The sequence below is a fragment of the Paenactinomyces guangxiensis genome (assembly GCF_016055185.1).
Lineage (GTDB): Bacteria > Bacillota > Bacilli > Thermoactinomycetales > Thermoactinomycetaceae > Paenactinomyces > Paenactinomyces guangxiensis.
This window is the reverse complement of sequence record NZ_JAECVR010000007.1, coordinates 1-115,343: the sequence shown is the minus strand read 5'-3', so window position 1 is coordinate 115,343 and position 115,343 is coordinate 1. Positions and strand designations below refer to the sequence as shown.

At 45.1% G+C, this 115,343-nt stretch carries 107 protein-coding genes, 4 pseudogenes and 1 riboswitch (1 of these 112 running past the window's edge); of the genes and pseudogenes, 83 read left to right on the top strand and 28 right to left on the bottom strand.

The features are described 5' to 3' along the window. From I8U27_RS08890 to I8U27_RS08865, 6 genes are all read left to right on the top strand, one after another. A protein-coding gene (locus tag I8U27_RS08890) for a helix-turn-helix domain-containing protein (RefSeq protein WP_181751651.1) crosses the window boundary here: on the top strand, window positions 1-330 show its end. It extends 1,107 nt beyond the left edge of the window; only the last 330 of its 1,437 coding nucleotides appear in the window; the start codon falls outside the window, past its left edge; the stop codon is at window positions 328-330. A 117-nt stretch (window positions 331-447) separates the two neighbouring features. Then, on the top strand, window positions 448-1,302 hold the full coding sequence (locus tag I8U27_RS08885) for a RodZ domain-containing protein (RefSeq protein WP_181751652.1): 855 nt from the start codon (window positions 448-450) through the stop codon (window positions 1,300-1,302). A gap of 131 nt (window positions 1,303-1,433) precedes the next feature. Further along, on the top strand, window positions 1,434-1,607 hold the full coding sequence (locus I8U27_RS08880; protein WP_181751653.1) for a hypothetical protein: 174 nt from the start codon (window positions 1,434-1,436) through the stop codon (window positions 1,605-1,607). Between the two features lies 1 nt (window position 1,608). After that, a complete protein-coding gene (pgsA, locus tag I8U27_RS08875; protein ID WP_181751654.1) occupies window positions 1,609-2,190 on the top strand; it encodes a CDP-diacylglycerol--glycerol-3-phosphate 3-phosphatidyltransferase in 582 nt (193 codons plus the stop codon). Window positions 2,191-2,220: 30 nt separating this feature from the next. Further along, window positions 2,221-3,474: a competence/damage-inducible protein A gene (locus tag I8U27_RS08870; RefSeq protein ID WP_181751655.1), complete on the top strand. Its 1,254-nt coding sequence runs from the start codon at window positions 2,221-2,223 to the stop codon at window positions 3,472-3,474. Beyond that, window positions 3,471-5,054 (top strand): DEAD/DEAH box helicase, encoded by a 1,584-nt coding sequence (locus I8U27_RS08865; protein WP_181751656.1) that lies wholly within the window; start codon window positions 3,471-3,473, stop codon window positions 5,052-5,054. Before I8U27_RS08870 ends, I8U27_RS08865 begins: the two co-directional genes overlap by 4 nt. 97 nt (window positions 5,055-5,151) lie before the next feature. Here I8U27_RS08865 and I8U27_RS08860 read toward each other — a convergent pair whose 3' ends face one another. Beyond that, window positions 5,152-5,451 carry a metal-sulfur cluster assembly factor gene (locus I8U27_RS08860; RefSeq protein ID WP_181751755.1) on the bottom strand — a complete coding sequence of 100 codons (300 nt, stop codon included), beginning with the start codon at window positions 5,449-5,451 and terminating at the stop codon, window positions 5,152-5,154. Window positions 5,452-5,633: 182 nt separating this feature from the next. Between I8U27_RS08860 and recA the strand changes: the two genes are divergently transcribed. The 16 genes from recA to I8U27_RS08780 all read left to right on the top strand — a co-directional run bounded on the left by recA (window position 5,634) and on the right by I8U27_RS08780 (window position 21,773). Then, a complete protein-coding gene (gene recA / locus I8U27_RS08855; RefSeq protein ID WP_181751657.1) occupies window positions 5,634-6,734 on the top strand; it encodes a recombinase RecA in 1,101 nt (366 codons plus the stop codon). 37 nt (window positions 6,735-6,771) lie between these two features. After that, window positions 6,772-7,428: a RecX family transcriptional regulator gene (locus I8U27_RS08850; protein WP_181751658.1), complete on the top strand. Its 657-nt coding sequence runs from the start codon at window positions 6,772-6,774 to the stop codon at window positions 7,426-7,428. Further along, complete coding sequence (locus I8U27_RS08845; RefSeq protein WP_181751659.1) at window positions 7,428-8,411, top strand: metallophosphoesterase family protein; 984 nt, start codon at window positions 7,428-7,430, stop codon at window positions 8,409-8,411. Before I8U27_RS08850 ends, I8U27_RS08845 begins: the two co-directional genes overlap by 1 nt. Continuing rightward, entirely contained in the window at window positions 8,408-9,886 is a 1,479-nt protein-coding gene (locus I8U27_RS08840; RefSeq protein WP_181751660.1) for an AAA family ATPase, read from the top strand. The genes I8U27_RS08845 and I8U27_RS08840 overlap by 4 nt, the downstream gene beginning before the upstream one ends. Further along, complete coding sequence (locus tag I8U27_RS08835) at window positions 9,861-10,106, top strand: hypothetical protein (RefSeq protein ID WP_181751661.1); 246 nt, start codon at window positions 9,861-9,863, stop codon at window positions 10,104-10,106. The genes I8U27_RS08840 and I8U27_RS08835 overlap by 26 nt, the downstream gene beginning before the upstream one ends. Next, window positions 10,107-10,784 (top strand): ATP-binding protein, encoded by a 678-nt coding sequence (locus I8U27_RS08830; RefSeq protein WP_181751662.1) that lies wholly within the window; start codon window positions 10,107-10,109, stop codon window positions 10,782-10,784. It begins immediately after the preceding gene. Window positions 10,785-10,996: 212 nt separating this feature from the next. Further along, entirely contained in the window at window positions 10,997-12,538 is a 1,542-nt protein-coding gene (gene rny / locus I8U27_RS08825; RefSeq protein ID WP_181751663.1) for a ribonuclease Y, read from the top strand. A 56-nt stretch (window positions 12,539-12,594) separates the two neighbouring features. After that, on the top strand, window positions 12,595-13,389 hold the full coding sequence (locus I8U27_RS08820; protein WP_181751664.1) for a TIGR00282 family metallophosphoesterase: 795 nt from the start codon (window positions 12,595-12,597) through the stop codon (window positions 13,387-13,389). Between the two features lie 117 nt (window positions 13,390-13,506). After that, window positions 13,507-13,767, top strand: a complete 261-nt coding sequence (locus tag I8U27_RS08815; RefSeq protein WP_022737614.1) for a stage V sporulation protein S — start codon at window positions 13,507-13,509, stop codon at window positions 13,765-13,767. 75 nt (window positions 13,768-13,842) lie between these two features. Continuing rightward, on the top strand, window positions 13,843-14,814 hold the full coding sequence (locus I8U27_RS08810; RefSeq protein WP_181751665.1) for a dipeptidase: 972 nt from the start codon (window positions 13,843-13,845) through the stop codon (window positions 14,812-14,814). Window positions 14,815-15,049: 235 nt separating this feature from the next. After that, the gene (locus I8U27_RS08805; RefSeq protein WP_181751756.1) at window positions 15,050-16,810 is read left to right on the top strand and encodes a 2-oxoacid:acceptor oxidoreductase subunit alpha; all 1,761 of its coding nucleotides are present in this window, start codon (window positions 15,050-15,052) and stop codon (window positions 16,808-16,810) included. Then, a complete protein-coding gene (locus I8U27_RS08800) occupies window positions 16,797-17,663 on the top strand; it encodes a 2-oxoacid:ferredoxin oxidoreductase subunit beta (RefSeq protein ID WP_181751666.1) in 867 nt (288 codons plus the stop codon). Before I8U27_RS08805 ends, I8U27_RS08800 begins: the two co-directional genes overlap by 14 nt. A 64-nt stretch (window positions 17,664-17,727) precedes the next feature. Further along, window positions 17,728-18,468 (top strand): MBL fold metallo-hydrolase, encoded by a 741-nt coding sequence (locus I8U27_RS08795; protein WP_181751667.1) that lies wholly within the window; start codon window positions 17,728-17,730, stop codon window positions 18,466-18,468. A gap of 91 nt (window positions 18,469-18,559) precedes the next feature. Next, window positions 18,560-18,661: riboswitch (purine riboswitch) on the top strand. A 136-nt stretch (window positions 18,662-18,797) separates the two neighbouring features. Further along, window positions 18,798-19,385, top strand: coding sequence for a xanthine phosphoribosyltransferase (locus tag I8U27_RS08790; protein ID WP_181751668.1), 588 nt, complete (start codon window positions 18,798-18,800; stop codon window positions 19,383-19,385). Window positions 19,386-19,515: 130 nt separating this feature from the next. Next, window positions 19,516-20,556: an L-threonine 3-dehydrogenase gene (gene tdh / locus I8U27_RS08785; RefSeq protein WP_181751669.1), complete on the top strand. Its 1,041-nt coding sequence runs from the start codon at window positions 19,516-19,518 to the stop codon at window positions 20,554-20,556. Window positions 20,557-20,597: 41 nt separating this feature from the next. After that, a complete protein-coding gene (locus I8U27_RS08780; protein ID WP_181751670.1) occupies window positions 20,598-21,773 on the top strand; it encodes a glycine C-acetyltransferase in 1,176 nt (391 codons plus the stop codon). Window positions 21,774-21,863: 90 nt separating this feature from the next. Here I8U27_RS08780 and I8U27_RS08775 read toward each other — a convergent pair whose 3' ends face one another. Continuing rightward, the gene (locus tag I8U27_RS08775) at window positions 21,864-23,330 is read right to left on the bottom strand and encodes an NAD(P)/FAD-dependent oxidoreductase (RefSeq protein WP_181751671.1); all 1,467 of its coding nucleotides are present in this window, start codon (window positions 23,328-23,330) and stop codon (window positions 21,864-21,866) included. Between the two features lie 453 nt (window positions 23,331-23,783). On the opposite strand from I8U27_RS08775, the pseudogene msrB reads away from it, so the two are divergent. After that, a pseudogene (gene msrB, locus I8U27_RS08770) lies at window positions 23,784-24,212 on the top strand (peptide-methionine (R)-S-oxide reductase MsrB); the annotation flags it as partial. Window positions 24,213-24,302: 90 nt separating this feature from the next. Here msrB and pepF read toward each other — a convergent pair. Then, a complete protein-coding gene (gene pepF, locus I8U27_RS08765) occupies window positions 24,303-26,123 on the bottom strand; it encodes an oligoendopeptidase F (protein WP_181751673.1) in 1,821 nt (606 codons plus the stop codon). Window positions 26,124-26,721: 598 nt separating this feature from the next. On the opposite strand from pepF, the gene I8U27_RS08760 reads away from it, so the two are divergent. The 17 genes from I8U27_RS08760 (at window position 26,722) to glnA (ending at window position 46,201) form a co-directional block, all read left to right on the top strand. After that, window positions 26,722-27,732, top strand: a complete 1,011-nt coding sequence (locus tag I8U27_RS08760; RefSeq protein ID WP_181751674.1) for a LacI family DNA-binding transcriptional regulator — start codon at window positions 26,722-26,724, stop codon at window positions 27,730-27,732. A 66-nt stretch (window positions 27,733-27,798) separates the two neighbouring features. Next, window positions 27,799-28,857, top strand: coding sequence for a Gfo/Idh/MocA family protein (locus I8U27_RS08755; RefSeq protein ID WP_181751675.1), 1,059 nt, complete (start codon window positions 27,799-27,801; stop codon window positions 28,855-28,857). Between the two features lie 257 nt (window positions 28,858-29,114). Then, a complete protein-coding gene (miaB, locus tag I8U27_RS08750) occupies window positions 29,115-30,596 on the top strand; it encodes a tRNA (N6-isopentenyl adenosine(37)-C2)-methylthiotransferase MiaB (RefSeq protein ID WP_181751676.1) in 1,482 nt (493 codons plus the stop codon). 1 nt (window position 30,597) lies between these two features. Continuing rightward, complete coding sequence (locus tag I8U27_RS08745) at window positions 30,598-31,023, top strand: RicAFT regulatory complex protein RicA family protein (protein ID WP_181751677.1); 426 nt, start codon at window positions 30,598-30,600, stop codon at window positions 31,021-31,023. A 97-nt stretch (window positions 31,024-31,120) separates the two neighbouring features. Continuing rightward, window positions 31,121-31,702, top strand: a complete 582-nt coding sequence (cotE, locus tag I8U27_RS08740; RefSeq protein ID WP_181751678.1) for an outer spore coat protein CotE — start codon at window positions 31,121-31,123, stop codon at window positions 31,700-31,702. 141 nt (window positions 31,703-31,843) lie between these two features. Then, entirely contained in the window at window positions 31,844-33,229 is a 1,386-nt protein-coding gene (locus I8U27_RS08735) for a putative amidoligase domain-containing protein (RefSeq protein WP_181751679.1), read from the top strand. 74 nt (window positions 33,230-33,303) lie between these two features. After that, window positions 33,304-35,910: a DNA mismatch repair protein MutS gene (mutS, locus tag I8U27_RS08730; protein ID WP_181751680.1), complete on the top strand. Its 2,607-nt coding sequence runs from the start codon at window positions 33,304-33,306 to the stop codon at window positions 35,908-35,910. 27 nt (window positions 35,911-35,937) lie between these two features. Continuing rightward, the gene (gene mutL, locus I8U27_RS08725) at window positions 35,938-37,878 is read left to right on the top strand and encodes a DNA mismatch repair endonuclease MutL (RefSeq protein ID WP_181751681.1); all 1,941 of its coding nucleotides are present in this window, start codon (window positions 35,938-35,940) and stop codon (window positions 37,876-37,878) included. A 4-nt stretch (window positions 37,879-37,882) separates the two neighbouring features. Then, entirely contained in the window at window positions 37,883-38,674 is a 792-nt protein-coding gene (locus tag I8U27_RS08720; protein WP_181751682.1) for a class I SAM-dependent methyltransferase, read from the top strand. Further along, window positions 38,664-39,593: a tRNA (adenosine(37)-N6)-dimethylallyltransferase MiaA gene (miaA, locus tag I8U27_RS08715; RefSeq protein ID WP_181751683.1), complete on the top strand. Its 930-nt coding sequence runs from the start codon at window positions 38,664-38,666 to the stop codon at window positions 39,591-39,593. The genes I8U27_RS08720 and miaA overlap by 11 nt, the downstream gene beginning before the upstream one ends. Window positions 39,594-39,637: 44 nt before the next feature. Further along, window positions 39,638-39,880: an RNA chaperone Hfq gene (hfq, locus tag I8U27_RS08710; RefSeq protein WP_181751684.1), complete on the top strand. Its 243-nt coding sequence runs from the start codon at window positions 39,638-39,640 to the stop codon at window positions 39,878-39,880. Window positions 39,881-39,976: 96 nt separating this feature from the next. After that, a complete protein-coding gene (gene spoVK, locus I8U27_RS08705) occupies window positions 39,977-40,960 on the top strand; it encodes a stage V sporulation protein K (RefSeq protein ID WP_181751685.1) in 984 nt (327 codons plus the stop codon). 41 nt (window positions 40,961-41,001) lie between these two features. Next, window positions 41,002-42,273 carry a GTPase HflX gene (gene hflX / locus I8U27_RS08700; protein ID WP_309506119.1) on the top strand — a complete coding sequence of 424 codons (1,272 nt, stop codon included), beginning with the start codon at window positions 41,002-41,004 and terminating at the stop codon, window positions 42,271-42,273. Window positions 42,274-42,293: 20 nt separating this feature from the next. Next, window positions 42,294-43,580 (top strand): methionine gamma-lyase family protein, encoded by a 1,287-nt coding sequence (locus I8U27_RS08695; protein WP_181751758.1) that lies wholly within the window; start codon window positions 42,294-42,296, stop codon window positions 43,578-43,580. Window positions 43,581-43,777: 197 nt separating this feature from the next. Continuing rightward, window positions 43,778-44,260 carry a DUF456 domain-containing protein gene (locus I8U27_RS08690; protein ID WP_181751686.1) on the top strand — a complete coding sequence of 161 codons (483 nt, stop codon included), beginning with the start codon at window positions 43,778-43,780 and terminating at the stop codon, window positions 44,258-44,260. Between the two features lie 144 nt (window positions 44,261-44,404). Further along, window positions 44,405-44,803 carry a MerR family transcriptional regulator gene (locus tag I8U27_RS08685; protein ID WP_181751687.1) on the top strand — a complete coding sequence of 133 codons (399 nt, stop codon included), beginning with the start codon at window positions 44,405-44,407 and terminating at the stop codon, window positions 44,801-44,803. A gap of 54 nt (window positions 44,804-44,857) precedes the next feature. Beyond that, window positions 44,858-46,201 carry a type I glutamate--ammonia ligase gene (glnA, locus tag I8U27_RS08680; RefSeq protein WP_181751688.1) on the top strand — a complete coding sequence of 448 codons (1,344 nt, stop codon included), beginning with the start codon at window positions 44,858-44,860 and terminating at the stop codon, window positions 46,199-46,201. A 146-nt stretch (window positions 46,202-46,347) separates the two neighbouring features. Here glnA and I8U27_RS08675 read toward each other — a convergent pair whose 3' ends face one another. Further along, window positions 46,348-47,535 carry a CapA family protein gene (locus I8U27_RS08675; protein WP_181751689.1) on the bottom strand — a complete coding sequence of 396 codons (1,188 nt, stop codon included), beginning with the start codon at window positions 47,533-47,535 and terminating at the stop codon, window positions 46,348-46,350. 153 nt (window positions 47,536-47,688) lie between these two features. On the opposite strand from I8U27_RS08675, the gene asnS reads away from it, so the two are divergent. The 6 genes from asnS (at window position 47,689) to I8U27_RS08645 (ending at window position 55,542) form a co-directional block, all read left to right on the top strand. Further along, window positions 47,689-48,981, top strand: coding sequence for an asparagine--tRNA ligase (gene asnS / locus I8U27_RS08670; protein WP_309506120.1), 1,293 nt, complete (start codon window positions 47,689-47,691; stop codon window positions 48,979-48,981). A 111-nt stretch (window positions 48,982-49,092) separates the two neighbouring features. Next, a complete protein-coding gene (locus I8U27_RS08665) occupies window positions 49,093-49,818 on the top strand; it encodes a DnaD domain protein (RefSeq protein ID WP_181751691.1) in 726 nt (241 codons plus the stop codon). A 102-nt stretch (window positions 49,819-49,920) separates the two neighbouring features. After that, window positions 49,921-52,125, top strand: a complete 2,205-nt coding sequence (locus I8U27_RS08660) for a YheC/YheD family protein (protein WP_181751692.1) — start codon at window positions 49,921-49,923, stop codon at window positions 52,123-52,125. Window positions 52,126-52,371: 246 nt separating this feature from the next. Then, on the top strand, window positions 52,372-53,661 hold the full coding sequence (locus tag I8U27_RS08655; RefSeq protein WP_258567763.1) for an ammonium transporter: 1,290 nt from the start codon (window positions 52,372-52,374) through the stop codon (window positions 53,659-53,661). 25 nt (window positions 53,662-53,686) lie between these two features. Then, on the top strand, window positions 53,687-54,775 hold the full coding sequence (locus tag I8U27_RS08650; RefSeq protein ID WP_181751693.1) for a DUF294 nucleotidyltransferase-like domain-containing protein: 1,089 nt from the start codon (window positions 53,687-53,689) through the stop codon (window positions 54,773-54,775). Between the two features lie 32 nt (window positions 54,776-54,807). Then, the gene (locus I8U27_RS08645) at window positions 54,808-55,542 is read left to right on the top strand and encodes an exonuclease domain-containing protein (RefSeq protein WP_181751694.1); all 735 of its coding nucleotides are present in this window, start codon (window positions 54,808-54,810) and stop codon (window positions 55,540-55,542) included. Between the two features lie 420 nt (window positions 55,543-55,962). On the opposite strand, the gene I8U27_RS08640 is transcribed toward I8U27_RS08645, so the two are convergent. After that, a complete protein-coding gene (locus tag I8U27_RS08640) occupies window positions 55,963-56,892 on the bottom strand; it encodes an MBL fold metallo-hydrolase (protein WP_181751695.1) in 930 nt (309 codons plus the stop codon). 321 nt (window positions 56,893-57,213) lie between these two features. Between I8U27_RS08640 and I8U27_RS08635 the strand changes: the two genes are divergently transcribed. Then, entirely contained in the window at window positions 57,214-58,377 is a 1,164-nt protein-coding gene (locus I8U27_RS08635; RefSeq protein ID WP_181751696.1) for an iron-containing alcohol dehydrogenase, read from the top strand. Between the two features lie 300 nt (window positions 58,378-58,677). Here the strand turns inward: I8U27_RS08635 and I8U27_RS08630 are convergent, their stop codons facing one another. Then, on the bottom strand, window positions 58,678-59,052 hold the full coding sequence (locus I8U27_RS08630; RefSeq protein ID WP_181751697.1) for an NUDIX hydrolase: 375 nt from the start codon (window positions 59,050-59,052) through the stop codon (window positions 58,678-58,680). A gap of 98 nt (window positions 59,053-59,150) precedes the next feature. On the opposite strand from I8U27_RS08630, the gene I8U27_RS08625 reads away from it, so the two are divergent. Both I8U27_RS08625 and I8U27_RS08620 read left to right on the top strand, forming a co-directional pair. Beyond that, window positions 59,151-59,675, top strand: coding sequence for a YfiT family bacillithiol transferase (locus I8U27_RS08625; protein WP_181751698.1), 525 nt, complete (start codon window positions 59,151-59,153; stop codon window positions 59,673-59,675). Between the two features lie 99 nt (window positions 59,676-59,774). After that, entirely contained in the window at window positions 59,775-60,677 is a 903-nt protein-coding gene (locus I8U27_RS08620) for a Nif3-like dinuclear metal center hexameric protein (RefSeq protein ID WP_181751699.1), read from the top strand. A 188-nt stretch (window positions 60,678-60,865) separates the two neighbouring features. On the opposite strand, the gene I8U27_RS08615 is transcribed toward I8U27_RS08620, so the two are convergent. Continuing rightward, window positions 60,866-61,648: an alpha/beta fold hydrolase gene (locus I8U27_RS08615; RefSeq protein WP_181751700.1), complete on the bottom strand. Its 783-nt coding sequence runs from the start codon at window positions 61,646-61,648 to the stop codon at window positions 60,866-60,868. A gap of 94 nt (window positions 61,649-61,742) precedes the next feature. Between I8U27_RS08615 and I8U27_RS08610 the strand changes: the two genes are divergently transcribed. Further along, the gene (locus tag I8U27_RS08610) at window positions 61,743-62,435 is read left to right on the top strand and encodes an IS3 family transposase (protein WP_181751701.1); all 693 of its coding nucleotides are present in this window, start codon (window positions 61,743-61,745) and stop codon (window positions 62,433-62,435) included. A 455-nt stretch (window positions 62,436-62,890) separates the two neighbouring features. Here I8U27_RS08610 and I8U27_RS08605 read toward each other — a convergent pair whose 3' ends face one another. Next, a complete protein-coding gene (locus I8U27_RS08605; protein ID WP_181751702.1) occupies window positions 62,891-64,270 on the bottom strand; it encodes a UDP-N-acetylmuramoyl-tripeptide--D-alanyl-D-alanine ligase in 1,380 nt (459 codons plus the stop codon). Between the two features lie 207 nt (window positions 64,271-64,477). Here I8U27_RS08605 and I8U27_RS08600 point away from each other — a divergent pair, with 207 nt between their 5' ends. The 8 genes from I8U27_RS08600 (at window position 64,478) to I8U27_RS08565 (ending at window position 70,518) form a co-directional block, all read left to right on the top strand. Then, window positions 64,478-65,335: a cytochrome c oxidase assembly protein gene (locus tag I8U27_RS08600; RefSeq protein ID WP_181751703.1), complete on the top strand. Its 858-nt coding sequence runs from the start codon at window positions 64,478-64,480 to the stop codon at window positions 65,333-65,335. 18 nt (window positions 65,336-65,353) lie between these two features. Then, window positions 65,354-65,689, top strand: a complete 336-nt coding sequence (locus I8U27_RS08595) for a c-type cytochrome (RefSeq protein WP_181751704.1) — start codon at window positions 65,354-65,356, stop codon at window positions 65,687-65,689. Between the two features lie 126 nt (window positions 65,690-65,815). Further along, window positions 65,816-66,577: a sugar phosphate nucleotidyltransferase gene (locus I8U27_RS08590; RefSeq protein WP_181751705.1), complete on the top strand. Its 762-nt coding sequence runs from the start codon at window positions 65,816-65,818 to the stop codon at window positions 66,575-66,577. Next, on the top strand, window positions 66,556-67,542 hold the full coding sequence (gene rfbB, locus I8U27_RS08585; RefSeq protein ID WP_181751706.1) for a dTDP-glucose 4,6-dehydratase: 987 nt from the start codon (window positions 66,556-66,558) through the stop codon (window positions 67,540-67,542). Before I8U27_RS08590 ends, rfbB begins: the two co-directional genes overlap by 22 nt. Next, the gene (gene rfbD / locus I8U27_RS08580; RefSeq protein WP_181751707.1) at window positions 67,514-68,407 is read left to right on the top strand and encodes a dTDP-4-dehydrorhamnose reductase; all 894 of its coding nucleotides are present in this window, start codon (window positions 67,514-67,516) and stop codon (window positions 68,405-68,407) included. Before rfbB ends, rfbD begins: the two co-directional genes overlap by 29 nt. Continuing rightward, on the top strand, window positions 68,404-68,859 hold the full coding sequence (locus I8U27_RS08575; RefSeq protein ID WP_181751708.1) for a dTDP-4-dehydrorhamnose 3,5-epimerase family protein: 456 nt from the start codon (window positions 68,404-68,406) through the stop codon (window positions 68,857-68,859). The genes rfbD and I8U27_RS08575 overlap by 4 nt, the downstream gene beginning before the upstream one ends. 16 nt (window positions 68,860-68,875) lie before the next feature. After that, window positions 68,876-69,763: a hypothetical protein gene (locus tag I8U27_RS08570; RefSeq protein ID WP_181751709.1), complete on the top strand. Its 888-nt coding sequence runs from the start codon at window positions 68,876-68,878 to the stop codon at window positions 69,761-69,763. Next, window positions 69,763-70,518, top strand: coding sequence for a glycosyltransferase family 2 protein (locus tag I8U27_RS08565; protein ID WP_181751710.1), 756 nt, complete (start codon window positions 69,763-69,765; stop codon window positions 70,516-70,518). The genes I8U27_RS08570 and I8U27_RS08565 overlap by 1 nt, the downstream gene beginning before the upstream one ends. 6 nt (window positions 70,519-70,524) lie before the next feature. On the opposite strand, the gene I8U27_RS08560 is transcribed toward I8U27_RS08565, so the two are convergent. Next, complete coding sequence (locus tag I8U27_RS08560; RefSeq protein ID WP_181751711.1) at window positions 70,525-71,901, bottom strand: UDP-N-acetylmuramoyl-tripeptide--D-alanyl-D-alanine ligase; 1,377 nt, start codon at window positions 71,899-71,901, stop codon at window positions 70,525-70,527. Window positions 71,902-72,003: 102 nt separating this feature from the next. Between I8U27_RS08560 and I8U27_RS08555 the strand changes: the two genes are divergently transcribed. The 3 genes from I8U27_RS08555 to I8U27_RS08545 all read left to right on the top strand — a co-directional run bounded on the left by I8U27_RS08555 (window position 72,004) and on the right by I8U27_RS08545 (window position 75,005). Continuing rightward, window positions 72,004-72,978 carry a CgeB family protein gene (locus tag I8U27_RS08555; protein ID WP_181751712.1) on the top strand — a complete coding sequence of 325 codons (975 nt, stop codon included), beginning with the start codon at window positions 72,004-72,006 and terminating at the stop codon, window positions 72,976-72,978. A gap of 84 nt (window positions 72,979-73,062) precedes the next feature. After that, window positions 73,063-73,620: an adenylyl-sulfate kinase gene (gene cysC / locus I8U27_RS08550; protein WP_181751713.1), complete on the top strand. Its 558-nt coding sequence runs from the start codon at window positions 73,063-73,065 to the stop codon at window positions 73,618-73,620. After that, window positions 73,617-75,005, top strand: a complete 1,389-nt coding sequence (locus tag I8U27_RS08545; protein WP_181751714.1) for an alkaline phosphatase family protein — start codon at window positions 73,617-73,619, stop codon at window positions 75,003-75,005. Before cysC ends, I8U27_RS08545 begins: the two co-directional genes overlap by 4 nt. 21 nt (window positions 75,006-75,026) lie before the next feature. Here I8U27_RS08545 and I8U27_RS08540 read toward each other — a convergent pair whose 3' ends face one another. Together I8U27_RS08540 and I8U27_RS08535 are read right to left on the bottom strand one after the other, a co-directional pair. Continuing rightward, window positions 75,027-75,707: a thermonuclease family protein gene (locus tag I8U27_RS08540; protein WP_181751715.1), complete on the bottom strand. Its 681-nt coding sequence runs from the start codon at window positions 75,705-75,707 to the stop codon at window positions 75,027-75,029. 156 nt (window positions 75,708-75,863) lie between these two features. Beyond that, window positions 75,864-77,219 carry a sulfatase family protein gene (locus I8U27_RS08535; protein WP_181751716.1) on the bottom strand — a complete coding sequence of 452 codons (1,356 nt, stop codon included), beginning with the start codon at window positions 77,217-77,219 and terminating at the stop codon, window positions 75,864-75,866. 329 nt (window positions 77,220-77,548) lie between these two features. Between I8U27_RS08535 and I8U27_RS08530 the strand changes: the two genes are divergently transcribed. Both I8U27_RS08530 and I8U27_RS08525 read left to right on the top strand, forming a co-directional pair. Next, the gene (locus I8U27_RS08530; RefSeq protein WP_181751717.1) at window positions 77,549-78,454 is read left to right on the top strand and encodes a CgeB family protein; all 906 of its coding nucleotides are present in this window, start codon (window positions 77,549-77,551) and stop codon (window positions 78,452-78,454) included. Between the two features lie 92 nt (window positions 78,455-78,546). After that, window positions 78,547-79,086 carry a histidine phosphatase family protein gene (locus I8U27_RS08525; protein WP_181751718.1) on the top strand — a complete coding sequence of 180 codons (540 nt, stop codon included), beginning with the start codon at window positions 78,547-78,549 and terminating at the stop codon, window positions 79,084-79,086. A gap of 140 nt (window positions 79,087-79,226) precedes the next feature. On the opposite strand, the gene I8U27_RS08520 is transcribed toward I8U27_RS08525, so the two are convergent. Further along, window positions 79,227-80,105, bottom strand: coding sequence for a YitT family protein (locus tag I8U27_RS08520; RefSeq protein WP_181751719.1), 879 nt, complete (start codon window positions 80,103-80,105; stop codon window positions 79,227-79,229). 136 nt (window positions 80,106-80,241) lie between these two features. Here I8U27_RS08520 and I8U27_RS08515 point away from each other — a divergent pair, with 136 nt between their 5' ends. The 12 genes from I8U27_RS08515 (at window position 80,242) to I8U27_RS08460 (ending at window position 90,956) form a co-directional block, all read left to right on the top strand. Beyond that, window positions 80,242-80,574 (top strand): nucleotide pyrophosphohydrolase, encoded by a 333-nt coding sequence (locus tag I8U27_RS08515; RefSeq protein ID WP_181751720.1) that lies wholly within the window; start codon window positions 80,242-80,244, stop codon window positions 80,572-80,574. 38 nt (window positions 80,575-80,612) lie between these two features. Next, the gene (dapB, locus tag I8U27_RS08510; RefSeq protein WP_220185926.1) at window positions 80,613-81,413 is read left to right on the top strand and encodes a 4-hydroxy-tetrahydrodipicolinate reductase; all 801 of its coding nucleotides are present in this window, start codon (window positions 80,613-80,615) and stop codon (window positions 81,411-81,413) included. Between the two features lie 128 nt (window positions 81,414-81,541). Then, on the top strand, window positions 81,542-82,540 hold the full coding sequence (locus I8U27_RS08505; protein WP_181751721.1) for a 1-aminocyclopropane-1-carboxylate deaminase/D-cysteine desulfhydrase: 999 nt from the start codon (window positions 81,542-81,544) through the stop codon (window positions 82,538-82,540). Next, a complete protein-coding gene (locus I8U27_RS08500) occupies window positions 82,537-82,938 on the top strand; it encodes a methylglyoxal synthase (protein WP_181751722.1) in 402 nt (133 codons plus the stop codon). Before I8U27_RS08505 ends, I8U27_RS08500 begins: the two co-directional genes overlap by 4 nt. A 100-nt stretch (window positions 82,939-83,038) precedes the next feature. Then, window positions 83,039-83,758 carry a bacillithiol biosynthesis deacetylase BshB1 gene (bshB1, locus tag I8U27_RS08495; RefSeq protein ID WP_309506121.1) on the top strand — a complete coding sequence of 240 codons (720 nt, stop codon included), beginning with the start codon at window positions 83,039-83,041 and terminating at the stop codon, window positions 83,756-83,758. A 21-nt stretch (window positions 83,759-83,779) separates the two neighbouring features. Further along, window positions 83,780-84,919: an N-acetyl-alpha-D-glucosaminyl L-malate synthase BshA gene (gene bshA / locus I8U27_RS08490; RefSeq protein WP_181751724.1), complete on the top strand. Its 1,140-nt coding sequence runs from the start codon at window positions 83,780-83,782 to the stop codon at window positions 84,917-84,919. Beyond that, window positions 84,912-86,141, top strand: a complete 1,230-nt coding sequence (locus I8U27_RS08485) for a CCA tRNA nucleotidyltransferase (protein ID WP_181751725.1) — start codon at window positions 84,912-84,914, stop codon at window positions 86,139-86,141. The genes bshA and I8U27_RS08485 overlap by 8 nt, the downstream gene beginning before the upstream one ends. Further along, the gene (locus I8U27_RS08480) at window positions 86,119-87,096 is read left to right on the top strand and encodes a biotin--[acetyl-CoA-carboxylase] ligase (RefSeq protein ID WP_181751726.1); all 978 of its coding nucleotides are present in this window, start codon (window positions 86,119-86,121) and stop codon (window positions 87,094-87,096) included. The genes I8U27_RS08485 and I8U27_RS08480 overlap by 23 nt, the downstream gene beginning before the upstream one ends. A gap of 254 nt (window positions 87,097-87,350) precedes the next feature. Beyond that, window positions 87,351-88,220 (top strand): 3-methyl-2-oxobutanoate hydroxymethyltransferase, encoded by an 870-nt coding sequence (gene panB / locus I8U27_RS08475; protein WP_181751727.1) that lies wholly within the window; start codon window positions 87,351-87,353, stop codon window positions 88,218-88,220. After that, a complete protein-coding gene (gene panC, locus I8U27_RS08470; RefSeq protein ID WP_181751728.1) occupies window positions 88,217-89,074 on the top strand; it encodes a pantoate--beta-alanine ligase in 858 nt (285 codons plus the stop codon). Before panB ends, panC begins: the two co-directional genes overlap by 4 nt. Beyond that, the gene (panD, locus tag I8U27_RS08465; protein ID WP_181751729.1) at window positions 89,074-89,457 is read left to right on the top strand and encodes an aspartate 1-decarboxylase; all 384 of its coding nucleotides are present in this window, start codon (window positions 89,074-89,076) and stop codon (window positions 89,455-89,457) included. Before panC ends, panD begins: the two co-directional genes overlap by 1 nt. Before the next feature lie 113 nt (window positions 89,458-89,570). Beyond that, window positions 89,571-90,956 (top strand): tetratricopeptide repeat protein, encoded by a 1,386-nt coding sequence (locus tag I8U27_RS08460; protein WP_181751730.1) that lies wholly within the window; start codon window positions 89,571-89,573, stop codon window positions 90,954-90,956. A 54-nt stretch (window positions 90,957-91,010) separates the two neighbouring features. On the opposite strand, the gene I8U27_RS08455 is transcribed toward I8U27_RS08460, so the two are convergent. Continuing rightward, window positions 91,011-91,364: a hypothetical protein gene (locus tag I8U27_RS08455; RefSeq protein WP_181751731.1), complete on the bottom strand. Its 354-nt coding sequence runs from the start codon at window positions 91,362-91,364 to the stop codon at window positions 91,011-91,013. 137 nt (window positions 91,365-91,501) lie between these two features. Between I8U27_RS08455 and I8U27_RS08450 the strand changes: the two genes are divergently transcribed. Next, entirely contained in the window at window positions 91,502-91,777 is a 276-nt protein-coding gene (locus I8U27_RS08450; protein WP_181751732.1) for an Mpo1-like protein, read from the top strand. A gap of 69 nt (window positions 91,778-91,846) precedes the next feature. Here I8U27_RS08450 and I8U27_RS08445 read toward each other — a convergent pair whose 3' ends face one another. The 9 genes from I8U27_RS08445 to I8U27_RS08405 form a co-directional block, all read right to left on the bottom strand. Next, window positions 91,847-92,029 carry a CDGSH iron-sulfur domain-containing protein gene (locus tag I8U27_RS08445; protein ID WP_408637641.1) on the bottom strand — a complete coding sequence of 61 codons (183 nt, stop codon included), beginning with the start codon at window positions 92,027-92,029 and terminating at the stop codon, window positions 91,847-91,849. A gap of 154 nt (window positions 92,030-92,183) precedes the next feature. Then, window positions 92,184-92,351 carry a hypothetical protein gene (locus I8U27_RS08440; protein ID WP_181751734.1) on the bottom strand — a complete coding sequence of 56 codons (168 nt, stop codon included), beginning with the start codon at window positions 92,349-92,351 and terminating at the stop codon, window positions 92,184-92,186. A gap of 15 nt (window positions 92,352-92,366) precedes the next feature. Further along, window positions 92,367-92,885 (bottom strand): hypothetical protein, encoded by a 519-nt coding sequence (locus I8U27_RS08435; protein ID WP_181751735.1) that lies wholly within the window; start codon window positions 92,883-92,885, stop codon window positions 92,367-92,369. Between the two features lie 11 nt (window positions 92,886-92,896). Continuing rightward, the gene (locus I8U27_RS08430) at window positions 92,897-93,673 is read right to left on the bottom strand and encodes a hypothetical protein (RefSeq protein ID WP_181751736.1); all 777 of its coding nucleotides are present in this window, start codon (window positions 93,671-93,673) and stop codon (window positions 92,897-92,899) included. Between the two features lie 2 nt (window positions 93,674-93,675). After that, window positions 93,676-94,200 carry a coiled-coil domain-containing protein gene (locus tag I8U27_RS08425; RefSeq protein ID WP_181751737.1) on the bottom strand — a complete coding sequence of 175 codons (525 nt, stop codon included), beginning with the start codon at window positions 94,198-94,200 and terminating at the stop codon, window positions 93,676-93,678. Continuing rightward, window positions 94,197-94,709, bottom strand: a complete 513-nt coding sequence (locus I8U27_RS08420) for a hypothetical protein (protein WP_181751738.1) — start codon at window positions 94,707-94,709, stop codon at window positions 94,197-94,199. Before I8U27_RS08420 ends, I8U27_RS08425 begins: the two co-directional genes overlap by 4 nt. 12 nt (window positions 94,710-94,721) lie before the next feature. After that, window positions 94,722-95,306 carry a hypothetical protein gene (locus tag I8U27_RS08415; RefSeq protein ID WP_181751739.1) on the bottom strand — a complete coding sequence of 195 codons (585 nt, stop codon included), beginning with the start codon at window positions 95,304-95,306 and terminating at the stop codon, window positions 94,722-94,724. A gap of 27 nt (window positions 95,307-95,333) precedes the next feature. Next, entirely contained in the window at window positions 95,334-97,316 is a 1,983-nt protein-coding gene (locus I8U27_RS08410) for an AMP-dependent synthetase/ligase (protein ID WP_181751740.1), read from the bottom strand. Between the two features lie 22 nt (window positions 97,317-97,338). Then, a complete protein-coding gene (locus I8U27_RS08405; RefSeq protein ID WP_181751741.1) occupies window positions 97,339-97,920 on the bottom strand; it encodes a TetR/AcrR family transcriptional regulator in 582 nt (193 codons plus the stop codon). Between the two features lie 251 nt (window positions 97,921-98,171). On the opposite strand from I8U27_RS08405, the pseudogene I8U27_RS20575 reads away from it, so the two are divergent. From I8U27_RS20575 to I8U27_RS08390, 4 genes and pseudogenes are all read left to right on the top strand, one after another. Continuing rightward, a pseudogene (locus I8U27_RS20575) lies at window positions 98,172-98,348 on the top strand (sulfite exporter TauE/SafE family protein); the annotation flags it as partial. Between the two features lie 385 nt (window positions 98,349-98,733). Then, the gene (locus I8U27_RS08400; RefSeq protein WP_181751742.1) at window positions 98,734-99,366 is read left to right on the top strand and encodes a glycoside hydrolase family 11 protein; all 633 of its coding nucleotides are present in this window, start codon (window positions 98,734-98,736) and stop codon (window positions 99,364-99,366) included. A gap of 684 nt (window positions 99,367-100,050) precedes the next feature. Continuing rightward, window positions 100,051-100,369: pseudogene (locus tag I8U27_RS08395) on the top strand (group II intron reverse transcriptase/maturase); the annotation flags it as partial. A gap of 55 nt (window positions 100,370-100,424) precedes the next feature. Further along, window positions 100,425-101,264 (top strand): formylglycine-generating enzyme family protein, encoded by an 840-nt coding sequence (locus I8U27_RS08390; RefSeq protein WP_181751743.1) that lies wholly within the window; start codon window positions 100,425-100,427, stop codon window positions 101,262-101,264. Window positions 101,265-101,659: 395 nt separating this feature from the next. Here I8U27_RS08390 and I8U27_RS08385 read toward each other — a convergent pair whose 3' ends face one another. Together I8U27_RS08385 and I8U27_RS08380 are read right to left on the bottom strand one after the other, a co-directional pair. After that, window positions 101,660-102,091: a tyrosine-type recombinase/integrase gene (locus I8U27_RS08385; RefSeq protein ID WP_332310903.1), complete on the bottom strand. Its 432-nt coding sequence runs from the start codon at window positions 102,089-102,091 to the stop codon at window positions 101,660-101,662. A gap of 264 nt (window positions 102,092-102,355) precedes the next feature. Then, window positions 102,356-103,153 (bottom strand): alpha/beta fold hydrolase, encoded by a 798-nt coding sequence (locus tag I8U27_RS08380; RefSeq protein ID WP_181751744.1) that lies wholly within the window; start codon window positions 103,151-103,153, stop codon window positions 102,356-102,358. A gap of 229 nt (window positions 103,154-103,382) precedes the next feature. On the opposite strand from I8U27_RS08380, the gene I8U27_RS08375 reads away from it, so the two are divergent. Further along, window positions 103,383-106,343, top strand: coding sequence for a Tn3 family transposase (locus tag I8U27_RS08375; protein WP_181751745.1), 2,961 nt, complete (start codon window positions 103,383-103,385; stop codon window positions 106,341-106,343). A gap of 485 nt (window positions 106,344-106,828) precedes the next feature. Here I8U27_RS08375 and I8U27_RS08370 read toward each other — a convergent pair whose 3' ends face one another. Together I8U27_RS08370 and I8U27_RS08365 are read right to left on the bottom strand one after the other, a co-directional pair. Then, entirely contained in the window at window positions 106,829-107,995 is a 1,167-nt protein-coding gene (locus I8U27_RS08370; protein ID WP_309506124.1) for an MFS transporter, read from the bottom strand. Window positions 107,996-108,267: 272 nt separating this feature from the next. Next, complete coding sequence (locus I8U27_RS08365) at window positions 108,268-109,113, bottom strand: tyrosine-type recombinase/integrase (RefSeq protein ID WP_181751747.1); 846 nt, start codon at window positions 109,111-109,113, stop codon at window positions 108,268-108,270. A gap of 167 nt (window positions 109,114-109,280) precedes the next feature. Here I8U27_RS08365 and I8U27_RS08360 point away from each other — a divergent pair, with 167 nt between their 5' ends. Next, window positions 109,281-109,445, top strand: a complete 165-nt coding sequence (locus tag I8U27_RS08360; protein WP_232345323.1) for a hypothetical protein — start codon at window positions 109,281-109,283, stop codon at window positions 109,443-109,445. 23 nt (window positions 109,446-109,468) lie between these two features. Here the strand turns inward: I8U27_RS08360 and I8U27_RS08355 are convergent, their stop codons facing one another. After that, window positions 109,469-110,056, bottom strand: coding sequence for a phage integrase N-terminal SAM-like domain-containing protein (locus I8U27_RS08355; protein WP_181751748.1), 588 nt, complete (start codon window positions 110,054-110,056; stop codon window positions 109,469-109,471). Between the two features lie 187 nt (window positions 110,057-110,243). On the opposite strand from I8U27_RS08355, the gene I8U27_RS08350 reads away from it, so the two are divergent. Next, window positions 110,244-111,662, top strand: coding sequence for a pyridoxal phosphate-dependent decarboxylase family protein (locus I8U27_RS08350; protein WP_181751749.1), 1,419 nt, complete (start codon window positions 110,244-110,246; stop codon window positions 111,660-111,662). 168 nt (window positions 111,663-111,830) lie between these two features. Here I8U27_RS08350 and I8U27_RS08345 read toward each other — a convergent pair. Beyond that, window positions 111,831-114,784, bottom strand: a pseudogene (locus tag I8U27_RS08345) (Tn3 family transposase). Window positions 114,785-115,343: the final 559 nt, after the last annotated feature.

Here is a 115,343-nt window from a genome sequence, read left to right as displayed (position 1 = left end):
CCGCCAAGTCCCAAAGGAACCTTAAAATTAGCTTCTAAGGAGTCAAATGTCAATCACTATCATTTGACAGGAACGGATCAGGCTGAAATTGAAATTCAAGGGCGAAGCGGAAAATCTTGGGTTCAGATACGGGACAATTTCGGAACCGATAAGAATTATCTGAAAGATGTGATGGTCGAAGACGGGCAGACGTTTAAATATGGTCCACATACATTTGATGGCAATCCTGATTTGTGGATTGTTTTAGGTCAACCACATCAGGTTACAGTAAAGGTAAACGGCGAATTTATCAGTCCGGCCAAAAATGTTCACATTAAAAAGGTTCAATAGAAAAGCAAGCCCTTCTCACTCCATGGGCTTGTTTTTTTGACTTCACTTTTGCCTGTGAGCTATACTGAAGAAGTTGGACGTTTGGCATTAACATTCAACAGGAGGTACTTTGTTGGCATGTCCAATCCTGATATTGATCGTTTAAGAGAAGTCCGCCAGAACAAGAGTTTGAGCATTGAAGAAGTTTCCGAACAGGCAAACATCCCGCCCCATTATGTAGAAGCAATTGAAAACGGCGACTTTTCTGCTCTGCCGGACCCTTTGTATGCTCGTGGGTTTATTCGCACTTATGCCAGATTTTTAGGAGTAGATCCGCTTCCTATTTTGCGCGCTTACAAAAATGTACAACCGTCCGGAGATAACCAGATGGAATCTGTGCCGGCACCAGTTTCTTTAAGCAGAACAGAGAGAATGCGGCAACAGCAATCCCGGTCCTCCCAGGTTCACGATGTGGCACCCCGGGGCAACTGGAAGTCGTTCCTGAAAAGTAAGTGGATCATTGGTGGAGCAGTTTTTGCAGTGATGCTGCTTATTTCCGTTTTGATCTGGGTATTTATGGGGAAAGAGGATCAACCGGTTGCGCAGCCGGTCACTCCCCAAAAAAATACGGAAGAGACAGTGGTGACGACTGTTGCTCCGGTTGATCAGACCAAGCCTGTTGTTAACCTTACCAAATCTTCAGAAACAAATAAGTATGGGGATGTGTATGAGGTTAAAAACGCCGACCAGGTAGAATTAAAAATAACGGCTAAGAAGTCGACAGAAATTCGTGTTCGCGGCGATGGCCCGAGCGGAAAAATATTGGCGGAAAAAAAGCTGGTTCCCAATAAAACTGAAACTTTTACCCATGAAAAGTGGATTTCTCTCCGTGTCGACAACCCTAATTATGTCACAATCTCTGTAAATGGAGTGATTATTGACACAACAGGGCAAAAAGAAGTTCATTTATATCAATTAAAGTTAATTAATTGAACAGGCGTGTCAAAAAGAGCAGAGAGGCTTGAATCGAAAATGCCTCTCTGCTCTTTTTGACACGCCTGTTCCGCTTGGTTTATACTTACGAAAGGATTGTAACTAGGGGTTGTGTACCTGGAGGAAGAAAAGTGGCAAAAGAACAATTAATGACATCTAACATCAATTGCAAGAACCGGTCCAGTGAGTGGCAGCAACAAACATGGTTATTCAGGGAAAGTAAAAACCAAACAGGATCTTTACACGATGATGAAAACGGGGGAATCAATCTTTATAGACAGATTATCGCCAGGGAGGTTGGTTAAGGTGAACTTGGCCAACAAAATTACGCTGGCCCGCATTTTCCTTGTACCAGTAGTGATGATTTTTTTACTGGTCCGTTTTGATATCGGACATATTCAAATTGGGTCAGTCAATTTGACCGTCAGCGAGTTAATCGCAACGCTATTCTTCATACTGGCAGCGGTAACTGATGGATTGGATGGTTACATCGCACGCAAGAATAAAATGGTTACCAACCTGGGGAAGTTTCTCGATCCTCTGGCAGATAAATTGCTGATTACGGCAGCTTTGATCTCTCTGGTGGAAATGCAACGGTTGGAAGCCTGGGTCGCCATTGTCATCATCAGCCGCGAATTTGCCGTGACAGGTCTTCGGTTGATCGCAGCCGCTGAAGGATATGTGATAGCGGCCAGTGCGTTGGGGAAATTGAAAACGATTGTACAAATCGTGGCGATTGTTGCCTTGATGTTGAAAAATGCCCCTTTCTCAACGTTCGCTTTTCCCTTTTCGTACATTGTGACATGGCTGGCCGTCCTGATTACGATTATTTCCGGGCTGGATTACTTCTATAAAAATAGAAAGATCGTTATGCTCACAAAGCCGTAAGTTTAGACAGTGTGAGGAGAGAAGGAGTTTATGCGTGCGGAGATTATTACAGTAGGAACCGAATTGTTGCTCGGACAGACATTGGATCGTCATTCCGCTTATTTGTCACAGGAGTGCTCCTCTCTGGGAATTGATGTTTACTTCCATACTTCGGTCGGAGATGATGCCCGGAGGCTGCTGGAAGTGATTCGGATTGCCAGTTCCCGTTCCGATCTGGTCTTGCTGTGTGGCGGATTAGGGCCGACGATGGACGATTTGACGAAAGAGACATTAGCCCGGTTTTTGAAAGTGAATCTCATTCAAGATTCAGCTTCTCTTGCTCACTTGCAAAAAATATTTGCAGGGCGTTCTTTGCCAATTCCAGAAAATAATTATAAGCAAACATATGTTTTTCCTGGTGGCACAGTATTCCCAAATGAAAACGGGACCGCACCCGGTTTGGCTATAACCAGCGCTGGTATTACATATGTATTAATGCCCGGGCCGCCGAAAGAGCTCGTTCCGATGTTTGAACATCATGTGCGTCCTTTTTTAATCGGCCTTCTGCCGGAAAAACAAGTCATTGTTTCCCATCCGCTTTCCTTTTTTGGAATAGGTGAATCTCTGTTGGAGAAGCGGTTGAGTGACATTATTGAGCAGCAGACCAATCCGGTCATTGCCACTTATGCGAAGGAAGCGGGAGTTACTTTGCGCTTAACTGCAAAAGCGCGTGATGACCAAGCCGCGCATGATCTGATTGCCCCTGTAAGGGCACAAATTTTAGACCGTGTCGGGGAATACTGCTTCAGTGAAGAAGACTCTTCTTTGGAGGAAGTTGTCGTTTCCTTGCTCCGCCAGCAAAAACGTTCGATTGCTCTCGCTGAAAGTTGTACAGGGGGACTGGCAGCCCATTTGTTATCCACAGTTCCGGGAAGCAGTCACACGCTAAAAGGTGGGTTTGTTTCTTATACTGATGAGGTCAAAAATGAGATCGTTCATGTTCCCAAACAAGTTCTGATCGAAGAGGGCGCGATCAGTTCTGCCGCTGCTGAAGCGATGGCTCAGCAAACCAGGCAACAGTTTCAATCCGATTTTGCACTCAGCATCACCGGAGTAGCTGGTCCGGATCCGGCAGAAGGAAAGCCGGTTGGTCAAGTATTTGTGGGTCTTGCAGAAGTGCATCAGCCTACCCGGGTTTACCAATACCTGCTGAAGGGGTCACGACAACGGATCCAGCTGTTAGCAGCAAAGCATGCGTTATTTATCCTACAGCAACGATTAAAGAAAGGTGAAACCACAACATGAGTCGTTTTGATCAGTTTCAATTAAGCCCTGAAATCTTAAAAGGGGTTCAAGATTTAGGGTTTGAAGAACCTTCTCCGATTCAGTCGGAATGCATTCCCGCTGTATTACGCGGGGAAGATGTAATCGGTCAGGCACAGACCGGTACCGGGAAGACGGCAGCTTTCGGAATACCTGTGTTAGAGAGAATTGATCAGGGGAATAATGGGGTACAAAGTATTATTCTTGCTCCTACACGAGAGCTGGCCATTCAAGTTTCGGAGGAACTGCGGCGCATTGGCCGTCCAAAAAGAGTAAAAACGTTACCGATATACGGCGGACAGGCGATCGGACGGCAAATTAAAGCCTTACAACAAGGAATCCATGTGGTAATCGGGACGCCGGGTCGCCTGTTGGATCACTTGCGCAGGGGCACTTTAAAAGTTAATGATGTAGAAATGATCGTTCTCGATGAAGCAGATGAAATGCTGGATATGGGCTTTATCGATGATATTGAAGCGGTGTTGAAGTTTTTGCCAAGCCAGCGGCAATTACTCTTATTCTCAGCTACCATGCCCCCTGCTATTCGCCAGCTGGCACAAAAATATATGCGCAAGCCCCGGTATATTACCGTCAGCCGCGGTGAAGTGACTGTTCCGGTTATCAAGCAATACTACTATCGTGTACTGGAGAATTTTAAAGTGGAGGCGCTTAGCCGGATCCTCGATAGCGAAGAAGTGGACTTATCTATTGTTTTTTGCCGCACCAAAAAGGGTGTTGACGACCTGACAGAGGCATTGCAAGCCAGAGGCTATCTAGCGGGCGGGTTACACGGAGATCTCGCACAGCAACAGAGGGATCGTGTCATGAACGCTTTTCGCAACGGGGATATTGACCTGCTAGTCGCTACAGATGTTGCGGCACGAGGGATTGATGTTGGCAGTGTTTCCCATGTCATTAACTACGACATTCCTCAGGATGTAGAGAGCTACGTGCATCGGATCGGAAGAACCGGCCGTGCCGGACGTAAAGGGATTGCACTTACACTTGTTACCCCGCGGGAAATGAAGCAACTGCGTACGATTGAACAAGAGACAGGAGCCCGCCTCAAGGCCCGCGAACTTCCTTCTCTGGAAGAGGTTGCGGCGAAACAGCAACAAACCTGGATGGTACAGATTGAGGAAACGATTCAATCTAATGCTGACTTTTCCTTGTTTGAGGAAATGATTGAACAGTTGAATCAAAAATTCTCTCCGGAAAAAGTGGCTGCCGCCGCCTTGCATCTCGCTTTCTCCGAGCGTTTTTCCAAAAATACTGATGCAACTTATAACTTTGGCGAAACGGGAGCTTCCCCCGGGATGGTGCGTTTCTTCATCAATGTGGGTCGAAATGCCAACCTCCGTCCCCAGGAACTGGCTAAAGCCATTTCGGAAAACGCCGGTATCGCCTTGCGCCAGGTTGGGAGAATCAATATCTACGACCGCTTTTCCTTCGTCGAAGTGCCGGAGGATGTGGCACCTTTCGTCTATGAGGCATTGCGCCAATCCAAAATCAATGGTGCCCGTGTCAACATGGAACCGGCTCGCCCGCGAAACCGTACGTAAGACAAAAAAGCCAGCTTTCCAAACATTTATTTGGAGACTGGCTTTTTAAGAGTTTTAAAAGACGGAGCGGATTCAGCTTTATCAATGTTTACTACGTTTAATCACTGATCCCGAGAGCAATTTTCGCGTAGCGGGACATCCGGCTTTTATCCCAGGGTGGATCCCAGACGATATTCACTTCTACCTCTTTGACACCGTCTACTTTTCTTACTGCATCGGTAACCAGGCCATTGATCATGCCGGCAAGGGGACAACCCATCGCTGTCAAGGTCATCGTGATTGTTACATTGCCTTCGTCATCAATATCGACATCATAGACGAGCCCCAGGTTGACAATATCGATCCCTAACTCAGGGTCATTGACTTCTTCTAATTGTTCCATGATCTCTTCTTTCATTTTTTCTTTCTCCACTGCTTACCACCTTCCTCTCTTCTTGTAATGTACCACAATTGGATGATGACTAACACAGCTGATGAAAAAACCGAATAAATGTTCGTAAATGACCTTGGCAGACAGGAGAAAAACATGTATGATGTTGATAGTTGACTAATTGGGAGACAAAAAAAGGAGGAACGTGCATGTCAGATCGTCGTCAGGCGTTGGAAATGGCACTTAGGCAAATAGAAAAGCAATTTGGTAAAGGTTCCATCATGAAGATGGGGGAAGAAACTGCACCGCAAGTGGAAACTGTCTCCAGTGGTGCGCTCGCTTTAGATATCGCCCTGGGAATCGGCGGCTTCCCGCGCGGACGGATCATCGAAGTATATGGTCCCGAATCCTCAGGGAAAACGACAGTGGCTCTGCACGCCATTGCCGAAGCACAAAAGCTGGGAGGGCAAGCTGCTTTCATTGATGCCGAGCACGCGCTGGACCCGATTTACGCTCGCAATTTAGGGGTGAATATCTCAGAACTGCTGTTGTCCCAACCGGATACAGGGGAGCAAGCACTTGAGATTGCTGAGGCACTGGTTCGCAGCGGTGCTGTGGATATCATCGTTATCGACTCTGTTGCGGCGCTGGTTCCTAAAGCGGAAATAGAGGGAGAGATGGGCGATTCTCACGTCGGTCTGCAAGCACGTTTGATGTCCCAGGCGCTGAGAAAGCTCTCCGGTGCCATTAACAAATCGAAAACAATCGCGATTTTCATTAACCAGATTCGTGAGAAAGTGGGAATTATGTTTGGAAATCCCGAAACCACGCCTGGCGGACGTGCACTCAAGTTTTACTCCAGTGTTCGCCTGGAGGTTCGCCGGGCTGAAACAATCAAGCAGGGCAGTGACATGATTGGGAACCGCACCCGGATCAAAGTAGTGAAAAACAAGGTCGCACCACCATTCAAACAGGCCGATGTGGACATCATGTTCGGTGAAGGAATTTCCAAAGAGGGAAGTGCGCTTGACATTGCTGCAGAATTGGATATCGTGAATAAGAGCGGTGCCTGGTACTCCTTCGATGGCGAACGTCTGGGACAAGGAAGGGAGAACGCCAAGCAATTTTTGAAAGAGAACCCGGAAGTCTACCTCAAAATCGAAAATCGCATTCGCAGCCACTATAATCTTCCGTTCATCCAGGCAGACGGCGGAGAACAAAAGGAAGAAGCCCCTGCTGCCGGAAAGAGCGAGAAGAAAACGAGAAAGAGCAAAGAAAAAGTAGTTGAGGAGCCCTCATTGGATCTATAATTCTTGAACCGTCTGAACGGAAGAGGTGAGAGGCACCATGGAGACAAACCTCATCACCCGTATCGAAAAATCTTCAAGCTATTCAAAAAGATATCGTATCTATGTGAACGGAGAATTTCTTTGCTCCGTTCATGAAGATGTTTTGGTAAAACATCACCTCTACAAAGGAATGGCCGTTAACCAGGAGCAGATCCAGGAGTTGCTGGCCGCAGAAGAATACAACAGAGTAAGGCTGGCCGTTCTGCGCTACCTCAGCTACAGACCGCGTACGGTTTGGGAAGTGAAGCAGTATATCGCGGGAAAAGAATTTAGCGAGGAGCACGGTGAAAAAGTGATCATCGAAATGCAGCATCTGGGCTATTTGGATGATCGCAAGTACGCCAAAGCATGGGTTGAAGAGAGGCGAAACACAAGAGGCTATGGTCCGATACGCTTAAGACAGGAACTCATGAAGAAAAGGATTGTCGCCAAATGGATTGACGAGGCATTGGGCCATACGGAGGAAGAAGAGGAGCGCCATCTGGCAATGAAAGTTGCCGAAAGGCGCTATCTTCGTATTTGCCGTGACCCCTGGCCAAAGGTAGAGCGGAAACTGGGACAATACCTGCTTCGCCAAGGATTTTCGGCCGATATCGTTTACTCGGTCTTGGATGTTTTTCGATCGCGACATGTGGAGGAAGAGAGGAATTTTTAATGCGCTTGCTATATCTGACTGATACTCATATCCGCGGAACATCACCACGAAGCCGGACAGATAACTTTCAGGAAACGATTCGACGGAAATTGGAAGAAGTGATTGAAATTGCTGAACGGGAGCAGGCAGATTTTATCCTGCACGGGGGAGATGTCTTTGATCGCCCGAATCTCTCCCCGGCTGTTGTCCGGGAGTTTGCCAGCCTGTTTCGCCGGTTTCGAGTTCCGATCTATGCGATTGCAGGTAACCATGATATTTTTGGGCATAACCCCTCGACGATTGATCGAACCATGTTAGGGTTGTTAGACGCTTTTGGCACTTTGCAACTGATCGGGGAAGGGGAAAAGGTACCTCTTGAAAAAGACGGCCTCCTTGTGCAACTGAGCGGACAACCCTTTCATTACGATTTGGATAAACGGGATGCATCTCTGGATTATCAGGTGCAAAATGAAATCGGAGCCCGGTACTGCATTCATATGGTTCATGGTATGCTGGTAGAGAAAGCACTGCCCGACGGGGTTGTTCACACGATGGTGAATCAGGTGTGGAGCGACACTGTCGATATTTTGCTGACAGGGCATTATCATACGGGTTTCCCCGTCCAGCAGCAAAACGGCAGATATATCATCAATCCGGGAGCACTTGCACGAATCAATAACCACCCTTCAGAAATGAAACGAATGCCCCAAGTTGCACTTATCGATTTAAAGGAAGAGATTCAAGTTCGGCTGATTCCTTTGAGATGCGCCGCCAAAGGTGATACTGTGCTGGACCGTTCTTACATCGAAAAAGCAGCTTACAGGCAGGAAAAGTTGGCCTCTTTTGTGCAACAGGTGATGGAAGCCGGAGATTTTCACGGGATTGATGTAATAGATATCATTAATGAGATCTCTCACTTAAACGGAATGGAAGAAGAAGTGAGATTTGAAGCTTTAAGACGGATTGCGGTGGAGCAGGAAGCAGAGGGGGAGGGCATCGATTGAATCACTTCAAAAAACTCATTATTGAAAATTTTCAATCTCATCAATATACAGAGATTGACTTCTCCCAGGGTTTAAATGTATTTGTCGGCGCTTCTGACAGTGGGAAAAGTGCGGTTTTGCGCGCTTTACGCTGGGTTTTGTTCAATCAGCCCAGAGGAACGGATTTTATTCGCACCGGAGCCAATCAATGCCGCGTCAGCCTTACCTTTGCCGACGGGACGGAAGTGGTACGGGTGAGAAGTTCATCGATAAACCGTTATCTCTTACGAACCACTGATGGGGAGGAAAAGGTGTTTGAAGGATGGGGGACCGGAGTTCCCCGGGAAATTACAGATGTACATGGTATTCAAGTGGTCAAGCTGGATCAAAAAGAAATTTATGTTCACTTCGGGACCCAGTTGGAAAGTCCGTTTTTACTGTTTGAATCTGATCGAAATAAAGCAAAAACGATCGGGCGGATCAGCGGTGCGCACATCATTGACAATGCCCTCAAAAAAACGAGCAGTGACCGGCAGGCGACCAACACCCAGATCAGACAACTGGAACAACAAGCGGAACAAATGAAAGAAAAACTGAAGCCGTATGAGAATCTCCCCTTGCTTGAACAGGCTCTTGAGCAGACAGAAGCTGTTTATATCCGGGCGAAAGAGAAAAAACATAGATTTGAACAGCTGCAAAAACAATTACATAAGCTTCAAGCTGTTCGTACCGAGAAACAAATCTGCCAGCAGGTGGTACAACAGTTGGAAAATCTTCCTCTTGCAGAGCAAATGATGTGGGGGATAGAAGGTAAAGGTGCTCTTTATCATCAACTTGCCAGATTACTGGAAAAAAAGCAGAAGATTGAACAGGAACAGGAGATTTGTTTCAAAAAAATAGAACAGTCTCAGGCTCTGCCACAAGTAGAAGGATTGCTGTCCTCCCTGGAACAAAAACAGAGGCAGCTCATTCAAATGTACAAGGTACAAAAGAGATGGCAGCAAATGTTGAGACAGAGACAGCGGGAACAGCGGGTGGCACAGCAATTGGTTCACGTTCCCGATGTGATCAAGATGACGGAAAAAATGCAGGATAAACTATCTCAGTTAAAATCATTCATCCAATTGTCCGTAAAATGGAAAAAGGTAAATGCGGAAATCCAACACATCCATCATATTGTTAAGACGTGTGAGGGAGTTCCCCAACTACTGGACAAGAAACTCCCGGACTTAGAGCAAAAGTTAGACCGCTTGCACCGATTACGAATTGTCGGTGAAAAATGGGCGGATACCCGCCGGAGAGTCGGTAAAGGGAAACAATTTTGCCGGGAAAAAGCGGAAGAAATGGCCCGTCTGACAGACCAGTGGGCCGGGCTGTTAAAACAGTTGGAAAGATGCCCAACCTGTGGGTCTCATATTGACTCATCGGTGCTTGAACATATTATGGAAGAATATCGAGGAGGTTCCTCTCATGCAGCAGCTGGAAGAGAAGATTAAACAAATTAAAATCCAATTGGATAAAGCGAAAAGTGATCTTTTAAGAGCAGAAGCCAGATTGGAAAACCTGGAACGGCAAGAAGAAGAAATCATCAAAGAATCAAGAGAACTTGGAGTTGAACCCGACCAATTGCAAGCGGAAATTGCCCGTCTGGAGAAAGAGATCCATGAGGAATTGGAGAAAGCATGGAGACTGCTTCCCCCGGAGTTGAGGAAGTAGATGGAGATAAACTCTGCGTTTGCTGAATTGGAAAGAGCACTTCAACAGTCAAAAAATGAGTTAGTGAGCAAAAAAGCGAAACGGGATCTTCATTTGCAACATTTGCAGGAGATTGAAGAAAGATGGAGTGAATGCAATAACCGGCGGGATTTACTGGATAAAGTGCGTGTTTTGTTGCAGATCTCTTCTGAACATGCCCGCCTGCAGGCCAAACAGCAGTTGGAAACTCTTGTCACCAATGCTTTACAGTATGTGTTCGGTTCAGCATTCCGCTTTGAAATCGAACTCTCTGATCATGGTGGTAATCCGACAGCTGATTTTTATGTTGTAACCGAGTGGGAAGGACAGACGATTAAAAACAAGCCCCAGGATTCTCGGGGCGGAGGGATTGTGGACGTTGTCTCCCTCGCTTTGCGGATCGCTTTAATCGAGACGGTGAAACCCCGTCTTCCGGGACCGATCATCCTTGATGAACCCGGCAAACATGTGAGCGAAGATTATATTGTTCCAATGATTGAATTTTTGAAGTCGGTTGGAGAAACATTTGGACGTCAGATCATTTTGGTCACCCATAATACAGACTTGACGGAATCTGCGGATACTGCTTATCATGTGCGTCTTTCCGGGGGCAAGTCTGAGGTGCAGATGAGCCGTTACCTTGACAATGGGATTGCATAAATAATACAATTGAACTGTATCTTTGCATTTTAGACGTGAAAGATACCTCTGGTTCCATGTTTGCCTGTATGTTTAACTGAGAAAGAAAATGTATTTTCGCTGGGATTTCCAGCCTTCACCTGGTATAGCAATAACATGAGAGACGAACGAGAGAAGACCGAGTTCATCGGTCTTGTTTTTTAAATAAAAACAGAGGAGGTGAGCAATAATCGATGTTTCAACTGCCTCACATCATTTTGCTGTTTGCCTCTCTGGGAATAGGCGTAGGAGCAGGATATTGGATTCGTAAGACAACAGCGGAAGCCCGCATCGGCAGCGCGGAAAAAGAGGCTGCAGCGATCCTGGAAAAGGCTGAAAAAGATGCGGAAGCTCTGAAGAAAGAAAAGATCTTTGAAGCGCGGGATGAAGCGCATCGACTCCGTGGTGAAGCGGAGAAAGAGATACGTGAACAGCGCAATGAATTGCAACGGATTGAACGACGGCTTAACCAAAAGGAAGAGACACTGGAACGCAAGCAACATGTTTTGGAAAAACGTGATGAAGCTTTAAATCAAAGAGAGAAGCAAATCGAAATTCAAGAGCAGAAAATTGAGCAGCTATACCAGGAACAAACGAAAGAGATGGAACGGATTTCCGGACTGACTTGTGATGAGGCCAAACAGTTAATTTTAGCCAAAGTAGAGAATGAGATGCGACACGAAACGGCGCAAATCATTAAAGAGATGGAGCAGCAGGCCATTGAAGAAGGGGATAAGCGAGCCCGCAACATCTTGTCTTTAGCTATACAGCGTTGTGCTGCCGATCATGTAGCAGAAACGACTGTTTCAGTTGTGACTTTGCCGAACGATGAGATGAAGGGGCGGATTATCGGGCGGGAAGGACGAAACATCCGCACATTGGAAACTCTTACAGGGATCGATCTCATTATTGACGATACTCCGGAGGCGGTGATCCTGTCCGGCTTTGACCCCATTCGCCGTGAAGTGGCACGGGTAGCGTTGGAGAAACTGGTCGCTGATGGACGGATTCACCCGGCGCGTATTGAAGAGATGGTGGAAAAATCAAGACGGGATGTGGACGAGCGCATTCGTGAATATGGAGAGCAGGCCACTTTTGAAACGGGTGTGCATGGTTTGCATCCTGACTTGATCAAGATAGTGGGTCGTTTGAAGTTCCGTACCAGCTATGGCCAGAATGTGTTGAAGCATTCCATGGAAGTGGCCCATTTAGCAGGTTTGCTCGCAGCCGAGCTGGGTGAAGATATCCATCTGGCGAAACGGGCCGGTCTGCTGCATGATATCGGAAAAGCGATTGACCATGAAATCGAAGGCTCCCACGTAGATATTGGCGTGGAGCTGGCTAAAAAATACAATGAACATCCGGTCGTCATTAATAGCATTGCTTCCCATCACGGGGATGTGGAGGCGACAAGTGTCATTGCTGTCCTGGTACGGGCGGCAGATGCATTGTCAGCGGCTCGCCCGGGTGCGCGGCGTGAAACGCTTGAGGCATATATCAAACGTTTGGAAAAACTGGAGGAGATCTGCGAGTCCTTTGACGGCGTTGAGAAGTCATATGCCATCCAAGCCGGGCGTGAATGTCGCATTATCGTAAAACCTGATGAAGTGGATGATGCCGAGTCAAGCCGTTTGGCAAGGGAGATTACCAGGCAAATTGAAAACCAATTGGATTATCCCGGCCATATCAAAGTGACGGTCATTCGGGAAACGCGATCGGTCGAATATGCAAAATAAAGTGGCCTTTGGCCGCTTTATTTTTTTAGCAAGTAGGTTGGAGGCTATAAAACCTTATGAGAATTTTGATGATCGGAGATGTTGTCGGCTCTCCGGGACGCGAGACTCTGTCCAGCTATTTTCCCCAGTTGAACAATCTGTTTACACCCGATGTCATCGTAGTAAATGGTGAAAATGCGGCGGGCAACGGGCGGGGAATCGGACGGACGATCGTACGTGAACTGTTTGAACTGGGAGTTCACTGCATTACGCTGGGCAATCATGCCTGGGCACAAGCAGAAGTATTTGATTTTATTGATGAGGAACCGGGGATCATTCGTCCGGCTAATTTCCCCATGGATACACCGGGAAAGGGATATACAGTGATCCAGTCTCAAGCCGGGAAGCTAACAGTTATCAATATCATGGGCAGAACTTTTATGGCTACTCTGGATTGCCCGTTTCGCACGATGGATGAAATCTTGGACCAAATACCTCCTTCGTCGTATATTTTGGTAGATATTCATGCTGAGACCACATCGGAAAAACAGGCAATCGCCTGGTATCTCGACGGGAGGGTTTCTGCCGTAGTCGGAACGCATACCCATGTGCAAACGGCAGATGAACGAATTCTTCCCAAAGGTACGGGCTACATCACCGATGTGGGAATGGTAGGGCCTTATGACGGCATTATAGGCATGGAGAGAAGTACGGTCATTAAGCGCTTTTTAACACAAATGCCTGTCCGCTTTGCTGTGGCCAAAGGAAGATGTCAGTTAAATGCAGTGCTGATCGATCTGGACAAGCAGACAAAAAAAACAAAGCAACTCAAACGAATTCGCATTGATGTGGATACCCCTCTGATTGGTTGAATTGTATAATTTTCTTTCTAATTTTTCATTCGTATCTATGTGAAGGAGAAGGAATTTTTACGAGATGGTCGAATAGGATAAAAGTGGACTCACTCTAACCATCGAGGAGGTACCTTCATGGAAGTATTAAAAGTTTCAGCAAAATCCAACCCGAATTCTGTCGCAGGTGCACTTGCCGGCGTCTTGCGTGAACGCGGCCAAGCAGAGATGCAAGCCATCGGTGCAGGAGCGCTAAACCAAGCTGTCAAAGCCGTTGCGATCGCACGAGGATTTGTTGCGCCGAGCGGGATCGACTTGATTTGCATCCCGGCCTTTACCGACATCGTCATCGATGGTGAAGAGCGAACCGCTATCAAGTTGATCGTCGAACCCCGTTAATAGAGGGATCAATAGATTTAAAAAACCTGTTTAAACATAACAGGTTTTTCTTTTATTTACTTGGAGGGAATACATATGCGCTCTATGGATGGACATTGTGATGTATTGTTAAAGATGTGGTTAGATCAGGAGCACTCTTTCTATGATACTCATTCCAATCTGGATGTAACTTATCTCCGCTTGCGAGAGGGGCAGGTTGGCTTGCAAACTTTTGCAATCTATATTCCGCCAACGGTTGCAATCGGACAGAAATTTGAGGTCGCAGTCAAACAAATTGATGAGTTTTATGAAAAAGTGATTCAAGACGGGGAAAAGATGTTTCTTGTTACTTCCGGAGAACAGCTTGATGAATGTTCTCCTGCTCGTATAGGAGCACTCCTTTCACTGGAGGGGGCAGACGCACTTCAAGGGGAGTTGAAGTATCTTCGCACCTTTTACAGGCTGGGTGTCCGTAAGATGGGGCTTACTTGGAATCATGCCAATGAAGTGGCCGACGGAATCCAGGAGGAACGCGGGGGAGGGCTTACATCTTTCGGACGTGAAGTGGTGGAGGAGATGAAAAGGCTGGGCATGATTCTTGATGTTTCCCATCTTTCCATCAAAGGTTTTTGGGAAGTGATTGAATACCCGGATTTACCGGTTTATGCATCCCACTCCAATTGCCGGGCTGTATGTCCCCATGTCCGTAACCTGGAAGATGATCAAATTAAAGCTTTAATCAATAGAGACGGACTGATCGGTATTACCTATGTTACTCACTTTGTGAAATTTCCACATGGCGAAGTTACGATTGATGATCTCATCAAGCATATTGAACATGTATGTGAACTCGGCGGAGAAAATCAAATTTTCTTTGGTTCCGATTTTGACGGAATTGATAAGAAAATTCGTGATCTGGAACACGCCGGTCAGGTGAACAATCTGAAAAAAGCGCTGTTGAAGCGGTATCCGGAAACGTTGGTAAAAAAGTGGGCCTGGGAGAACGGATACCGATTTTATTTAAAGAACTTACCGTCACAAAATGTTAAAAAAACCGGAGCAATATAAGGGTTTATTTTTATGAGACGGTTATATTGGATAAAAAGAAACGATAATTGAAGGATTGGGGAGAGATGACGGTTGCTTTTTACCCAGGAGAGGACTAGAATTAATACCAGATAGAGCTCTATCGACTCACCACAATTACGATTTGTTCCTTCGCTTTGTGAAGAGCCGATATAACCTATTTATTTAACTTAATCATTGTGTTAGTTGTGTGGGAGTATTAAAGGAGATGAGTTCATTGATCAAGCAGCTTTCGTGGAAAGTGGGCGGACAACAGGGGGAAGGTATTGATAGTGCTGGTGAAATCCTGTCTACCGCACTAAATCGCAAAGGTTATTACCTATATGGATACCGGCATTTCTCCTCTCGGATTAAGGGGGGGCACTCCAACACCAAAATTCGAATCAGCACAAACCCGATCCGCTCCATTTCTGACGAGCTGGACATTCTTGTTGCATTCGACCAGGAAACCATTGACCTTAACGCCTACGAATTGATCCCAAATGGTGTGATTTTAGCTGATGCTAAATTTAATCCAACCGTGCCGGAAGGAGTTTCTGCCCGTCTTCTCGCAGTGCCATTCACCAAAATTGCCGAAGAAGCGGGAATGGCTCAAATGAAGAACATGGTGGCAGTCGGTGCTTCCATCGCGCTGTTGGGTGTTCCGTTAGATTCGTTCAAAGATGTGATTGAAGAAAGATTTGCGAGAAAAGGTCAAAAAGTTGTAGACAAGAACATGGAAGCGATCTCACGAGGTCTGGAGTTTGTCAAGGAGGAAGCAGAATCCGCGATCCCGGATTTCCAACTGCAACCGTCTGATGGCAAAAAGCGTCTTTATATGATCGGAAATGATGCAATCGCTCTGGGAGCGCTGGCAGCGGGTGCCAGACTTATGGCGGCTTATCCGATTACTCCGTCTTCAGAGATCATGGAATATCTGATTAAGAAGCTGCCGGAATTTGGGGGTACTGTGGTTCAAACGGAAGATGAAATTGCTGCCATGACCATGGTGATCGGTGCCAACTACGGGGGGGTACGTGCTCTCACTGCATCTGCCGGCCCCGGTCTCTCTCTGATGACCGAAGCGATCGGCTTAGCGGGTATGACGGAAACCCCTGCAGTGATCGTAAATACTCAGCGTGGGGGTCCAAGTACAGGTCTGCCGACGAAACAAGAACAAAGCGACGTGCTGGCAATGTTGTACAGCACACACGGAGAGATTCCAAAAATCGTCATCGCTCCGAGTACGGCGGAAGAATGCTTCTATGATACGATCCAGGCATTTAATCTGGCCGAGATATATCAATGCCCGGTCATCATCTTGTCTGATCTGGCACTCTCCCTGGGTAAACAAACAGTTGAGCCGCTTGAATATGACCGAATCAAGATTGACCGCGGTAAACTTGTTTTAGACGATGAAGAGTTGCCACAACTGGAAAACTCGGAATTATTCCCACGGTATGAGTTTACAGAAGACGGTATTTCGCGCCGTATCTTGCCGGGTAAGAAAAACGGCCTGCACCATGTAACCGGGGTTGAGCACGATCAAACAGGTCGTCCGTCCGAAAACCCAGTTAACCGTAAAGAGATGATGGAAAAGCGGTTGCGGAAGCTGGAAAACGGAATCCAATTTGAAAATCCTGTCTTCATCGATGCTGAGCATGAAGAGGCAGACCTGCTGATTGTCGGCTTCTGCTCCACCCGCGGAACGATTCATGAAGCCAAAGAGCGTTTGGAAGCAGAGGGGATGAAGGTCAATCATGCCCATATCCGCCAAATTTTGCCGTTCCCAACTGATCTTATGGCGGAACAAATGAAAAAAGCGAAAAAAGTAATTGTCGTTGAAAATAACGCAACAGGACAACTCACCAATCTGATTAAAATGCATGTGGGAATGGCGGAAAAATTGGTTCATTACGGAAAATATGATGGAAACCCGTTCCTGCCATCCGAAATCTACAATCAATGTAAGGAGCTGTTGGTTCATGGCCACATTTAAAGACTTCCGCAACAAAGTGAAACCCAATTGGTGCCCGGGTTGTGGTGACTTCTCTGTGTTGGCCGCCATGCAGCGCGCTTTTGCTAATGTTGGGCTGGAGCCCCATGATGTCGCCATCGTTTCAGGCATCGGTTGTTCCGGCCGGATTTCCGGATATGTGAACGCGTATGGTTTCCACGGAGTTCACGGGCGGGCTTTGCCGATCGCACAGGGTTTAAAACTCGCCAACCGCGATTTAACCGTAATCGCAGCAGGCGGAGATGGTGATGGTTTTGCAATCGGAATGGGACATACCGTTCACGCCATTCGCCGTAATGTTGATATCACCTATATTGTTATGGATAACCAGGTATACGGCTTAACTAAAGGACAAACCTCACCCCGCAGTGAAATGGGCTTTAAAACCAAGAGTACGCCAAACGGATCAATCGAAGCTGCTATCAATCCGATGGAGATGGCACTCACAGTCGGGGCAGGCTTTGTGGCTCAGTCCATGTCCAGTGACTTGAAACAGCTGACCCGGGTAATTGAGGAAGGGATCAAGCATAAAGGCTTCTCTTTGATCAACGTATACAGCCCTTGCGTGACCTACAACAAGATCAACACCTACGACTGGTTTAAAGAGCATATCTTCAATTTGGACGATGATAAAGATTACGATCCTGCAAACCGTTCCATGGCAATTCAAAAATTAATGGAGCATAACGGTTTGGTAACGGGAATTATCTATCAAAACAAAGAGAGCAAGTCTTATGAAGAGATGATCAAAGGCTTTAAAGAAACACCATTATCCAAACAGGATCTCTTGATTAACAAAGACCAGTTTGATAAATTGGTGGCAGAATTCGCATGATAACTAAAGCCAGCCGCTTCCTTATTTGAAGGAAGTGGCATTTTTTATAGGAAGGATGTTGCCTGTGCGTTTCACTGTCTTGGGTTGTCATTCCCCGTTTCCGGGTCCGGGAGGTGCAACTCCAGGCTATTTGCTGGAGGCAGGCGGAAAGAGAATTTTAATTGACTGTGGCAGTGGTGTTCTGGCCCAATTGGGAAAAATGATTTCTCCTTGGGATTTGGACGGGGTTATTCTATCTCACTTACATCACGATCATATTTCTGATTTTTTTGTTCTTCAGTATGCCATTATGACGGCAATGAAGTTGAAAAAAAGAACCTCTCCTTTGCCGGTTTGGGCACCTGAAAAGCCTGGTCACTGGTATTCAAAATTGAGCTTTGGAAACTACATTGAAAAGCATATCATCAAAGAGGGACTGACCGTAGATGTTGGAGACCTGCTAAACATTCGCTTTTATCGGACTGACCATGGCATCCCGTGCTATGCGATGAATATTACAGACGGGACTCATAGCATTTTATACGGGGCTGATTCGGGTGTAAATACGAATTGGGAGTTGATGACAGACTCCCCTGATTTATTTATTTGTGAGGCCACCTATTTAGATCAGGATTTGCCACCTGGTCCCACAGGTCATTTATCTGCTAAACAAGCGGCCCGGGCAGCCAATCGCATTCAGACGAAACAATTGCTTCTTACCCATTTTTTCCCGGGTTATGAGCCGGAACAGATTCAGCAGGAAGCTGAAACAGTTTTTGCGGGAAAATGTCGGATTGCTGCCTCCGGCTTGCAAATAGATCTCTGATCTTGCTGGCCAAACTCACGTTTAGAAGCGGGACACTGATGGTATTCCGGCCCTCTACTTTTTCCGTTCATTGATTTAGGGTATAATGCAGCTTGAACAGAATCATACATCTCATATAATCGTGAGGATAAGGCTCGCGAGTTTCTACCGGATCACCGTAAATGATCCGACTATGAGTGAGCGAGAGCAAGGGACTTATGTTTGGACCCTGGTCTATTTCTTTCGTAAACGGAAAGGAAATGATGGTGTCAGATAATGCTCAAAAGAGCCTGCTCACTCCATGTGTGTGAAAGGGCCTTTTGAGCTTTTTATTTTAGGGAGGAATCATTTTGCAATTGTTAAAAGAGAAAATACTGCTTGAAGGTAAAGTGCTTTCCGATGAGATATTAAAAGTGGATTCATTTTTAAATCATCAACTGGACCCGGTGTTGATGAAAGAGATGGGTGCGGAGTTTGCCGGGCGTTTTGCAGATCAACAGATTACAAAGGTGTTAACAATTGAATCTTCCGGTATTGCACCAGCGATGATGACAGCTTTAGAACTGGGAGTTCCCGTTGTATTTGCGAGAAAGAAAAAATCGTTAACGTTAACGGAGAAGGTTTACCAAGCCGAAGTTTTTTCATTCACCAAACAGGAGATGAACATGATTACTGTCTCCAAGGATTATTTAAGCTCTAATGACCGTGTACTGATTATCGACGATTTTTTGGCAAATGGACAGGCGGCCAAAGGTTTAATTCAAATAGTTAAACAAGCGGATGCCGATTTGGCCGGACTGGGCATCGTCATTGAAAAATCATTTCAAGAAGGAGGCAAAAAGCTTCGTGAGTCAGGAGTTCGTGTAGAATCACTGGCAGAGGTTGCGTCACTGAAAAACGGGCAGGTCACTTTTTTAAGCCGTCTGTGTAAAAATTAACTGGATCATCCGGACTTATGTTGTCCGCGTAATGCGGACATTTTTTTATTTTACGCATTTGTCATAATCAGTTATAATCAAATGAGTATTTATTAGTATGACAGTTGGATGGGAGAAAGGAGTGTCCGTCGTGGAAGGAATCATGCGTGCTCTCGTTAAACATCATAAAGGTGAGGGTGCTATCTTAAAAGAGGTGCCCATTCCATCAATTGGGCCCGATGAAGTGCTGATTCGTGTGAAAGCGACCAGTATCTGTGGCACTGATGTTCACATTTATACATGGGATGATTGGGCGGCAAGCCGGATTCGTCCCCCCTACGTGTTTGGCCATGAATTGGGCGGAGAAGTTGTACAGATCGGGGAAAATGTAACTTCTGTGCAACTTGGAGACCACGTTTCCGCAGAGACGCACATTGTATGCGGCCATTGTTCCGCCTGTCGCCGCGGAGACGCACATGTCTGCCTGAATACCAAAATTATTGGTGTGGATCGCGACGGATGTTTTACTGAATATGTGGCCTTGCCGGCATCAAATCTGTGGAAGAACAGCAAGGAGCTCCCTTTCGAAATCGCTTCCTTAATGGAACCCATGGGAAATGCGGTTCATACGACGTTATCTGAATCGATCGTTGGTAAGGCGGTAGCAGTTGTCGGTTGCGGACCTATCGGACTGATGGCGGTGGCTGTAGCCAGAGCGTCAGGAGCTGCCAAGGTAATTGCTTCCGATCTGAACGAATATCGCTTAAACCTGGCTGAACAAATGGGGGCAACCCATCTCATCCGGCCCCGGACAGAAGATCCGGTTCAAACAGTAAAAGCTATCACAAAAGGAGAAGGGGCCGATGTTGTATTGGAAATGTCCGGTCATCCGACAGGGATTCGCCAGGGTTTTGAAATGATAACTCACGGTGGCCGCATTTCCTTACTTGGTTTGCCCGGCCGCCCGGTAGAATTAGATATCACAAACGATATCGTTTTCAAGGGGATTACCGTTCATGGGATTACAGGGCGCCGAATGTATGAGACGTGGGAACAAACTGCGGGGCTGCTGGAATCCGGTTTAGTGGATCTTAAGCCCTTGATCACCCATCGTTTGCCGCTCGAAGATTTTGAAGAGGGATTTGAACTAATGAAAAGCGGAAACTGTGGCAAAGTGGTTTTCACTGTATAATGGATGCGTAACACTGAAGCGATGTAAAGAGGTGATAAAATATGTCAGGATTTGCCCACCTGGAAAAAGAGATTCAAGAATGGAAAACAGCCGGTACTTTTCGTCCGCTCACCGAATTGGAATCGGAGCAAGGCTCTAAAGTCAGGATTCGCGGCCAAGAAGTGATTCAGCTGTCTTCCAACAACTATCTCGGGTTAACGACTCATCCGCGTCTGAAACAAGCGGCTCTGGAAGCAGTTGAAGCGTTTGGAGCGGGAACCGGTTCTGTTCGTACGATCGCGGGAACCTTCAGTATGCACGAAAAGTATGAAAAACGACTCGCTAACTTTAAACATACTGAAGCAGCCCTTGTGTTCCAATCCGGTTTTACTGCCAATGTGGGTGTGGTTTCATCCATCTTAAGCGATCAGGATGTGGTAATCAGCGATGAGCTGAACCACGCGAGCATCATTGACGGGATTCGTCTGACCAAAGCAGGACGGCGTATTTATAAACACTCCGATCTGGATGATTTGGAGAAGGCGCTGCAGGAAACCCAGTCTGCCCGTGTACGTCTTGTGGTTACTGACGGAGTTTTCAGTATGGATGGAGATATCGCACCATTACCTGAGATCGTGGAGCTCTGCGAAAAGTACGATGCGCTGGTGATGGTAGACGATGCCCACGCAAGCGGTGTCCTCGGTAAAAACGGACGTGGAACGGTAGACCACTTTGGTCTGCATGGTCGTGTCCATATCCAGGTAGGCACCCTTTCCAAGGCAATCGGGGTTTTGGGAGGATATGTAGCCGGCCCAAAAGTGTTGCGTGATTATTTGATCCATCGCGCCCGTCCTTTCTTGTTCAGCACCTCTCATCCGCCGGCAGTAACCGCTGCCTGTAATGCTGCACTGGATGTGCTGTTAGAAGAACCACAACTGATTGATCGCTTATGGGAAAACACCCGTTTCTTTAAAGAAGGCCTTAATAACCTTGGGTTTGACACCGGGAGCAGTGAAACACCGATTACCCCGGTGATCGTCGGTGACGATGCTCTGACGATGCGCCTCTCAGACGAGTTGTTTGCAGAAGGTGTTTATGCCCAGGGAATTGTTTATCCAACAGTTGCAAAAGGCAAGGCCCGGGTTCGTACTATTGTCACGGCCGTTCACAGTAAAGAAGAACTGGAGTATTGCCTCACCAAGTTTGAGAAAGCGGGTAAAAAGTTAGGTATTATTTAATAAAATAAACCCCAGCCGGAGATATAGCTGGGGTTTATATATACATCAAGCGGCAGGACACAGACTATTCAATATGTCCGCAAGTTGTTTCTAAACTTGTTGAACAGCAGGGTGGGAGTGTTCCTTTAACTTTTTTACAATATCTCTTGCGATCCATACACCGCAAGCACTTGCCTGGGCAAGACCGCGAGTGATACCCGCACCATCTCCGCCGATGTAAAGTCCGGTGATTTCAGATTCAAAGTGGTTGTTTAACTTGGGACGAGCGGAGTAAAACTTTGCCTCTACACCATAAAATAAGGTGTGTTCTGAGGAGATTCCCGGCGTTACATGATTAAGCGCTTCAACCATTTCAATCAGGCTTTTCATGGTGTTATATGGTAACACAAGACCCAGGTCCCCGGGTACAGCCTCTTTTAAGGTTGGATTGATAAATCCTTCTTTGATTCGTTTATAGGTGGAACGGCGCCCTTTCATGATATCTCCGTATTTTTGCACGATAACCCCGCCATTGGAGAGCTGGTTGGCCAGGCGCGATACTTCGTGGGCATATTCGGTGGGTTGATCAAACGGCTCATCAAACTTATGGGAAACAAGCAGGGCAAAATTGGTGTTTTCACTTCCCAGACTTGGATCTTTGTAAGCATGCCCGTTTGCCAGCATAATTCCCGAATGGTTCTCAACAACGACATGCCCGGAGGGATTGCTGCAGAAAGTCCGGACCCTGGTTCCCACAGAAGTATTAAAAATAAACTTTCCTTCATACAGATGCTGGTTAATTTCTTCCATGACCATATTGGATGTTTCGACCCGAACACCGATATCAACCTGATTGGCGGACATTTTCAGACGCCGTTTCTTAAGGATTTTTGCCAGCCATGCTGAACCGTCACGGCCGGGAACAATCACAACTTTTTCGGCGCGTATTTTAGTCCCATCCTTTAATTCCACACCTGAGACTTGATGTGCCTGGTCTTTCTTCTCAGTTACTAGATCGACCACTTCAGTTTTATACATCATGTCAAGTTTATTTTTTAGATATTCATAGATGCTGGTTAAAATCTTCAAGTTTTGTTCCGTACCTAAATGACGCACCTGTGCACGCAGCAACTTTAGTCCGGCAGAATAAGCTTTTTTCTCAATTTTCCGCACCTGATCTGTAAGTGGATCAGTAATGGTGTCTGTTGCGCCGTGTTTTAAATTGATTTCATCCACATATTTAATCAAATCTATAACCGTTTCCGTCGGTAAATAATCAGTCATCCAACCGCCAAATTCACTGGTGATGTTAAATTTACCGTCAGAGTATGCCCCTGCACCTCCAAATCCGTTGGTAATCGAGCAGGCGGGTACACAGCCGGCAAAATCTTTTTTTCCGGCTGCGGGGGGACATTTTTGTATTTTTTTCTGTAAAATGGGGCAATTGCGCCTATAGATGTCATGGCCTTTATCAATGAGCAGAATATTGGCTTCCGGCATTTTTAGTGATATTTCATAACATGTAAAAATACCGGCCGGTCCTGCGCCGACAACAATCACATCATATTTTGATTTCATATGGAACCCCCATATAAATTACAGTTTGATTTCTTATTTAGAATGCTTCAGGAAAAGAATCGTTTTCAAAAACCTTTTGGTACTATATCAGACAAACGGGTTTTAATCAATGGGGAAATATATAGTAAATGCGAACAATATTAATTTATTATCTTTTATTGTTCGTATATAAGCAGTTTGCTTGTGATTTAACAAGCATCCACTGGCTGGGATCATTGGAAAGAGATGGAGAAAGAACCCTGCAACCTTTTTTCATTGACAGGCTTCTGTGTTATATCCATGATGTCTGGACAGGATAATGATAAAGATTTGATGATTCTACACTTGACTTCCCCTGGGAGTACAGGTACTGTCAAACTTGAAGGAAAGCCATCTGAGCGGAGAGTGATTCTTATGCAGAGGGAAACGAACGAAATAAAAAGAAGCAGACACAATCGTGCAGAACAGGAACAGGTAAAAAAGAGATTAAATAAACTGCAGTACGAAGTGACTCAAAACAACGGCACGGAACCGCCTTTCAGAAATGAATATTGGGATAATAAAAAAGAGGGAATTTATGTAGACATTGTCTCGGGTGAGCCCTTGTTCAGCTCGTTGGACAAGTTTGATTCCGGCTGTGGCTGGCCCAGTTTTACAAAGCCGATCCATCAAGAGCAAGTCATAGAAAAACCGGATTACAGCCATCAGATGATCCGTACGGAGGTGAGAAGCAGAGAAGCGGACTCCCATCTCGGGCACGTGTTTAATGATGGCCCCGGGCCGACCGGTTTGCGATATTGTATCAATTCAGCGGCCTTGCGTTTTATTCCCAGAGAAAATATGGAAAAAGAAGGATATGGTGACTATTTATATCTGTTTGAGGGTGAGGGAAAAAAATCTTAAGATTTGCGGGCCCCATTTCAACGAGATGCAGTTCACAACAAAAACCCCGGCCTGATTCAAAAAATAATATGGGCCGGGGTTTTTGTTGTTTTATAGTGTGAACAGAAGTTGCTCCATTTCATCCAATTTTTCCGCAAAAACTTGTAAAGCTTGCCGGATTGGCTCAGGTGAGGTCATGTCGACGCCCGCTTGTTTCAAAATTTCAATAGGATAATCTGAACTTCCGGCATTCAAGAACTTCAGATAGCGGTCTACAGCCGGTTGTCCCTCTTCGAGAATTTGCCTGGACAGAGCGGTAGCAGCACTGAAACCGGTCGAATATTGATAAACGTAGTAATTGTAGTAGAAATGGGGGATTCTTGCCCATTCTAATCCGATTTCCTGATCAATGTTAATCTCGTTTCCATAATACTTTTTATTTAAATCGTAATAGAGAGAAGTTAAAAGATCCGGGGTTAATGCTTCACCATCCTGTGCTTTTTGATGAATAAGATGTTCAAACTCAGCAAACATCGTCTGCCGGAACACGGTGCTCCGGAATGATTCAAGATAGTGATTTAACAGATAGAGTCGTTTTTTGTGATCATCGGTCGTTTTCAATAAATAGTCATTGAGTAATGATTCATTGCAGGTAGAAGCAACTTCAGCGACAAAAATAGTGTAATCTCCATAAACATAAGGCTGTGTTTTTCGTGTGTAATAGCTATGGAGGGAGTGACCGAATTCATGGGCCAGGGTAAAGAGATTATCAATATTGTCTTGCCAGTTCATTAAAATGTAGGGATTGGTGCCGTACGCACCGGAAGAATAAGCACCGCTTCGTTTCCCTTTATTTTCATAAACATCCACCCAACGGTTTTGAAAGGCTTCCCTGAGGATCGCTAAATACTCCTCCCCTAAGGGTTTCAATCCTTTTAGCAATATTTCCTGTGCTTCTTTGTAGGTAACCTTAAACTTGACGTCCTTAATCAGCGGTGTATATAAATCATACATATGTAAGTCGGAAAGTCCGAGAGCACGCTTCTTGATGGATACATACTTGTGCAGGAGATGTAAGTGATCATTTACAGTGTGTACAAGTTGATCGTAAACTGTTTCCGGAATATGATTACTGTTTAATGCCGCCTGCCTGGCAGATTGATATTTCCGTACACGTGCAAAAAAGTTATTTTTCTTCACCGCACCGCTCAATGTGCTCGCAAACGTATTTTTGTATTCTCCATACGTATGATACACTGCATGGAATGCCTCTTTTCTAACCCGCCGGTCACTGCTTTCCAGAAAATGAACAAAGCGGCCGTGTGTTACTTCAACCCGGTTTCCGTCTTCATCAACAATGGAAGGAAATTTCAGGTCGGCGTTGTTTAACATGCCAAAAGTATTGCCGGATGACCTCATCACATCTGCTGCCTGTGAAAGTATTGCTTCCTCGGTTGCGGATAACACATGAGGGCGCTTTCGGTTTAACTCATCCAGTGCTTGTTTGTACACCCTTAACTGGCTGTTTTCATTTAGGAATGTTTGAATGGTTTCTTCACTGATCGCGAGGATCTCCGGTACGATATAGGCCTTCATACTGGAGGCTTCGGTATACAATATGGTTGCCCGGTCATTTAAGGCCTGATAGAAAGAGTTTGTCGTATCTTGATCATACCGCATGCGTGCATATGTAAATAATTTTCCTAAACGCATGTCAACCTCATCTTTATATTGTAGCGCGGCTAATAAGTTGTTCGCTGAGTTGCCTAACTTTCCTTTAAATTCCCCAATTTTGGGGAGCATCTTTTTAATTCGCTTAAATTCCTGTTCCCATGCTTCATCGGTTTCAAAAATATCTTCTAAGCGCCAAGTATATTCTTCGGGAATCTCAGAACGAAGCGGTAACTTTTTAGTGTGATTTTGTTCTGTCATTTTTGCTCCTCCTGTTTTTAATATATAAATCATGATGTTGTTGCATAAACGCAGGAATGCCATGGGGACAGATGATATTTATGCAACATGTTCCATTGTTTCAATTATACTATTGTCAGTTCTATTGTACTAATTATTTTTACATGTTTTTCCGATCAATCAAATGAGAGGACTCGTTAGAGAACGGTAGTGAGCATCTGTTTTGATTTGTTTAAACCTTTTAAAAAGGTAAAAAGGGATTAAAACTATCCTTTTCATTAGTGGCCATATTAGATATATTAATGTTGAAAGTGTTTTTTGGGACAAAAACTCAATCGGGCCGGGACAGGTTGCATTTTTTACGAGATGGAGGATAAAGGAGTCTGCTCATTTGTAATCGATTACATTTCCTATAGGTGTGGGTTGCGGGATGAGGTGTAAAGTCCCGGACAAAAAAATGTTTATCAGTAACATTATCAAACTTTGAAGGTGTCAACCCCAGCCCAGGAGAATTTTTAAAGGATAGAAAAAATTGTACTCCTGACAACTCTTAGTGAGAAAATTTAAGGGTGCTCATCGATTACCATTTTATTAAGCACGATAAGTTGGTGAAAATAAGATGCCTACCATCCGAGATGTAGCCAAAATGGCCGGGGTTTCAGTCGCCACAGTCTCCCGGGTTATCAATCAAAGCGGGTATGTCAATACAAAAACAAGAGCGAAAGTGTTACATGCCATGAAGCATCTCAACTACAAACCCAGTACAGTGGCGCGGGGATTAGCCGGCAAAAAAATGCACTTTATTGCCTTGATCCTCCCGGATATATCAAACCCTTTTTTTTCAGAGTTGGCCCGTGCGGTGGAAGATGTTGCCCAGCAGCATGATTTTACTGTTTTCCTGTGTAACTCTGATAATGATGACAACAAGGAAGCCAATTACATTGAAGTATTAAAGAAAAAAAATGTTGACGGGCTGATTATTTCATCAAATACCTTTAATGAAAAAGATATTGAATCATTCCGTGATGATAAAATTCCCGTGGTTATTCTGGACCGCTCTATTATTAATGAAGGTTACAGTATTGTTCGGTCTAAAAACCGGGAGGGTGCCCGCCTGGCTGTCCATCATTTGTTGGAACACGGTTGCCGCAAAATTGCCCATATATCCGGTCCGCAAAAAACAGATACGGGCAGAGAGCGTTTATACGGATATGAAGATGTTGTTAAGCTTTTTAGTTGGTATGATCCTACCCTCATTGAAGAAGGCCAATTTCAAATTGAAGGAAGCGATATTGCCCTGCAAAATCTGTTGAGGAGACATCCGGATATTGATGGGATTTTTGCCGGAAACGACTTGATGGCTCTGGGGGTTTTAAAAGAACTGCGAAAACAGGGGCTCAGGGTTCCAACAGATATAGCGGTTTGTGGATTTGACGGAATTATGTTGACGAAATTAACACAACCCACCATTACAACGGTAGCTCAACCTATTTATCAAATGGGGGCAAAGGCAGCTAAAATGCTGGTGCAAAAAATCAGGGGTGAGCAGACCGGATCTCAACTGTTTGAATTTGAGGTAAAACTGATTGAGGGAGAGTCAACTCAAAGAAATCACTGCAAAAATTCATGAATTTCCTGTTATTTCTCGTCAAAAAATGGTTTTATTTCCCTTTCATTATAAAAGGAGCGTTGTTATATGACTCAACGTTTACGGGTTGGAATTATTGGTGCCGGCGGAATCGCGAGTGATGCACATATCCCCAACTATTTAAAATGTGGAGATAAAGTTGAACTTATTGCCATTGCTGATGTTGTGAAAGAAAAGGCCCTGCAAGTGGCGCAAAAATTTCATATCCCTCATGCTTTTTCCAACTACGAAAAAATGCTGCAAGAGATGGAATTGGATGCCGTCAGTATCTGTACCCCGAATAAGTTTCATGCTCCGGCTGCAGTTGCTGCACTGGAAGCAGGGTGTCACGTTCTTTGTGAAAAACCTCCTGCCATGACTGCTTCAGAAGCGGAGCGAATGGCTCGAATCGCTAAGCAAACAGGGAAAATTCTTACCTATGGATTTCACTACCGCCATTCCCCGCAAGTGGAGGCACTTAAACGTTTTATTGATGCAAATGAATTAGGGGAAATTTATTCGGCCAGAGCCCAGGCTCTCCGCCGGCGCGGAATCCCCGGCTGGGGCGTTTTTACCAATAAAGAACTGCAGGGCGGGGGAGCCTTGATCGATGTTGGTGTACACATGTTGGATACTGCTTTGTACCTGATGGGTTATCCGGAACCGGCGATCGTTTTAGGAAGCACTTATCAGAAGATTGGTACCCGAAAAGGGGTGGGCCTGTTTGGTGAATGGGATTGGAAGAACTTCTCCGTTGAAGATTTGGCGCAAGGGATGATCCGTTTTAAGAATGGGGCCACTTTGCTGTTGGAAGCTGCTTTTGCTGCCAACATTGAGCAACATGAAATGATGCAGGTATCCCTCATGGGAGACCAGGGAGGGGCGGATGTTTTCCCTTTGAAAATTTATCAGGAAAAGTATGAGACCTTGATTGATATCACTCCGTCTTATTTGCCCAAACAGGGATACCACGAGGTGGAGATTGCCAGATTTGTCGACTCCTGCTTAACGGGAACCCCACCTTTAAGCACCCCGAAACAAGGAACCATTCTACAGCATATCATCGAGGCTTTTTATCAATCAGCGGAAACAGGCGAAGCAGTTAAAATAAGTTTGAATGAATATTAAACACGCCAAGCAGAATCAGGTGCCGTAAACTGGGCGCCTAATTTTTTTGCAGGGATTATTTATTACTCCTGCAGTAAAATAACTTAAACAAGTTTGCAATACAAACCTATTGCGGATGGATGCCAGCGTCAGGAGCTGTTATTGAAAGAGATAACGGATTGATGTATAATATGTTAGTTGCAAAGGGCTACTTATTAATCTGACTGTTCGTTCATTGATATATATTTTGTAGCTGAAACAGAAAGGTGTGAAAACAAATGAGCCAAAAAGTGAAAGATTATAGCCAGTACTTCATCGCACCTGACTTAAAAGCAGCAAAGAAGCGTGGAAAAGAAGAAATTCAAGTGCTGCAATTTGAGCAGATCCCTGAAAATATGCGCCAGGTGGGTCAGGGAAAAAAATATCTGATCCAGACGTACGGTTGTCAAATGAATGTACACGATAGCGAGACGATTGCCGGTATCCTGGAACAAATGGGATATACAGCAACAGAAGAAGAGCAGGAAGCAGACATCATTTTACTGAACACCTGTGCGATCCGCGAAAACGCGGAAGATAAAGTGTTTGGAGGCTTGGGCCGCCTGAAGCGCCTCAAATTGGAAAAACCGGATCTGATCCTGGGAGTATGTGGCTGCATGTCTCAGGAAGAGTCTGTCGTGAACCGTATTTTACAGAGTTACCAGCATGTAGATCTCATCTTTGGTACGCATAATATCCATCGTCTTCCTTATTTGCTGCAAAATGCTCTTTTCAGTAAGGAAATGGTGGTGGAGGTCTGGTCCAAAGAGGGCGACGTGGTTGAAAACATGCCTAAAGTGCGGACAGACGGGTTGCGCGCATGGGTGAACATTATGTATGGCTGCGATAAATTCTGCACCTACTGTATCGTACCATATACCCGGGGAAAAGAGCGGAGCCGCCGTCCTGAAGATGTGTTAAACGAGATTCGGGATCTAGCCCGCAAAGGTTATCAAGAAGTCACCCTGTTGGGGCAAAATGTAAATGCCTATGGGAAAGACTTTACCGATATCAATTATCGATTTGGTGACTTGATGGATGATGTACGAAAGATTGGAATCCCCCGTGTACGTTTTACGACCAGCCACCCGCGCGACTTTGATGATCATTTGATCGAGGTGCTCGCTAAACGCGGAAATCTGGTTGAACACATTCATCTTCCGGTACAGTCCGGAAGCAGTGCTGTGTTGAAAATGATGGCCCGTAAATATACCCGTGAACAGTACCTGGAACTGGCACGTAAAATCAAACAAGCGATTCCTGACGCAGTCTTCACTACGGATATTATCGTCGGATTCCCCGGGGAGACAGAGGAACAGTTCCAAGAAACACTGTCTCTGGTGGAGGAAATGCAATATGATTCCGCCTTTACCTTTATCTACTCCCCGCGTGAAGGTACACCAGCTGCTAAAATGAAAGACGATGTGCCAATGGAAGTGAAGAAAGAACGGTTGCAGCGGCTCAATGATTTACAAAATGAAATCAGCCGTAAAAAGAATGAGGCTCTTCGCGGTCAAATTGTTGAGGTTCTCGTGGAAGGGGAAAGCAAGAAAAATGCTAATGTATTATCCGGCCGGACTCGCACTAACAAGTTAGTCAACTTTACCGGCCCCAAACATCTGATTGGCAAGCTTGTCCATGTCCGTATCGACGAACCTCAAACCTGGACATTAAAAGGAGTATGGGTTGATCAAGAGCAATTAGCTCAGGTGGGTGTCTGAGATGGCATCAATTTCCACAGAGCATCCTATTCTTTTATTGGCGGGCAAGTTGGCAAATCGCTTGCAGGAGTGTGAGGAAATAAGGCGCTTCAGGCTGGCGGAAGAGCAAGTGAAGAACAGTAAAACGGTACAAAACTATATTGAAACAATCAAACGAAAACAAAAAGAGCTGGTTCATGCAAAGCATTTCCAAAAGACCGGGTATATTCGCCAATTGGAGCAAGAATTGGAACGATTAAATGATGAGTTGGAACATCTCCCGATCGTTCGTGAATACCAGCAATCACAAGTAGACGCAAATGATTTGTTGCAAACCATCCAGAGAATTGTCGCCGATACGGTATCAACTAAAATCTGTGTGGAAACCGGAGGCGAAGACCCGGGTGGTTGCGGCAGCGGCGGGCCCTGTGGCTGCAAGAGCAAATAAAGACAACCCTGCGGAAAAACTCCGCAGGGTTTTTTGCACTCTAGACACATGCCCTGCATACACTTGTTATTGAACGATGTTTGGAGGAGGGAGCATATTGTCGAATACAGATAGAGCAGTGGAATACCGCCAAATTATCACCAAAGCAGTTTGCGGAAAAGGGCGGAAATTTTCTCAGGTCACGCATTCGATTTTACCACCGGAAAACATCCATACCATATTGGGAGCCTGGGTCATCAACCATACGTACGAATGCAGTCAAGTTGGAGAAGCTGTTGAAGTTCGTGGCAGTTATGATATCAATATCTGGTACTCTACCAAAGGCAACACCAAAACAGATGTTGTCAAAGAAACGGTTCGCTATACGGAGCAAGTTCCTCTGGGTTACTATGATCGCAACACTCGTGAAGTAACTGCTGAAGTGAGTGCCGTTGTTACGCAAGCGCCCAACTGTGTGGAAGCGTCCATCTCAGCTCAGTCCGATGCCGTGATCGTGCGTGTAGAAAAAGAGTTTATGGTAGAGATGGTGGGAGAAACTAAAATGTGCGTGGCTGTTTATCCGCTGGAAATGGCCGAAATGGATGACAAAGAGTCGATAAGCGGTTATTCCGATGAGATGGAGAACTACCAGTTTGAAGATCTCGATCCCGATTTGGTGATTGACGATTTAGACGATTAAATTATCTATATTTTATTCAGTATCGAAGGCAAATGCCTTCTTTTTTTCTTTTTTACTAACCATTTTCCTCTTTGACACATAACATATGACATAATGCTGTTGTTTTACACCCCAGGTGCGGTAGAAGAAAGGGGAAAGGTTATGGGAGCCGTTACCCTTCCTTATATTGCAATAGAGAACAAGGTTCGGGATGCTGTCGTTGCCAAGGATCGAAAGCTTGCACCTTCGATTCGTCTGGAAAGCCCAAACGATCATCGGCTTGCAAAAGCCATGCTGATCTTGAATGATGAAAAGAAGGTAGAGGGGGCGATTGCCTCCCAAACGAGAAACCAGACCCTGCAATTGCACGGAATCTCTGTTTCAATGGACGGATCTGTCTTAAGGGAATATGTTGTCTGCGTCTTCCAAACCCGCGTTCTTGCCATGTATCGTTCTATCAGCCAATCTGCCTGGCTGGCTGCCGCCAGGAAACAAAAGAAGCTTACCTTTCAAAGAGTGCCCGTTCAAGATCAGAGAAAAGAGGTGCGGAAAGTACGTATGCTCTCAATCCGTGCCTTATATGCCCTGGGATTGGATTATGGGGTAGTGAAAATCGGGATTGGAGCCGCAAGAAAAATGGTGGTGCTGCAGGTTGTCCCAGGTCCGAAGCTGAATCAGGAGATGGAAAATGCGCTGGTTAGGTCTATCACGCAATATATAAAACAATTGAAAGAACCCAGAATTCCACTTGACCGGATCGTTCTGGGGGCTGACCCCGAGTTTGTTATGCAATCACCGAAAGGGCAGCTGTTAATAGCTTCCAAATATTTCCCGGTTCGCGGGAAAGTTGGTTGTGATGCAATTTGGCTGGGGCAAAGCCATTCCAATAAACCGCTTGTAGAAATCCGGCCCGAACCTTCATCAGATCCCCGTACCTTAGTGATCCGAATCTATCAAGGATTGATGCAGGCAGCCAAGAGAATGAGAAATACACCTGGAAAATGGTTAGCGGGAGCCATGCCTTACAATGGCTTTTCTTTAGGCGGACATATCCATTTCAGCGGGATTCATCCAAATTTTAAGATGTTGAGGGCATTAGATAATTACTTATCCCTTCCCCTCGTGGCAGTTGAAGATGAAAGAGGAAAAAACCGCCGCCCTAAGTATGGTTTTCTGGGGGATTTTCGCTACCAGTATCATGGAGGATTTGAATACCGGACTCTGCCCAGCTGGCTTATCTCTCCTACACTGACAAAAGGTGTTTTAGTGGCGGCCAAACTGATTGTAGCCAACTATCCGACCCTGAAGCATAATCCGTTAGCTGAGTTTACTATGCAACAGGCTTATTATGCCGGCAACAAAGAAAAGATAGCCGGATTGGTCGAATCGATGTGGGAGGATCTCAAGAAGTTGGAAGATTATAAGATCTATCAAAAGTATCTTGATTCATTTTATCGCTATATCACATCAGGGGAAGCCTGGGATGAAAGGCAGGATTTAAGAAAGGTTTGGCGGATTCCCCCGTATCATCGGCGAAAACAAGCGTAAAAGGGGTGCGCTTGTTCTTTTTTTCATGTTACAATAAATGAACGAAAAAATAGTAGATTCCGGAGGAAAAGAGAGTGGCACAGTATACTCCGATGATTCAGCAGTATCTTTCAATTAAGGCACAATACCCCGATGCCTTTTTATTTTTTCGGCTTGGCGATTTCTATGAAATGTTCTTCAGCGATGCAGAAAAGGCTTCTGAAGAGTTGGAAATTACCCTGACAAGCAGAGACGGGGGAAAAGAAAGGGTGCCCATGTGTGGAGTCCCCTATCATTCTGCCCATACATATGTTGAGAAACTGATTGAAAAAGGTTATAAAGTGGCTATTTGTGAACAAGTGGAAAATCCCGCAGCAGCAAAAGGGGTAGTTAAGCGGGAAGTAGTGCGTGTTATCACCCCGGGAACGATTATGGAGGAAAATATGCTGGTTGACCAGGAAAACAACTTTCTGGTCACCATTACGGGCTCCGGTTCAACCGTGGCTCTTGCTGCTGTTGATCTCTCCACGGGTGAATGCCATGTGACAGAACTGGATGGTTCCGGGAACTTCGTGTTGGACGAGATTGCTTCTTACCAACCAAAAGAAGTTGTGTTAGACGAGTTGCTGACACAAGAGAAAAACCTGATCCACAAGGTGCAAACCCGTATAAAAGCACTGCAAACCCTGTTTACTTACTCCCGGTCCGACACAGAGACGGAACAGGAGTTGGCTAGTCAGTTTCCCGATTTTGCTCAAGTTTGCACCACTCCTCTTCTCAAACGGGTGCTGGGAATTCTCGTTACCTATCTGCAGCAAACCCAGAAACGCTCACTCAGTCATTTACAGCGTTTACGCCGATATGATGCCAGGCAGTATATGATGTTGGATGATGCGGCAAAACGCAATCTGGAATTGACGGTGACCCTGGGGGAGGGAAAAAAACGAGGTTCTTTATTATGGCTGTTAGACCGGACAGCTACAGCGATGGGTAGCCGCCTGCTGAAACGATGGCTGGACAAGCCTCTGCTCAATATGGAGAAGATTTATGAGAGACAGGAAGTAGTAGAAGCTTTTATTGCCGACTTTCTCTTATTGGATGATGTGAAAGATTATTTAAAGCAGGTGTATGATCTGGAACGACTAGCGGCCAGAATCTCTTTCGGTTCGGCCAATGCCCGTGATCTCAATGCTTTGAAACGTTCGTTACAAGTGATTCCCCGCTTAAAAGAAAAACTGATACTCACTTCTTGTCCCCGCCTGCAACAACTGGGCGAAGAGATGGATGCCTGTCCGGATATCACGGAGCTGATTGAACAGGCGATAGTGGATGAACCGCCCGTATCAGTCAAAGAAGGCGGCATGATCCGGGAGGGATATGATCAAAAACTGGATGAGTACCACTCTATTCAGAAAGATGGAAAAACCTGGATTACCCAGTTGGAGCAAAGAGAGAGGGCAGCAACGGGGATTAAATCGCTCAAAGTGGGATATAATCGTGTATTTGGCTATTACATTGAGATAACAAAATCCAACCTTCGCCTCTTGCCAGAAGGCAGGTATCAGAGGAAACAAACGCTGGCCAACGCGGAGCGTTTTGTTACTGCTGAGTTGAAGGAGAGGGAACAGCTGATCCTGACTGCGGCCGAGAAATCAGTCGACCTGGAGTATGAATTGTTTACCCAGGTGCGGGAACAGGTTTCAAATCAGGTAAACCGCATCCAATCCCTGGCCGAACGGGTGGCTGAACTGGATGTTTTACATGCTTTTGCCATCATTGCCCGCCAATATCAGTATGTTCGTCCCGCCCTTCACTCAGGAGACCGTATTTTTATTGAAGCGGGGCGGCATCCAGTGGTTGAAGCGGTTTCCGATGATGAAACATTTATTGCGAACGATGCGGAATTAGATGCGACTAAACGACAGATTTTACTTATCACCGGACCCAACATGGCTGGAAAAAGCACATATATGAGGCAAGTGGCACTTATCACGATTCTTAGCCAGATTGGAAGTTTCGTACCTGCCAGGCAAGCGGAGGTCGCCATTGTCGACCGGATTTTCACCCGGATCGGGGCGGCAGATGATCTGATCGGCGGACGGAGCACATTTATGGTGGAGATGGCCGAAACCTGCCATGCCCTAAAGGAAGCAACACCCCGCAGTCTTATTTTACTTGATGAAGTTGGAAGAGGAACCTCTACCTATGATGGAATGGCTCTCGCTCATGCGATTGTCGAGTATATTCATGATCATATCGGATGCAAAACACTGTTTTCCACTCATTATCATGAGCTGACTGAACTGGAAGATAAGCTGGATCGTTTGGTAAATATTCATGCTCATTGCATTGAGAGAAATGGTAAGGTGGTCTTTTTACACCGTATGATGCCGGGCGGAGCTGACAGAAGTTATGGAATCCATGTGGCTGAACTTGCAGGGCTCCCTCAACCGGTCATTGAGCGGGCAAAAGAACTGCTGTCCGAGTTGGAAGGACGGCTGCAACAGGCGGCGAGCGCGTCTCCCGGACAACTCAGCCTGTTTGACTGGGGCCCCCCGCAGGAAAAAGTGGTGGTAAAAGAAGTTGGCTTGTCTGAGGAGGAGAAACAGGCACTGGAAGCGATTCGTTCATGGGATTTGCTGAATAAAACTCCGTTTGAATCAATTCAGCTCCTGTTTGAACTACAACAGAAACTCAAATGAGGCAACTATGGCTGGAGGTGAGAAGCGGTGGGGAAAATCCAAATCTTAGATGATCTTTTAGCTAATCAAATAGCAGCGGGTGAAGTAGTGGAGCGTCCGTCGTCCATCGTGAAAGAGCTGGTGGAAAATGCGATTGATGCCGAGGCGTCCCGAATCCGGATCTACATTGAAGAGGGGGGAATCTCCCTTATTCGGGTATCCGATAATGGAGTGGGCATGGAGAGAGAGGATGCCCGCCTCGCTTTTTCACGCCATGCAACCAGCAAAATCAAGCGGGAACGCGATCTTTATTCAATCCGCACCCTGGGGTTTCGCGGTGAAGCTTTACCCAGTATCGCTTCTGTGTCCCGTGTTTCTTTAACAACGGCGGACAATCCGTCCGGGCTGGGGGTAAAGGTTCAGATCGAGGGTGGAAATTTTGTTTCGATGGATGATGTCTCCTGTTCCCCGGGAACTGAAGTTATTGTGAGAGATCTTTTTTACAACACCCCGGCTCGTTTGAAATATCTAAAAACCGTCAACACTGAAATTAGCCATGTTGCTGACGCGATCGGACGGTTGGCTCTGGCTCATCCAAATATTGCTTTCTCACTTTCACACAATCAGCGCGAGTTATTTCGTACCCCCGGTGACGGAAAGTTGATTCATGTCCTGCATGCCTTGTATGGGAAGCAAGTAGCCAGTAAGCTGGTTTCTATATCGGGAGAAAATCCCGACTTTCGTATTTCAGGGTGTATGAGTAAACCGGAAGTGACTCGTTCCAGCCGTTCCTATATTACCATTATTCTCAATGGCCGTAACGTGCGATCCATTCCGATCACCCAATCCGTTCTGCGTGCGTATGGAACATTGCTGCCGACGGGACGTTACCCGATCGGTGTGCTGCATGTTGAGATGGATCCAAAACTGGTAGATGTCAATGTCCATCCGGCAAAATTGGAAGTGCGGCTCAGCAAGGAAAGAGAATGCTGCCAACTAGTCGAACATACGATTAAAAAAGCGTTTCAAGAGCAGCGGTTTGTACCTGAAGTGTCAAGGGTTCCCGGTGAGGCAAAAATGCAAAAAACCAAGGTTGTTCAGGAGTCTTTGCATTGGGAGCCCCCGGCATCCAAGCATTCCGGATATTCTGCACCAAAGGATGGCTCCAGCCGGGTGAAGGAAATGGCAGAAACTCCAACCCGGACGAATCAAGCAATACCCCCAGCGGAGCCTTCCCGCCTTCAACGGGATATCGGAGGGTTGAACATTGATCAGGATGAAGCAATCTTTTCACCAACTGTTTCATCCATATCCCAGATAAAAAAAGACTGGCGTTCCGCACCCGGACTTCTGCCTCCAGAAGAGATACCAGGCTCTTCTGAAGAAGAGAAAGGGGAAAAGAAAAAGAGATTGCCGGAAATGATGCCGTTAAGCCAGATTCACGGAACCTATATCGTGGCACAATCAGCCGACGGCTTTTATTTGCTGGATCAGCACGCTGCGCATGAACGAATTTATTATGAGCTTTTCTCTAAAAAAATGAATGAGGAAAACCACCGGCAACAGCCGCTTTTGATCCCGATGACGATTGAATGCTCTCCTGCAGAAGCAGAAGTGGTGCAGGCGTATATTGACTATCTGAAGCAGTGGGGCTTAGAAATTGAGCCTTTCGGCGGATCTACATTTCTTGTTCGTTCCTATCCCAGCTGGTTTCCCCAGGAGGATGCGGAGTCCATCATCCGGGAAATTGTTGAATGGCTGAAAGAGCAGGGCAAGGTGGAGACGGCAAGATTGCGAGATGCGGGAGCCAAGATGATGTCATGCAAAGCGGCGATCAAAGCAAACCGGCATCTGCGTCAAGATGAGATGGAGCATTTGCTGCAACAGCTAAATGAGTGCCATAATCCGTTTACTTGCCCCCATGGGCGTCCAATTTTTATTCATTTCTCCACCTATGAATTGGAAAAAATGTTTAAGCGGGTGATGTAATATCTTGTTTGTTACCACTTCTTTTCACCCAGGTATCAAAGAACTTCATGAGGCAAGATCCCTGGCATCCTCTCTTGGAGTGCCGTTTATCCAACGGGAGCGGGATTCACTTGTTGATCTATTTGCCCGTACTGGAAAAAAACAAGTCATCATTGTAACAAAAAAGGGCTGGAGATATGAAGATCAAAAGGGAGATCAGTTCTTTTTTCATCCAAATATGTCAGCGCTTCGGATTAAACATATGATGAAAGGGGAACCGGATGCACTGGTTGCAAGCTCATCTATGGAACCGGGGGATCAAGTACTTGATTGTACCCTGGGTATGGGAGCTGATGCGATCGTCTCTTCTTTTGCAGTGGGGGAAGAGGGAAAGGTGGTTGCACTTGAGAGCCAGCCTGTGATTGCTGCACTGGTCAAACAGGGTTTAAAAACGTATATGACCAATCGGAAGGAATTAAACCGGGCCATGCGTGCGATTGAAGTGGTGCAGGCTGATTATCGTTTTTACCTGCGACAATGCCCGGATCGTTCGTTTGACATTGTTTACTTTGACCCGATGTTCAGGGAAACGGTACAGTCATCCGCAGCGATGCAAATGCTTAAACCGATTGCCAATCCGGAACCTCTGGATGAAGATTCGGTCAGAGAAGCAGTCCGTGTGGCAAAAAAAGCAGTTCTGTTAAAAGAACGGCCCAAGAGCGGGGAATTTGAGCGATTAGGCTTTGAAATTGTGAAGGAAGCTTCCAACTATGCGTGGGGTGTGATCCGAAAAAAGGAGGGGCGGGATGAATCCTGATCTGCTTCTGATTGTGGGACCTACTGCGGTAGGTAAAACAGCACTCAGTCTGCAAATCGCTGAAGAATTTGATGGTGAAGTGATTTCCGGTGATTCGATGCAGGTATACAGAGAGATGGATATTGGGACAGCAAAAGCATCAGAAGAGGAAAGAAGGCGTGTTCCCCATCATCTGATTGATATTATTGATCCTGACACCCCGTTTTCTGTTCAGGAATTTCAAGCGTTGGCCCGCCAAAAGATTGAGGAGATTGCAGCTCGAGGACATCTGCCAATGCTGGTGGGAGGCACCGGGCTTTATATAGAAGCGGTCACTCATGGTTATAAAATGCCTTATGTTGAAGAAAATACGGAATTGCGCCGGGAGCTGCACCTTTTTGCCGAAAGGGAAGGGAATAAAGCACTCCACCAACGCCTGTATGAAGTAGACCCCGTCTCTGCCGAAAAGTTACATCCAAATGACCGCAGGCGGATCATTCGCGCTCTGGAAGTTTACCATGCGACAGGAAAGCCATTTTCACAAATCACGGGCAAAAAAGAGTCTCCTTATCATCTCCTGTGGGTCGGTTTAACCATGCCGCGTGACCTTTTGTACGAGCGCATCAACCAGCGTGTCGATCAGATGATTTCGGCTGGGCTTGTAGATGAAGTGAAACGCTTAAAAGAAAAAGGATACCACCGTAATTTGACATCTATGCAGGCAATCGGGTATAAAGAAATCATGAGTTTTCTGGAAGGGGAAATGACGTTTCCCGAAGCGGTTGACCTAATAAAAAAAGGAACGAGAAAATATGCAAAACGTCAATTTTCCTGGTTTCGCCGGATACCGGAAATCCATTGGTTTGATGTGACAAAAGATGAAAGTTTTGAAGAAATTCAACGGTTGGTGGCAGGAAAGTTCCTTCACTCTAGAGAATAGAGTAAACTAACGTATAACGTTAAATTACATAGGAGGTACGGGTTTTGAAACAATCCATCAATATTCAAGATACATTTCTCAACCAGATTCGTAAAGAATCAGTACCAGTCACCATCTATTTAGTGAATGGATTTCAACTTCGCGGGGTTGTTCGTGGATTTGATAATTTTACCATCGTAATCGACAGTGAAGGGAAACAACAGATGGTTTACAAACATGCCATCTCCACCTTTACACCGGCACGCCCTGTTTCACTGATGTCCTCCGAAGAGAATAAAGAGGGTTAAAAACCAAGTGGCGCCACTTGGTTTTTTTCTTGTTCACCAAACTCTGGGCAGGTGCGTATACATAGAAAAGCTAACCCAGTCGGAGAGGTGAACCGCATGAGCAGGAGAGTGGTTACAGGAAATGCAAAACATCAAATTCATGTTGTGTTTGACCATCAAAAAAATGAAATTCATGCCATGCCTCACCCTGGGCCTGAAGAAGCCGGTTCCTTTCCCGGAAAAGAGGAACATGGCCCCCTGCGTGAGTGTCTAAACCAATTAAATCAGCTGGTAGGGCTTTCTCAGGTAAAAGAGTTTGTACGCGAGATCTACGCCTGGCTGGAAGTCGGCAAGCGGAGGAGAGCGGCTGGTTTGCTCTCCGGACAGCAGGTGTTGCATATGGTTTTTACAGGAAACCCAGGTACCGGCAAAACCACAGTGGCACGAATATTAAGCCGTCTGTTTCAAGAAATGGGGGTGCTCTCCAAAGGGCATCTGATCGAAGTAGAGCGGGCTGACCTTGTCGGGGAATATATAGGACATACTGCTCAAAAGACAAGAGACCATGTCCGCAAAGCACTGGGTGGTATTTTATTTATCGATGAAGCGTATTCCCTTGCCCGGGGCGGGGACAAAGACTTTGGAAAAGAAGCGATTGATACGATGGTCAAATCGATGGAAGACTATAAAAATGATTTTGTACTTATTCTGGCGGGCTATTCAGAGGAGATGGAACACTTTCTTCGGTCTAACCCTGGTTTGCCTTCCCGCTTTCCTATACATTTGACATTTCCTGATTTTCTTATTGAACAGCTGCTGGAGATCGCAGAACAGATGGTAAAGGAGAGACAATACCGTTTGTCCTTGGCTGCCAAGGAAAAATTGCGCAACCATCTGCAGAAAGAGATGAACAGGAATGACAGACATTTCGGGAATGCCCGTTATGTGCGCAACCTGATTGAGCAAGCGGTTCGCCATCAAGCAGTTCGCCTTTTAAACATGCGTTATCCCAGCCGGGATGATTTAATGATTTTGCGAGGGGAAGATTTTCAACTTGAGGATGCCGTCAGGAAAGCGCCAGTCTATTCATGGTATAATTAGACGAAATCAAGGGCGGGAAAGGAGAATCAAGAATCGAACAATTGGAACATAAAGAAAAAGCAATGATTGTGGGCTGCGGGCCCAAAAGCAAGGAATGGGAAATACATTCGACACTTGCCGAACTGGAACGTCTGGCACATACTTCACGTGTCGAGACGGTAGCAAGGATTGTCCAGTTTCGTGACCGAAAAGATCCCTCCTGGCTGATTGGAAAGGGAAAGGCAGAAGAGATTGCGAGACTGGCCGAGGAAAAAGCTGTGGATTTGGCCATCTTTGATCAGGAGCTCTCGCCGGCGCAAGTAAGAAATTTAGAGCAGATCCTCCCTTGTAAAGTGATTGACCGGACACAACTGATTTTAGACATCTTCGCGCAAAGGGCCCAAACCAAAGAGGGGCGTTTGCAAGTTGAGTTAGCCCAGTTACAATATCTCTTGCCCCGTTTGGCAGGCCGGGGAAAAGAACTCTCCCGTCTGGGTGGCGGCATTGGCACCCGAGGCCCGGGAGAGAAAAAACTGGAGACAGACCGGCGGCATATTGGCCGCCAGATTCGTCAGTTAAAAAGAGAGCTGGAAGAAGTGAAAAAACATCGCCAGTTACATCAGGCCAGACGCAGAAAATTGGACTGGCTTCAAGTGGCTCTGGTCGGCTATACCAATGCTGGAAAGTCAACACTTTTAAACCGTTTAACGGGGGCAGGAGTTCTTGTGGAAAACCAACTGTTTGCCACACTTGATCCAACCTCGCGCGCATTACAGTTGCCTTCGGGCCGGGAAGTACTTCTCACTGATACGGTTGGCTTTATCCGAAAACTTCCTCATGATTTGGTAGCTGCTTTCCGCTCTACTCTGGAACAGGTAAATGAGGCCGATTTGCTTCTGCATGTGGTGGATTCCAGCCATCCGGAGGCTTTGGAACAGATGGAGGCAGTAGAAGAGGTACTAAATGATCTGGGGGCTGCTCATATTCCTGTCTTAACGGTTTTTAATAAAGCAGATAAAGCCGATTCACGGTGGCCTGATGCGCCGGGTGACCATGTAATTCAGGTTTCAGCTTTTAATGATATGGATATTGCGCGTTTAAAACAGGAAATAGAACAAGCTTTAGAAAGGGAACAGATCGAAGGGAAAGCGGAAATTCCAGTCGAACGGGGGGATTGGATTTCTGCCCTGTACGATTCAGCAGAAATTCTCAGCTCGAGGATAACGGAGCTGACGATAGAAATAAAATTCTGTTTGCCTTTAAAAAATTACCAACGGCTTTCCCCGGAGCTGAAAGCATGTATTCAAAGTCAACCACTTGCCCGCAGACTTTAACTGTAGAAATGGTGTGTAAAGTGTACAAACATTTAAGCCATGGTTTCCGGATCAAACAAATCGTAACGGAAATTGAACAAAAAATTGTTCCTGTGATACGAAAGATTGAAGAACAAGCAGAATACGGACAGTGGAAGGTGCTTGACTTCTTTCGTAAGCACGGAGTCAGCGAGCATCACCTGCAATCGTCGACAGGGTATGGATATGATGATCTGGGACGTGACACACTGGAAAAAGTTTTTGCCGATCTGTTTGGAGCTGAAATGGCTCTTGTCCGACCCAATATCATCTCAGGTACACATGCCATTGCCGCCTGTTTATACGGTATTTTGCGTCCGGGAGATGAACTTATATACCTTACGGGAAAACCCTACGATACGTTACAGCAAGTAATTGGCTCCGGTCAGGATGGCTCAGGATCTCTTGCTGATTACAACATTTCCTATCAAGAAGTTCCCCTCACACCTGAGGGGAGCATAAACTGGCCACGATTTGAACAGGCGCTAACGCATCGTACGCGCCTTATCGGAATTCAACGATCGAGAGGCTATTCGGCCCGCCCCTCTTTTACCATTAGTCAAATTAAAGAGATAATTAACCACATCCGCGCGATTCGCCCGGATTTGCTCGTTTTTGTGGATAATTGCTATGGTGAATTTGTGGAAGCAGAAGAGCCTACCCATGCAGGGGCAGATATTATTGCTGGTTCTTTAATTAAAAATCCCGGAGGAGGACTGGCCAAATCGGGAGGTTATATCACCGGAAAAGCCAAGTGGGTGAAACGGGCGGCATCCCGTCTTGTTGCTCCGGGAATTGGGCTGGAAGGAGGAGCAACTTACGGGTATCTGCGCGATTTCTTTCAAGGTTTATTCCTTGCACCTCACGTGGTTGGTGAAGCTTTAAAAGGAGCGGTCTTTACCTCGGCCCTGTTAGAAGAACTGGGCTTTGACACCTCTCCGGGCTGGCAAGAAAAACGAACAGATATTATTCAACAGATACATTTGGGAAGTCCTGAACGGCTTGTTGCTTTTTGTCAGGGAATCCAATCGGCATCCCCTGTCGATGCCCATATTTCACCTGTTCCCGCGGCTATGCCCGGATATGAGGACCCTGTGATTATGGCGGCTGGCACTTTTGTGCAAGGGGCCAGTATCGAATTGTCAGCGGACGGGCCGATTCGTCCGCCATATATCGCTTATCTCCAGGGAGGGCTGACCTATTCCCATGTAAAGATTGCGGTAATCCAAGCGCTTGATCAGATGATTTCCACAGGATCTCTGTCAATCACTACACCGGAAAAACATTAATGATTAAGATGAACACTACTTTCACAGCAAACCTTCATGACCTGGACGACACAACCCCTGGGATGAAAATTTTATCGTGCGGGGAAGCTGAAATCTGGGGACCTTTTGGCGACGCAAGGCGCCGAATCGGGAGCGGGACAGAATTCTGCCTTCGCCCATAACAATACACTTTCACAGAAAAAAGGAGCGAAACCTTGATGGAAACGGTCTGGTGGGTTCTTATCATCATTCTCTTTTTGCTGGCGTATGCGGGTCTCGTGTTACTTGCGTTACCGGATATACCTTTTATTTTGGGAGGTTTTCTCCTTTATCACTTTTTAATCGACAACACTCAGTTGGGTTGGCCGTTCTGGATCACTGTTGTCTTCTTTACCATCGTCTTGTTCGTGTTGGACTATGTCGCAGGGGGATTGGCTGCAAAAAAATATGGGGGCTCCAACTGGTCGATGATTGCTGCAGTCGCGGGGGTTCTGATCTTTCCATTTTTTCTTGGCCCGCTTGGTATTATTGTGGGACCTTTTCTCCTTGTTTTTTTGGTGGAACTTATGCAAAACAAGGATACAGAAAAAGCTTTAAAAATCGCACTCGGCACGCTGATCGGGTTTTTAGGAAGCGTGTTTGTTAAGTTTTTAGTGATCACAGGTTTGATTATCTGGTTTGTGATCCTTGTGTTCCTTTAATCCAAACTGCTTTCCTGTACTTTTTCGGGAAAGCGGTTTTTTTGATTATTGATGTTATTTTTTTTAACATCAATTGACAAAGAAAGCTAACATGAATAGAATAAGAGTAGTAAAAGCAATCGCCCAAGAGAGGAGGGCGCCGGTATGAGGGATAACATACGTCGGAATATGCCTTTGTTTCCGATTGGAATTGTGACCAAGTTGACAGAATTGACACCGAGACAGGTTCGATACTATGAACAACAGGGGTTAATTCGTCCGGCGCGAACCGATGGAAATCAGCGTTTGTTCTCTTTTAATGATGTAGATCGCTTACTGCACATCAAATCATTAATGGAAAAGGGAGTGAACATCGCTGGTGTCAAAGAGATGTTAAAGCAATCTCAGCAAGTCTTGGAAGCGAAGAAAGAAGCAGAGAAAGCGAAAAAAGAGTTGTCCGAGCAAGAGTTGCGCCGTTTGCTCAAACGCCAGCTGATTCATCCCGGCCGGCCGGGTCAAACTCATTTGACCCACGGGGAACTTTCCCGATTCTTTCGTCACTAGTTGTTTTACATGGAAAAATCATTCTATTTCAGCTTGAAGGGAGAACAAAAAACGATGGCTCACCGTAACTACACCAAGGAAGATATTCTCCGTATTGCAGAGCAAGAAAATGTTGCCTATATTCGCTTGCAATTCACCGATATGTTAGGAACGATCAAAAACGTTGAAATCCCGCGCAGCCAGTTGGCAAAAGCACTGGATAACAAAATGATGTTTGACGGATCTTCGATTGAGGGATTTGTTCGCATTGAAGAATCTGATATGTATCTCTATCCGGATCTCAATACCTGGGTGATCTATCCCTGGACTTCCAGTAGTGAGGGAAGAGTGGCAGGTCTTACCTGTGACATTTACAATCCCGACGGGACACCATTTGCCGGCGATCCGCGCGGAATTTTGAAACGAGTGTTGAAAGAGGCGGAAGAACTTGGCTTCACTTCTTTTAATGTAGGACCGGAACCGGAATTTTTCCTTTTCAAAACGGATGAAAATGGTGAGCCTACACTCAATCTCAATGACAAAGGCGGTTATTTTGACTTAGCTCCGCTGGATCTGGGTGAAAACTGCCGCCGTGATATCGTTCTTACCCTTGACAAAATGGGTTTTGAAGTAGAAGCCTCCCACCACGAGGTTGCACCCGGACAACACGAAATCGACTTTAAATACGCTGATGCCGTAACTACTGCTGATAACATTCAAATCTTCAAACTGGTAGTCAAAAACATAGCCCGCAGATATGGTTTACACGCAACCTTTATGCCAAAACCACTCTTCGGTGTGAATGGTTCCGGCATGCACTGTCACCAATCCTTGTTCCGCGGTGCTGAAAACGCGTTTTATGATGAGAGTGATGAACTGGGCTTGAGCGATATTGCCCGTCATTACCTGGCAGGGATTCTTAAACACGCACGTTCCTTCACTGCGGTTACCAACCCGCTGGTAAACTCCTATAAGCGTTTGGTTCCCGGGTTTGAAGCTCCTTGTTATGTTGCCTGGTCTCCGCAAAACCGCAGTCCGCTCGTACGTGTACCGGCTTCCCGCGGTTTGAGCACCCGGATCGAAGTCCGTTCACCCGACCCGTCAGCAAACCCGTACCTGGCACTTGCCGTTATGCTTAAAGCCGGTTTGGATGGTATCAAAAATAAGCTGCCGCTTGCAAAGCAGACCGACCGGAACATCTATGTCATGGATGAAGCAGAGCGCGAAGAAGCAGGGATCACTAACTTGCCCGCAAGCCTTAAAGATGCGCTTATTGAACTGCAAAACAACCCGGTCATGGTTGAAGCATTGGGTGAGCACGCTTTGGCCCACTTTGTCGAAGCTAAAGAGATTGAGTGGGATATGTTCCGGACCTCTGTTCATCCGTGGGAACGCGAACAATACATGTCTCTGTACTAAGCTATTGAAAAAAACACCGCTTTTCCAAATGGGAAAGTGGTGTTTTTTTGAAGTAAATGGATCTCTTAGAATTTCTCCCTCCACTCATAAATGGAAACACCCCTCCAAATGAGCGGTAATAATCCGCTTGGAGGGGTGTAAGGCAATTAATCCCTGTTCAATGAGAACGTAGGAAACGTTCCTTTTTCTTTCATCAACTGTTGGGTGTGGTTCCAGGTCATCCGCCACTTGGCAGGGGTGAGGCCGGGATAGTCAGGCAAGGTGCCGGGCTGTTTAGTCTCTGTGGGGATGACTACATACTGCCTTTTCCCGTTTTGATAGTATTTATGGACATAGGTTGGCAGGAATGAAACATTTTTCAAGCTGGTTTGTTTTTTGGCAGGATCTTTCTCTAAATCAAAATAGAGGATGACTCCCTCATCTGTGTACGGATCCTGCTGGTTTGAGATGAAGTTTCCCATTGAATAAATAATAAATTTTTCTTTCCCGTTAATAGTTACTTTCTCCATAGGCTGCAATACGTGAGGGTGGCTGCCGAGAATCACATCGGCCCCGTCTTCCAGAACTTGCCGGGCAATTTTTAACTGATAATCATTTGGATGCCGTTGATACTCATTTCCAAAGTGGAGAGAGACACAAACAAAATCGGTTCCCTGTTTTTTTGTCTCTTTCACATCTTGGGCAATTTGAGTGGTGTTGATGCGATTGATTAGATAGGGCTTGTCCTTGGGAACGGGAAGTCCGTTGGTTGATTGTGTATAGGCAAGGAAAGCAATGGTAATTCCGTTTTTCTTTAAGATAGCAGCCTTCTTTTCTTCGTGAGTGGGAGCTGTTCCGGTTGTCTGGATCCCTGATTTATTCACTGTCCGGTAAGTTCGGATCACCCCTTTTTCACCTGTGTCCATCGCGTGGTTGTTCGCGGTGCTTACCACATCCACACCTGCATCTTTCAAGGCATGTACAAGTTCGTCCGGAGAGTTAAACTGAGGATATCCGCTGAAAGGTTTTGATCTCCCGGCAAGGGTTGTTTCCAGGTTGCCGATGGCAATATCGGCCGACTGTATATACGGTTTAACTTCCTTAAAAAAAGAGCGGAAGTCATAACTCCCATCAGCCTGAATTCCAGCCCGGATCTGTGGTGAATGTAACATGATATCGCCAAAAGCAGCCACCCGGACGGTTTTTGGTGCCTCGGCTTCTGCCTTGTCTTTGGACGGCTCCGTTTTTGTCGGTTGATCTAAAGAGGGAGTAGTAAGATCACCAAAAAATGCACAACCGGGAAAAGGCAAAAAAAGAAGGAATAAAAAAACGAAAGCAGAGAAAATATGTTTCAATAATATGACCTTCTTACTGTGTTTGAATAATAATATTCATGTAAATTATACCTTGTCCATATGATCCTTACCAGAAAAATCTCGCTTTCGTTGACTGTTGAAAATAATGAGTTGTATAATAAACAACAGCGTCATTATCGGGAGGTTACATACGTGCTGACAACGATTAAAGAAATATCCGCGCATGTTGGCAAAGAGGTTAAAGTGGGCGGGTGGCTATATAATAAGCGTTCAAGTGGCAAAATTCAATTTTTGCAACTGCGGGACGGAACCGGTTTTATTCAGGGAATTCTGGTTAAAAAACAAGTTTCACCCGAAGTTTGGGAACAGGCAAATCATTTGACTCAGGAAAGTTCTCTTTATGTGTGGGGAGTCGTTCGTGAAGATGAGCGTGCCCCGGGCGGGTATGAAATGGATATAACCAATATCGAAGTGATTCAGATTGCTGAAGAATACCCGATTGCCAAAAAAGAACATGGGGTAGATTTCCTGATGGACCACCGCCATCTGTGGATCCGCTCTCCCCGCCAACAGGCCATTTTAAGGATACGTGCCGAGATTATTCGTGCCATTCAAGGATTCCTGGATGAAAATGGGTTTACATTGGTAGACCCGCCTGTCCTGACTCCTTCATCATGTGAAGGAACAACCAACTTGTTCCACACCAAATATTTTGACGAAGATGCCTATCTGACACAAAGTGGCCAGCTCTACATGGAAGCAGCTGCGATGGCGTTGAACAAAGTTTACTCCTTCGGGCCGACATTTCGTGCTGAAAAGTCGAAAACCCGCCGCCATTTGATTGAGTTTTGGATGATCGAGCCGGAGATGGCTTTTGTTGATCATGAAGAAAGCCTGAAAATCCAGGAACAGTTGGTGGCACATACAGTGCAGGCAGTCTTGGCCAACTGCAAGCAGGAACTGAAAACACTGGATCGTGATCTGAGCGCACTGGAAAACATCAAAGCTCCGTTTCCGCGCATCACTTACGATGAAGCGGTAGAGCTTTTGCATAAGGAAGGATTTGCAGACTTTACGTGGGGAGATGATTTCGGCGCTCCGCATGAAACGAAGATAGCGGAAAGCTTTGACCGTCCGGTGTTTATTACCCATTACCCGACTGAAGTAAAATCCTTCTATATGAAACCTGATCCAAATCGGCCTGAAGTGGTTCTCTGTGCTGACATGATCGCACCGGAAGGTTATGGGGAAATCATCGGGGGCAGCCAGCGTATTGATGATCCTGTCCTGCTGGAACAACGATATGAGCAACACGCTTTGCCGCGTGAAGCCTATGAGTGGTATATGGATTTACGTAAATACGGAACAGTTCCCCACTCAGGATTCGGATTGGGGCTTGAAAGAACAGTTGCTTGGATCTGTGGACTGGATCATGTTCGTGAAACGATTCCGTTCCCGCGCATGCTCTACCGTCTATACCCGTAAGGTTGAGAAATCCCCGCATCGGTTCAGGAACCGATGCTTTTTTATTTTTCAAGTCTGTTTCTATCCAACTTGAGAGTGATATAGTAGAGAAGATGAGAGAGGTGGATGGGCATGGGTCGAAAAGGATCGTTGCAAACCGCTCTGGTTCATCTCCTTCAAGAAGGCTCAATAGCCTTGCCCGTTGTGTTGTTAACCGAGTATAAACGGGTTGGTCTATCGGAACAGGAAGTCATGCTGCTTATTCATATCATGTTATTTCAAGAAAAAGAACAGAAGCCTTTTCCGACAGTGAGTGAATTGGAAGAACGGATGAGTTGTTCGAGTGATCAAATTGTAAGCTCGTTACAACAATTGGTACGGGGCGGATTTTTGCAAATTGAAGAAGAGGTTAACGAATACGGAGTACGAAGTGAACGTTTTTCCACCTCACCACTGCTCCAGCAGTTGGTCGCCTCATTTGTAAATCGGGAGGAAACCGACAAAACGGTTGATGAGGAAGCTTACAGCAGTATTTTTCGCTTATTTGAGCAAGAGTTTGGCAGAGCCTTGTCCCCGATGGAATGCGAGTTGCTGGCACAGTGGATGGATGAGGATGGGTATCCCGTGGAATTGATAGAGGCTGCTTTACGTGAAGCTGTCTTTTGCGGCAAAGTGAATATTCGCTATATTGATCGAATCCTGTTGGAATGGCAGCGAAACAAGATTCAGACTCCTGAAGAAGCCATTGATTATTCTCGAAAATTCAGACAAAAGGGGCTTTTATATCAAACTGCAGCGAAGGAGAATAAACCAACATCTACCAGATTTTCTTTCTATAACTGGGTGAATCAGGAATGACGGAAGGATCGGCCTTCCGTCTATTTTTTTGGGGTTAGACAACTGTACTCTCTCAACGGCTGTATCTGTGCATACATTGGATAGGAAAGGGAGGGGATCTCTTTGGCGAACACCGTGGGAGTTTTGATTAGCCGCCATATTTTTCCCAGTTGCCTGCGTGGGCGCTCACCCTATGAATCATTTGCATTATATAGCTTATATGCAAAACAGGAAGGTTTGCGGGTCATTTTTTTTACGATTGATCACTTGTTAATGCCCCGATTTCTCGTCCAAGGATATGAACAAAAGGATGACGGAAGTTTTGTACAAAGGACTGTTCCCATCCCCAGAGTTATTCACAATCGGATCAAACCTTCTGCTCCCTTACCTGAGTTCAAACAGCTAAAAAACATCCCTGAGATTACTTTATTTAATAGAGATAATCGTCTGGATAAGTGGAAAGTGTACCAGGCTCTCGTGTCCGATCGGGTCTTGCATCCATACTTACCTGAAACTTGTCTGCTGAATGGAAAAAGTTTTGAGGAGATGAAAGACCGTTACCCTGCTCTATATTTAAAGCCCAGGGATAAAAGTTTAGGCATGGGTGTCAGGCGGCTGGACTTCACAGATTCAGCAATTGAGGTTGCTCATGCGATGGGACAGCGGGAATCGATTGCTCCCGGTCAACAAAACGGCTGGTTACAAAAATGTATCCGTCGTGAACCGATGCTGATTCAACAATCTATCGATTTAATCAAACAGGGACAGCAACCTATAGACTTTCGGGTAGCCGTTCAACGGGGGCGAAATGGGGAATGGAAAATATCAGGAATAGTCGCCCGGGTGGGACCGGCAGGCGGAATTGCCACAAATGTTGCTGTTGGTGGACGAGCCAGACAACTAATGCCTACTTTAGAAAACGCAGGGATTACCAAGCCTGAACCGTTGATCAAAGAGATTGGACGCATTGTGCTGAGAGCCGCAGACTGTTTGCAGAAAACATACCCTGGATTGGCTGATCTCGGATTTGATATAGCGGTAGATCAGACAGACCGGGTATGGATCATTGAAGTGAATGGCAGGGATTTGAGAATTACATTCCGCCAGGCTCAGGATTGGGAAGCATGGAGAAGAACTTTTGCAACTCCGATGGAATATGCCGGTTATCTGTTGAAAAAACAGATGAATCCTCACCCTGATAAACCTACCGTTGCCATCGTAACTCCGGGGAATTTGCCCGTCAGTTCAAACGGAAGCGGTTCGGTTGAAATCTCGGCGCGTGAGATTGCCAAGCGGGTGAGCAAACATCATCAGGTATATTTGGTGGGAAAAGAAATCACCCCGATGGGAAAAGTACATGTGGTGGAAGCAAAGCCACCAAGCAGAGGGGGTTACCTAAACCAAGTAGCGGGAAAATTACGTTTATTGGATCCGGATATTATTCAGGTGGAAAACCGTCCTTTGTGGATTGAACGGTTCAAAAGAGTTGCTCCCCGCACGAAAAAAGTTCTGTTTCTCCATTCGGAAACATTTTTACAGCCGCCCTATGCAAAACCGAAACAAATAAAAAGAACCTTGCCTCAGTATGACCTGATTCTCACCAACAGTAAATTTATGCAACACCGTTTAACCCGGCAGTTTCCAAAAATGGCTCCCAAAATAAAATCGGTCTGGTTGGGAGTCGATTTAAATCACTTTGCCTCCATCCATGATAAAGCGGTCAGGGAACAACGGCTCATCAATCGGAAACATCATGGTTTACACGGGTGTCCGGTGATTCTGTTTGTAGGCAGAATCATTCCGAAAAAAGGGGTCCATCATCTTATAGATGCTTTTCTACGCGTGCACTCGGAGTATTCCAATGCCATACTCATCATTGTAGGAAGCAGTTATTACGGCAAAAACATTGAAACTCCTTATGTGAGAAATTTAAAGGAAAAAAGCAAACCGCTCGGTACTCACATTCGCTGGTGGCCGTTTACTTCCCATCACCAGTTGCCTTCCATCTATCAAATGGCAGATATCCTGGTTACTCCATCTATCTGTAAAGAAGCTTTTGGATTGGTCAATGTTGAAGGGATGGCAACGGGTTTGCCAATTCTTACGACAAAGACAGGCGGTATATCTGAAGTAGTGGTTGATGGAGTGAACGGACGCCTGTTGCCTGTTGAAGGGTTAACCGACGGAATTGTCCGGGTTTTAAGCGAGTGGCTCAGACAACCACAGCGATTAAAACAGATGGGGATCGAATCAAGAAGACGAGCAGAAGCTTTGTTCGGGTGGGAACGGGTGGCAGAAGATTTAAGCCGGATTTATCAGGCGTTGTAAAATTGAATTCAGTCTATTTCAACAAAAAGTCCCATTCCATAACCAGGATGGGATTTTTAATTGAAAATTGGGTTTCCGCTTTTTATAGATGGGAGGTATGGAGGACACCTAAAAATATAATGTTAATTTTATTGATCTATTTTGTAATGAAAGTTTACATAAATGTTGAATTGGAGATTTTTCTGTGTTATTATCCTTACATACTTGATTTTATGTTAAATTATATGACATTAAGAGGTGGGGAAATTGAAAATTACTGATGCGGTTTTGGCAATTGATTCTGTATGGGTCATGTTGAGTGCCATTTTAGTTATTTTTATGCAGGCAGGATTTGCACTGCTTGAAGCAGGTTCTACGCGAATGAAGAATGCCGGTCATATCGCCGGTAAGCAGTTACTCAGTTTCTCTATCGCCGCACTGGCTTTCTGGGCGTTTGGGTATGGGTTGACTTTTGGTGAAGGGAAATGGATTGGCACTTCGGGATGGTTTTTAAATATTTCACAGGAACCAGGCGCAATTTCGACAGACATTTTGTACTTATTTCAATTAGCTTTCGTCGCTGTATCACTGGCCATTGCCTGGGGCGGTTTTGCGGAAAGAGCAAAATTGAGCGTTTATATTGTTTTTGGTACCCTGTACACAATCTTGATTTATCCGGTGGTCGGACACTGGGTGTGGGGAGCTGACGGTTGGTTGCACCAGTTGGGAAAACAGGATTTTGCGGGTTCCACGGTTGTCCATTTGCAAGGAGGGGTTGCCGCACTGGTAGCCACATTGATGTTAAAGCCGAGAATAGGTAAATTCAATAAAGACGGGTCTCCCAACCTCATTCCCGGGCACAACCAGGTTTACTCCGTTCTTGGGGTGCTCATAATCTGGCTCGGTTGGTTTGGCTTTAACCCGGGCAGCACCCTTTCTGCACAGGATGGCTTTTTCGGTTATGTGGCCTTGACGACGAACCTGGCTGCTGCAGCCGGGGCGGTCGCGGCAATGGCAACGATCCGTCTGCTTACAGGCAAAGCAGAAATTCCAACTATTCTCAATGGTGTACTTGCGGCTCTTGTTGCGATTACCGCCGCCTGTGCGTTTGTTGAGCCCTGGGCGGCGGTAGTGATCGGTGCTGCCGCCGGTTCCTTATCAGTTTTCTCAGCGATCTATTTTGAGAAAAAAGGAATTGATGACCCGATCTATGCTTTCTCGGTTCACGGGGTTGCCGGAATCTGGGGCACCCTTTCAACAGGCTTGTTTGCTTCCACACGCTTGGTTGAGAAAGTGGGTGTTGGCAAAGCGGGGCTGTTTTATGGCGGCGGACTGACACAACTGGGTGTACAGGCATTAGGGGTGACCGTGTCGATGGTTTATGTGGCTGCCGTTTCGTTTCTCATCCTCTGGGTGATGGACAAATTAACAGGTATACGCGTTTCTGAAGAGGAAGAACTGCTCGGCTTGGATTTGAGTGAGCACGGAAGTTATGGCTATCCGGAGCAATTGCAAACGGTTCAGTCAGCCACTGTGGAAAAACAAGAAGCAAGCTAGTTAAACTTTAGGCAGGTGGTCCGCTTTGGCCCGGAAATCTATTGAAGAGATCGAAAAATATCAAGAGTGTGGGCTTTTTGTAAAGCATATTCAAGCAGCGACCACAGAACAGCAGCTTCTGGAATTGCATCTGGAAATGCCTGAGTATATCCGCCGTTACTTTATCCGGACAAAAACCCCCGGCTCCATCGCATGTTTTCGGATCAGCTACTGGCATGATTTAATGATGTCCCGGGTCATTGAACTTGCCGAGCAAGAGGTCCAGATAAAAATCGGGCGGAAGCTTCCCGCTTTTAGCTGGCTTCTGTTTGGCAGCGCAGGGAGGAGAGAACCCACGTTTAGAACGGATCAGGATCATGGTCTTGTCTATATTTATCCAAAAAAAACGGAGCCGAATCAGGTGGATGAATGGTTTAAAAGACTTGCCGACAAAGTGGTCACTGGCTTGGAGCAGGCAGGATATCCTTTATGTACAGGAAATGTGATGAGCACCAACTCCCGCTGGCGCGGACCCCTCGAAAAGTGGCAAACCCATTTTGTCGATTGGGCGGAAAATCCAATCTCCGAACATCATCGCTTTCTCATGATCGCTGCCGACCTGCGGCATATGTATGGTGATCCGTCCTTAGCAAAACGTTTGCAGAAATACTTATATCAAGTGACAAGGAAATACCCGAAAGTGTTAAAAAAGGGGGCGGAGTTTAACAGCCGTCTGCGTATGCCGCTCGGGTTTTTAAATCAATGGTATAAAGAGAGGTATGGATATCACAGCGGAACCGTCAATATTAAACAGAGCGGTTATCTGCAATTAGTTGGTTCACTGCGCATATTGAGTTGTAAATATGCAATTTTGGAATCCTCATCTGCAAAAAGAGTGGCAAAGTTATTACAGAATTTGGGGCTAACCGACCCGCATGCCACTGAGATTCATAAAAGCTTGGACCTGTTTCTAACATTGCGTTTGCGCCGGCATGTAAATTGTGCGGCTCTGGGGAAGGCACCGGATGATTTTCTGGATCCCCATCAGTTGGATAAGGGAGCGGAAAAGCAATGGAAACAAGCAATCAAATGTGTACGATGGCTGCAACATGAGACCTTGAAACGATTGAGATAAGAAATGCTATAAAGAAAGGAGGGGGAGAACATGTGAACTGGAACCACCCGATTTTGCGTTGGATGAGCAGGAAAGGGATTTTATACGGAGCCAGCTTAAGAAGTGAAAACTTTCAACAGGAAGTTTATATTCGCAATCTGATGAAGGATGTAAAAAATCGGACTCAGTTAGATACACCGCTTCAGAACATTCCTTTTCTAGTGATCGACCTGGAAACGACAGGCTTTCGTCCGTGGAAAGGGGATGAAATTATTTCCATTGGCACGGTTCCCGTTGAACAAGGCTGTGTATGTGATGAAAAACTTTTTCATACCTATGTTTGTCCGCTTCGCCCGATTCCGGTCACCATCTCCCAATTGACCGGGATCACCATGCAGGATGTCAAAAAAGCTCCTCCAATTGAACAAGTTTTAAAAACATGGCTGCCCGATGTCCACGGGACAACATTAGTGGCCTATGGGGCCAAGCACGATATAGCCTTTTTACAGGCAGCCATGTCTAAATATTTGGGAACCCGCCTGACAAACCGGGTTATTGATGTGTATCAAATTGCCTGTTGGCTCCATCCCAATTGGTCCGATCACTCCTTAGATCGTGCTTTGCTTACTTACGGCATTCCTATTGAGAAAAGACACTCAGCCGACGGAGATGCTCTTATGACGGCAAAGCTGTGGGTGAAGTGGATCCAGGTTTTAATAGAAAAAGGGATTCAAACAATGGAAGACCTTTATATCGAACTTAGTAAAAACAGAACACCTCCTCGTTAAATGAGAAGGGTGTTCAAAAGGTTAAAAAGGAAAACTGTTTTTTTGTCAGGAAAAAAATCCTGTTCTCCAGATGGTGGCAGCATTGGATATAAAGGAGGGGCATATGGCGATATTCCCATAAGGGAAGGCAGGATGGACATGGGGGACTGGATTGTTTGACTGTTGGAGAACCGGCAGAATATAAAAGCATGAAAATGTTAACATATGATCCCTCCATATTAAAAGATTGATTACCTCAGGATATGAAATCAAATCAAAATAGGAACTGATTAAAATGAAAAAATGACTTTAACAAGTTTTTAACCCATACACTTAAATCCACCCGTACTCTTACTCTTAGCGATAGATCATAGAACTATAAACTATTAAACAGACGCGATCACATAAAAAATAGATCGTGTCTGTTCTTTAAAATCTACTTCATCGTTTACATTGATAGAGAAATTGGAGATTGTCAGCGAATACACTTGAACCAAACCAATTTTGGTAGGGTTCAGGTACGGGCTGATTTAGAAGCTCTTCCTGGGATGTACGTTGCAACTTGGCTTTAGCCAACATTTGTTGAAGTTGTTTAATGTAATTCCGGTTTAGCTCAAGTTCCGTACGTGTTGCAAGATCCCCGTGGCCGGGTATATATGTCTCAATATCCATTCCTGATATCTGATCGATAATTTGAAGCCAATGATCAGGGTTTCCAGATTTCAAAGTAAGATGATATTTATTAAAAAGTAAATCACCCATAAATGCCACTTTGTCATCAGGAAGATATAAAAGTGTATCATCCTCAGAGTGGCCGCCGCCTAAATTTAATAAAACCGCTTTTCGCGCCGAACCGTGAATGGTCAATTCGTTTTTGAAAGTAAGGTGGGGAAGAGTGAGAATATATGTATCAATGAGGCTGGCGACATGTTTTGTATCTCCTGCATTTCTTAACAATTCAGCGCGTTTAGCGGGGTTTTTTTCCCGATTTGCTTCTTCTTGCAAAAGTTGAGGGTAATCCCGATTGGCTTTAGCGAAGGTCAAAAAGCCTGCCACTTTTTCGTAGATCAGTTCCCGGGTTCGGCAGGTGCTGATAATGGTTGCATCATGAAATATCTGGTTTCCCATGACATGATCGTAATGCCAGTGGCTGTTAATCACAAATGTAACCGGCTTTTCTGTTATCTCTTCCGCCATTTGTTTCAGATCTTTTGCTGCGAGAGTGGATTGAAAAGTATCAAAAACAATTGTCTGGTTCCCCAGATCCACAAACCCGGCGTTCCCCAGCGCACCTGTTCCATCTTTGACAATAGCGGCATAAATCCCTTGCTTTACTTGTTTCAACTGAAAAAAGCCAGAATAAAAACTCATTATTAAAAACCTCCTTTTATTTTTAGTATATAAGTTTATATATATCAATTTTATCATTTTTATAAATAAACAATATATAGATGCTATGTATCCAGTTGCTGAAAAAAGCAGATCTGATTTTCGATCTTAACTGTCAAAGAAGATAGATGGATTTTTTCAAACAAGTTTGTAATGCAAACATAAAATCAAATATAGTTAGTTAGGCTGTTCCCAAGAAATATGTATTTTAAAAAGTATATCAACCCTATACTCTTGATAAGAATTTATTTTATAATGGCGCTGGGATGAAATACCCAATCGAACATAAAGAGGTGGCGGAATTTGGATACATTTGTTTTCCACAATCCGACAAAGTTAATTTTCGGTAAAGGAAAGTTACCTGCACTTAAAGAAGAAGTGCCTGTATACGGAAAAAAAGTACTTCTTGTATATGGAGGAGGGAGCATAAAGAGAAACGGAATTTATCATGAGACACTACAATACTTAGAAGAGATTGATGCAGAAGTTTTGGAATTAGCCGGTGTGGAGCCTAACCCGCGTTTAACTACAGTGCAACGGGGAGTGGAGATTTGCAAGCAGGAAAAAGTTGATTTTCTCCTCGCAGTGGGGGGAGGAAGTGTGATCGATGCAACCAAAGCGATTGCGGTTGGAGCCAAATACGACGGGAATGTCTGGGATATTATCACAAAAAAGGTTCAACCTGTGGATGCTTTGCCGTTTGGAACGGTGCTTACCCTTGCCGCGACTGGTTCAGAAATGAACTCCGGCTCTGTGATTACCAATTGGGAGACGAAAGAAAAGCTGGGATGGGGAACACCGCTTGTGTATCCTAAGTTTTCCGTTCTCGATCCTGTGCACACGTTTACTGTGCCCAGGGACCAAACTGTGTACGGAATTGTTGATATGATGTCTCATGCGCTGGAGAATTATTTCAGCCACTCTCCTAATGTCCCTCTGCAGGAAAGAATGACAGAATCGCTGCTTAGCACCGTGATTGAAACAGCACCGAAGCTCCTGGAAGATCTGGAAAACTATGAACATCGGGAAACGATTATGTTCTGCGGCACGATGGCCTTAAATGGAATGATCTCTCAAGGGATGTTCGGGGATTGGGGAACCCATGGGATTGAACATGCCGTTTCTGCCGTATATGACATCCCGCACGGCGGAGGTTTGGCCATTATTTTCCCCAACTGGATTCGCTATAACCTCGATGAAACCACTCCAAAGATGAAGCAGCTTGCGGTCCGCGTATTTAATATAGATCCGGCCGGCAAAACGGACCGCCAGATCGCGGAAGAGGGGATTGACCAATTACGGCAGTTTTGGAGCAGAATTGGAGCACCCAGCCGACTTTCCGATTATGGAATTGATGATTCCAAACTGGAACTTATGGCTCAAAAAGCAGTTGACAGTGGGCGGGTGGGTCGTTTTAAGCCGCTTAACAAGGAAGATGTATTAGAAATCCTGAAAATGTCCCTATAGGTAAGGAAATAGAGAAAAGAGACCAATCTGGCCTGAGTAGAGCGGCAGTGGGTCTCTTTTTTTCTCTCAATTAACTTAATCAGTTAGGGATAAATCAGCTCAGGTCGAGGGAGGGTGTTTAGAATGCCGAAGTATTTTTCTAGACACAAAAGCCGGGATCAGCAGTTGCCAGCATTTCGCCAAAAGTTATTAGACCAGAAGAAGCTGCTAAAATAATTGGATAAAAATTTAAATTATAGTAGAAATATGTATTTTTCGTGTTTAAAATTATGGTGAAGCAGTGTCTTGTTCGCTGGGGGGTTAGATAACTTTAAAAATGGAGTTTAGATAACCTTCTGGTATTTGGCTCTGTTTAAGTTTTGACAGGGAAACCCAGCCGTATTCCACATGCTCTTCACTGATTTTTAACTGTGAGAAATCATCGCATTCACAATAATAGATAACGATAAAAACTTGTTTACCCGGCAGTACCTCGTAGACCCAGGTATCGACCAGTTGCTTGACAGTGCAGTCGATGTTGAGTTCTTCTTTGATTTCCCGGATGAGACATTTTTGAGGCGCTTCACCTTTTTCCAGACGGCCGCCTGGCAATTCCCATTCATTTCGCTCGTTTTTTAATAGGAGGACATTGTCTTCCCGGATGATAATTCCTTTAATGGATACAGGAAAATTCAACTTATTTCACCCCGATTAAAATGAATTCTGTTAAGATAGATAATAGTAAATGATGTTCCATATAAAGGATTTTAGAACTAAGCAAAGGTGGATGACCAATGCCAGATGTCCGTTACCCTATTGGCAAGTTTAAAATCAACCAACCCATTACTGATGATATGCGCCGGCAGTGGCTGAATGAGATTGAAACAGCCCCGGAACAACTTCGATTATCTGTCAAAGGATTATCAGATCAGCAACTGGATACTCCGTACCGTCCGGAAGGCTGGACCATTCGCCAGGTGGTTCATCATCTTCCCGACGGCAATTTACATGGATATATTCGTTTTAAATTGGCATTGAGCGAAGTTGACCCTCTGATTAAAACATATGATGAAGGAAGATGGGGGGAACTCATCGACTCCCGCACAGCACCAATTGAAATTTCCTTAACTTTTTTTGAGATGTTACATCAGCGTTGGGCTATTCTACTCCATTCTCTTACCCCTGATGATTTTAGAAGAACGTATCGGCATCCTGAGTCCGGAACATTTACTTTGGAACAAGGACTTGCCCTATACGCCTGGCATAGCAAGCATCATATTGCGCATATCACTTATTTCAGGGAAAGGATGGGTTGGTAATAATCATTTAAATAAATATATTATTTACTTTATATAACCTTTGAAATAAATAGAAATAGCATGAGTTATTGAGCAGACTGCATGACGGGAGTGGAGAACATGGAGTATTTATCTAAGATTGAAGCCCGGCTCAATCAATTGTTTCGTGTGAAAGAACTAGGAAAAGATCCCGCATTCAGTCGTTTTATTCCCAGTGTCTATGATTCTGCCGGTTACGATTGGAAGAGTGGGTTTAACGGGGAATTTAACAAATATTTCAATGGGCTGATGATCAAAGGTTACGATCAAGTCGATCAGGTGTTTCTCGCTGTTTTTCCTACTGATGATGTTTTAAAGAGATTTATTGACCAGTCACAAGAAGGTGATCTTTTATTTATGCACCATCCTTTGTTGATGGAATGTGGAGATCCCAGGGGGCAATGGGGAAGAGGGTTTGTTCCCATTGACGAAAAGTGGCTCCGCATGATGAAAGAAAAGAAACTATCGGTTTATACCTGCCATGCACCAATGGATCTTCATCGTAATCTGGGTACGAGTGCAGCAATTGCCAAGGAGTTAAATGCTGTTCGCATTGACGACTTTTTTGAAGGATGCGGCATAATCTGCGAGATTCAAGAAACGGATACTCTTACGCTGATTAACCGATTGCTCTCTGTTTTTGAAATTCCTTATGCTGATTTTGAGGGCAAAGAGCATCATAGTATTCGTAAGATTGCCATTGTGGCAGGATGTGGTGACAAGGTCCGTGCGATGATGGAAGCTGAAGCAAAAGGGGCCCAGGCATACATCACCGGTGAAATTCATTGCCATATCGATAATGATTACGGCAGGAGCCGTTTTAAACAAATAATGGACTATGTTCCCCATACCACGATGTCCTTAATCGGAGTATCTCATTCGGCATCCGAATATCTGGTGAAGAAAACTCTAATGAAAAATTGGTTTAAAAGTCATTTTGATGTAAGTTGTATACTTTTGCCCCAGCACAAATGGTGGCTGTAATATATTATTTATCGCAAACGAGTTATCAAGTAAATCCACACCATGGTAACTGGTTCCCAGTAATGTGGAGGTTGTTAGAGGAGAAGAGAAATGCCTTAAATTCCAGAAGAAAAGTCTTTACTAGGCTCTTTTTATAAATATTGTTGCTTTTGTTGAAACTATTGATTCCCGTTAGCGGAAGAGAACTATCAGCCAATAAATTGGCTCAATAGCTGGTTAACTTTGTCACGTTCTTCCCAGAAAGGGCCATGACCACTGTATTTAAACCGGACAAGTTGTGAATTTCTTATTTTTTTATTTAGTTCCTTAGCTTGTGCAAATGGAATCACTTTGTCGTGAATGCCGTGAATGATTAAAGTAGGGACAAATATTTTTTGCAGATCGGCATCGAGATTCTCATCTCTTAGTAAAATTATGATTGCCGCGGTTGACCAACCTGCTGCTTGTAATCCCAATTGAAAAAACCAGTCTGAGAATGGGCCGGTTATATACTGAAAGAAAAAGGTGTCTATTACTCCCTGTATCATCTTAGGTCGGTCATTTAATGTTTCTGTCAGAAGTTTATTAGCAGTTTCTTTTGTAAAGCCTCTGGGAGCTGCAGCGTCTATAAGGACAAGTTTGGATACTCCGTAACCATTGTATCGGGCCATATAATGAACCGCAATAGCTCCACCTGTGGAGTGACCAACGAGTGTGAAGTTGTCTAACTGAAGTTCACTAACTACAGTGCGGATATCATCTGCCAACCGATCATAATTGTAGCCGTTTATTGGTTTATCAGACTTACCGAACCCTCTCCAGTCAATTCCTATACAGCGGTATCCCATTGTGGGAAGAACATTAAACTGATACTCAAACTGTTTATGGCTGAACGGCCAACCATGTAGAAACACTATGGTCTTGCTTCCCCTGGGGTTTATATCTTCCACATATATATTTACGCCTGGTTCTACACAAACAAAGTAACCCACGTTGATTCCTCCGTTTAATTTATGTGGCATCAACAATAAGATATTCACCTAGGGAAACATAGGTGAATATCTATTCTTTGTTTGTCTACAGTCTGTGGCGATTCATCAGAATCGCCCTTATTTTGGCTATCAGCGAATTCAAATGTCATTAAGAAAAGAAGGATTTTTAGTCAATCACAAACGGGTGTATCGACTCATGAAAGAGCTAAATATTTCATCCATCATTCGAAAGAAGCGTCGCTATTTTGGGAAAACACCTTCGGTGGTTTACCCAAACCAACTCAATCGTCAGTTTCATGCAGAGAAGCCGAACCGTATTTATGTGACAGATATCACCTATATTCGGTTGAATGATCGCTTCTATTACCGATCTGCCGTCCAAGACCTCTATAACAATGAAATTGTCGCTTGGAAACTATCGAATCGAAATGATCTCCAACTCGTCATGGATACCGTTGGGGAGCTTGGCGAACAAAGAGACGTACACGGAGCGATCCTTCACTCAGATCAAGGCTATCAATACACATCGAAACAGTACAACAAGAGGCTCCTACAACTTGGCATAAAAGGTAGCCACTCTCGCAGAGGAAACTGTCTGGATAATGCCTGTGTTGAATCCTTCTTTTCCCATCTTAAAACAGAAACATCATACTTTTCTCAGTGTCAAACAGAAGAAGAGCTCCATCAATCTATTACAGAATACATATGGTTCTATAATCACGAACGATTCCAGAAAAAGTTAAACCAGTGTGCTCCAGTTGAATTCCGAAACACACTGGTTGCTTAGGTTTTTTTATGGCTGTCTACTTGACGGGGGTAAGTCCAGGCCTCAAGTCATTTTTTAAAGTTAAACGTTTTATAAAAACCATGTTCAGTATTTGATTTACCCATAGTGGATTTTCACTAATATTAAGCTTATTACAAAGCTTTTTGATTCTTTTAAAATCATAAGTCAAGAACTTCCAAGACATGATGATCATAAAAACCCTGCTGTATACCGGAGTTCACGTCAGCGAACTGATTAACATTAATCTGACCGATATTGATTTTCAACGCTGACAGATCCGGATCAACCAAGGTAAAGGCAAGCAAGACCAAATCGTGCCGTTTCCAACCATCTTTAAAGAACTGCTGGCCATGCATGTCGACGGTGCGGAGATAAAAGGAGCGTTTACCTGTTTGAATCTTTCTGGAAGAAAAAATACATCGACTGTCGCATCCAGAAAATTCTTATTAAAAACATTATTTCAATCTTTGTACCACTTTTTCCAGTCGTAATTTACGTGAGGCTTTAAAATAAACGATCGAGTTTTTTGGGGTGCGTGCAATGTGATTGACAACCTGGTCACGGGTTGCATATGAGAATACATTTCTATTATCCATTCCGTTTTTAACGGCGGATGCGGCAATTATTTTTCCGTTTTTGCCGATGGTAACCAGTCGGTCAATTCCTAGTTGGGCTACATATTTACCGATATATTCATGGGCCGATTTTGTCAGGTGGCCCAGTTCTAACATGTCACCGAGGACAGCTACAGCGGGTCTGTGGGGGGCAATGTTTTTCAAAACCTGTAGACCCGCGGCCATGGCACTGGGATTGGCATTCCAGGCATCATTGATCAACAGGCGCCCCGAGCGGCTATGGATAAATTGCATCCTCATCTTAGGGGCACGGAAGGTAGCCAATCCTTTTTGCATTTCTTGGAGCGTTGCCCCAAACTCATGGGTAACTCCGATGGCTGCCAATGCATTATAAACATTATGAATGCCGTAGACAGGGATGAAAAAAGGATAAGCGGCCCCGTTCAAAACAACGTTAAATGACATTCCGTTGCGAGTATAGCGGATGTTATTTGCCCTGATATCCGCTTTGTTATCAATGCCAAATGTTTTTAATTTCCCTTTAAAGCCATTTACATTTAATTTGCGTGACCTTTTGTCATCGGCGTTTAAGAACAGAGTCCCGCCTTGGCGAACTCCGTCAATCATTTCTTGTTTGGCTTGTACGATCATATCCAGATTCCCCAAGCTGCCTACATGTGCCTCACCGACATTGGTGACCACACCGATCTCGGGATGAACAACCTGACACTGTTTGCGGATATTATTTAAGGACTTCATTCCCATTTCCAGCAGCAGAAGATTGTGTTTAGATTGCAGGCGAACCAGGTAAGAGGGCAAGAATGAAAATGTATTCAAGTTACCCTGTGTTTTGACCATGGACCAGCGGTACTTTAGAATAGATGCCACCATTTCTGTCGTAGTGGATTTCCCGGCGCTTCCCGTGATACCGATGACACGGGTCGGGTATTGTTTCCAATTCCAAAGCCCGGCTTTCCAAAAAGCTTGATAAGCATCTTTGACACGAATGACCGCAGTGCCGGCAGGAATGTAGCGAGTGGAAACAACGTCAGGAAGAACGACAGCGGCCGGCCGGACTCGCTGAATCGCGGGCAATTGCTTGTTATCCCAGCTGAGTTTGCGGGTATAAAAGTAGACTTGATGCCGCTCCAGGTTCCTGGGGTTGCCAAAGTTGAGGGACTGTACCACCTTGGAAGGTGAGTTGCTGATCAGTTTTCCGCCAATGATTTGAGTCAGTTTATTCAAAGTGATTGCTTTCATGCCGTTTCCTCCCTATAGACTGCTCCATCAAATCCTCACCTCAATGGGTCCATGTGTTTTTATCCTATTCAACTGAGAGGAAAATGGCGTGGGTATCAACCCAAAAGGTTCACATCAACTTCATTTTGTTATTAGGAGCGGCGGACCATCCTGTGGTATCATTGCCTATAGATATTTGCTTGAAATTGGGATAGTAGGAGGGGTCCCATGTCTGTTCAAGAATTTTTCCAGTTGTTTTTGTTTGCTGCAAACTGGGATTTTAAATTAAATCTGTTGTTTTTGTTGGGAGCCGTTCTGTATCTGTTATTTACAGGACCGTGGAAACGCCTGTTTCCCGGCTCTGAGCCCGTACCAGGCTTAACCAAAGTGTATTTTTTATTGGGATGGATTATTTATTATTTTGCTATGGGCAGTCCGCTCAACTTGTTGGCACATGAATTGTTTAGCATGCACATGTTACAGATGTCCCTGCTATACTTTGCCATGCCGCCGCTCTTGATACTGGGGCTTCCGGCTTACATGCTTCGTCCCCTGTTAAAAGTTCACTGGCTGCGGGTGATCGGAAAGTTTTTTACCCGCCCGCTGATCACTCTGTTTTTCTTTAATGGCTTGATTTCTTTCTATCATGTCCCAGTTATCTTTGATTCCATTATGGGCAGTTATTTACTTCACATTGTTTCCCACGCGCTCCTGCTGTTTGCTGCCGCCTGTATGTGGTGGCCCGTTGTGGGACCTGTACCGGAGTTAGACCGGGTCAAACCGTTGCACAAGTTGGCACTGATTTTTGGCAATGGTGTATTGTTGACTCCTGCCTGTGCGATCATTACATTTACGGACATTGTATTGTTTGATACTTACGCCAAAATGTCTACGCTGGTTCCCGTCATGTCCCCCATCCATGACCAGCAGTTGGGTGGAGTGATCATGAAGATCATGCAGGAGATCGTCTATATTACTGCCATCGGCTGTGTATTCCTGCAGTGGATCCGCATTCAGCGGGCCAGAGATGAGGCGGAGATGCTGGAATGGGAGAAGAGCCAAAACCCGACCTTGCAAAATAACTGATCAAGTTGGTGTATGGATATGAAGTGGATACGATATTCCCTTGCCTGTTCGCTGATGCTCATCTCTTTATCCGCTCTTGCCGGGTGTGGAACCGCGAATCAAAATCAATACCCAACCGGCCAAGCATCAGCGGTGACAGAGCCGGAGGAAATCTATACCCGGCATTGTGCCAATTGTCATGGCGGTAATCTGCAGGGAAGTTACGGACCCTCTTTAAAAAACATCAGCAGAAAGTATACACAAGAAGAGATTTTGCAGATTATCCAAAAAGGCAAAGGGAAGATGCCATCCCAGGACTATGTCTCCAAAGAGGAACAGCAGAAATTAGCAGATTGGCTGTCCGGTCAAAGATAGGTTTGTACCAAGCCGTCCCGAAACAGGGCGGCTTTTTCTTATGAAATGGGTGACGCTTGCCCGGCAAAGAGAATATTCTGCTACGAGTGGAGAAATAAAGGGGAGCTTTGATTGGAGAGAAGAATGATGAAAGGAATTATATTAGCCGGGGGAACGGGATCACGCCTTTTTCCTTTAACTAAGATCACCAATAAGCATCTGTTGCCCGTAGGTAAATATCCAATGATTTACCATCCGATCTATAAGCTGGTGGAATGCGGAATTGAAGAAATTCTTATCGTAACAGGGGTTGAGCATATGGGGGATGTAGTGCGTCTCCTGGGAAGCGGACAAGAGTTTTCCGCTCATTTTACTTATAAAGTTCAAGATCGCCCAGGTGGAATTGCTCAAGCTTTGCAACTGGCCGAAGATTTTGCCGGTAAGGATTTGATGGTTGTTCTGCTTGGAGATAACGTGTTTGAAGATTCTCTTCAGCCATATGTGGGAGAGTTCGCAAAGCAAGGAAATGGGGCTAAGTTGTTGCTGAAAGAAGTGAGCAAACCTGAACGGTTTGGCGTTGCTGAAGTGTTAGGTAACCGGATTTTGTCAATAGAGGAAAAACCTAAAAAGCCAAAAAGTTCTTTATGTGTGACTGGTATTTACATGTTCGACCCGCAAGTTTTCTCTTTTATTCGGACACTTCAACCATCGGACAGAGGAGAGTATGAAATTACCGATGTGAATAATATATATATTCAAAAACAGCAGCTCACATTTAACATTCTGAAAGGCTGGTGGACAGATGCGGGGACCCCTGAATCTTTACTTCGCGCCAACCAATACGCATCACAAACCATCTTGATGAATAAGGATAGAGGGGAATCGAAATGTCACAAACCGTTCTTATAACGGGTGGAGCGGGGTTTATCGGAAGTCATTATATCCGCTTCCTGTTAAATACTTACCACGATGTCAAGGTGATGAATGCAGATGCACTCACATACTCGGGAAACCTATATCATTTAAGAGACATAGAAAAAGATCACAGATACCAATTTTTACATGTTGATCTGGCGGAAAAAGAACAAGTGAAGAAAATATTCAGCCGGCGGATTGATCAAGTGGTGCATTTTGCTGCCGAGTCACATGTGGACAGGAGTATTCAAAATGCTGAACCGTTTATTCGTACCAATATCGCAGGGACCCACCTGCTTATAGAAGCAGCGAAGCGTACAGGGATTGGCAAGTTTGTCCATATTTCCACCGATGAAGTGTATGGCAGTATAGTAACAGGCCAAGCAGATGAACAGACGGCGTTGGCACCGGGTAATCCTTATTCGGCAAGTAAAGCCGCTTCAGATCTGTTATGCCTGTCTTTTTACAACACATATCAATTTCCTGTTGTGATTATACGGTGTACGAATAATTATGGGCCTTGTCAATATCCGGAAAAATTGATTCCTCATCTTATCAGACGCTTAATGGACGGTCAGCCGGTTCCAATCTATGGTGACGGAAAACAGGAGCGTGATTGGCTTCATGTCCGGGATCATTGTCATGCTATTGATCTGGTACGGATTCATGGAAGACCGGGTGAGATTTACAATATTAGTGCCGGTCAACCGATGGCAAATATTCATGTGGCAAAACAGATATTAGATCTGATGGGGAAACCTACTTCTCTGATTGAATATATTTCCGACCGGCCGGGCCATGACGTTCGTTATGCTTTGGACAGCAGCAAAATCCGGGCTGAGTTGGGCTGGGCTCCCGCTATTCCGTTTGAACAAGGGTTAGAACAGACAGTTGAATGGTATCTGCAACATCCGGACTGGTGGGCTTCGATTGAACAAAGCCGGGCTGAAAGAGGGTGAAAAGTTGAACATAGTGGTTACGGGTGCAGGAGGACAACTGGGGCACGATGTAATCCAATGTTTTCAAAGGGAGAAGGGGGTAAGTATCACAGGATTTACCCGGTTGGAATGGGATGTGACAGATTCCATACACACGACCCGGATGCTGGATCAGTTTCGCCCGGATGTAGTGATTCATTGCGCTTCTTTTACCCGGGTGGATGAGAGTGAAAGTAATCCTGGTTTAGCCTATCAGGTAAATGTTGATGCGAGCCGGCAGCTGGCGCAAGAGTGTGGAAGGAGAAATATCCGCCTGGTCTATATCAGCACGGATTATGTATTTGACGGGAAAAATCAAGAAGGCTATACGGAATATGATTTCCCCAATCCGATTAATCAATATGGGCGAACGAAACGATTGGGGGAAACGTGGGTGCAGAAGTACTGCCCCCATCATCTGATTTTACGGACTTCCTGGTTATATGGGGCACACGGTCACAATTTTGTTCAGACCATTCTTAGAAAAGCGAAGCAAAAAGAGACGTTGTCCGTGGTGACCGACCAGGTAGGAAGCCCGACTTATACCGGACACCTGGCCAAACAGATGAAAGTATTGCTGCAAACGGACGCTAAAGGAATTTTTCATACTGCCAATACCGGGAGTTGTTCCTGGTATCAATTTGCGAAAACAATATTGGACTTTGCCAGAATCAATGTCCCTATACAAGCGATCCTGTCTTCACAATTGAACAGAAAAGCCCGGCGGCCCGCCAGTTCCATTTTGCTTTCGGCACGAATGATGGCAGAGGGTTATCAGCTGATGCCCCATTGGAAAGAAGGTTTACGGGAATTTTTTGCACAGGGTCGGGAGGGAAAGAAGGCATGATAAAAGGAGTCATTTATAAAAAGTTGATTAAACATTGTGACGACCGGGGAACGTTTATGGAGATTATTCGTGAGGATGAGGGAATCTTAGAACAGTTTGGTCAGGTCTCGGCGTCAATGTCTTATCCGGGGGTAATCAAAGCCTTTCATTATCATAAGTTACAGGATGATGTGTGGTTTTTTCCGGTCGGAAACGCACAAGTGGTATTGCACGATTTGCGCCAGGATTCGCCGACTTATCGCCATACGAATGTTTATTATATGGGTGAAGAAAATCCTTCCATTCTCTTGATTCCCCGGGGAGTTGCCCACGGTTATCGTGTGTTGGGGTCAAAATCGGTTATCATTGTTTATTTGACAACAAAGGCGTACCAGGCGGATCAGCCAGATGAATATCGTATTCCTTATGATGATCCCGAGATCGGTTTTGATTGGAGTACAAAGTTTCGCTGAGGTTGGTGGAATAAGATTGAACCAATCGTTATACATGTTATATCCTTCCCGTCTGCCGGAAAGGATGATGGCTGTTTTTCCGCCTGTTATCCCGGAACCCGGGAGAGTGGTTAAAAGGATTTCGGCAAGTGATGCAGAGATCAAAGAACTGGAGATTGATCATTTCACAACATGTCATCTTTTTAATCCGCCGTTATCCTTAATCAAACAGCTTCCAAAACACCCGGCGGTCACTTTGTCGTTCGATTCCATTCCCACTCAGGAGATGTTTCCCTGGATCAAACCGTACCCTGTTCATGTCCCATCGTTGGCACTTCGCTCTATCTTCCGTCAACATGGTATCTCAGCGGAGGTGGTTCATCCGTGTCCGGTAAAGCTCAATTCCTTATCCGATTCGCGGAGGCAGTCCCGCAAACGATTTCATCTGTACAGGAAGCAACTGCTGTGGATCGATGATCGCCTTATCAATGCAAGACACCGGCCTTTCATTTTGCACACCCTGCAAAATATCGTCAAACAGTATCCGGAGTTAAAGGTGGGGTGGGTCACAAAACGGTTAACCGGATCTATCAACGGATTTACACTCATCCATCCTGAGAGGGCGGAGCGAGAACGGCTGTGGGCCGCTGCTGATTACCTTCTTACAGCCGGACCTGTTCAGCAATCGCTGACACCCCTTCACCTCCAGTTTTTGAGCATGGGCATTCCGGTGATTACGGCTGAAGGTGGAGATCATGATGAATGGGTGAACCATCTCTTTTCGGGAGTTGTGCTGAATCGCAAGTATCTGCAAAAGGAGCTGCGAAAGTATCTGAATCTGTTGCTCCGTCAGCCCCGGCTTGTAAGCCAATTGAGAAATAACGGACGTATTCTGGTTAACTCTCTTCTGGAGCTGAAGCAATGATGGGGGATCAACTTCAACTGCAAGCAAGTATTATTATACCCGTAAGAAATGAGTGGCCGCTGACCAGGCAGTGTATTCTCTCGGTCCGGCATCATACGCCGCTATCCCATGAAATCATTCTTATAGATAACGGTTCAGATGAGCCGGCTCCCGGTTTCTTTCATCAACAGGCGAACATGTATGTGATTCGCAACAAATGGAACCGGGGCTTTGCAGCAGCGATCAATCAAGGGTTGCAGAAAGCCAAAGGAAATTATCTTGTCTGGCTCAACAATGATACATTACCTTCCCACCGCTGGCTCAAGCAACTGATTCATGTATTGGAGAAAGAATCCTCGGTCGGCCTGGTGGGGCCGGTGTCGAACAAAGTGATACCTGAGCAAAAGCTATCAGTGAAACTTACATCCACTAAACAGATCCACCGGTTTACAGATCGTTATAATCGCACCAATCCGGCTCGATGGCGGACAACATCCCGCTTATCCGGCTTTTGTCTTGTCTGTTCCAGACAGGTATTCGAAAAGATCGGGTATCTGGATGAACGATTTGGACTTGGCACTTATGAGGATGACGATTATTGTTACCGGGCTCACCTGGCCGGTTATCGCTGCATGGTTGCCGGAGACACATATGTCCATCACTTTGGCAGCCAGAGTTTCCGCAAAAATGGCTATCAGGAATTTCAAAAAATCTTAAAGCAAAACCGGCGATACTATAGGCACAAATGGAATCGGCTGCCTGATGGAGATTCATAAGAGGTTTTATCTTTTATCTTTTAGTTGTTTTACCAGCCACTCTAATCTTGTCTTCCTTGATGCTTTAAAGTAGAGGATAGAACCGGCAGGAATGGCGGACCGGATAAATGTGAGCGCAGCGGATTGGTTTGGAAATGGTCGAATCCGGGTTTTAGGCATTCCATGGAGGTCGGCAGTGCGGGCAATGATTGCCGCTTGCGGACCAATGGTGATAAGGTACGTAGGTTTTATTTTGCTGACAACTTTTCCTACCCGGGCATGACCGCCGGTGCTATGGCTTCCTAATTCAGACATGTCACCCAGAACTGCTACGCTCTTACGTTTTTTTGATAATCTTTTTAAAACCCTTAATCCGGCAATCATGGAAGAGGGGTTAGCATTATAAGCATCATTGATCAAAAGGTATTTCTTGATCCCGTATAGTTTTTGTAATCGCATGGATGGTGCATGGTAGCCAGCAAGTCCCTGCTGAATGAGACGAGTGGGTACTTTTAACAGACGAGCGGCAGCGATGGCAGCGAGGGCATTGTAAATCTGATGTTTACCCCATGTTTTAATATGATAAGGGACCCCGTTGACAGTAAAGTGCATTCCGTTACGGGTAAAGCGAATGTTTGCCGCCTGATATGTCGCCTTGTTTTTGATCCCAACAGTGTTTACTTTACCGTGAAATTTTCTTAGCGACAGTTGGCGACTGCCTTTGTCATCAGCGTTCAGGATTAAAAATCCATGAGAATCAATGCCGTCCACAATCTCCTGTTTGGCTTTTACTACATTTTTAAGGGTGTTCCCCAGCTTTCCCACATGTGCTTCGCCGACGTTGGTAACGATCCCGATCTTAGGTCTGGCATAAAAACACTGTTTTCGTATATTGCCCAGGCTTGACATCCCCATTTCCAGTACGGCAACTTGATGCCTGCCATTTAAATGGAACAGATGGTTTGGAATATATGTTGCAATGTTATGGTTGGAAGGAGATTTATAGGTGATGTATTTCTGTTTTAAGATAGAGGCTAACATTTCTTTTGTGGTTGTTTTTCCCTGGCTTCCAGTTACTCCAATCACTAGTGCTTTTGATTGGCTTCGCTGCCAGGCAGCCAGTTTCCAAAGAGCGGTATCGATGTCAGGAACAAGAATAAGAGGATGATGGGGAGGAACCAGTTTTGCCAAAGCAGGGGTGGCAATGATACCGGCACTTTTTCTCGCTCGAAGTTCTTCCGGGCTAAATTTGTTTGTATATTTGGTCTTTAGAAAAAAAACCTTGCCAGGCCCCAAGTAACGAATACTTTGATAAATAGGGTGACTGATGGGTGTATTGGCGTTTCCGCGAACAAGTTGTCCGCCTATAATACGTGACAACTGGCCGAGGTTAATGGGAAACAACTTAATCACCTCTGAATAACAAAGATACTTGATCGTATTGTGTTATTTTATGTTTGTCTGTATCAGATGTGTTAGATATATGGCAGGGAGAGAAGAAACTCTATGAAAGTGATATATGTAACATCAGGTATACGGAAACCCTTTGCCTTTATCGATCACTCCGTTATTCAGGCGATGAAGAAGCTGGGGCTGGAAGTGCGTGTCATGCATCCAGGCCGCCATTTTCAACAACGGTGGGAGCGTTTGCGAAAAAAGCAGAATCCCGATTTTCTGCTGACTATGTTGGGAGAGCGGCTCACTGCGGAAAATTTACAGTTGATAGAAAGCTTCTCTTTTCCTAAAGCAATCTGGTACACAGATGATCCTTATGCCATTGATCGTTCCTTGCAAACCTGCCATCTGTTTGACTGGGTTTTTACCAATGAAAGTGAAGCACTGCCAGTCTACCAAAAAAGCTGTAAAGGCCGGATTGTCCACCTCCCTCTTGCAGCCCACCCACTGGTTTATAAGCCTTTGAAAAAGGTCCCATCTCTGTTTCGTTCACAAATTGCCATGGTCGGATCTGCCTTTCAAAATCGTTTTGCCGTGGTAGAAAAAATATCCCCTTGTCTAAAAAAATACCGGACACGGTTAATTGGTCCCGGCTGGGACCGTCTGTCTGCAAGTTCTTCTTTTTTGCTGAGAGGGGGGTGGATAAAGCCGGAAGAGGTTTGCCAGTATTACAACGGTGCCAAAATTGTGTTAAACATCCATCGCGCGTTTGATGATCCCTATCTCAAACAAAACCGGCACCGGATCGGTGCACAAACACCAAACAACCGATTGTTTGAAATTGCTGCATGTGCTTCATTTCAAATTATTGATGCCCGGGAAGATTTGCGGAAATTTTATGACCCGGACCGGGAAATTGCCGTCTGCCGATCCTTAGAAGATTTGAAAGAAAAGATCGCCTTCTATCTTCCACGGGAACAATTGCGAAAAAAAATGGCATTTCTGGCTTACCAGAGAACGATTCGCGAACATCTTTATGAGCATCGCATTCAGGTGATCGTCCGGCATATCCTAAAAAATCGGTAGCACCCAAACCTTCATCTGTTAGGCAAAGGGCGTTTCAAACGATTCCTTTCAATCATATAGTAGTCCGTACCGGAGGTGAAAGGTATGGAACAAAAAGGGATCGCCTTGTGGTTAACAGGTTTATCCGGAGCCGGAAAAACAACGATTGCCTATTTGGTCGGACAGCGGTTGAAAAACGATCACCATGTGCGTGTTCAAGTGCTGGATGGGGATTTGTTGCGCAAAGTGTTTAGTAAAGATCTGGGTTTTACCAGAGAAGATCGCTTTCGGCATATAGAGCGGGCCGCATTTATTGCCAAGCTGTTGATTGAACATGGAGTGATAACAATTGCCTCATTTATCACCCCTTATCAAGAGATGAGAGATTATTGCCGCAAACAGATTGGAAGTTTTGCAGAGATATATATCAAGTGCCCTCTCTCTGAGTGCATAGAGCGGGATGTAAAGGGGTTGTATAAAAAAGCATTAAAAGGAAAAATCCCCTATTTTACAGGGATTAGTGATCCCTATGAGGAACCTGTCAATCCGGATTTAGTGATTGAAACAGCCACCGAAAGTCCGGATGAAAGCGCGGAACGAGTCATTCATTTTTTAGGGAGAAAAGGGTATATTCAGAGCAGGATGGAGGATGAACAGCTATGAAGCGTCGCCCTAAAGTGATGGTGATCGGATTGGATTGCGCTGAACCGTCATTAGTATTTGACCGTTGGCTGGATCAACTCCCCAATATCAGGCGTGTCATGGGATCCGGAGTCTATGGACGCATGAGAAGCAGTGATCCTCCAATTACTGTGCCTGCCTGGGCTTCTATGATGACAGGCAAAGACCCGGGGCAGTTAGGTTTTTACGGTTTTCGCAACCGAAACAGCTATGATTATGCAGATATAGGTTTGGCAGACAGTACATCTCTCACTGAACCCACTGTATGGGGTTTATTGGGGAAACAGGGTTACCAGTCCATTTTGCTTGGAATTCCTCCTTCTTATCCTCCTAAGCCTATTCATGGCCATCTGGTTACCTGCTTTTTAACCCCCGACCGATCTGTTTCATATACTTACCCCGATTCGCTGGCGGAGGAAATAGAGAAAGAAGTGGGTGAATATCAATTTGATGTCGCTCAATTTCGCACGGCTCAAGTAGAAGAGTTGTTAAAAAACATCTACCGCATGACAAAGACCCGTTTTGCGACTGCCCGATTTCTCCTTCAACATAAGCCGTGGGACTTCTTTATGATGGTCGAGATGGGCATTGACCGGATTCATCATGCTTGTTGGCATCTGATGGACGAAAACCATGTATTGTACCGCCCATCGCCACACAAAAATGCCATCTTGGAATATTACCGCTACGTGGATGGGGAAATCGGTGAACTGCTGTCTGTTGTTCCGCCAGATACCCGTATTTTCATTGTGTCTGACCATGGTGCCAAACGAATGGACGGTGGGTTCTGTATCAATGAATGGTTAATCAAAGAGGGTTATCTGAAGCTAAAAAAAGCAGTGCAAACTGTTACACCCCTAAAGCCTGATCTGGTGGATTGGAAAAGGACGCGTGCCTGGGGGTATGGCGGGTATTACGGGAGGCTTTGTCTTAATGTGAAGGGAAGAGAACCAGATGGGGTGATTCCCCGGAATCAATATGAGCAAGTGCGTAATCAACTGATCAAGAAACTAAAGGCACTCACCGATGAGCTGGGGCGACCTTTAAATACCAAGGTGTTTAAACCATCCAAACGCTATTTAACCGTTAAAAATATTCCGCCTGATCTGTTCGTCTACTTTGGCAATCTCTACTGGCGTTCGGTGGGAAGCATTGGCAGGGGAAAACTGTATGTTTATGAAAACGACACCGGACCCGACGGAGCTAACCATGATTATGAAGGAATTTTTATTTCTGCACTCAACAGGGTAGGAAAAGGAGGACAGCAGTTGCCTCGTGTTCATTTGATGGATATGGCTCCCACCATTTTGCACCAGTTTGGGATTGCCCCGCTTAAAGGGATGAGAGGCAAGAAAATTCCCTTATAGAAGGGATGTAGACGGAGTTTTTCATTTTCTCCTATAACCTGCTGCCTGTGCATCCTCCTCGCTAAAAAAGAAAACACGGTTTTCTATTGAAATCTGCTTATAATCTTCCGGGTCAACATATATTTTGCTAAAATAATCGCCTGTAAATTTATCAGGACCACTGCCGGAGACGCGATCGCGAAATGCAAACGGCAATTCTTTTAAAGGATTATTTGGATTCCAAATCCCAAATCCGTCCCGTCTGGCTTTTAGCAAGGCACGCCGGTAAGACTCAAAGTATTTCATATTGGGCCAAATATAGTAAGTGACTGCATGTCCCTGTCTGACCATTTCCCGGTTTATATTTAAGCTGCCTTTCTGAATATGTGCTAATAATCGACCATAGTTGTCTTTTTCTGCTACATCTGTTTCAATCGTAACGGGTGTCCCTGATGGCAACAATTGAGTTAAATAATTTTTGGCTTCGGTTCCCCATGGTTCCTGGGCTGATCCGTTATAGTTGGTTTCCGGAGCATCAATAGCAAGCAGCCGTACTTTGGTCGTTCCCAATACAGATTGCTTTAAATATATGGTGTCTCCGTCTACCACACGATCAACGGTAGCCGTATAAGAAGTAGAAAATAGAGCAATGTGAAAGCTAAGCCCTATAATCGCAATGAAAGCGAGAATAATAGAGACACAAAAAAATCCTTTCAACCGCATGTCTATGGCACCACCTTTTTTAATTACGAGCGACATGTTAGATATATTATGAAATAATAGAATTTTGTTGATTAATAATAGTAATTTTATAAAAAGAACAACAGAGGATAACAAGGATGTTATCCTCTGTTGTTGCTAAGAAATTGACGTAGGTGTTTAATATCCCAGTTCACTGAGCCGTTGCTTCACTTTTTCTTCTTCGGCCACTGTTGCCCGATGAAGGCGCACTTTCACCCCGCCGGTAAGCGGATCTTTTCTCCTATATCTGGTTAGCATCGTTTTTATCCAACGATCCATATTACTTTTAAGTTGCTTTGCAACCCGGGGGTACTGGCTAAACACATTTTTAGTTTCACCGCGGTCCTGTTTCAGATTGTACAGTTCCCAGTGTGGATTCCCGTACACATCTTTTTCTAAGGAGTGGATCAATTTCCACTGGTGGTTCCGAATACTGCGCTTTAATTGCCAGTTTGCTTCGCAGGAGATGACAAAGGGACGAATTTCTTTCTTTTTGCCACGAATCACAGGGAGCAAAGAACGGCCATCAAGCGGACCGATGGACCGGGGAGCTTTGATTCCCGCGATGCTCAAAATTGTTGGCAGGATATCGGCATGTTGGCAGAGAGCAGAAATGCGTTGATTTTTTGGGAGTTTTTGGGAACAAGAGAGTATGAGGGGGACGTGAATCGTCGGCTCATACAGTCCGTGATGGTCAAAGTAGATACGATGTTCACCCAAACTTTCTCCATGGTCGGCTACGAGGACGATCAGAGTTTCATCAAAGATTTTCAGATCGTTCAGGACGGTGATAAGCTCACCGATATAGTGATCCACTTGTTTGACCGTACCGTCATATTGTCGCCGGATGGCACCGGGTGATTGCTCTTCTTTATTGTATTTATGAATAAAACTCCATAGGGGTTCTCTCATTACCGCTTTTAAAGGCACTTCTTTTTGGTTTTTTCTGGAAACGACATGTCTCTCTGCCCATCTGGAAAAAGGGGGATCTGGTTGGTACGGATAGTGGGGGTCCCAATAATGCAGGAAGAGAAAAAAATTTGGGTGATTCCGGTGTTTTTTAATCAATGGAATTGCTTTTTGATTAATTTCCTGAGCCGGAAGGTTTAAATGGGTTTGGCGCCGTTCAGACGGATCTGAGTAGGTGTGGTATCCCTTTTTAAACCAGGGATTTGGCTGACCGGTGATTTTATGGTTACAATCGACAGCTGCTGTCTGATATCCCTGTTTTTGTAAAATTTGTGCCAGAGAGATGAGCCGGGAGGAGATAGGGACTGTTTTCATGTTGACAATCCCGTGCTGATACGGGTTCTTTCCGGTCATCATACTGACAAAGGAACTTTGTGTAACATTGTTTTCAGCCACCATCTCTTTAAAGAGAACACCCTGTTCTGCCAGCGCGTCAATGTTTGGACTGATGGCTGGTTTTTTACAGCCATAACAACCGAGTCGATCTGTGCGTAAGGTATCTATGGCGATGAGGATGATTTTCAAACCTTATTCCACCACCCTTTCTGATTGTGATAGATTCTGGTATGTGTGGTATACATCAGCATATGAGGAGTTTGTTTGTTCCGTGCGCTAAAATGATGGACAAGTGAGGATGGACAGTTGAGGATTTTTAAGGGTCTAGTGAACCGATTCAACAGGCAGGAAATAAAATAGTATAGCCTATGAGAAATAAGTGAAAGGATCGGAGAGAGATGCGCCTTTTCTATATTTCTTCAGGATGTGGATTTTCGTTTCAAAACCATTTGTCGGATGAAGACCAAAACATTTTGCACGCTTTCTGTCAGCTAGAGAAAACACAAAGTCACTTTAAGATGGACAAATTCTTACTTCGCCGGGAATCTCCTCAACATCTCTTGGCGCGCATACAGGCCTTCCGTCCTGACTTTATCCTGTCTTTTCGCGGTTCTTGTTTGCCTGGTACAGCTGTCTATAAACTTCGCTCGTTGGGGATCCCAATCGGGGTCTGGGTGGTAGATGATCCTTATCGCTTAAAAACTCATGAGAAATTGGTTCGCCCCTATGATCTTGTGATTACTCAAGACAGAAGAAGTGTCTCTATTTATAAAAGCCTCAAAAAAGCAGCTCTTTACCTTCCACTGGCTGTCAATCCGGAAAAATATAAACCGATGGTTGTCCCGGACAAATACAAGTCGGATATATGTTTTGTCGGCAGTGCTTTTCCCGTTCGTCTTCATTTTTTTGATACATTAACCCCGTTATTATTGAAAAAGAAAACGTTCATCATTGGGCAGTGGTGGAACCGTCTGAAAAATTTCCAGCAGTTAAAACATTGTATCTATAATAAACCGATTCCGCCATCTGAGGTGATCAAATATTATAACGGGGCCAAAATTGTGCTCAACATTCATCGCACTCCCAATGACCGTAAGGATAATCCGCGAAATATTCCGGCCTTTACCCCGAATAACCGAACCTTTGAAATTGCTGCCTGCCGTGCCTTTCAGCTGACCACCTGGCGCCGGGATCTGGACCGGTTATATGTCCCTGATAAAGAAATGGCCAGTTTCCGGACTCTGAAAGAGCTGCGGGAAAAAATTCATTATTATCTAAAACATGATGATGAAAGGGAGAGAATGGCCGTCAAGGCTTATCAGCGGACACTTCGGGATCATACTTATTACGTGCGGCTTCGCTATTTGTTGCATCTATTAGAGAATCACCCGCTTGTAAAAAACCGCAAGGGTTTAAAGCAATGACAGCCCCTTTTTCAGAGGGGTTGCTATATTTTGCATTGATTTTATATTTTAAATTAGAATAGCGATATAAAGTATAAAAAAGGATGGGGCTTATGCGGCAACTCTATATTGTGCGACATTGCTGTGCAGAAGGACAGGAGCCTGAGGCTTCCTTGACAGCGGAAGGTCAGGTCCAGGCGAAAAAATTGCTGTCTTTTTTTGCAGGGATCAAGGTGGATCAGATTATTTCCAGCCCGTATGTTCGTGCAATCGAGTCAATTCGTCCTCTTGCCGAGGAGAGAAATATTTCGATCACAACTGATCAACGCTTAATTGAGCGGAGATTGTGCGGGCGAAAGCTGCCTGATTGGTTGGAACGGTTACAAGAGACATTTGAAGATCCGGATTTATGTCTGGAGGGGGGCGAATCCAGCCGAGCGGCCATGAAGCGGGTTGTTCCGGTGGCAGAAGAATTATTGTGCAGAGAAGATGGAAACTCTGTCATCGTGTCTCATGGCAACTTGATTACGTTGCTTCTTAAGCATTTTGATGAACGATTTGGATTTGAGGAGTGGAAAAAGATGAGCAATCCTGATGTATTCAGAATTACCGTTTCCGGAGGTGAACAAAAGGTAGAGCGGTTGTGGAAGTAACCAGGTAAAGTCTGCAAGCTTGTGGCAGATAGTTTGTGCCGGAGTATCTCTCTTAGTTTAATAAAGCGCTTTTTTTGTAAAAAATGTGGAAAAAACAAACCCAGTGTCCTGAGGATGTGAGGACCGGGTTTATTTTTTGTTTAGCCTTTGTTTTTTATGACACGATTCTCGTACACTTTTTCATACGAAAAGCCTGCACCCAGTACATCACGGGCATCATGGACGACCACAAATGCATGGGGGTCCAGTTGGTTAACGATGTGTTTCAATTTCGGCATCTCATTCGGGGCCAGAACGACGTAAAGAATCTCCCTCTCCTGTCCGGTATATCCGCCTTTTCCTTTTAACAGCGTAACTCCCCGGTCCATTTTCTCGGTAATGGTTTTTGCCAATTCATTGGCAGCACCGGAAATAATGGTGGCAGCTTTGGAAGCGTTTATCCCTTCAACAACAAAATCAACCACCCGGGCACTGATAAAGACGGCCACGAGTGTATACATCGCTTTGTTTACTGTAATGATGAAAACCGATGACAAAATGATCCCAAGGTCAAACAAGAACATAGTTCGACCAATGCTCCAGTCAAAATATTTATTCACCAGGCGAGCGATAATATCGACGCCGCCGGTGGTTCCGCCGACACGGAAGATCAGGCCCAATCCAATTCCCACCAGTACACCCGTGTAGAGGGCGGCGAGCAGCCGGTCGTTCTGAGGGCCTCCCCATCCTTTTGTCACTTCCAGCATAAGGGAGACGGCAGCAATTCCAATGATCGTATAAATGAAGGTTCGTTTTCCAAACACTTTATATCCGACGAATAGAAGCGGGATATTAAGAATAAAGAGAACAATCCCGGGTGACCATTTAAAAAGATAATAGAGCAGCAGGGTAATTCCTGTAAAACCCCCCTCTGCCAATTGGTTTGGAATAGCAAAATAGTTAATGCCAAATGCGAATATAAATGCTCCAAGAAAGATGATAATGATATTTTTGGTGTGAATATAAATGTTTTTTTTCATTTTGGCCTCGCCTCTTCTAAACGACTATTCAAATCCCGCTATATTATACATTCCCCTAACAAGATCTTCAATTCATGGGCGTTGAGTTCGTGCATGTTATCAGGTAACATGAGAGAGAACCGGGAGGTTGATGGCTGTGTCAGGAAAAACTTTGAAAGAAGTTCAGCAAGAGGTTGATCAGTATATCAGTCAGTTTAAAGAAGGGTATTTTCACCCGCTGTCAATGCTTGCCCGCATGACGGAAGAGGTGGGTGAACTGGCGCGCGAAGTGAATCACCAGTATGGCGAAAAACCGAAGAAACCGGGAGAAAAAGAAAATACGATCGCCAATGAACTGGGAGACATTCTTTTTATCGTGACCTGTTTTGCTAACTCATTAAATATTGATCTGGAACAAGCCTATAATGAAGTGATGGACAAGTATGGTTCCCGGGATGCCAACCGTTGGACCCGAAGAGAATCAAAATAGGGGTTTGAAGCTTACATAGAAAGAGGAGAGTTTACATCATGAGCATTCGTATCATTGTAGCCGGAGCCAACGGGCGAATGGGCCGGGAAGTTGTGAAGATGATTCAACAAAATGACCATTTTACATTGGCGGGCGGAGTGTCAAGGTCGCAAAAAGGGCGGGATATCGGCGAAGTGATCGGTTTTGGTCCTCTTGAAGTCGCTTTTACCGGTTCGGTGGAAGAAGCGCTTGCGAAGCATGATGCAGAGGTGCTGGTCGATTTTACCACCCCTCAATCAGTCAAAGAACATGTCGAATTGGCGGTTCAGGCCGGGGTTCGCCCGGTTGTTGGCACCAGCGGCCTGTCCGAGCGTGACATCAAAGAATTGGAGCAGTTATGCCGCGAGCGGGGGAGCGGCGCGATTATTGCCCCCAATTTTGCTATTGGAGCCGTATTGATGATGGTATTTGCCGGACAGGCGGCGAAATATCTTCCCCATGTGGAAATCATCGAGTCACACCATGACCGTAAACTGGATGCCCCATCGGGAACAGCGATGAAAACGGCAGAGTTAATCGCGGAAAACAGGCATGAATTTAAACAAGGGCATCAGGGAGAAGAAGAGGTTCTGGATGGAGCCAGAGGAGCTTATTATCAAGGGTTCCGCGTTCACAGTGTCCGGCTCCCGGGGCTTGTGGCTCACCAGGAGGTGCTATTCGGAGGCCCTGGTCAATTGCTGACGATTCGCCATGATTCTTTAAATCGTGAGTCATTTATGCCCGGCGTGAAACTGGCGATTGAAAAAGTTCTGGAGTTGGATCACCTCGTTTACGGGCTGGAAAATATCTTAGACTTGTGAACAATTCTTCGCACTAGTATGATTCAGTTTTTCAAAAAGCAGAATCAATGTGCGTTAGAGAAAGTGGATAATGGAACAAAGCGAGCGGCCATCCACCCGCTCGCAATGTATAAAAAGGAGAATGAACGGTGTGCTCATCATTTCCTCGTTTCCCCATTCTCTGGGGAGAAACTCCGCTGCAGCCACTTCACCGATTTGCTGAAAAGCTGGGTGTTGCCAGTTGTTGGATCAAACGTGATGACTTAACGGGAATTGCATTTGGCGGCAACAAGCTGAGAAAGCTTGAGTTTTTGCTTGGACGGGCGCTGAAGGAAGGATGTGATTTGATTATCACTGGTGGCAGCCCTCAATCCAATCACGCCCGCTTAACAGCAGCTGCCGCTAATCGGGCGGGTCTGGAAACATGGCTCTGTTTCGCCGGAAAGCGACTGGGAGAGATACAAGGAAATTTACTGCTTGATCAATTATTAAACGCGAGGCTGTTCCTCACTGGCCAGTACGGTTCGGACGGGTTGCTGCGGGCGATGGAGGAAAAAGCGGAGGAAGCGCGCAACCTGGGACGAAAACCTTATATTATTCCGGTGGGAGGGTCAACCAGCATCGGGGATTACGGTTATCTCAAAGCATGGCAGGAACTGGAATCACAAAGAGAAAGAGCAGAGATTCCGCCGTTTGACGAGATTTATGTTGCTGTCGGAACAGGGGGGACACTGGCGGGGCTGCTAACAGGGCATACACTTTCTCGCTCCCCTTCCCGGATCATCGGTGTAAGTGTGTGGCAAGCAAGCGAAATCTTGAAATCGGAAGTGGCCGGTTTATCCAGCCAATTAATGAAAACCATCAAGCAGGGTCAGGAAGTCCCAAGCTCTTCTATTCATATTTTAGACCAATATATCGGCCGCAAATACGGAGTTCCCTCAGAACAGGGAAATGAAGCAATCCACTCTCTCGCAGAAGCGGAAGGATTGTTTACAGATCCGATCTATACGGGTAAAGCACTGGCAGGGCTTATGGATCAGGTGCGACTCGGGAAGGCGGGAAAAAAGCATATCCTGTTCTGGCATACCGGCGGTACACCGGCACTATTTACCCATGCCAACTCTTTCCTCCGGGGTGAAGAGAAGTGAATATAGCCTTGATTGCACATGACAAAAGAAAAGAGCGGATGGTCCAATTCGCCATGGCTTATGAACCCTTACTCAGATTTCACCGGTTATATGCGACCGGAACAACGGGAATCAGGATTATGGAGGCGACGGGCCTTGAGGTTCACCGCTTTTTATCGGGCCCACTGGGCGGAGATCAGCAGATAGGGGCACTTGTTGCGCAAAATGAGATGGATTTGATCGTATTTTTCCGGGATCCGTTGACCCCTCAGCCGCATGAACCGGATATCCTGGCTTTGTTACGGCTTGCTGATGTACATAATATCCCGGTGGCCACTAATATGGCGACTGCTGAAATTTTGATACGGGCGATTGATCAGGGGGAGCTTTCCTGGAGGTCTATCATTCAAAAGAAGTGATAAGCAGATGATGTTTGGAAACATGTTTTTTTAATATCGCAACGAAGAAAAAAGCTTTACACATTGTATCTGAAATCATTTGCGGAAAAGAGGGTTTGTGGTGAAGAATCAACCAACTCCTGTCCACCTGTTGGCATTTGGAGCGCATCCCGATGATGTAGAGATCGGTGCCGGCGGAATCTTAGCGAAACATGCAGCCGCGGGATTTACCACAGCGATTTGCAACTTGACCGAAGCGGAGCTTTCCTCAAACGGAACGGTTGAACAGCGTCGGAATGAATCCCGGCAAGCGGCGGAAATTTTAGGGGTCAGCCAGCAACTATGCCTTGGATTTCCTGACCGCGGCTTAACAGGAACCGCAGAGCAAATCTTAAAGATAACCCAAGTGATTCGTGAACTGAAACCGAAAGTGGTACTCGCCCCGTACTGGGAGGACCGCCATCCGGATCATGTAGCCTGCAGCAAACTGGTGAAAGAAGCGGTCTTTGACGCGGGAATTCGCCGGAAAAAGGTGCCCGGCGGGGAACCGCCACATCGCGTCACTCAGCTGTATCATTATTTTATTAACGATATTTATCAGGCTGACCTTATTGTGGATATCAGTGATGTATATGAAACGAAAATGGAAGGTGTGCTCGCTTACAAAAGTCAGTTTCTCCGTGAGGAGGGAGAGGTGGATACTCCACTAAACAGTCCTTCCTACCTTTCCATGATCCGTGGGCGGGATCAACTCTGGGGTCATCAAATAGGAGTGCTTTATGGAGAAGCATTGGTAAGTCCGCGCCCCATGAAACAATCGTATTTGTTACCATTGAAGTAGAGTATAATCGGGGGGGTCTCGATGCGAATAGGAATTACTTGTTACCCGACCCATGGCGGTTCGGGAGTTGTCGCAACAGAATTGGGCAAGCTGTTGGCAGAAAGAGGACATGAGATCCACTTCATTACTTATGATATGCCTTTTCGGTTGGGACGGTTTCATCAAAATATTCGTTACCACGGGGTAGAGGCCAACCGCTATGCTGTTTTTAAGTACCCTCCGTATGATCTGGCGTTAGCCAGCCGAATGGCTCAAGTCGCCAAGGCACACCAATTGGACCTGTTGCATGTCCATTATGCGGTTCCACACGCCATCGCAGCGGTTCTTGCCAAACAGATGATCGGCGATCAATTAAAAGTAGTGACCACTCTGCATGGTACAGATATCACCGTTTTGGGTGAAGATCCGTCTCTCCGGGATGTGATCTGTTTTGGTATCCAAAAAAGTGATGCCGTAACGGCTGTATCGGAGAGTCTGGCAAAGCAAACCCGTGATTTATTCTGCGTAGACAGACACATTGAACGAATCTATAATTTTGTAGATACAAGGGTTTATTATCCCCGCGATGTTTCTTATCTGCGCTCTAAATATATTGATCCCGACGAAAAGCTGCTGTTACACATCTCTAATTTTCGGCCTGTCAAACGACCTGAGGATGTAATTGCCATCTTTGCCAGGGTACAGGAGAAAATTCCTTGCCGTCTGCTTTTGGTAGGGGAGGGCCCGGAGATGCCGAAGATCATTGAACGAGTCGAAGAGCTGGGGCTTACTTCCAAAGTGATCTTTCTTGGAAAACAGGATGAGGTTTCACAACTGATTTCACTTGCAGATCTCCTTCTTCTCCCCTCGGAAAAAGAAAGCTTCGGACTGGTCGCCCTGGAAGCAATGGCCTGTGGTGTGCCTGCGATCTCCTCAAATGCCGGCGGGTTGCCTGAAGTGATTGAACATGGCCGAACCGGTTTTTTGTCTGAGGCCGGTGATGTAGAGGGAATGGCTCAATATGCGATTTGTCTCTTACAGGATGATTCCCTCTATCAAGCATTTGCACAGGCAGGGATTGAGAGAGTTAAAACCACTTTCTCGGGAGAACAAATAGCCGCACAATATGAAGCTGTGTACGACCGGGTTATCAGGAATAAAACAGGTGGCAGTCATGAATGATGAGAGACGCCGGGCGGCGATCCGCGTCATTGAGTCATTGGAAAAAGAGGGCTTTGAAGCCTATTTGGTCGGGGGATGTGTCCGGGATTATGTGTTAAAGAAAACGCCGCAGGATTACGATGTGGCCACCAGTGCCAGGCCTGAGCAGGTTGAAGCGATTTTTGCCCACACCGTTCCAACCGGTATCAAACATGGTACGGTTACAGTGCTGCAAGATCAAACTTCAGTTGAGGTGACTACATTCCGGATTGAGTCGGACTATCAGGACCATCGCCGTCCCGGTCGCGTGAAGTTTGTTTCCTCACTCAAACAAGATCTGGCCCGGCGTGACTTTACAATTAATGCCATGGCTCAGGACCGCCATGGACGCATTTACGACTATTTTTCCGGGATTGAAGACTTGAACGACAAAAAGGTGAGAACGGTCGGCAATCCTGTGGAACGCTTTCATGAAGATCCCCTGCGTATGGTGCGGGCTGCCCGTTTTGTTGCCCAATTTGATTTTGAATTGGATAAACAAACGGAACTGGCACTTTTGAAGTGTAAACAACAATGTGTTTATCTGTCAGTGGAACGGGTCACGGCTGAATTGGAAAAGATGTGGAAAGCGCGCCGGGCTTCCAAGGGCATCGGGATCTTGTTTACATGCGGGCTGATATATTCACTGCCCCCTTTTAACAACTGGAAAATCCAAGACGTCCCCGGACCGGATCAGCTGGCTCCAATGGATTGGACAGATGACCGAATCATTCGGTGGGCTTATTTACTTTTCTGTTGCGGAGTGTCTTCAGATAACGCCCAATCACGCTTGCGGGAGTTTCGTTTATCCAATACAGATATTGCTGCTATCACCTCTTGCTTTCGTTTGGGAGCAGAGTGGAAAAGCCTGACGGAGACAACAGCAAAACGGCTTTTGTTAACAGAAGGGCTGACAAACGTCTTGAAGGCAAGCGGGTTGGCAAAGTTGTTAAGAAGGTTGCCGGCAGATGTTTTCCTTGATAAACAATTACAGAAATGGTGGGACGAGATGCCGGTGACACAGGTGAGAGAACTTGATATTAGCGGAAAAGAGCTGGTTGAACACTGTCAACAGCCGGCAGGTCCCTGGGTCAAAAAGACCCTTGCCTATTTGCTGGAAAAGGTTGCTTTAGGGCAACTGCCCAACCAAAAGAATGTTTTGTTAAAGGAAGGATGCTATTTTGGGGCAAACCATTCGCAATGAATTAATCAGCGTTTTAGTCCAAAATCAACCCCACTACCTGTCCGGAGAGGAAATCAGCCGAAAAGTCGGATGCAGCCGTGCTGCAATCTGGAAGCATATTGAAGAGTTGCGGCAACAGGGATATGAAATTGAAGCCCAACCGCGAAACGGATACCGGCTTGTTTATCGTCCGGATCGCGTGGCACCTGAGGAATTGTCTCCCCATCTGCAGACGAAATCTTTTGGTCGGCATTTACGTTATGAATATTCTACTCCATCGACGCAAATATTGGCTCATCAGTGGGCCAGAGAAGGGGCACCGGAGGGAGCAGTCGTCATTGCAGAGGAACAGGTAGAAGGGAGGGGGAGGATGGGACGACTCTGGCATTCTCCCCCACAAACGGGAATCTGGATGAGTTTGATCCTGAGGCCTCCCATTTCTCTTCCGGAAGCTTCTCAACTCACTTTGCTGGCTTCTGTCGGGGTTCACCGGGGGATTGAACGGGTAACAGGGCTGCCAGTCCAGATTAAGTGGCCCAACGATCTGATGATCCAAGGGAAAAAGGTATGCGGGATACTGACTGAACTCAGGGGAGAGCAGGATCGTATCCATTACATCATCGTCGGAATCGGTATCAACGTCAATACCACGGGTGACCACTGGCCGACAGAGCTGAGGTCAATTGCAACTTCGCTGGCGATAGAATTAGGTGGTACGATTCATCGGGCTACCTTGATTGCTGCCATTTTGGAAGAATTGGAAGATTTTTATCAGAATTACTTACAGTACGGTTTCCCGGCCATTCAAAAAAAATGGGAACAAGCAGCGGGTATGCTGGGGAAAACGATTACGGCCCATACCCATCAAGTTGCGATTACAGGGGTTGCTGAGTGTTTGAATGAACATGGCGCTTTACTGATCCGGACAGAACGGGGGATGGTTCCCGTCTACTCAGCCGATATTGACTGGCATTGAAAAATGATTGCTTTTTCTTGCCATTTCCGGTACCCTTAAATGGTAATAGGCGGCATCTGTCAAGAGCTGCACTATTGCCTTTTGATTAATGAATTGTTTCGATAATCTTGTTAAATCTGCTTCGAGCCGTTGGGACGGAGACAGAGGGATAGGTATGACCATACCAAACCTGCGCCTATTTAGTCCCAAAGTGACTGAAAAGGCGTTTATTTTTTCTCTGACCCAGGGCCCTTAATCACGAAGGAGGGTTCCTAATGAGCGAATCTCGAAAAAAAGTGACGACACGAACGCTGGCCAGGCTGAAACAGGAGAACGAGCCAATCGCGATGATCACGGCCTACGACTATCCTTCCGCTAAGATAGCGGAACAGGCGGGGGCGGATATTATCTTGGTTGGAGATTCAGTGGGAATGGTTGTACTGGGTTATGACTCAACCATCCCGGTTACGCTGGATGACATGCTTCATCATACCAAAGCCGTGGTCCGGGGGACGAAGAACACGATGGTTGTCGCAGATCTCCCGTTTATGACTGCCCATTTGTCCAGCGATGAAGTTCTTCGGGCGGCAGGTCGCCTTATGCAAGAAGCGGGTGCGTACGGGGTGAAGATGGAGGGTGGCTCAGAAATTCTGTCCAATGTAAAAACATTGGCAGCAGCGGGAATTCCTGTGATGGGACATCTCGGTTTAACTCCTCAATCGGTCAATCAAATCGGTGGTTACGTGATTCAAGGGAAGGATCAAAAAACGGCTCGTCATCTTATCGATGAGGCAAAGCGTCTGGAGGAAGCCGGTATCTTTTCACTGGTGCTGGAGTGTGTACCTGAGGAATTGGCTGGTCTTATATCTGAAAAATGTAGCATCCCGGTGATTGGAATTGGAGCAGGACGTTTTTGTGACGGACAGGTACTGGTTTTCCACGATGTACTTTCCATCGGGAACGATTGGCACCCTTCTTTTGTAAAGGTATATCAAGAGGCCGGCAAAGCGATGTTACAGGGAATTGAAACATATATTAAGGAAGTGAAGCAGCGTGTCTTCCCTGAGCAAAGACATGCTTCTCATCTGTCTTCCGAATTGGTTGAGCAGTTATACGGGGGTTTAGAAGGAGAACAAAACGGATGAAAATCATTGAAACTGTTTCAGAAATGAGAAGCGCATTAAATACCGCCCGAACGAAGACGATTGGTTTTGTACCCACAATGGGTTATTTGCATGAGGGTCACCTCAGCCTGATGAAAAGAGCGAGACAAGAGTGTGATATCGTCGTCATTTCCATCTTTGTCAATCCGTTACAATTTGGCCCGGGTGAAGATTTGGATCGCTATCCCCGCGATCTGCAAAGAGATGCTTCGTTGGCAAGAGATGTGGGGGTAGACTTTCTCTTTCACCCGTCGGTTGATGAGATGTATCCGGAAAAACCGCTGACACAGGTTAAAGTCTCTAAAATAACAGAACTGCTTTGCGGAAAGGCCAGACCGGGCCACTTTGAAGGTGTAGCCACAGTGGTAACCAAACTGTTTCATATCATTATGCCCAACCGGGCTTATTTTGGCTTAAAGGACGCCCAGCAACTGGCCGTGATTGAACAGATGGTGAGAGATCTCCATTTTCCGGTTACGGTTGTTCCCTGTGAGACGATGAGAGAGTCAGACGGTCTGGCGATGAGCTCCCGCAATGTTTATCTCTCAGATGAAGAACGCAGGCAGGCTGTGATTTTGAACCAGGCTCTCCGGGAAGTGAAAATAAAATTGCAACAGGGGCAATTCACGACTGCTGCTGAGGTCAATCAATATGTACGTGACCGGATTGGCAGCCAGCCACTGGCCAGGATTGAATATGTTGAGACCCTCGCTTATCCAACGCTGGACCCCCTTCACACATTAACTCATGAAAAAATCATTATTGCTGTCGCCGTCCGGTTTGGTTCAACCCGTTTAATAGATAATCTTTTGTTTGAGGGTAGGGGGGAATCCTGATGTTCCGCACCATGATGAAAGCGAAAATCCATCGTGCTACTGTGACTGAGGCTAATCTTCAGTATGTCGGCAGTGTAACGATTGATCAGGATATCTTAGATTCCGTAGATATTCTTCCTAACGAAAAAGTTCAGATTGTAAATAACAATAATGGAGCCCGGTTAGAAACATATGTCATTCCGGGAGCCCGGGGCAGTGGAACGATCTGTCTGAACGGTGCGGCTGCCCGCTTGGTTCAGCCCGGTGACCAGGTGATTATCATGTCTTACGCGATGATGGACGAATCGGCTGCGCGGACTCACCGTCCTAAAATTGCAATTATGAATGACAAGAACCAGATTGAAACATTGATCGGTGAAGAAGTGCATGGGACTGTCCTCTAAGCCAAAATCCTCGTGATTGACTCACGGGGATTTTTCATTTATGGGATGTTTTGGATCAGGAATGGATTTTCCTCTTAGGGATATACTCCTACTACATAGAGGAGGGAAGCGTCATGTTCCATCAGCAATGGTTACAATTAGTACAAAATGCTTTGGATGAGATTAAGTCCCAGTATCCTCATTGCCCGGCCGCAGAACGGGCGAAATGGAGAAATCGCTTGCAACAGATCAAAAAATCGTGTGATCATATGTTGGAATCATGGGCTTTTATTGAGGAACAAATTGCTCACTTGCTCTCAGAACACCCCGATTTGGTTTCAGATGAAAAAGAGCTTGAAGAAGAGTTCTGGCTGAATGAATCAGTGGTGCGCCAGTTTAGACAGGGACAAGGGTATTATGGGCTTACTATGTTTAAAGAGGCGAAACATCTTTTTCAACAAGTGGTGGAGGAGGAACCTGAGTTTTTGCTGGGACGGGTTTATCTGGGGTTAAGCCAATTTCAGGAAAATCATTTGGATGAAGCCAGACATCATTTTCATATTGTGAGTGAAACTGCCTCCCATGATGTATTTATCGGCTTTGCCCATCACATGCTGGGCTGTATAGCCGTCAAACAAGGGGAAGATCGTCGGGCAATTAAGCAATTTGGTAAAGTGGTCGCATTGTTACCGGATCACAGTGATGCCTGGTTTAATCTTGGGGCCTGCCATTATCGCCTTGAAGAGTATCATGAGGCAATCCCCTATTTTTACCATGCCTTATCATTAAATGAAGATGATTGGGAGTCGATGTATTATTTGTCGAGCTGTTATCGGCATTATCAAGAGTGGGGAAGTGTTTCTTTCTGGCGCTTTGCCTCCTATGAAAAAACAAACCATCCACGGGTAATAGAATCGATTGCTCATGATTACGAAGAGATGGGTCAACCGGAGTTGGCAATTCACTGGTATCAGAGGCTTCTTGATCGTGATTCGGGGCATAGCGCCGCTTACCATGGTATTGCCTGGAATTTATGGGTTTTAAACCAGGTGGATCAAGCTTTTCTGTGGATAAAAAAGGGATTGACGCTGTTTCCGAAAAATGCGGATCTCCTTTTTACTTATGTTTGGATGTCTATTGCGACAGGGGATACAAGGCGGGCGAAAATGGCCATGGATATGCTTCCGGCTGACTTAACCAAACAACCGCTTTGGTTGGCTATTCGCTCCCGCCTCTCGACACAGATGGGGGAATTTGAAAAAGCAACAGGAATGGCAGAACAGCTCATTAAACAAGAGAATCCTTCAATCAAGGCGATGGGATATTATCAAAAAGGAAGAACTTTACTTGAGATGGGGAAGGTGCGGGAAGCGATCCATCATTTCAGACAAGCTCACCAATTGGCCTCTCAGTGGAAAGATCCATTATTCTTTGAGGGTGTTTGCCATATGATCGAAGGCAGGCCGGATTCAACAAGGAATTGTTGGGGACAGATCTGTGTTCCATCCCTGATTGGATAAACGGCGGAAACGATGTTACCGGATAAAAATATATGAAAGGCTGGTCTATTAACCTTAATGATTTCCGTTCCAATAACGAATGTGGGTTTCTTTGGAAGTAGGGCGCTTGTCAATCAGACGCCCGTTTTTATCAAATCGGTATTCATATTCTTTATAATGTTCCACAACCCAGGAACCTTTTTTCCCCTGAGGTGTATCGCCAGCTGAGGTGTCGGAAACTGTCTCCGATCCAGCCAATTCCATCACATATTCTACCCGCAAATCGGGTTGTGCTGTACCTCCGATCGAGGGAACCGCTTCCTCAGCGGGAACCACATTCCTTCCTAATATCAATGCGCCTAACATAAGATTAATTGCCACTGCTGTTCCCAGCGAGGTTTGCATAAGTATATTTTTCCAGTTCTTCATGAGTGACGGGCTCCTTGCCTTGGACTTGTTTCTTAACAGATATATATGAAGCCGGATATGGATTAGTCCTGATTTGTATGATTGAAAGAATGGGGATCAAGGGTAATAATAAAAGTAGGAAAGGGAGGGATGGAATGATGGATTTTTCCCGAATGTTGGAAAAATATCGCCAGGATCATCAACATCCTGTGAACAAACTGACGCATGCCATTGGGATTCCTTTGATTATTATCTCGCTCCCGTGGTTTTTCTTTAATTGGAAAACTGCTCTCATCTTGTTTGTGCTGGGATGGGCTTTTCAATTTGTCGGACATTGGTTTGAGGGAAAGAAACCGTCCTTTTTTTCAAATCCAACATTTTTGATTGTCGGGCCTGTCTATTTTTTAAGGAAATTATTTAATAAACATAAATAGTTTAAGTAAAAAAAAGCCGGTTGCTCCCTCAGGGAGTCCGGCTTCAGTCCCATTAGCATTATGTAGCTTTTATAATACCTTGCTTGCACGGACACAATCCTCAAATTTTCCCCTATGCGTTCCGTCACAGAATGGTTTGTTTTCAGATAGTCCACACCGGCAAAGAGCGACTTGTTGTTTAGTGGCAAAAGCGTTTCCCTCAGCATCTAATAATTCGATTTCCCCTTTAACGATGTAGGGGCCCCGGTCCATGATTTGAATGCGCGTCTTCTCCACTGGCATAACCTCCATTTTTTATATAAGTCAGTCTTCTATCTTTATTCTATGCCCCAGATGAACAGCTTTCAAACTAAGGGTGGATGCAGTTTTAAAAAGAAACGGGGTCACAGGCTGTTGTGTACCGTGTTCACAACCATACACTGACAGCCACCAGAAAGAGGTAGGCGAAAGTGACCCCGATCATACTCATCACCCATTTTTCGGCAGGTTCATTTTTGACGATTGATCGAATGGCCAGGAAAGTAAACAGTAAGACTGCCAGGGTGGAAAGTAAATAAAGCAGGCTAAAGAACATATTATCTCCTCTTTACTATGGTAAGTAACTCAGCCAGATTAATTTCTGATTCAGTCTGGTTAATTCCTGGATTGAGGTATGGGTTAAGCCGGATAGTTTCTTTAAGTAAGTATTCTCAGTACTTGTCTGTTTTGCCACTTCAGTTGATTCGGGAACAAGCTGTTGATTAATCTCTTGTAATTGATTTAACTGATTAGAGACGGTTGAAGTATGTCCGTTGAGCAGTTCCAATCCGGTCACAATTTTTTGTTCGCTCTGAGTAACCCGGTGCAAACTGCCGTTCATTCGCATGAGCCGGCCTCTGGTGTTTTCTAATTTGTTGTTCATCTGTGTGATGGTATTTACGGTTTGATGCAACGGCTTTAATTGCTGGTTGGTAACCACAGTCAGGCGATGGGCCTCCTGAATATTTTGATGAACTTCAGCCATGACTTGATTGGTTTTCTGTTGATTTGTAATTTGTTGAACAGTTCCCCAGCCAAACAAACCAAATAAAGTAAGATTGATTAATAAAAAGATGATTTTGCTCTTCATATTCATCTCTCCTATGGCAAAAGAAGATCGAGTAAGCCTTTGTCTTCTTCAGCCCGGTTTGGCTCTTTTTTATTTGGAAGGAGCGAATCCAAAATGCCTTCAACAGGTTTTTCCGGGAGAGGAAGAAGGGGCGTTCCATTCTTCTTATCATCATTCGGCTGGCGGGGAACCGGCAAGTCCAACCCGGTTTTTTTCTCTAAGTAGGATAAAGCGTCAGTGATGCGGGCGATAAAACGAAAGTTTTTGACAGATTGGTCCAATTGGACTAAAAGATCATCCATTTGTCCATTTAACTTCCGGGTGTTTTCACCAATGGCTCCGGTATTTTCGGCAACATGGCCCAGTTGGTTCACGGAAGTGTTCATCTGTACAGTGATCTGGTTCGCTTGTGCCGCTACCTTCTTTGTGAATGAATACGTTTTTTCTTCACGGTCTAAAATCTGTTTCATCAATTCACGAGCTTTTACGTTTCCTGCCAATTGCTGGTTAAGCTCACTTTGGATAGACCGGTTGGTTTGAATTTGCGAGCTGAGTAATTGATTCTGTTTATCCAGTGCATCCAAGGTGTCTGAAGCTTGGGCTACTTCATTTTGCAATTGTTTCGTATCATGGAGCATTTCGTCCGTTTGGCCGACCAGATCCCTGGTTAACCCAAAAATATTATATGAGGCCAGCGAAGGGAGAAGGGTTTGATCACTCCACCGGGCAAAAGCCGGAGCGGCTACGCTGAATGAGGTGACAATGGCAATGATGATTGTTATCTTCCATTTTTCCCATATGCTTCTCATCGTCATTTTCCCCCTTTTTGATGAATGAATTTTGTTTTCTCATTCATCTCCCGCAGATTGGCATTAATCTGTTCCTGAAGTGATTGCATCGAGTTTAGGGTTTCTACGATCTGCCGATTTGTCCCCTTCATTGACTGAAGCTTTTGCACACTGCCTTGAAGCGAGGATTGAATAAGCTTTAACTCGTCCGATGTTAACGCAGTATTCCGGTCAATGGTGTGGACACGTTCTGCGATGGAGGCAACAACTTGATCCAGTTCTTTTAATTCTCTCTCCAGGCCTTTGGTATTGTTTTGAATTCCGGTCACTTTTTTATTTAAAGCGCTGGTTTTCTCATTTAACTTACTGATCGTGGACAACTGGCTGTTCATTTTTTGCGATTTCGCAGCTGATTGTACCAAATTTTCTTTTAACTTCTCTGACTCTGCGGCGATGCTGTCCTGAATGGAAAGTTGGAGCCAGGTATTGCCAACAAGTAAAAGTAAAACGGCGGTGATAAGAATCGGTATTCCCAGCGTTATTTTCATGGCAGATTCACCCTTGGTGTTTTACTATTTAAATTTTTTGTGGACTTCAGAATTTGATCAAGATGTTGTTTGTCCTTTGTTGCCATGGTGGACATTTGTTTTAACATCTGATCCAGTTTGGTGAGAGATGGGGATAATTCGGAAAGGGCCGATTGTACATCGTGGATCTGCTGCTTCGATTGCATGGAGAAATTGACCATTTGGTTATTTAAATGCAGGGTGTCCGCGTTATAATCGACAACTGAAGAAAGAAAGGAAAGAGTGCGGTTTGTCTTGTTTGTTGTTTCCGTCAGTCCCTGGTCTATCTGCTCCAATGTTGTCACCATTTGATTTAACTCATTATTTTTTTGAATAATGCTTGCCTGTACCCGGTTGAGTTGTTCGATTGATTCAATATTGTCTTCCAGGCTGGCATGAATCTTTTTTAATTGCTGCGTCATTGTCATTCCATTGATCAATAATCCGCTCAAAAGGAGCATAGCGAAAATGGAAAGTGCTTTTCTAAACATTGTTTTCCCTCCTTACGGTAATGAGCGAGCGGCTCTGTCGCTTTTGGAGGCGGCGGATTTTAGTTTTTGTTCTAACCGTTTGTTTTCCTCCAATGCTTCACGCAACTTGTCCAGTGTATCTGTAGTGATGGATTTTAAACGTGTACTATTACTGGCTTGTGTTTGTCCGGAGTCTGAGATGATTCGCATCTGAATAGACAGGTTTTTACTCAAGGCATTTAAATTTCGGCTTAGTGTTACCTGTTCCCCGGTTACATCCCGAATCTCCCCCAGTGTCTCACTTTGCTTCGCAGAAACCCGGTTTACTGTTCCCAATTTTTCGTTGACAGTTTTGGTTTTTGCCGATTTATTATCGAGAGTAAACAAGCTTTGCAAGATGCCCCTATTTACCTCGCCTAGTTGTTTTGTTTTCTTGTCTATATTTTCTAACATGCTGTTTAAATCAAAAGATTTCACGGTCTCAGGGTCAATGAAGGCAGTTGCTCTATTGCCGTACTCTCTCCATGATTTACGATCAGGTAATTCTGTGGCCATGGAGAGTGTCAGGGTCAGGACAAACGAGGTTAAAGCTGCGGTTATGACTACTTTGTATTTCACTGAAGTTCACCTCTTTTCCGGTGTGTTTTAAAAGATGAAATAACGCACGAACAGACCTGTGAGGATACCGAGGATGATCCCCAACCAGAGCTGAGGGTTTAGCCAGAGCGGCGGCTTTTTCTTGGTCTTCCGGGATGAATCAATAGACGTGGATGGAAGGCTGTTTTGTATCTCTGCAGACATTTGGGATGAATGATACTTGACAGGGACTGTCGCAGCAGCGGCCACTTCCTCTTCCGCTGTTTCCTCATATAATTCAGCTATGACGGAAGCATAATTTTTCTCTACTTCCTTTAAGCGTACTTTTAAGGTGGGGGTGAGTTCTCCTTTTTCGATTGAAAACTCATCTTGAAGAACAGCAAATTTTTTTGGCTTTTCAAAAGGAGAAAAATCAACCAGTAAGCGCTCTATTTCTTCCTGAATCAGCTGACGGGTTTCGATGGCACGGGCAAGGGAATCTTTATCTCCCGCTTTCCAACCCCGTTGGTGTGCAGTTTGCAGAATTGCATCATAGTCCGGGACAATCAAAGCACTCACGTATTTGCGGCGGTGGCCAATCAGAACAGCCCGGGAAATGTACGGGCTGCTGCAGAGCATATTCTCTACTGGCTGTGGTGCTACATTTTTACCGGTGGATAGTACAAGAATGTTTTTCTTGCGGTCAATGATGCGGATAAATCCATCCTCATCCATATCTGCGATATCCCCTGTTCGCAACCACCCGTTTTCCAGGGTTTTCTCTGTTTCTTCGGGTTGCTTGTAGTATCCCATCATGACACTGAGGCTTTTTACCATTAACTCTCCGTCTTCTGCCAGCTGCACTTTGGTTCCGGGGAGGGGAAGTCCAACGGTTCCCGGTTTATACCGGGTGACGGGATTGGTGGAAATAACAGGTGAGCATTCGGTCATTCCGTAGCCTTCAAGAATTGGTAAGCCAATGGTGGAAAAAAAGTGACTGACTTTCGGATCAAGGGCCGCCCCTCCGGATACCATCAGGCGCAATTGGCCTCCCAATTTGGAAATGATTTTAGAAAAGACGAGATGTTGGGCGATCAGATAACGTATTTCTGTCCAAAAAGGGACACGGGTGCCATATCCTTTGTCTGTGTAAGCCTTCCGATTCTTTGCGGCTTGTAACGCCCAATTAAACATCCTTAATTTAAGCAGAGAGCCGGATTTTATCTGTTGCATGATCTGTCCGTAAATTTTTTCATATAGACGTGGGACACTGGTGATCAATGTTGGTTTTACTTCAAGGATATTTTGCGGGACCGTCGTCAGATTCTCGGCATAGGCGATCGTCCCACCGGCATACATGGGAGTGAAGTGTCCGCAAGTGCGTTCAAAAATATGGGAAACGGGCAAAAAAGACAAAGAGAGATCGTGATGGGTAACAGGAAGGTAGTAGAGGCTCCCAATGATGTTTGACAGGATGTTTCCATGGGAAAGCATAACTCCTTTGGGGTTCCCGGTGGTTCCAGATGTATGGACAATCGTTGCTAAATCACCGGGATCAAGGGTTTCCCACTCGGCCGGTTTGCGGTTGGGAACAGTATCTTGCACTACTTGTTCAAAGGGGACAACAATGGGGTGTTTAACTGGTTTATTTTCCAAAAGGATGATGTGTCGTACCTGTTTGGGCCACCCTTTCAAGCGTTTCACCATTTGTGGTGTCTGAACGATGGCCAGTTCCACATCGGCATTCTCCAGGATAAAAGAGACCTGGTTGGCAGCCAAGGTGGGATAAATGGGAACGGTCACTGCACCCAGGCTTAAGATAGCGAAATCACTGATCAGCCAGCGGGGTCCGTTTTCCGAAAAAACAGCTACCTTACTTCCTCTGCCGATGCCCATTTGCCGAAGTCCTTCAGCAAAGCAAAGGACTGTATTCCAAAGTTCACGGTACGTACAGCTTTGATATTTCCCTTTTTCCTTCCACATGATTGCTCTTTTTTCCGGAAATCTTTGTGTAGTTTGGTAAAGCATCTCTACCAAATTTTTAGGAGTCATTTTCTTCCCCTCCTCTGAAACCTTATTTCGGTGATTCATCACGCAATATTTTACTTAACATTTTCTCCAACACACCGGCGAGAAGTTCTGTAGGTGGCAGATTCTTCAACATGACTGACTGGATGACGATTTGATTGACCGCACCCACCATTGCATGTGAAAGAACCCATTTTTCCCGGGCAATCGACTCAGTTTGATCAGGTGAACAGGACAGTTCCCGCTGAAAAATCCGGGCAAAATGGTCATAAACATCTAACCGCCTGGATTCTAACTCCGGACAGAGCCCGACGGTGTCAACCATGAGTAGTTTGGCTATATCCCGGTACCTGAAACAAGTATCAATATACGTTTTGATACCTTGATAGGTTCGTTCGGAGGTCGGTGGATATGATTTCAAGGTTACTTCGACCGTCTCAATCAAAGCTGTGGCCACCAATTGAAATAAGTGGATGAGCAGGGCATCTTTATTTTTGTAATACTTGTAAAAGGTTGTTTTGGAGGTTCGGGCAATCGTGACAATGTCCTGGACAGATGTTTCCAAATAGCCGTTTTCTGTAAACGCTTTCAAAGACGCGGTTAGTAAACGGGTTTGTTGATCCGGCATAGGGGAATCCTGATTTAGTATTGAAATGACTTCTGTTTGTTCTGGGAGTGACATCAGTTTGTAACCACTTCCTTTGCAAGTAGTACGCTGACGTACTATAACTCTATTATAATTGAATTAGAATAATAAATAAATAAGATTTAGAATAGACGGAATTTATATTTTTAAAAAATCTACCGAAAAAACAGATTGCCAGCCCGGGGTTATTCCGGGGCGGCCTCTTATCTTGCAGAAGCGAACGAAGCAAAAAAACAGGTCAAGTTCTTCTGCTCCCCTCTATCATTTTGGTTATTGCCAGTCTGATTGCGATTGCCTCTCCTTTGGGGGCAACAGCTGGAAAAAAAGTAAAACCAAAAAAGTTGCAAGTGATTTTATCGATTGTCATTATAGTTACATCGGTGAAAATCTGGTTGGATCTTCTTTCTTAACCTCGAAAACCTCATGGGAGATATTTTCTCTCAAAGGAGGGGACATCTATTGATTAGTATTTTCATTGGAATTATCGTAGTATTAGGTGGGAAAATCTTTAATTTTTTCTTCGGATCGGAATTTTCTCAATTATCTTAGTTTATCCAATAGACAAACTTTGTTCCGGGTGATATACTATTGATAGAGAAAGTGAGATTCATTGATGCCATTTCAAATGTAAGCAAGTGTTATGTATTCGCTTACATTCTATAATTTACCTAGGGAGGAGGTGACAGTCCGATGTTCACGGAATATACACAGGATAAGTTATGTACTGCAAAGAGAAACAACCGACAAGTAGTATGTAGGTAAGTAGTGACAAAAAAATATTTTAGGAGGTAAATTATGTTTAAGTTTAATAAGAAAATCTTGATGGTATTTATTGCAGCTTCAATGAGTTTGAGCTTGTTTGCAGAAACCGCAAGTGCAAACACCTATTGGCAATATTGGACCGATGGTGGTGGGACAGTAAATGCTACCAATGGATCTGGTGGCAATTACAGTGTTACATGGACAAATAGCGGGAATTTTGTTGTCGGTAAAGGCTGGGCTACCGGATCACCATCTAGGACAATAAACTACAATGCCGGCGTCTGGGCGCCGTCCGGCAATGCGTATTTGACTCTCTATGGGTGGACGAGAAACTCACTCATAGAATATTACGTCGTTGATAACTGGGGCACTTATAGACCTACTGGAACGCATAAAGGCACCGTGACCAGTGATGGAGGCACATATGACATATATACGACTATGCGATACAACGCACCTTCCATTGACGGCACACAAACTTTCCAACAGTTCTGGAGTGTCCGACAGTCGAAGAGAGCGACCGGGAGCAACGTCGCTATCACTTTTAGCAACCACGTTAACGCATGGAGGAGTAAAGGAATGAATCTGGGGAGTAGTTGGGCTTACCAGGTGTTAGCGACAGAGGGATATCAAAGTAGTGGGAGTTCTAACGTAACGGTGTGGTAACAGGTCAACTGCAAGCAGGGCAACTGACGGGCACCGGACAATTTCCGGAATATTGAGAAAGTCCTTTCATCATTGATATTGCTAAGGCCTGCCGGTCTCATAGCCGGCGGCCTTATGTATGTGCGCCCAGCATGGGCATGATCTATAGGGTTCAAGTCCCGAATAGTGAAGGTAGTAGTAGCTATTAGCTTAAGACAAGGGTGTCCACCGCGAGGTGGAATCTGAAGGAAGTCGGCGGCAAACCTCCGGTCTGAGGAACACGAACTTCATATGAGGCTAGCATTTGTTGGATGAGTCTGCATACCAAGACAAAGTCCTTACTGCCGAAGGCGAATGAGAGTAAATGAAGCAGATAGATGGAGAGGAAGATCATGTCTTACCTGGGGATATCTGGCTGGTACGCCATGCACTCATGGTAACCTTCTTCGAAAGGAGAAACTGAACAGCCAGAAGTCAGCAGATACCATAGTACCTAAGTAGAGGACGCTCGAACAGGGAAGGGTTGAACACTGTTGAACACTTAGGAAAAGCGAATCACTAGGCGTTCATTCTTTATGATGAGACAGACAATCCGTACAGGACTTACTTGCAGGAGGAAGTGGTGAATCCACGGAGGACTTCAAGAGGGTGGAGTAAAGAATGGCACAAATAGACCGATACGCTTACGAGGAAGGTATATCTATAATGGAACAATTGTTGTCACGGGAGAATCTTCGAAAAGCACTCCACCAAGTGGAGAAAAATAAAGGAAGTCATGGAGTGGATGGGATGAGAGCACATCCGAACCCATTGGACTTCTATTCGTGCTTCCATCGAAGATGGAACCTATAAGCCGATGCCAGTCCGACGAGTCGAAATCCCGAAACCGAACGGTGGCGTTCGGTTATTAGGTATTCCTACCGTGCTTGATCGTTTCATTCAACAAGCAATTGCTCAAATTCTGACTCCTCTGTTTGACCCCGACTTTTCCGAAAGTAGTTATGGCTTTCGCCCCAAGAGGCGAGTTGTAGGCCGTCACGGCCTATAACTTTTCCTATCAGTTTAAAGGAGATATATCAATGAGAAAGCTATTAATTTTCCTTTTAATGGCAATAATATTTGTTGTCTGCGCTTGTTCGCAAGAAAAGCCTGAAAAGAATGATAACTTTGTATTAGTCAAAGGCGGGACTTTTACGAACACAAAGTCCAACTACTATGGAAAAAGTGTAACAATATCGGACTTTTATATCGGCAAATATGAGGTAACTCAGAAAGAGTGGAATGAGATAATGGGAAGTAATCCCTCAAAATTCAAAGGCGACAATTTGCCGGTAGAAATGGTAAGCTGGTATGACGTTGTTGAGTACTGTAATAAAAGGAGTATAAAAGAGGGATTAAAACCGTATTACAATATAGACAAGAATAAAATAGACCCGAATAATAAGAGTGAATACGATAATATAAAATGGACAGTAACGATCAATGTGGGAGCTAATGGTTACCGATTGCCGACAGAAGCGGAGTGGGAATATGCTGCAGGTGGAGGTCAGATGAGCAAGAGTTACACATACAGCGGAAGCAATAATGCAGATGAAGTAGCATGGTATTGGAGAAACGCTGGAGATAAATACTTATCAGGAGACTGGAACTGGTCTATCATAGAAAACAACAATAATAAAACAAAATCTATCGGTGTCAAGAAACCCAACGAGTTAGGACTTTACGATATGTCAGGTAATGTAAGGGAATGGTGCTGGAACTGGTACGGAGACTTGGATAGTAATAGCGGTTCTTTCCGGGTTGTGAAGGGCGGCGGTTGGATCGGCGATGTCAGCAATAACGAGATATCTTTTCGGGGCAAGTTCGAGGCGAGTGGCATTGGCCCCGATCAAGGTTTTCGTGTGATTCGCGGCGAGTAAACGGGAACAAGACATACCAAGCATAATCGAAAAAATCTACTGATAAGAAAGGGGTGGGTATCAGAAACCTTGGCATACAAACAATAGAAGCTATGGAAGATAAGTATCTCAATGATAAACTTACAATTCCATTATTAGATAAGGACAACTGTCTGTCACTCATACCTGCTCCTACCTCTTAAGCCCCGAAATTAGATTTGAGTCTAGGTTACTTAACGTAGTAAGCTAGATGAAGAATCAATGGAGGGGATTTTTTATGCAACGGAGATGGTTTACGATCGAGTTCCAACAGCAAGTGATCCAAGAAGCCAAAGAGGGGTAATACCAGCGAAGCTGTCACCAGGGGCAAAGTAGATTCCATAAAAAGTAAAACCCTCAATTGAGGGCTTTTTTTCTTAAAACTCTTCTACATATTGGGCTGCCAACTCCTCGGGTGGATTCGTGTAACGCTGTATGTATCGTTGGGACCGATGGCCAAGGCGACGTTCTAGTTCATAAGCGTCTGCACCCGTTTCTTGAGCTAATCGAAAGGCGAAGGTATGCCGAAGATCATGAGGACGCAGGGGCGAAATCTTTCGTATTGGATCGGGTACCTCTGCGTCATGCCAACGCCCAATCTGGTCCAGTATCCCATTGATCGACCGTGGAGAAAGCCTGCCATCGGGCTTACGAGCAGGTAGTCCCTTTGCACTTAAGAAAAGGGCTTTAGTTTCAAGAGTTACATCCTGTTCACGCTCTTTTTCCAGGTAATCAGCCAACGCTAAGCGGGCATCCACAGACAGAAACACCGTTCGTTCCGTATTTCCTTTCCCCTTAACCCGCTGAATCCTAGCTCGACGGACATTTTTCAGTTGTTCAGGTGTGTTGGGATAGAGTTGACCAAATCCAAGTCAACCAATTCTTGACGACGAAGGCCTGTGGAAAGGAGGACAAAAACAATGGCTCGATCACGTAAAGGACGACTGTAAGGGGTGGAGGTAGCATCCGGCGAATTTGGTGCCATCTGCCCAAGAAATGGAAAATGACTTGAGGAACCACTTAGGGGACTCAAGTCATTTCGCGTTTATACAGGAAAATCGTGGATGACACGTTCATATTCCCTTTATTTCTTCTATTATTAACCGATAAAAGGAGTCTTTGGCATATTTTTCTTTCCAAGGGGAATGCCCACATTTTTTTAATAAGTAAAATCGAAAATCATTTAACACCTGTTCTAAAGGTATCTTCACTCCCTCTGCAGGATGTGGATCATAGTCCCCATGTATAGCAACCACAGGACAATTGATTTTTCTCCCTAGTTCCAAAAGATATCCAGTTTGTCTTAATTTTGATGCTTCACTCCAAACTGCTTGAAACATGTCACTCTGAACTTGGATTGTATCCTGTTTATCTGTTTTAATTTCGATTGGGTGGTAATTATCCGTTTTTGATACAAGTTTACCAAGTCGAGCAAGAACTTTATCTTTTTCATTGGTACTTGGAGAATTTAGACTGGTGATCAAAGAAAAAAATTCTTCCTTTTCTTCCGTGTTCAGACGTCCTAATCTATTTTTCTCTAAGTCTTTAACATATCTTATTTCAAAAGGGCCACTGCCAACAAGGATCAATTTCTTAACTAAAGATGGATATCTTGCTGCAAAAATAAATGCTAACCACGCTCCCCATGAATGTCCGATTAATGTTATTGGTAACTCTCCAAAGTTCCTTACGACTTCGCATAATTCAAAAACTTGTCCTTCGAGCGATGTTTTTGTTTGGATTGGTTCCATTACCCCATATTCTTTTGATAACTCCCTTGCAATTGCAGCAACAGTACCCGGTGCTCCAGGTCCACCATGAATTACAGCGATTTGAAATGGTTCTTTTCCGTAAAATCTAACATTTATCATTTAAAGGATCCCCTCTTTTTTCAAGTGCCCCTTTACAGACGCTGTACGGGGCCAAGAAAATGGACACGGGTATTCATTTCGTGATTGTTCCGAATTTTGTTTTTGTTTTGTAACTTCCCTTATTTGGCTGTTGTCCTTGCCCGAGAAATTAATGCTCATTATACTCAGATAAATAGAAAAGTACCGACTCTAGTGATTCTAGGAACTTTTGAAAGGGTTGTCATCAAAGATGAAGCAACAGTGGACCAAGGAAGAACTCATTGAACACTTTACTTTATTGCCTCCAGAAAGACAACTGGTTGAAGAAAAGAATCGAGAATCACAATTAGGCTTCGCTGTTTTGTTCAAATACTTCCAAAACGAAGCCCGATTTCCTGAACGTGCTGAAGACATACCTATACCAATGATCGAGTTTCTGGCTAAACAGTTACGAACAACCACCGATCAATTTTACCAATATTCATGGACAGGCAGATCGATTAAGCGTCATCGTGTTCAAATCCGGAAGTACTTCGGTTTTCGTGATCACACTGCGAACGATCTCCAAGCCATCTCACAATGGCTCAAGGATAAGGTGTTAAGCCATATTCACGACATTGAAGTATTAAAAGAACGCGTTTATGACGAACTTAGGCAGCGAAAGATTGAACCCCCTGTTGATAACACAATAGAGACACTTGTGCGTTCAGCACTACATCAGCATGAACAGGATTTTTTCGCCCAAACGTTCCAACGTCTTTCTCCTACATCTATTTCTCGAATGGATGCAACCATTGATGACTGGATAAACGCAGATCATGAGGATACAGAAGAGCAAGGAGCCGGCGATCCGGATCGGATGACCTTTCGTAAGATCAATATGAGCCCTGGCCGCGCCAGCAGAAAGAGTTTAGAAGAAGAAATCAAGAAACTCAAGGAATTGCGCATGCTGGAATTACCCGACGATCTTTTCAAGCACGTTCAACCTAAAATTCTAAGGAAATATCGTTTGCGTGTCGTCTCAGAAAGGTTGACTGAGATTCGGCGGCATCCGCCGGAGATACGCTACACTCTTTTGGCAGCCTTCTTTTGGTCTCGCTCACGTGAAATTACTGATGCCTTAGTGGAACTGCTCATTAGTATAGTTCACTCCATTAACGCTCAAGCAGAAAAAAGAGTTGACCGTGAGTTGTTGCAGGAGATCAAAAAGGTTCGTGGGAAAAACAATATCCTGGCTTCCTTGTTAGAAGCCCTGTTTGAACATATGGATGGTGTAGTTAAAGATGTCATCTCATCGGTATCAGATGAAGACACGTTGCGAAATCTTTTACGGGAGTTGAAGCACAATAAAGAGGTTTATCGTGAGAAGGTCTATTATCGAATGCGTAGTTCTTATAGGAGTTCTTATCGAACCGCAATCAGAGAACTTCTCAAGATTCTTGATTTTCGGTCAAACAATTTAGAATATCAGCCAATCATTAAAGCATTGGACGTAATTAAAAAACACATTGACTCCAAACAACAGTATTTCGCTGTGGACGATGATGTACCGATTGGTGATGTAATTCCACCCAAGTTTAAGAAAGTAGTACTGGAAACAGATAAGAACGGCGATTTGCGTATTAATCGTACGAATTACGAAATTTCCGTTCTTTATTCCCTGCGGGAAAAACTCAAATGCAAGGAAATTTGGGTAGTGGGGGCCGATCGTTACAGGAATCCTGACGAGGATTTGCCGGCCGATTTTGAGGAACGGAGAGAAGAGTATTATGAATCCCTTGGGCTAAAGCTCGATGTAGATTCTGTCATCAACGATCTCAAACAGTCATTGCATCGCGCATTGGACCAATTGAATAAAAATATCCCAGAAAATCCAAAAGTAAAAATCAGTAACCACAAGGGCGGATGGATTTCGGTCACACCATTAGAACCACAGCAAGAGCCAGAACGCTTGACTCAGTTAAAAAGAGAGATTGCCAACCGGTGGTGGATGATTGAATTAATTGATATTTTCAAGGAAGCTGACCTTCGTGTAGGGTTTACAGATGTTTTTCAGTCCTTGGCCACACATGAGCGCCTAAATCGTCCAGAAATCCAAAAACGTTTGCTTCTTGCCCTTTATGGATTAGGTACCAATATGGGTTTGAAGCGAATGGCCACTGGCAATACCGATGTAACCTATGATAACTTGCTTTATATTAAACGTAAGTTTATCCATCCCGAAAACTTGAAGGCGGCTAATATTAAGGTCGTAAATGCCATTTTAAAGGAACGAGTAGCCGAAGTGTGGGGGAAAGCTACCACATCTTGCGCATCAGACTCCAAAAAGTTCGGCGCATGGGATCAAAACCTCATGACCGAATGGCATCCCCGCTATCGCGGAGGGCCCGGAGTCATGATTTATTGGCACGTTGAAAATAAGTCTGTTTGTATCCACTCACAACTAAAGACCTGCACATCTTCTGAAGTGGCTGCCATGATTAAAGGACTGCTCCAGCACGCCACCGAAAAAGAAGTCGATCGCAATTATGTAGACACGCATGGCCAAAGCGAAGTCGGCTTTGCCTTTTGTCATTTACTCGGCTTTAAATTGATGCCCCGATTCAAAAATATCGGCTCACAGAAACTGTATAAGCCCGATCACGGCATGGCAGATGTGTATCCGAATTTGCAATCGGTACTCGCCAAGAATCCAATCAACTGGGATCTGATCCGTCAGCAATACGACCAAATGGTGAAATACGCCGCTGCCTTGCGATTTAACACGGCAGAGACGGAGGCAATTCTCAAGCGCTTCAGTAAGAACCGGACCCATCCGGTTTACAAGGCTTTGAGTGAGTTGGGGCGTGTTATCAAAACAATCTTCTTGTGCGAGTACCTACAGTATGAGGAAATCCGACGCGAGATCCATGAGGGGTTGAATGTGGTTGAGAACTGGAACTCAGCCAACAGCTTTATCTTCTTTGGCCGGAACGGGGAAATTCAAAAGAACCAAGTGGGTGAACAAGAAATTGCTGTGTTGAGCCTTAGCCTGTTACAAAATTGCTTAGTCTACATCAACACCCTCAAAATACAGAACATCATTAAGGAAAAAGGATGGATCAACCATCTGACAACCGAGGATCTGCGTGCGCTAACCCCACTGATTTATAACCATATCACGCCATACGGTCAATTTAACGTGGACTTGGATAAACGGTTGCCGATATAAGGAGGGGATCGCCATTAAACAACGGACCCACCTAAAAAGAAGGCCCGGGAACTGGCCAAATACCTTCGTGAAGAGAGACCAGATTATGATTACCTAAAGAGTGTATTCCGGCACTTGCGTGCCGAATTGGAAGTCGAAGTGCCAAAGGCAAATAAGAAATTACTTTACGTGCCTACAGGGGGTAAGTGAACGATTCAAGGAATAAGGAGCCACATCTGATAATATTTCCAATTGGGGTGGTACCGCCAGCATTTTATAAAAAGTGTACGATAAGGAACTAAGACTGATAAAAAAGCTGATTCCCACGACGCTAAGAAAGGGAATCGGCTTTTTTGTATCACAGGGATAAGGTAAGAATTCGTTCTTTTTTAAGCCACTTTTAATGGAGTTTTACGGATTACTGCTACCAATCCGGAAAATAAACTTATCCAATACCGACAACCTGTACGTCAAGAGGTGCCTCTTTGAAAAATGATCTAGAAAAACTATAACTTACGTATCGGTGAGACGAGTGCAATAACAACTTCCAATCCTTTAGTAACGGCAGCTAAAACAAACACTGAAGCTGGATTAATACTAGAAATAAATGATCCTACAAAAGCTCCCAATGGCATCGCTAAACGTGTAAATACTCTGGAAAATCCAAGCACTCGCCCTAACATATCTGATGGGACTGTTTCTTGCCGTACTGAAGCAACTAGGGAATTCCAAGCAACATTACAAACCGTGGCGATCCCAAAAGCAATCCCCGGTGCTAACCAAAAACGACTTGTTATGGCAAAGATAAGCCCTATGGCTCCGATCCCAAGTAAAATGGGAATCAAGATTCCACGTCGAAAACGTTTATCCAATGGTATAACTACCATACTGCCGATCAGCCCCCCGACCCCGATCAGCGTATAGTTAAGCCCGCTTTGCTCAGAGTTAAGATGAAGGGTTGATAAAAGGTAGTACATGAATACGGCTAGTACAGCGCTTGCGCCAAAATTTCCAACCATCGCTTGCAACGATAATGAAAAGTTCAGGCGGTCGTTCATGAGCCATTTAAACCCATCAACAATATCTTTTGCCATATTCCTTAAGATATTTTTCCTATCGGTTAAATGAGTATCCCCTAGCGATGGAAGTCGAAATACAGCTAAAAATGTAGCAGTAAAAGAGAAAACATCTAACCAAAGCGTGTGAAAACCTCCAATGGCCGCAACAATTATTCCAGCAAGAGTAGGACCTGCTAAATCAGCCAGTTGGTTTACCAATTGATACCCTGCGTTCGCCCGAGTTAGATCATTTCCAGCCATTTGTGGAATAGACGAGATTGTGGCTACATCAAACAAAAGGCTTAATACAGCCAAAATAAAGGAAATTACATAGAGGTGCCAAAGAGAAAGCAGGTTTAGCAGGTGCAGGATTGGGATTAGACCAACCAATAAAGCTCTGGTTATATCTGCTGTCAGCATTAATTTTCGCCGATCCCATCGATCTACAAACACGCCGACTACTGAACCAAACAAAACAATGGGTAATACACTGGTCGCAAAGAGAGAACCCATCACAATCGCCGAACCAGTCAATTGATAAGAAATCCAAGGAATCGCAAAAGCATTCAAGGAATCTCCCAATCTTGATACGAGTAATCCGGAAAGAAGAATGATATAATCCCTAGGTAATGGATTAGAACCTGATGGCTTAGTTAATTGAAATGATTTTAGTACCGTCGACCATAAACTTTTTAAGAGTGTCAACATTAGTTCCCCTTTCTGTCGACACTCTTAACGTACAGGTTGCCGATTTATAACGCACTAATTTTCCAAATTGGTACCAGTAACCCCATGTCCGTACATAATCTTTTCAAGATTATTATATAGTATTTTCAATAAACAGAGAAATTTTAATAGATAAGTTATTTGGTTCTAACTCAAAGAAACTATCCAAATACCTTCTGAACTGCTTGCTCCAACTCTTTTTCTGATGGTTTGGAGTAACGGCGTGTAATATTAATGTCTGAGTGGCCAGCTAACTCTGCTACGGTGGCAATATCTACCCCTGACGCGACCAATTCCCTACAATATGTATGTCTTAATTGATGGGGGTAAACTCCATACTTCTCCAATATCCGTTGCACAGAGCGAATGGTAATCCGCTTTTTATAATTGGACAGAAATAAAGCTGGATTATCATCTTCCCGCGTCTGAAGATATATATAAAGGTGGTTACGTGCATCTACAGGTAAGGGAACTTTACGTGCAATATCTCCTTTTCCTTTACGTACCCTTACTGTTCCGGTTCTTTCACCAATTTTAACATCATCTCGATTCAAAGCCACTAACTCAGAGACACGAAGGCCTGTATAAAGGAGCAGATAGACGATAGCAATATTTCTTAGCTTTTTAGAGCGCTCCACTTCACGGAGAATCCGATTTCGTTCATTCCGATCCAGGGACTTGGGGGCGATATGCCGGATTTTTCTTGATTCTGGTCGCCGCACATATTTAAGGACCTCAGGGCAACCCAAATACTTTACTAGAACGGATAGGGCAGCAAATTTATTTTCAATAGTGGTTGGGCTGTTTCCTTTTTCTTCAAGGTGATTGATGAACTGCTGTATGTCGATTCTGGTTAATTGGTGCAGATCACCTTTATTTTGCTTTAACCATTGAGCAAATTCTCGTATAATGCGAGTATACTTGTCAATCGTCTGACTATTCTTTCCTTTTTCTTGCTGTTCACTAATAAAGCTGTCTATGACTTTCGCGACAGTTTTTTCGTCCATTAACTCACCTACCTTTAACGTAGTCATGCAATTTGTTGGGATCAATTATATCCTAAAACCGTCGTGAAAGGAAAGTTTCACGACGGTTTGACTCTTATCCACACAGTTCCTATCGGATCTACTGTGCACTAGGTAAGTCAAACGGAAGTGCATAGCTGCGCCACTTCTTGTTACCGTGGTTAAAGAAACAAGGCATTGACGATGCACTCATTCAGCCTTATTCTGAACATGCAAGCCGTAAGTCGCTTGAAGTGTATTCTAAATTGGCCATTACCGATGCTCAGGATGTATATGAACGTGTCATCCTGAGTTTCCTGTATAAATACGAATGACTTGAGTTGCTACGTATGCAACCTCAAGTCATTTTCCATTTATTGGGCAGATGGCACCAAATTCGCTGGATGCTACCTCCACCCCTGTAAGTTTTTAAAGGAGCTTTCCTTCCCTTCCACCGTCGTCCTTTCAACTGATGGAACCGCTCCAGCCGATCACAGACGTTTTTGAGGGACCGAACTTGCTCATCCGAAAGAGCCCGTGGCTCTAATGGAGGTAGGCCTAACTCCCGAATCCCTTGAGCTGGATCCCCAGCGGGAAATTGATTGGGATCCTGGGTTTGAACCCAGGTAGTAAAAGCAGACAAGGAAGCCATATGGTTATTGATTGTTGCAGGTGCTAATCCCTGACTCTGAAGGGACCGCTGCCAGGCTAACACATCCCGCTTCAAGCAGGTGGAAATCCGATCGTGACCGTAGGACTTAATAAAAAACTCCAGGAATCGTTTTAAGTGAAGTCCGATTTTTCGGGTGACCTCCTCAGAACGAACCCCAATCACTGCTAACTGCATGTACCGTTTCATCCACTCATTCAAACTGTCAGGGACATCATCAAGGGACGTTTTTTCCTTTCGTGAAGTGAATTGTTCGAGATAATGGACGTTTTCCACCCCGATTTCCCCCTCCGTATGTACAAATCACTTCACAGAAGGGACGTTCTGTGAAGTAGAATTTAACTAGATTATTTGGCAATAACAAACCTAAACCCTTTGCTAGGCTGCTGAATATAAAGACCGCATAGTAAGTGATACGATAAACTATAAACAAAAGTAATTACAAAATGGGGGAAAAGAAACAATGAACGAAAAGTTGCACCTTACTCCGGAAGAGATGCGGGAGATGGGTTATCAAGTGGTCGATCGGATTGTCAATCATATTTGTCAGTTGCCGGATAAGCCGGTGACAAGAAATAGCAGCCCTTCCCAATTGGAAAAAGCGTTGGGAGAACCGCTCCCCGAACAAGGTCTTGATTTTGAACAAATCATTCAACTGCTTGATGAGGCCGTTTTTTCACAGATCATGCATCTTGATCACCCCCGTTTTTTTGCGTTTGTTCCAGGTCCGAGCAATTATATCGGGGCGTTGGCAACCTTTTTAGCTAGCGGATTTAATGTGTTTGCAGGGACTTGGTTGGAGGCTTCCGGTCCGGCCCAGATCGAGCGGGTTACAGTGGATTGGATTGTACAGCTGTTCGGTCTTCCGAAAACGGCAGGAGGATTGTTTGTCAGTGGTGGATCCATGGCGAACTTGACTGCATTGGCAGTGGCTCGACAGGTGAAGCTCGGCGGTCCGTCGGAAAACTCTACCGTCTATTACTCCGATCAAACTCACTCCTCTGTGGAACGGGCCTTAAAAATTCTAGGGTTTCGAAGGGAACAAATTCGAAGTATTCCTTCAGATGAGGCTTTTCGTTTACCGCTACCCGAGCTGGAAGCGCAGATTCAAAAAGACCGATCCGAGGGGAAACAACCTTTCTGTGTTATCGCGAATGCAGGCACAACCAATACAGGGGCTGTGGATCCTTTGGAAACTTTGGCGGAGTTTTGTAACCAAGAAGGGTTGTGGCTTCATGCGGACGGTGCCTATGGTGCCCCAGCAATTCTAAGCGATCAAGGACGCAAACAGCTAAAAGGAATTGAATCAGTCGATTCATTAACGATTGATCCTCATAAGTGGTTATTTCAACCTTACGATACGGGATGTATACTTGTGCGAAACAGTCAACATTTAAAGGAGACCTTTCACATCCTCCCCGAGTATTTGCTGGATGTTGAAGGAAAGGAACAGGAAGTTAATTTCTGTGATTACGGTATCGAACTTACCCGTAGTTTCCGCGCATTAAGGTTGTGGATGTCATTTAAGATGTTTGGTATTGAATCCTTTCGCAGGGCGGTCAGTCACGGCATAGAGATGGCCGAAACAGCGGAGGAAACCTTGCGTCGGTCCCCTTATTGGGATGTGGTATCGCCGGCACAGTTGGGAGTAGTTACTTTCCGTTTCGTTCCTGATTCTATGGATGAAGTAACGATCGACAAGTTACAGCAGCAGATTGTCAATCGGATGATCCAGGAAGGTTTTGCTATGATCAGTACAACGGTATTGAGAGGCCGAACCGTTTTGCGCTTGTGCACCATCAACCCACGCACAACCAAGGAGGATATTCGGAACACAATTCAAAAAATGGAGGATATCGGGAAAACGATTTACAAAATATAAAGGGAATGAATTTGTAAAACGGATCCTTCGATGAGGATCCGTTTCGGTTTTATGGCCATTTCTTTTTGAAAAAATCGTTCCATTTAGCGATTAAATTAACACCTACTTCCTAACGATCTTATCCCTTATTATATCGAAAAGTTGTAAAAGACTTTTTTTGCGACGAAATCAGGATATGCCGACTTTTTGTCCTAACGATAACCTTTCTCTCATGTTCAACCGGAAAGTTCCGTAAGGGTTCACATGGGAATAAATTAACGGCGTTAAAGCACGGAAGTCCTCTGGGTGTAGGTGGCTCAACAGTTTATGATCATTTTCCATTAAGACTTCCTGGATCATCAAAGTATTGATAAAGATTAGGCAGTTTTGCAACAAATGCAAAGATAATACCGCTACTTCCTGATCTTCCAACTGATTAGTTTGGATTTCGCCTCCCTTCCCATAGAAAATAAAGCTGTTGGCGGAATTCCAGTTCTCCACGACATTCAATCCTTCATGGATTTCCCGGCGAACTTCCTCCGAATGAAGGTATTCGCACAAGAAGATGGTCTTCACGGCTTTCCCTAGTTCACTCAACGCCCGATACGTCGGATGCCCGCTGTTTCGGATAAACCGTTTTAAGATCGCTTCCGTTTCGGCCGTCCCCAGGCGGAGGGCTGTGGCATATTTGATCATTTGGTCGTACTGTTGGCGTATTAATTCCCAATTGATCGGGCGCGTCAATACCGGTTGAAGATGGGGGTAGGCATCTGGCATGCCCGTTTCGGGCCGGTATAATTTTTGACTGTGAATCGCTTTAAACCGGGGCATCAAATGAAACCCTAGCAAGTGGCAAAAGGCAAAAGCCACTTCGCTTTGTCCGTGGGTATCCACGTAATTCTTCTCGATACTCATATCGGTGCTGTGGCGCAACAATCCATCAATCATCGCAGCAACTTCTGACGAGGAACACGATTTCAGCTGGGAGTAGACACAAGTGGAGTTTTTCTCTACATGCCAATAGATCATGACTCCCCGACCCCGGTAACGAATGTGCCACTCGGTCATCAGGTTTTGGTCCCACGCTTCGAACATCTTGGAATCCGAAGCACAGGAGGTTGTCCCTTCACCCCAGATCTCCTGCAACCGATGGTTCAGGATGGCATTGACAACGGCTGCTATGGCTTGACGGAGGTTTTCCTTGTGAATGAACTTCCGCCGAATATAAAGAAGGTCTTTATAACTTTCTCCGTGGTCTCCGGCGGATACCCGTTTCAGCCCCGTGTTGGTACCCAATCCATATAAACAAAGGATCAATCGCTTTTGAATCGTCTCCCGATCCAACACCTCTCGAACCGCTACGGTTTTAAATCGTTCGGTAAACCCGATTCGCAAATCCGTTTCCTTCAGGATATCCAGCAAGCTTGTCATGGGCCAACGTTTCATGATTTGGGCTTTGATCTGGGTAAGATTTCGCGGTTCCGGTTGGGGCTCCAGGGGAGAGACTGAGATCCACCCGTTTCCCTTGGTAAAGATCCGTACCTTTGGATTGGATCGAATTCCAGCATTCAATCGTTCCAATGCCTCATGCATAGTCTGCTGGAGCTTCTTGATAAAAGCATCCGCTTCTAACGGCTGCTTTAATGCCTGATAATGCTCTTCCCGGTATTGATCAAAGTCTGGCGGAAGATCTTCCTCGGGATTGCGGTAGCGATCCGCTCCTACCACCCAGATTTCTTTGCAACGCAATTTATCCCGCAAAGCGTGGAGCACACTAATTTCGTAATTGATCCGGTTGATTCGCTGTGTTCCCTGATCAATAACGGTCTCCACCCAAGCAGGCCGGACCACTCCTTCAATGGGAACCTCGTCTGTTTCGGCATAGTGGTGATGACTGGTGCCGGCATATTGTTTCAACAACTTTAACGCCTGAATGACCGGTTGGTGTACGTCGTTGTTGGATCGAAAATGAAGTACATCCAGAATTTCCGGAACCATGCGCCGGTAATGCATCCCGTAGGAGGACCGCCGGTATAAACTTTCTGACGGTACGCCGGACCGGTATTCTTCATTTCCTTGACGAGTGATCGGAGCGTTTCTTCCTGGACAACCGGAAAGAGTACTTCCCGGATAATTCCGTCGGGGTATTCCAGCGCCGTTTCGGCCAAGCGATATAAAATTCCCGTCTTCCTAGTTACCCGCTTAAGGTCATGAAGGATCTCCTTTTTCACTTTGCGTTCCGCACGAGCACCGATCCGGTGAACAATCTGGATTAAGAGTTCCACTAAATTATCCGTGATTTCCCGACTCCGGCTCCAGAAAAAGGCAGACAAAAGCGTATACCGTACCGGTTCGGGGTGTCTTCGTAATTCCCGAATATCTTCGGTAACGGCGCGCTGCCGATACCGTTTAATCATTTTGGGAGGGACATGAAGAAAAAGATCTTCTGGAAGTTGAAGATGACGGATCGTCCGGAGCTTGGATATCTCCCGGAACAAACTTTCTAATCCCACCCGGCCGGGATCCGCAACCAGTTCACGGAATGTAAGGGGTTGTTCTTGATCCTCTTCACCGGAGGATTCGGATGTCCACAAATGAATCAGGTTATCCATTCGAGCGATAGATATGTTGGATAACCGACGATAGATTTGATCGAAAAAGGAGGTTTCGTATGTACGAATAGCAGAACGTACAACTCGGTCAAAACGCTCCGGTGTCGGGGGCTCCAATCGTCGTTGGCGGAACTCTGCATAGGCTTTTTCCTTCACCCATTCGAGTTCGATATTTCGAGGCAACACATGATCATGGACCCAGTCTATCACTTCTTGAATGTCTTTGGTGGTCGACTCCCGAAACCCACAAAATTCTCGAATTTGTGCCCGATGATATTTGATTGCTCTTCCGTTCCAGTCGTATTGAGAAAACAATTGAGGATCGGTATCAATTTGTTTAGCGATAAATTGCACCACTGCCTTGGGGATCTCATTTTTTGTAGTAGGAAAACGGGCCTTACACTGAAATATCTTCAATAAAACCGCGAAACCGATCCGTGTTTCCCCCGATTTGTTCCCCACCAACTGCATTTCCTTCGGAAGTAAAGTAAAATGTTCGATGAGTTCCTCAACATCCCAATTTCGCTTCACGTCGATGAGCCTCCCTCTGTAGATGAAGTAGTAGTTTAGCCACATCTTAATTGGAGGCGAAATATAAAAAAAAGCCCTCAATTGAGGGTTTTACTTTTTATGGAACCTACTTTGCCCCTGGTGACAGCTTCGCTGGTATTACCCCAAATTGTCACAGCCAAGTCCACAGCTTAGGATTAACCGTTGAAAAACCGCGTCCCTCACGGGGCGTTTGAAGAGGCTTGAGCCGTGTACGGGGAAACTCGTATGCACGGTTCTTAGGGGGGAACGGCTTCGAAAGGAGCCTGCCCTACCCGACACCCCTATACGTTTAAGGCGGCAAACGAAAGGGCATATTCTGTCTCCTTCAAACTTAATCATGACTGGACAAGAAAGCCAATGGCTTTCCAAATCAAAAAAGAACATCCAGAGATCATTCAAGAACACTTGAACTTACGAACCCGCTCGAATCTAGGAAAACCGGGGCTGTCCCAAAAGGATGGGATAGCCCCGAGCTTTTTTGTAGTTTTTTTGAGAAAGATCAAAAAAGAAATCGCCCCGTTGTAGTAAAATGAATGTA

Excerpts from the sequence above, each read along its gene's own strand:
- I8U27_RS08685 (WP_181751687.1), top strand. The coding sequence starts at position 44,405 with ATGAGGGATAACATACGTCGGAATATGCCTTTGTTTCCGATTGGAATT.
- I8U27_RS08620 (WP_181751699.1), top strand. The coding sequence starts at position 59,775 with ATGGAGTATTTATCTAAGATTGAAGCCCGGCTCAATCAATTGTTTCGT.
- I8U27_RS08435 (WP_181751735.1), bottom strand. The coding sequence starts at position 92,885 with ATGAAGAGCAAAATCATCTTTTTATTAATCAATCTTACTTTATTTGGT.
- I8U27_RS08540 (WP_181751715.1), bottom strand. The coding sequence starts at position 75,707 with ATGCGGTTGAAAGGATTTTTTTGTGTCTCTATTATTCTCGCTTTCATT.
- spoVK (WP_181751685.1), top strand. The coding sequence starts at position 39,977 with ATGAGCAGGAGAGTGGTTACAGGAAATGCAAAACATCAAATTCATGTT.
- I8U27_RS08595 (WP_181751704.1), top strand. The coding sequence starts at position 65,354 with ATGAAGTGGATACGATATTCCCTTGCCTGTTCGCTGATGCTCATCTCT.
- I8U27_RS08530 (WP_181751717.1), top strand. The coding sequence starts at position 77,549 with ATGGACAAATTCTTACTTCGCCGGGAATCTCCTCAACATCTCTTGGCG.
- I8U27_RS08835 (WP_181751661.1), top strand. The coding sequence starts at position 9,861 with ATGCAGCAGCTGGAAGAGAAGATTAAACAAATTAAAATCCAATTGGAT.
- I8U27_RS08605 (WP_181751702.1), bottom strand. The coding sequence starts at position 64,270 with ATGAAAGCAATCACTTTGAATAAACTGACTCAAATCATTGGCGGAAAA.
- I8U27_RS08600 (WP_181751703.1), top strand. The coding sequence starts at position 64,478 with ATGTCTGTTCAAGAATTTTTCCAGTTGTTTTTGTTTGCTGCAAACTGG.
- miaA (WP_181751683.1), top strand. The coding sequence starts at position 38,664 with ATGAATCCTGATCTGCTTCTGATTGTGGGACCTACTGCGGTAGGTAAA.
- I8U27_RS08555 (WP_181751712.1), top strand. The coding sequence starts at position 72,004 with ATGAAAGTGATATATGTAACATCAGGTATACGGAAACCCTTTGCCTTT.
- I8U27_RS08420 (WP_181751738.1), bottom strand. The coding sequence starts at position 94,709 with ATGTTTAGAAAAGCACTTTCCATTTTCGCTATGCTCCTTTTGAGCGGA.
- I8U27_RS08815 (WP_022737614.1), top strand. The coding sequence starts at position 13,507 with ATGGAAGTATTAAAAGTTTCAGCAAAATCCAACCCGAATTCTGTCGCA.
- rfbB (WP_181751706.1), top strand. The coding sequence starts at position 66,556 with ATGTCACAAACCGTTCTTATAACGGGTGGAGCGGGGTTTATCGGAAGT.
- I8U27_RS08440 (WP_181751734.1), bottom strand. The coding sequence starts at position 92,351 with ATGTTCTTTAGCCTGCTTTATTTACTTTCCACCCTGGCAGTCTTACTG.
- I8U27_RS08430 (WP_181751736.1), bottom strand. The coding sequence starts at position 93,673 with ATGAGAAGCATATGGGAAAAATGGAAGATAACAATCATCATTGCCATT.
- dapB (WP_220185926.1), top strand. The coding sequence starts at position 80,613 with ATGAGCATTCGTATCATTGTAGCCGGAGCCAACGGGCGAATGGGCCGG.
- I8U27_RS08400 (WP_181751742.1), top strand. The coding sequence starts at position 98,734 with ATGTTTAAGTTTAATAAGAAAATCTTGATGGTATTTATTGCAGCTTCA.
- I8U27_RS08865 (WP_181751656.1), top strand. The coding sequence starts at position 3,471 with ATGAGTCGTTTTGATCAGTTTCAATTAAGCCCTGAAATCTTAAAAGGG.
- pepF (WP_181751673.1), bottom strand. The coding sequence starts at position 26,123 with ATGACAGAACAAAATCACACTAAAAAGTTACCGCTTCGTTCTGAGATT.
- I8U27_RS08860 (WP_181751755.1), bottom strand. The coding sequence starts at position 5,451 with ATGAAAGAAGAGATCATGGAACAATTAGAAGAAGTCAATGACCCTGAG.
- I8U27_RS08665 (WP_181751691.1), top strand. The coding sequence starts at position 49,093 with ATGGGTCGAAAAGGATCGTTGCAAACCGCTCTGGTTCATCTCCTTCAA.
- I8U27_RS08690 (WP_181751686.1), top strand. The coding sequence starts at position 43,778 with ATGGAAACGGTCTGGTGGGTTCTTATCATCATTCTCTTTTTGCTGGCG.
- I8U27_RS08405 (WP_181751741.1), bottom strand. The coding sequence starts at position 97,920 with ATGCCGGATCAACAAACCCGTTTACTAACCGCGTCTTTGAAAGCGTTT.
- I8U27_RS08640 (WP_181751695.1), bottom strand. The coding sequence starts at position 56,892 with ATGAGTTTTTATTCTGGCTTTTTTCAGTTGAAACAAGTAAAGCAAGGG.
- I8U27_RS08755 (WP_181751675.1), top strand. The coding sequence starts at position 27,799 with ATGACTCAACGTTTACGGGTTGGAATTATTGGTGCCGGCGGAATCGCG.
- panD (WP_181751729.1), top strand. The coding sequence starts at position 89,074 with ATGTTCCGCACCATGATGAAAGCGAAAATCCATCGTGCTACTGTGACT.
- miaB (WP_181751676.1), top strand. The coding sequence starts at position 29,115 with ATGAGCCAAAAAGTGAAAGATTATAGCCAGTACTTCATCGCACCTGAC.
- I8U27_RS08410 (WP_181751740.1), bottom strand. The coding sequence starts at position 97,316 with ATGACTCCTAAAAATTTGGTAGAGATGCTTTACCAAACTACACAAAGA.
- bshA (WP_181751724.1), top strand. The coding sequence starts at position 83,780 with ATGCGAATAGGAATTACTTGTTACCCGACCCATGGCGGTTCGGGAGTT.
- I8U27_RS08625 (WP_181751698.1), top strand. The coding sequence starts at position 59,151 with ATGCCAGATGTCCGTTACCCTATTGGCAAGTTTAAAATCAACCAACCC.
- I8U27_RS08775 (WP_181751671.1), bottom strand. The coding sequence starts at position 23,330 with ATGAAATCAAAATATGATGTGATTGTTGTCGGCGCAGGACCGGCCGGT.
- I8U27_RS08520 (WP_181751719.1), bottom strand. The coding sequence starts at position 80,105 with ATGAAAAAAAACATTTATATTCACACCAAAAATATCATTATCATCTTT.
- I8U27_RS08870 (WP_181751655.1), top strand. The coding sequence starts at position 2,221 with ATGCGTGCGGAGATTATTACAGTAGGAACCGAATTGTTGCTCGGACAG.
- glnA (WP_181751688.1), top strand. The coding sequence starts at position 44,858 with ATGGCTCACCGTAACTACACCAAGGAAGATATTCTCCGTATTGCAGAG.
- I8U27_RS08450 (WP_181751732.1), top strand. The coding sequence starts at position 91,502 with ATGGATTTTTCCCGAATGTTGGAAAAATATCGCCAGGATCATCAACAT.
- I8U27_RS08735 (WP_181751679.1), top strand. The coding sequence starts at position 31,844 with ATGGGAGCCGTTACCCTTCCTTATATTGCAATAGAGAACAAGGTTCGG.
- I8U27_RS08885 (WP_181751652.1), top strand. The coding sequence starts at position 448 with ATGTCCAATCCTGATATTGATCGTTTAAGAGAAGTCCGCCAGAACAAG.
- I8U27_RS08845 (WP_181751659.1), top strand. The coding sequence starts at position 7,428 with ATGCGCTTGCTATATCTGACTGATACTCATATCCGCGGAACATCACCA.
- panC (WP_181751728.1), top strand. The coding sequence starts at position 88,217 with ATGAAAATCATTGAAACTGTTTCAGAAATGAGAAGCGCATTAAATACC.
- I8U27_RS08800 (WP_181751666.1), top strand. The coding sequence starts at position 16,797 with ATGGCCACATTTAAAGACTTCCGCAACAAAGTGAAACCCAATTGGTGC.
- I8U27_RS08445 (WP_408637641.1), bottom strand. The coding sequence starts at position 92,029 with ATGGACCGGGGCCCCTACATCGTTAAAGGGGAAATCGAATTATTAGAT.
- recA (WP_181751657.1), top strand. The coding sequence starts at position 5,634 with ATGTCAGATCGTCGTCAGGCGTTGGAAATGGCACTTAGGCAAATAGAA.
- I8U27_RS08565 (WP_181751710.1), top strand. The coding sequence starts at position 69,763 with ATGGGGGATCAACTTCAACTGCAAGCAAGTATTATTATACCCGTAAGA.
- I8U27_RS08590 (WP_181751705.1), top strand. The coding sequence starts at position 65,816 with ATGAAAGGAATTATATTAGCCGGGGGAACGGGATCACGCCTTTTTCCT.
- rny (WP_181751663.1), top strand. The coding sequence starts at position 10,997 with ATGTTTCAACTGCCTCACATCATTTTGCTGTTTGCCTCTCTGGGAATA.
- I8U27_RS08830 (WP_181751662.1), top strand. The coding sequence starts at position 10,107 with ATGGAGATAAACTCTGCGTTTGCTGAATTGGAAAGAGCACTTCAACAG.
- I8U27_RS08545 (WP_181751714.1), top strand. The coding sequence starts at position 73,617 with ATGAAGCGTCGCCCTAAAGTGATGGTGATCGGATTGGATTGCGCTGAA.
- I8U27_RS08425 (WP_181751737.1), bottom strand. The coding sequence starts at position 94,200 with ATGAAAATAACGCTGGGAATACCGATTCTTATCACCGCCGTTTTACTT.
- I8U27_RS08350 (WP_181751749.1), top strand. The coding sequence starts at position 110,244 with ATGAACGAAAAGTTGCACCTTACTCCGGAAGAGATGCGGGAGATGGGT.
- I8U27_RS08485 (WP_181751725.1), top strand. The coding sequence starts at position 84,912 with ATGAATGATGAGAGACGCCGGGCGGCGATCCGCGTCATTGAGTCATTG.
- panB (WP_181751727.1), top strand. The coding sequence starts at position 87,351 with ATGAGCGAATCTCGAAAAAAAGTGACGACACGAACGCTGGCCAGGCTG.
- I8U27_RS08460 (WP_181751730.1), top strand. The coding sequence starts at position 89,571 with ATGTTCCATCAGCAATGGTTACAATTAGTACAAAATGCTTTGGATGAG.
- I8U27_RS08780 (WP_181751670.1), top strand. The coding sequence starts at position 20,598 with ATGTCAGGATTTGCCCACCTGGAAAAAGAGATTCAAGAATGGAAAACA.
- I8U27_RS08745 (WP_181751677.1), top strand. The coding sequence starts at position 30,598 with ATGGCATCAATTTCCACAGAGCATCCTATTCTTTTATTGGCGGGCAAG.
- I8U27_RS08525 (WP_181751718.1), top strand. The coding sequence starts at position 78,547 with ATGCGGCAACTCTATATTGTGCGACATTGCTGTGCAGAAGGACAGGAG.
- I8U27_RS08820 (WP_181751664.1), top strand. The coding sequence starts at position 12,595 with ATGAGAATTTTGATGATCGGAGATGTTGTCGGCTCTCCGGGACGCGAG.
- I8U27_RS08390 (WP_181751743.1), top strand. The coding sequence starts at position 100,425 with ATGAGAAAGCTATTAATTTTCCTTTTAATGGCAATAATATTTGTTGTC.
- I8U27_RS08365 (WP_181751747.1), bottom strand. The coding sequence starts at position 109,113 with ATGGACGAAAAAACTGTCGCGAAAGTCATAGACAGCTTTATTAGTGAA.
- cysC (WP_181751713.1), top strand. The coding sequence starts at position 73,063 with ATGGAACAAAAAGGGATCGCCTTGTGGTTAACAGGTTTATCCGGAGCC.
- I8U27_RS08575 (WP_181751708.1), top strand. The coding sequence starts at position 68,404 with ATGATAAAAGGAGTCATTTATAAAAAGTTGATTAAACATTGTGACGAC.
- I8U27_RS08375 (WP_181751745.1), top strand. The coding sequence starts at position 103,383 with ATGAAGCAACAGTGGACCAAGGAAGAACTCATTGAACACTTTACTTTA.
- I8U27_RS08760 (WP_181751674.1), top strand. The coding sequence starts at position 26,722 with ATGCCTACCATCCGAGATGTAGCCAAAATGGCCGGGGTTTCAGTCGCC.
- I8U27_RS08810 (WP_181751665.1), top strand. The coding sequence starts at position 13,843 with ATGCGCTCTATGGATGGACATTGTGATGTATTGTTAAAGATGTGGTTA.
- I8U27_RS08380 (WP_181751744.1), bottom strand. The coding sequence starts at position 103,153 with ATGATAAATGTTAGATTTTACGGAAAAGAACCATTTCAAATCGCTGTA.
- I8U27_RS08850 (WP_181751658.1), top strand. The coding sequence starts at position 6,772 with ATGGAGACAAACCTCATCACCCGTATCGAAAAATCTTCAAGCTATTCA.
- I8U27_RS08455 (WP_181751731.1), bottom strand. The coding sequence starts at position 91,364 with ATGAAGAACTGGAAAAATATACTTATGCAAACCTCGCTGGGAACAGCA.